This is a genomic window from Burkholderia sp. AU45274 (genome assembly GCF_030482505.1).
Classification (GTDB): Bacteria; Pseudomonadota; Gammaproteobacteria; order Burkholderiales; family Burkholderiaceae; genus Burkholderia.
The window spans coordinates 1-100,293 of sequence record NZ_JAUJQE010000018.1 but is presented as its reverse complement, the minus strand read 5'-3'; the positions used below and the strand labels follow the sequence as shown (position 1 = coordinate 100,293).

The window sequence follows — 100,293 nt, the reverse complement described above, 5'->3', positions numbered from 1 at the left end:
GTTTTTGCATTTGAGCGGCGGAAATGCATGGGGGCGTGGTGGCTTGGCTGGAGTTTCCACATCGCCTCTCCCAGGTACAAGCGCTCGCAGCTCCCGGAACGCCAATCGGCCAGTATCATCCGCGATCCCTTGGCCTATTGCTGCTATCTCCGATCAAAGCTGCAATTTCTCTCTCCCGCGCCTCGGTTGGCACACTCGGACGTGATTAGCTTGCCATCGTCGACAACGAGCGTCGGGTCACCATGCAAATCCCCCGCGGACGACGCACCAAACCACCGAAACCAAGCCGATTCCCCCCATCGCGTTTCGGCCAAATACCTCAGAAACCGTACGAAATGAACGCTTTATTCGGCGTGTCCACGTAAAATTTGCGAATCCCCATCTCTGCACACAAAACGATGAACGCCGCCATTCAGGTAGCTCGGGCCGTTTGCCCGCATGATTGTCCGGACACGTGCGCAATGCGTGTGACTGTCGAAAACGGCAAGGCGATCAAGGTCACGGGCGATCCCGACCATCCGCCGACACAAGGCGTGTTGTGTACGAAAGTCAGCCGATACGCCGATCGCGTTCATCACCCCGACCGCCTCACCGTCCCGCTCAAACGTATCGGTGCCAAAGGGGAAGGGCATTTCGTACCCATCAGCTGGGATGAGGCGTTCGATGAGATCGGCCGTCGTCTCGGTGAAATCGCGGCGCGCACACCGGAAGCAATCGTGCCGTACAGCTATGCGGGGACGATGGGGCTCGTGCAGGGGGAGGGGATCGCCCAGCGATTCTTCCACAAGCTCGGTGCCTCGCGACTCGAACGCACGATCTGTGCGGCGGCCGGTGCAGCGGGGTTGCGTTACACCTATGGCGGCAGTCTCGGCATGCACCTCGAGCATTTCGAGGAAAGCGAGCTGATTCTGATTTGGGGAGCAAACCCGATCGCGTCGAGCCTGCACTTCTGGACGCGTGCGCAGGAAGCGAAGCGCCGAGGCGCACGTCTTGTCGCCATCGATCCGTATCGTTCGCTGACAGCGGAGAAGTGTCATCAGCACATCGCGTTGAAACCCGGTACCGACGGCGCGTTCGCACTCGGCATGATGCATGTGCTGATGACCGAAGACCTGCTCGATCACGATTACATCGCCAGCCATACGCTCGGCTTCGACGCGCTCAAGGAGCGGGCGATGTCCTATCCCCCGGAACGCGTTGCGCAGATCTGCGGGATCGACGCGTCGGAGCTGATCGACCTTGCACGTCGTTACGGTGCCACCCGCAAGGCATCGATCCGTCTCAACTACGGCATGCAGCGTGTTCGCGGTGGCGGCAACGCCGTGCGCGCGATCGCAAGCCTGCCTGCGCTGACGGGCGCCTGGCGGGACCGGGCCGGCGGGCTGTTGCTCTCGTCGTCGGAATCCGCGCCGGTCAATCAGGCTGCGCTGCTTCGCCCGGATTTGATGCCGGGCTGGCCGCACAAACTGCCGCGCATCATCAACATGAACGCGATCGGCGACGCGCTGCTGCACCCGGGCGATGCCACCTTCGGGCCGAAGGTCGAAGCGGTGATCGTATACAACTCGAACCCGGTGGCTGTCGCGCCGGATTCATCGAAGGTCGCGGCAGGGTTCGCACGTGACGATCTGTTCACGGTCGTTCTCGAGCATTTCAAGACAGATACCGTCGATTTCGCCGATATTGTGTTGCCGGCCACTACCCAGCTCGAGCATCTGGACATCCACAAATCGTACGGTCACACCTATGTGATGGCGAACCTGCCGTCGATTCCTCCGGTGGGAGAGGCTCGGCCGAATACGGAGATCTTCCGCGGCATCGCGCGCAGCATGGGGCTCGACGAACCCGCGCTTTATCACAGCGACGAAGAGGTCGCGCGCGCGGCGCTCCGCTGGGACGATCCGGTGCTCGACAGCGATTGGGACACGCTCAAGCGCGATGGCTGGTTGAGGCTCAAGCTGCCGGAGGCGCCGTTCGCGAACGGCGGTTTCCGCACGCCGTCCGGCAAGTGTGAGTTCTACAGCCCCCGACTCGAGCAGATGGGCGCGGATCCCGTGCCCGACTACCTGCCGCCATTCGAGTCGGCCGAGGCCGCGCCCGATCTCGCCGCACGCTATCCGCTCGCGATGATCTCGCCGCCGGCTCGCCACTTCCTGAACAGTACGTTCGTGAACGTCGACAGCCTGCGTCATACCGAAGGCGAGCCGCATCTCGACATCCACCCGTCTGACGCCGATGCGCGCGGTATCGCGGAAGGTGACGTCGTTCGCATCTTCAACGACCGCGGATCGATGCAGGCGCTCGCGAGAATTACCGATCGCGCGCGCGCAGGGCTCGTCGTCGGGCTGTCGATCTGGTGGAAGAAGCTGTCGCCGGACGGCAGAAACGCGAACGAAGTGACGAGCCAGGCACTCACCGATCTCGGCAATTCGGCGACGTTCTACGACTGCCTCGTGGAAGTTGAGCGCATTTGATCGGATATCACCGTATCATCAGACGAATTTCCACTGAAGTTCGAAGTGGACATCTAACCCTGTTGTCTCGGAACGAGCGAGCCGTTACGATGCGTTTTAGCACGACCATTCGAAAATCTGTGAGGAGACGCGCGGTATGGACAAAATTTGGCTGAAATCGTACCCACCCGGCGTTCCAGCCGAAATTGACGCGTCTCCTTATCCCTCCGTTCCCGACCTGCTCGACGAAAGCTTCCGGCAGTATCGCGACCGCACGGCATTCGTCTGCATGGGCAAGGGCATCACGTACGGCGAACTCGACAAGCTGTCGCGCCAGTTCGGCGCGTGGCTGCAATCGCGCGGGCTTGCGCGCGGGGCGCGCGTCGCGATCATGATGCCGAACGTGCTGCAGTACCCCGTGGCGATCGCCGCGGTACTGCGCGCAGGCTACACCGTCGTCAACGTCAACCCGCTCTATACGCCGCGCGAGCTCGAGCATCAGCTGAAGGACAGCGGTGCGGAGGCGATCGTCATCCTCGAGAATTTCGCGTCGACGCTGCAGGCCGTCATCGCGAATACGGGCGTCAAGCACGTCGTCGTTGCATCGATGGGCGATCTGCTGGGCATCAAGGGATGGCTCGTCAACTACGTCGTGCGCAACGTCAAGAAGATGGTGCCTGCCTGGCAGCTGCCGTCGTTCACGCGCTTCAAGGCCGCACTGTCGGAAGGTGCGCGCCAGGCATTCAAGGCGCAGAAGATCGGCCCCGATGACGTCGCGTTCCTGCAATACACGGGCGGTACGACCGGCGTGGCGAAGGGGGCGACGCTGCTGCACCGGAACATCGTGTCGAACGTGCTGCAGGCGGGCGCCTGGCATCATCCGGCTCACGAGAAGTTTCCGGACGTGAAACAGTTCGTGACCGTTGTCGCGCTGCCGCTGTATCACGTGTTCGCGCTGACCGTCTGCGGCTTCCTGACGATGCGTACCGGTGGCATGGGCATCCTGATCCCGAATCCGCGCGACATCGCCGGCATGATCAAGGAGCTGAAGGGCTACCAGATCTCGACGATCCCGGCGGTCAACACGCTGTACAACGCACTGCTGAACCATCCGGAATTCAGTCAGCTCGACCTGTCGAAGCTCGTGATCGCCAACGGCGGCGGCATGGCGATCCAGGAAGGCGTCGCGAAACGCTGGTATGAAAAGACCCATACGGCGATTATCGAGGGTTATGGGCTGTCTGAAACGTCGCCGGTGGCGACCTGCAACCCCGTGACGGCCACCGAGTACAGCGGGACGATCGGCTTGCCGCTGCCGTCGACCGAAGTGGCGATTCGCGACGACGCGGGCAACGACGTCGCGCTCGGCGAACCCGGCGAGATCTGCATCCGCGGGCCGCAGGTGATGGCCGGCTACTGGAACCGGCCGGACGAAACCGCGAAGGTCATGTTCGCGGACGGCTTCTTCAAGACGGGCGACGTCGGCGTGATGGATGCGCGAGGTTACGTGAAGATCGTCGACCGGAAGAAGGACATGATCCTCGTGTCGGGCTTCAACGTGTACCCGAACGAAGTCGAGGACGTGGTGGCGTCGCATCCGGGCGTGTTCGAGGTGGCAGCGGTCGGCGTGCCCGACGAGCATTCCGGCGAAGCCGTGAAGCTGTTCGTCGTGAAGAAGGACCCGGCGCTCACCGACAAGGACATCCTTGCCTACTGCAAGGAGCGTCTCACAGGCTACAAGCGGCCGAAGCTGGTCGAGTTCCGTACGGAGCTGCCGAAAACGAACGTCGGCAAGATCCTGCGGCGCGAACTGCGCGACGGACGCGCATAACGGCGGTCGATCGATCGGAACGAAAAAGCCCGGCTTGTGCCGGGCTTTTTCGTTTGCGGCTTGACCCGGATGAGGCTGTTTCCGCGCGAGGCGGCTTCTGGAGTGGCTCGATGCGGCAGCAATGCGTTACGACGCAGCAAGGACAGGACGGTGCCTTCTCGATGAGCGCATCGGAGTCGATACGGTTCGCCACGCTCCGGCTTCGCGGCTGCACCGACCGGAAAAGAAAAAGGCGCCCGAAGGCGCCTTCAATATGCTGCGGCTTGCCAGGCAAGCTGATTAGAACTTGTGACGGATGCCGACGCGTGCTGCGACCTGGTTGGCCGAGCTCGAACCTGCGAGACCGTTGATCGCTGCCGTCGCCTTCAGGACGTTGCCGTTCGAGTCGAGCACGTTGCCCGATGCGTGCTGGTACACGCCGATTGCGTACACGTCGGTACGCTTCGACAGGAAGTAGTCGACGCCCAGCGAGCCTTGGTGGTACTTGGCTGCCGAGTTGCCGTCGATCTTGCTGCCTTGCGTGTAGTCGTACGCAGCGCCGAGAATCAGCGCCGGGGTCAGCTGATACTTGAAGTTGATTTCGCCGTTGTTGAACGTCGCGGTCTGGTTCACGAACGGGCCTGCCGAGAAGCCCTTGAACTTCGTGTTCGAGTACGTCGCGCCGATCGTCGCTGCGCCGAACGTGTAGGCGCCGCCTGCACCGATGACCTGGTACGTGTTCGCGTTGTTCGCGTACCCGCCGTAGATCGGCGACGAGACCGACGAAGACGCCGAGCCGTTGTTGAACATGCCGCCGAACTGGTTCGGCGTACGTGCGTTCAAGTAGCCGACGCCCAAGACCAGCGGGCCGTTGTTGTAGCCTGCGCCGAGCGACCAGACCTGGTTCTTCGAGAACTGGCCTGCCTGACCGCCGAAGCTGTACAGGCCGCCGAACGAGAAGCCGCCGTAGGTCGGGCTCGTGAACTTGACTGCGTTGTTCACGCGATACGCGTTGTTGAAGTTGTCGAGGTCGCCCGGGTGAGCGGCGATGTAGCCGCCCCACTGGTCGCCTGCCTCGAGCGGGCCGACGAAGTCGACGACGGAGTCGTATTGACGACCCAGCGTGACCGTACCGTACTGGCTCGACAGGCCGACGTAAGCCTGACGACCGAACATCAGGCCGCCCTGACCGAGCTTGCCGCTGTTCACGTCGAAACCGTTTTCGAGGGTGAAGATCGCCTTCAGGCCGCCACCGAGGTCTTCGGTGCCGCGCAGGCCGAAGCGGCTGCCTTGCATCACGCCGCTGGCCATGCTGTACAGATGCTTGCCGCCCGCGTTGTTGTTGAAGAGCAGGCCTTCATCGATGATGCCGTAAAGCGTCACGCTGCTTTGCGCATGGGCAGCGCCAGCGAACGCGCCCAGCGCGACGAGCGCGAGAAGCGACTTTTTCATTAACGGATCTCCAAAATTCACTGAATTTTTCTGGCGGGGCGGATAGTTATGTTCTGTTGACGGGCCCCATCAACTTCGCAAGAAGTCGCACGTAATGTAGCAAAACCGTTTTTTGCCACAAAGCGAAATGCCGAAGCTCAAGGTCGCCATGTTTCCTTTATGCAACAATGGTTAAAATCACGGGTTAACCGCAATTTCCGCTGAATAATCAAGTCGGTTACGCAGCGGACTCGTGCCCTTGCCGCTCGCGGCAGCACCTGCAGCCAGGAGAACAGGATGGTGTTGGATGAACTGATCAGCGAATTCGATCGCGGCCTGCGATCGCTGACCGGCATTAGCCGGATGAGCCGGCCGGTGCCCGCGCCGGCGGAGGCGCCGGCCGTCGAACTGACGCCTGCGGAGCGTACGCATGCCGCCGGGCTGATGCGCGTGAACCACGTCGGCGAGGTCTGCGCGCAGGCGCTGTACCAGGCGCAGAAACTCACCGCGCGCACGGCGTCGGCGAAGGCGATGTTCGAGGAGGCCGCACGCGAGGAGGAGGATCACCTCGCGTGGACCGCGCATCGCCTGAAAGAGCTCGACTCGCGCCCGAGCCTGCTGAACCCGCTCTGGTATGCGGGTTCGCTCGCAATCGGCGTGGCGGCCGGCGCGCTCGGCGACAAGGTCAGCCTCGGCTTCATGGCCGAGACCGAGCGGCAGGTCGAGAGCCATCTCGAAGGCCACATGTCCGAGTTGCCGGCGGCCGATACCGCGTCGCGCGCGATCGTCGACCAGATGCGGATCGACGAGGTGAAGCACGGCAAGGCCGCGGCCGACGCAGGCGGGATCGAGCTGCCGCTGCCCGCGCGGATGCTGATGCGCGCCGCGTCGAAAGTCATGACGAGCACTGCGTACTATCTGTGAGATTCCCACCGGGGCGATGCGTGACGTCGCCCCGGTTCCCCACCGCTGATACCGCCCGTTTATTCCTCGTTTTCCCGCCCCCGAAAGCCCCGTCCGCACACCCGTCTGGCCCGCCTTTCTCACGTATCACCTTCACAAGTTGCACTAGCTCATTCATTTATAACGGTTTTTAGAATGAGGGGCCGCATGAGCATGTGCGCGTAAGTCCTTGTTCTAACTAACAAAATTCGTCAAAAAAGCGGGCCGCTCCCTTGACCGTGCCACACCCTTCCTCTAAAGTGGGAGACAGTGTGAGAAAGTGTATTTTTGTGTGATTTGGCGGGCTATTCCGGCTAAATTCTCAGCATTGAGCGGGTGCTTCGGTGCCCTGAACGGGAGAGCGGAAAGTGTTCCAAGGGGCGTCGGCGCTGACGCTCGATGCGAAAGGGCGGATGTCGGTGCCGGCTCGCTATCGCGAAGCGCTGCAAGGACAGGCAGAAGGACGGGTGACTGTGACCAAGCACCCGGACGGCTGCCTGTTGCTGTTTCCGCGCCCGGAATGGGAGGTATTCCGCGCCAAGATCGCCGCGCTGCCGATGGACGCGCACTGGTGGCGGCGCATTTTTCTCGGCAATGCGATGGATGTCGATCTCGACAGCGCGGGCCGGATTCTCGTATCGCCCGAGCTGCGCATGGCAGCCGGACTGGAAAAGGAAGTCATGTTGTTGGGAATGGGTAGTCACTTCGAGCTGTGGGATTCGCAGACCTACAACGCGAAGGAGCAGGCAGCGATGGCGCAGGGCATGCCCGACGCGCTGAAGAATTTCACGTTCTGATTGCGGTGACGGAGACGCCCGCGATGGGAAACGAATTGCAGCATCGGACCGTGTTGCTGGACGAAGCGGTCGAATCGCTCGTGACGCGACCGGACGGCATTTATGTCGACGGTACGTTCGGGCGCGGCGGCCATAGCCGTGCGGTGCTCGCGCGGCTGGCGCCGGGCGGGCGGCTGATCGCGTTCGACAAGGATCCGAGGGCGATCGAGACGGCGCAGGGCATCGAGGATGCGCGCTTCTCGATCGTGCATGACAGCTTTGCATCGATGCGCGACGCGCTTGCGGCGCGCGGCGTCGAGAAGGTGTCGGGGGTGTTGCTCGACCTGGGCGTGTCCTCGCCGCAGGTGGACGATCCGGCGCGCGGCTTCAGCTTCCGCGCCGATGGTCCGCTGGACATGCGGATGGATCCGACGCGCGGCGAGTCGGCGGCGGAATGGCTCGCACGGGCTTCGGTGCAGGAATTGACGGAGGTGATACGGGATTATGGGGAAGAACGGTTTGCTTTTCAGATTGCAAAGGCGCTTGTTGCTCGCCGGGCAGAGTCCGACCGTCTTGGGCCTCTCGACACCACGGGCGAGCTTGCCCAAATCGTGGGTCACGTCGTCAAAACCCGTGAGAAGGGCAAGGATCCGGCAACCCGCACCTTTCAGGCTATACGGATTCACGTCAATCAAGAGCTTGCGGACCTGCAAGTCGTACTAGACGCGGCACTGTCGTTGCTGGAGCAAGGGGGGCGGCTGGTGGTCATCAGCTTTCATTCACTCGAGGACCGGATCGTCAAGCGATTCATGCAGGCGCACGCGAGTGCGCCTGCGGTCGATCGTCGCCTGCCGATCCGCGCCGTCGACCTCCCGAGCCCGCCGCTCAAGATCATCAGCCGCCAGTTTCCGAGTGAAGCGGAAGTCGCTGCGAATCCGCGCGCCCGCTCCGCCGTGATGCGCATTGCGGAGCGCGTCACGCCATGAGCCGCTTCAACATCTTCCTGCTGATCATCGTGATGGGTTGCGCGCTGTCGGTCGTCAATTCGACGAACCAGCAGCGTCAGATCTTCATCCAGCTGCAGCGTGCGCAGTCGCAGGAGCGTCAGCTCCAGCAGGACTACGCGCAGCTTCAATATCAGCAGAGCGCGCTGTCGAAGACGTCGCGCATCGAGCAGCTCGCGAACGATTCACTGAAGATGCAGCCGATCACGACCGGCCGCACGCAATACCTGACGCTGCCGCCGGGCGCCGCGAAGGCGATCGATGCGCCGATCCCGGCTTCGGCGGACACGGCCGGCAAGGGCAAGGGAGGCGCGCGATGAAGCCGTCCCACAAGCGCCAGAACGTGAAGTTCTCGTCGAGCCCCGTGCTGGGCGTGCATCTGCCGATGTGGCGCTCGAAGCTCGTCGTGTTCCTGCTGTTCATGGCGTTCGTCGCTCTGGCCGCGCGCGCGTTCTGGATCCAGGGGCCCGGCAACGCGTTCTATCGGAAGCAGGGCGAAAGCCGCTACCAGCGCACGATCGATCTGCCGGCGACGCGCGGCAAGATTCTCGACCGTAACGGGCTCGTGCTCGCGACGAGCCTGCCCGTGCGCGCGATCTGGGCGATTCCCGACGCGGTGCCGGACGATCTCGATGCCGACAAGGTCAACCAGCTCGGCAAGCTCCTCGGCATGACGTCGAAGGAACTGCGCGTGAAGCTGTCGGAAGACAAGGGTTTCGTCTACGTCAAGCGTCAGGTGCCGATCGACGTCGCGGACAAGGTCGCCGCGCTCGACATTCCCGGCATCTATCAGCGCAACGAATACAAGCGCTTCTATCCGGAAGGCGAGATCACCGCTCACCTGATCGGCTTCACAAACGTCGAGGACGAAGGGCAGGAAGGCGTCGAACTGGGCGACCAGAAGATGCTGTCCGGCACGTCGGGCATGCGTCGCGTGATCAAGGACCGGATGGGGCACATCGTCGAGGACGTCGCCGAGCAGATCCCGCCGCACAACGGCACCGACGTCGACCTGTCGATCGACAGCAAGATCCAGTACATCGCGTACGCGAACCTGAAGGCCGCCGTCGAGAAGTTCAAGGCGAAGGCCGGCGCGGCGATGGTCGTCGACGTGCGCACCGGCGAGGTGCTCGCACTCGTCAACTACCCGACGTACAACCCGAACGACCGCTCGCGCATGACGGGCGAGCAGTTGCGCAACCGGATCATGACCGACGTGTTCGAGCCGGGCTCGATCATGAAGCCGTTTACGGTGTCGCTCGCGCTCGACCTGCACCGCGTGACGCCGAACACGCTCGTCGAGACGGGCAACGGGCATTTCGTGCTCGACGGCGCGCCGATCACCGACGACGCGGGTTTCGGCACGCTGACGGTCGGCGGCGTGATCCAGAAGTCGAGCAACATCGGCGCGACCAAGATCGCGATGACGATGCGGCCCGAGGAAATGTGGAATATGTATACGAGCATCGGCCTCGGCCAGGCGCCGAAGGTCGGGTTCCCGGGCGCGGTGGCCGGCCGCCTGCGTCCGTGGAAGAGCTGGCGCCGCATCGAGCAGGCGACGATGTCGTACGGCTACGGCCTGTCGGTGTCGCTGTTCCAGCTCGCGCGCGCCTACACGGCGATCGCGCATGACGGCGAGCTGATGCCCGTGACCATTTTCAAGACCGACCCCAACCAGCCGGTCGCGGGCACGCAGGTGTTCAACCCGACCACCGCGCGCGAAGTGCGCGCGATGCTCGAGACGGTGGTGGCGCCGGGCGGCACGTCGCCGGATGCGGCCGTGCCGGGCTATCGCGTCGGCGGCAAGAGCGGTACCGCGTACAAGCATGAAGGCCACGGCTACACGCGCAAGTACCGCGCGTCGTTCGTCGGGATGGCGCCGATGCCGAATCCGCGCATCGTCGTCGCGGTGTCGGTCGACGAGCCGACCGCCGGCAGCCACTTCGGCGGCCAGGTGTCCGGCCCCGTATTCTCGGCGATCGCCGGCGACACGATGCGTGCGCTGAACGTGCCGCCGAACATGCCGATCAAGCAGCTCGTCGTGTCTGACGATTCGCCGGCAGCACCTTCCGCGACGGGGCCGCAAAAGCTGCCCGCGGGTGGCGGTGCGAAGCATATGATCGTGTCCAGCACGACGCGTAATTCACCAGGAGTTGTTCGATGAGCGCCGCTCGCAGTTCCCATCCGGCGCATCAGCAGATCGCAGCCGCGCTTGCGTGGCTGCGTCAGCATGTGGCCCCCGCAGCGCAACTGCATGCCGACACGCGCAGCCTCGAGGCGGGCGACGTGTTCTTTGCGTATGCGGTCGACGGGGCCGACAACCGCGCATTCATTGCCGAAGCCGTCGCGCGCGGTGCGGCCGCCGTGCTGTATCAGCCGGAAGGGCTGGCGGCTGCGCCGGCCGTTCCTGTCGCGCTTGCCGTGCCGGCGCTCGACCAGCTCGCCGGCGAGATCGCCAGCGGCTGGTATGGCGATCCGAGCGACAACCTGCTCGCGGTGGGGGTGACCGGCACGAACGGCAAGACCTCGTGCACGCAGTGGATCGCCACCGCGCTGACGGCGCTGCACCAGCCGTGCGCGGTGATCGGCACGCTTGGCACCGGGATGCCCGGCCAGCTCGTGCCGACCGGTTTCACGACCCCCGATGCACCGCAACTGCAGCGAAGCCTCGCGCAGTTGCGCGACGCGGGCGCGAAGGCAGTGGCGATGGAGGTGTCGTCGCACGCGCTGCACCAGGGGCGCGTAAACGGTACGGCTTTCGACATCGCGGTGTTTACGAACCTCACGCAGGATCACCTCGACTATCACGGCACGTTCGACGCGTACGAAGCCGCGAAGGCGAAGCTGTTCGCATGGCGCGGCCTGCGCGCGGCGGTCGTCAATCGCGACGACGTAGCAGGTCGGCGCCTGCTCGAGAAACTGGCCGGTCGCGTGCGTACGATCGCGTACGGGATCGGTGACGCGCCGGCGCCGGACGCCGATCGCGAACTGGTCGCGTTCGACGTGCGCGCCACCGCGACCGGCACGGCGTTCCGCCTGCGTTCGCCGTGGGGCGACGCGGACGTCGAGGTCGGCACGCTCGGCACGTTCAACGTCAGCAACCTGCTCGCGGTGCTCGGCTCGCTGCTCGCGGCCGATGTGCCGTTCGACGCGGCGCTCGCCGAGATCGCACGGCTCGAGTCCGTCAACGGCCGGATGCAGCGGCTCGGCGGCCGGCTGCAGAACGACGAACCGCTCGTCGTGATCGACTACGCACACACGCCCGACGCGCTCGAAAAGACGCTCGACGCGCTGCGCCCGATCGCTACGGCGCGCGGCGGGCGGCTCGTCTGCATGTTCGGCTGCGGCGGCGACCGCGATACGACGAAGCGCCCGCTGATGGGCGCGATCGCGGAGCGGCTCGCCGATGAAACCGTCGTCACGAGCGACAACCCGCGCAGCGAGGATCCGCAGCGCATCATCGACCAGATCGTCGCAGGCATGACCGCGCCCGATCACGCACGCCGTATCGAGGATCGCGCGAGCGCGATCCTGCAGGCCGTGCGCGGCGCGGCACGCGAGGATGTCGTCGTGCTGGCCGGCAAGGGCCACGAGGCCACGCAGGAAATCATGGGCAAGAAGCGCACGTTCTCCGACCAGGATCACGCGCGGCTCGCGCTGGCAGCGCGCGCGACGCATGGCAAGGGAGGCGCCGAATGACGATGCTCAGTCTCGGCGAAGCCGCTCGCCTGATCCCCGGCGCAACTGTTCACGGCGACGCGGGCGTCACGTTCGACCGCGTGTCGACGGATAGCCGCACGGCCGGCCCCGGCGACCTGTTCGTTGCATTGAAAGGCGAGCGCTTCGATGCGCACGACTTCCTCGGCGATGTCGCGGCGCGCGGTGCTGCCGCGGCGCTGGTCGCGCACGTGCCGGCGGGCGTCACGATGCCGGTGATCGAAGGCGGTGAAACGCGTGCCGCGCTCGGCGCGCTTGCGCATGGCTGGCGCCAACGATTCGCGCTGCCGCTCGTCGCGGTGACGGGCAGCAACGGCAAGACGACCGTCAAGGAAATGATCGCGTCGATCTTCGCGGCGGCGGTCGGCGCCGACGCGCGGCTCGCGACGGCCGGCAACCTGAACAACGATGTCGGCCTGCCGCTGACGCTGCTGCGCCTGTCGGCCGCGCATCGTCTCGCGGTGATCGAGATCGGGATGAATCACCCGGGCGAGACGGAAGTCCTTGCGCGCCTCACGGCGCCGACGGTCGCGCTCGTCAACAACGCGCAGCGCGAGCACCAGGAGTTCATGGCGACGGTCGAAGCCGTCGCGCTCGAACACGCGGCCGTGATTCACGCGCTGCCGCCGGACGGCGTCGCGGTGTTCCCGGCCGACGACGCATACGCGGGCATCTGGCGCGTCGCGGCGACCGGCAACCGGATTCTCGATTTCGCGCTGCACGATGCCGAACGGCAACACGACGCGCAGGTCACGGGCCGCCTGCACGGCGGCGAACTCGCGATCGACACGCCCGCGGGCGCCGTCACGGTGCGGCTGCGCGCGCTCGGCGAGCACAACGCGCGCAACGCGCTGGCCGCCACGGCGGCGGCGCTGGGCGCCGGCGTCGCGCTGTCGGCGATCAAGCAGGGTCTCGAATCGTTCGAACCGGTCAAGGGCCGGCTGCAGGTGAAACAGGCGATCGCAGGCAGCCTCGCGGGTGCAACGGTCGTCGACGATACGTACAACGCGAATCCCGATTCGATGCGTGCCGCGATCGACGTGCTCGCCGCGCAACCGGCGCCGCGCGTGCTGGTGATCGGCGACATGGGCGAGGTCGGCGACGAAGGCCCGGCCTTCCATCGCGAGGTCGGTGCCTACGCGCGCGAGCGCGGAATCGACGCGCTGTTCGCGCTCGGCGACGCGTCGCGCGATGCCTGCACCGCGTACGGCGACACGGCCCGCCATTTCGGCGACGTCGGCGCGCTGGTCGGCGCATTGCTCGCGGCGGGCTACGGCGCGCAGGCGACGCTGCTCGTGAAGGGCTCGCGGTACATGAAGATGGAGCGCGTGGTCGACGCGCTGACGAACCAACCCGCGGCGGGCACGACGCCCGCTGCACACTGAGTAGAAGGAAGGAAGCATGCTGCTGGCGCTGGCGCAATGGCTGCAAGGAGACGCAAGCTTTTTGCGCTTGTTCACGTACCTCACGTTCCGTGCGGTGATGGCCACCATCACCGCGCTCGGGATCGGGCTCGTGTGCGGACCGTGGGTGATCCGCAAGCTGACGCAAATGAAGGTCGGTCAGGCCGTGCGCAAGGACGGTCCGCAGACGCACCTGGTCAAGTCCGGCACGCCGACGATGGGCGGCGTGCTGATCCTGATCGGCATCGCGGTCGCGACGCTGCTGTGGGGCGACCTGACGAACCGTTTCATCTGGATCGTGATGCTCGTCACGTTCGGTTTCGGCGTGATCGGCTGGGTCGACGATTACCGCAAGGTCGTCCACAAGGACCCGCGCGGGATGTCGTCGCGCGAGAAGTATTTCTGGCAATCGGTGATCGGGCTGTTCGCGGCCGTCTACCTCGCCTTCAGCGTGTCCGAGGCGAACAACGTGCGCGTGTTCGACCTGTTCATGGCATGGGTGAGGAGCGGCCTGTCGATGGGGCTGCCGGCACGCGCCGACCTGATGCTGCCGTTCCTGAAGTCGATCAGCTACCCGCTCGGCGTATGGGGCTTCATTGTGCTGACGTACTTCGTGATCGTCGGTGCGAGCAACGCGGTGAACCTGACCGACGGCCTCGACGGCCTCGTGATCATGCCCGTGGTGCTGGTCGGTGCATCGCTGGGTGTGTTCGCGTACGTGATGGGCAGCGCGGTCTATTCAAAATACCTGCTGTTCCCGCACATTCCGGGCGCGGGTGAATTGCTGATCTTCTGTTCCGCGATGGGTGGGGCAGGGCTCGCGTTCCTCTGGTACAACACGCACCCCGCGCAGGTGTTCATGGGCGACGTCGGCGCGCTGGCGCTCGGCGGCGCGCTCGGCACGGTCGCGGTGATCGTGCGCCAGGAAATCGTGCTGTTCATCATGGGCGGCATCTTCGTGGCGGAAACGCTGTCGGTGATGCTGCAGGTTTCGTGGTTCAAGTACACGAAAAAGCGCTACGGCGAAGGGCGGCGCCTGCTGAAGATGGCGCCGCTGCATCACCATTTCGAATTGTCCGGCTGGAAGGAAACGCAGGTGGTCGTGCGTTTCTGGATCATCACGCTGATGCTGTGCCTGTTCGGTCTGACCACCCTCAAGCTGCGGTAAAGGAAAGGTAACAAGGATGTCTGGCGAGATGTTTGGAGATCGGCAACGGCCGATGGTGCTCGTACTGGGGCTCGGGGAATCGGGTCTCGCGATCGCGCGATGGTGCGCGAGGCACGGGTGCCGGCTGCGTATTGCCGATACCCGCGAGGCGCCGCCGAACCTTGCCGCGCTGCAGGTCGAAGGCATCGATGCGGAATTCGTCGGCGGGGCGTTCACGCCTGCATTGCTCGACGGCGGTATCGAGCTCGTCGGGCTGAGCCCGGGGCTGTCGCCGCTCGAACCGGCACTCGCGGCGCTGGTCGCGGCCGCCAACGAGCAGGGCGTCGCGGTGTGGGGCGAGCTGGAATTCTTTGCGCAGGCGCTGCGCGCGCTCGGCACGAGCGGCTACCAGCCGAAGGTGCTCGCGATCACCGGCACCAACGGCAAGACCACGACGACGAGCCTCACCGGCCTGCTGTGCCAGCGCTCGGGGAAGAAGGTCGCGGTCGCGGGCAATATCAGCCCTGCGATGCTCGACCGGCTCGCCAGTGCGATCGACGAAACCGCGCTGCCCGACGTGTGGGTGCTCGAACTGTCGAGCTTCCAGCTCGAGACCGCGCGCACGTTCGCGCCCGATGCGGCCGCGATCCTCAACATCACGCAGGACCACCTCGACTGGCACGGCAGCTTCGACGCGTATGCGCAGGCAAAGGGCCGGATCTTTGGCGCGACGACCACGCGCGTGCTGAACCGCGACGATGCGGCGGTGATGAAGTTCGCCCCGGCAGCCGGCGCGGCCGACGCGCCGCGCACGGTCACGTTCGGCCTGAACGAACCGGTGCAGGACGGCGACTACGGCCTGTCGCGCGATAACGGTATCGCGTGGCTGGTCGAAGCGGTCGATCGCGACGCCCCGGATGAAACCGCGACGACGACCCGTCGGCGCAAGCGCGATGCCGCGCATACGCCCGACATCGCGCAGAAGCGCCTGATGCCGGCCGACGCGCTGCGCATCCGCGGGTTGCACAACGCGGCGAACGCGCTGGCCGCATTCGCGCTCGCACGCGCGATCGACCTGCCGGCCGCGCCGCTGCTGCACGCGCTGCGCGAGTACCGCGGCGAAGCGCATCGCGTCGAAGTGATCGCGACGATCGATGACGTGGACTACGTCGACGACAGCAAGGGCACGAACGTCGGCGCGACGGTTGCCGCGCTCGACGGGCTGGCGCAGAAGATCGTGCTGATCGCGGGCGGCGACGGCAAGGGGCAGGATTTCGCACCGCTGGTTGCGCCGGTCGCGCGCTGGTGCCGTGCGGTGATGCTGATCGGCCGCGACGCACCGGCGATCCGCGACACGCTCGCCGAAACGGGCGTGCCGCTCGCCGACCACACGACGCTCGAAGGGGCGGTGCACGCGGCGGCCGACCTCGCGGAGCCGGGCGACGCGGTGCTGCTGTCGCCTGCATGCGCGAGCCTCGACATGTTCAGGAACTACGCCCATCGCGCGGATGTGTTCCGCGCGGCGGTCGACGAAATCGCCATCGACAAAGGAGCGACGCCATGAGCTGGTCCGATCGCCTCGTCTCCCGTTTCAACGATCGTCGCGACACCGGCGGCAATGCCGCGGGCGGCCGCGTCGCGTCGGCCACGCGCGCCGCGACGGGCGGCCTCGCGAGCGTCGTCAACGGCGTGCGCCCGAGCCGTTCGCGGATGCTCGACTTCGACTACTCGCTGCTGTGGGTCGCGATCGCGCTGCTCGGGCTCGGCGTCGTGATGGTGTATTCGGCGTCGATCGCGATGCCCGATTCGCCGAAATACGCGTCGTATCACGATTACGCGTTCCTGATGCGCCACTGCATCTCGCTCGCCGTCGCGTTCATCGCGGCAGTGATCGCGTTCCGCGTGCCGGTGTCGACGTGGGACAAATACGCGCCGCAACTCTTCCTGATCGCGCTCGTCGGCCTCGTGATCGTGCTGATCCCGCACGTCGGCAAGGGCGTGAACGGTGCGCGCCGCTGGATTCCGCTCGGCATCACGAACATGCAGCCGTCGGAAATCATGAAGCTCGCGGTGACGATCTATGCGGCGAACTACACGGTGCGCAAGCAGGAATACATGCAGAGCTTCGCCAAGGGCTTCCTGCCGATGGCGTTCGCGGTCGGCCTGGTCGGTGCGCTGCTGCTGCTCGAGCCGGACATGGGCGCGTTCATGGTGGTCGCAGCGATCGCGATGGGCGTGCTGTTCCTCGGCGGCGTGAACGGCAAGCTGTTCGGCGGCCTCGTCGCGACCGCGATCGGCACCTTCACGATGCTGGTGTGGCTGTCGCCGTGGCGTCGCGAGCGGATCTTCGCGTACCTCGATCCGTGGGACGAGCGTTACGCGCAGGGCAAGGCGTACCAGCTCACGCACTCGCTGATCGCGTTCGGCCGCGGCGAGTGGTTCGGTGTCGGCCTCGGCGGCAGCGTCGAGAAGCTGAACTACCTGCCGGAAGCGCATACCGACTTCATCCTCGCGGTGATCGGCGAGGAGCTCGGTTTCGTCGGCGTGCTGGTCGTGATCCTGCTGTTCTACTGGATCGTGCGCCGCGCGTTCGAGATCGGCCGCCAGGCGCTCGCACTCGATCGCACGTTCGCGGGCCTGATGGCGAAGGGTATCGGCATCTGGTTCGGCGCGCAGACCTTCATCAACATGGGCGTGAACCTCGGGCTGCTGCCGACCAAGGGCCTGACGCTGCCGCTCGTGAGCTACGGCGGCTCGGGCATTCTGCTGAACTGCGTCGCGCTCGCGGTGCTGCTGCGGGTCGACTACGAAAATCGCGTACTGATGCGGGGAGGGAAGGTATGACCTCCCCGCGTCAGTACGCGATTTCGGTGAAGGCTAACTTCGTGCGCGAAGCGCGCGAAGTTAAGCGAAGCGGCCGTAGCCAAAACATTCGTTCAGTCTTGCCGATGCGGGGAGGGAGGGTATGACCGCGTCGCAACGCACGCTGATGGTGATGGCAGGCGGCACCGGGGGCCACGTGTTCCCGGGGCTCGCGGTCGCGCACCGGATGGAAGCGGCGGGCTGGCGCGTCGTGTGGCTCGGCAATCCGGCCGGGATGGAAGCGACGCTCGTGCCGAAGCACGGCATTCCGATGGAATACGTGCGGTTCGGCGGGCTGCGCGGCAAGGGTTTGAAGACGAAGCTGACGCTGCCGTTCAACCTGCTGCGCGCATGTGGGCAGAGCCTCGCCGCGCTGCGCCGCGTGCGGCCCGACGTCGTGCTCGGGATGGGCGGCTACATCACGTTCCCGGCGGGCGTGATGACCGCGCTGTCGGGCCGTCCGCTCGTGCTGCATGAACAGAATTCGATCGCGGGCCTGACGAACAAGGTGCTCGCGAAATTCGCGAAACGCGTGCTCGTCGCGTTCCCCGGCGCGCTGCCGCACGCGGAATGGACAGGTAACCCGATTCGCGCGGAACTTGCTGGCACGCAAGCGCCCAAAGCACGCTATGCATCGCGCAGTGGCCCGCTGAACGTGCTGGTCGTCGGCGGCAGCCTCGGGGCGGCCGCGCTGAATGAAGTCGTGCCGCGCGCGCTGGCGATGCTGACGCCGGGCGAACGCCCGCGCATCGTGCACCAGGCCGGCGCGAAGCACATCGAAGCATTGAAGGCGAATTACGAAGCGGCCGGTTTCGCGGCCGGCGAAGACGTGCGGCTCGTGCCGTTCATCGACGACATGGCGGCCGCGTATGCGGCGGCGGATCTCGTGATCTGCCGGTCGGGGGCGATGACGGTGTCGGAGATCGCGGCGGTGGGCGTGGCGGCGCTGTTCGTGCCGTTCCCGTACGCGGTCGACGATCACCAGACGAGCAACGCCGCGTTCCTCGCCGATGCGGGCGCGGCCGTGCTGGTGCAACAACGCGACCTGTCGGCGGAACTGCTTGCCGACTGGCTGCGCGGCCAGTCGCGGGCATCGCTCGCGGACATGGCGGAACGTTCGCGCTCGCTGGCGAAGCCCGAGGCCACCGACGAAGTCGCGCGCGTGTGCGCGAAGGCGGCCGGCGCGAACCTGGAACAACTTAAATGAAACAACCCCCACGCTCACTTCGTTCGCTGCCCCCCGAGGGGGCGGTCAGCCTCCTTGGGGCGGCCCGGCGGAGGCTGACATGAAACACATCGTCAAACACATTCATTTCGTCGGGATCGGCGGCGCGGGCATGAGCGGCATCGCCGAAGTGCTCGTCAACCTCGGTTACGAGGTCAGCGGCTCGGACCTGTCGCGCAACGCGGTGACCGATCGCCTCCAGGCGCTCGGCGCGCGGATCGCGATCGGCCACGACGCGGCGAACATCGAGGGCGCGAACGCGGTCGTCGTGTCGACGGCCGTGCGTTCGGACAACCCGGAAGTGCTGGCCGCGCGCGCGCAGCGCGTGCCGATCGTGCAGCGTGCGGTGATGCTGGCGGAGCTGATGCGCCTGAAGCAGGGCATCGCGATCGCCGGCACCCACGGCAAGACCACGACGACGAGCCTCGTCGCGAGCGTGCTCGCGGCGGGCGGGCTCGATCCGACCTTCGTGATCGGCGGGCGCCTGATCAGCGCCGGCGCGAACGCGCGGCTCGGCACGGGCGACTTCATCGTCGCCGAGGCCGACGAGTCGGACGCATCGTTCCTGAACCTGTATCCGGTGATCGAAGTCATCACGAACATCGATGCCGACCACATGGACACCTACGGCCACGATTTCGCGCGGCTCAAGCAGGCGTTCATCGAATTCACGCAGCGCCTGCCGTTCTACGGCAGCGCGGTCGTGTGCGTCGACGATCCGAACGTGCGGCAGATCATCCCGTTCATTTCGAAGCCGGTCGTGCGCTACGGGCTGTCGCCGGACGCGCAGGTGCGCGCCGAAGACATCGATGCACGCGACGGCCGCATGCATTTCACGGTGATCCGCGAAGGGCGCGCGCCGCTCGCGGTCGTGCTGAACATGCCGGGCCTGCACAACGTGCAGAACGCGCTCGCGGCGATCGCGATCGCGACCGATCTCGGCGTGTCGGACGACGCGATCCAGCTGGCGCTCGCGGAATTCAACGGCGTCGGCCGGCGCTTCCAGCGCTATGGCGACGTGCCGACCGCGGACGGCGGCCAGTACACGCTGATCGACGACTACGGCCATCACCCGGTCGAGATGGCCGCGACGATCGCGGCCGCGCGCGGCGCGTTCCCGGGCCGCCGCCTCGTGCTGGCGTTCCAGCCGCACCGCTACACGCGTACCCGCGACTGCTTCGACGATTTCGTCAACGTGCTGTCGACGGTCGACGCGCTGGTGCTGACCGAAGTCTATGCGGCGGGCGAGGCGGCGATCCCGACCGCCAACGGAGACGCGCTGTCGCGTGCGTTGCGCGCGGTGGGGAAGGTTGACCCGGTGTTCGTCGCGACGGTCGACGACGTGCCGGACGCATTGGCGAAGGTCGCGCAGAACGGCGACGTGGTGATCACGATGGGCGCGGGTTCGATCGGCGGCGTGCCGGCGAAGGTTGCGCAGCACACTCAACAGAAGGCATGACATGAGCGGGATTGATCCGAAACGTTTCGGCAAGGTGGCGGTGTTGTTCGGCGGCGAGTCCTCGGAGCGCGAGGTGTCGCTCACGTCGGGCAAGCTCGTGCTGCAGGGCCTGCGCGACGCGGGCATCGACGCGCACCCGTTCGACCCGGCCGAGCGCCCGCTGGCGGCGCTGAAGGATGAAGGGTTCGTGCGCGCGTTCAACGCACTGCACGGCGGTTACGGCGAGAACGGCCAGATCCAGGGCGCGCTCGATTTCTACGGCATTCGCTACACGGGCAGCGGCGTGCTCGGGTCGGCGCTCGGCCTCGACAAGTTCCGCACGAAGCTCGTGTGGCAGCAGACGGGCGTGCCGACGCCGCCGTTCGAGACGGTGCTGCGCGGCGACGACCTCGCGGCGCGCGCGACGGACATCGTCGCGAAGCTCGGCCTGCCGCTGTTCGTGAAGCCGGCGAGCGAGGGCTCGAGCGTGGCGGTGCTGAAGGTGAAGACGGCCGACGCGCTGCCGGCCGCGCTCGCGGAAGCCGCCAAGCATGACCCGATCGTGATCGTCGAGAAGAGCATCGAAGGCGGCGGCGAGTACACCGCCTGCATCGCCGGCGATCTCGACCTGCCGGTGATCAAGATCGTGCCGGCCGGCGAGTTCTACGACTATCACGCGAAGTACGTCGCCGACGACACGCAATACCTGATTCCGTGCGGGCTGCCCGCCGACAAGGAAGCGGAGCTCAAGCGCGCCGCGCGCCGGGCGTTCGACGTGCTCGGCTGCACCGACTGGGGCCGCGCGGACTTCATGCTCGACGCCGACGGGAACGCGTACTTCCTGGAAGTGAACACCGCGCCGGGCATGACCGACCACTCGCTGCCGCCGAAGGCCGCGCGCGCGGTCGGCATCAGCTATTCGGAGCTGGTCGTGAAGGTGCTATCGCTCACGCTCAACGACTGACGCAGGAACGGAACGACGTATGTGGAACAACGTTCGCCAACTCAACCTTGCCGCCAGCGCGCTGTACGCGCTGCTGCTGCTCGTGTTGGCGGCGGCCGGCTGCTACTGGCTGATCCAGCGCCCGACGTTCGCGCTGCGGGAAATCCGGATCGACGGCGACACCGAGCACATCAATTCACCGACGGTGCGCGCGGGCGTGGTCGGCCGGCTGAAGGGCAATTTCTTCACGGTCGATCTCGACGCCGCGCGCGCCGCGTTCGAGCAGATGCCCTGGGTGCGCCATGCGAGCGTGCGCCGGGTGTGGCCGAATGCGCTGGCTGTCACGCTCGAGGAGTACAAACCGCTCGGGACCTGGGGCAGTGACCAGCTCGTGAGCGTCGATGGCGAGCTGTTCACCGCGAACCAGGGCGAGCTGGAGCAGGAGCTGCCGGCGTTCGACGGCCCGGAGGGCAGTGCGAAGGAAGTCGTCACGCGGTATCGCGACTTCGGGAAATGGTTTGCGCCGCTGAAGGCGGCGCCGGAAGAAGTGACGCTGTCGGCGCGGTACGCGTGGACGGTGAAGCTGTCGAACGGCATGCAGGTCGAGCTGGGCAAGGAACGCAACAGCGAGTCGCTGCATGACCGGAGCCAGCGTCTGGTCGCTGCATGGCCGGCCGTCACGGAACGCTGGGGCAACGACATCGAGTACGCGGACCTGCGCTATCCGAACGGATTCGCGATTCGCGCGGCAGGCATGCGGTTCCTGACCGATACCGACAAGCGCAAGAAGTAACGAGAGATCACACGCAAGAGCACTTTATGAGCAAAGACTACAAGGATCTGCTGGTTTCCCTCGACATCGGCACGTCGAAGGTGGTGGCCATCGTCGCCGAGCTGAAGGGCGAAGGCCACTACGAGGTGATCGGTCTCGGCCAGAGCGAGTCGAAGGGTCTGAAGAAAGGTGTGGTGGTCAACATCGAGGCCACCGTGCAGTCGATCCAGCGCGCGCTCGAGGAAGCCGAGCTGATGGCCGACTGCAAGATCACCAACGTGTTCACGGGGATCGCGGGCAGCCACATCCGCAGCTTCAACTCGAGCGGGATGGTCGCGATCAAGGACAAGGAAGTCACGCAGACCGACGTCGCGCGCGTGATCGAGACCGCGAAGGCGATCAACATCCCGACCGACCAGCAGGTGCTGCACATCCTCACGCAGGAATTCATCATCGACGGCCAGGAAGACGTGCGCGAGCCGATCGGCATGAGCGGCATCCGGCTGGAAGTGAAGGTGCACATCGTGACGGGCGCGGTGAGCGCCGCGCAGAACATCGTCAAGTGCGTGCGCCGCTGCGGGCTCGAAGTGAACGACCTGATCCTGCAGCCGCTCGCGTCGTCGCTGGCCGTGCTGACGGAAGACGAGAAGGATCTCGGCGTGGTGCTGGTCGACATCGGCGGCGGCACGACGGACATCGCGATCTTCGCCGAAGGCGCGATCCGCCACACCGCGGTGATTCCGATCGCCGGCGACCAGATCACGAGCGACATCGCGATGGCGCTGCGCACGCCGACGCCGGACGCGGAAGACATCAAGGTCGGCTACGGGATCGCGAAGCAGGCGCTCGCCGATCCGGACGAAATGGTCGAAGTGCCGGGCCTCGGCGAACGCGGCCCGCGCACGCTGTCGCGCCAGGCGCTGGCAGCGGTGATCGAGCCGCGCGTCGAGGAGCTGTTCTCGCTCGTGCAGCAGGTCGTGCGCGAATCCGGTTACGAAGAACTGCTGAGCTCCGGCGTGGTCATTACCGGCGGGGCATCGATGATGCCCGGCATGGTCGAGCTCGGCGAAGACATTTTCCTGAAACCGGTGCGCATCGGCGCGCCGGAATATGCAGGCGGCCTCTCCGACGTCGTGCGCAATCCGCGCTACTCGACGGCGATGGGGCTGCTCGTCGAAGGCAGTGCCCAGCGCATGCGCGGCCGCAAGGTCGCCGTGCAGTCCGGCAACGCGGGACAGGTGTTCTCGCGGATGAAGGAATGGTTCCTGAGCAACTTCTGACGAATCGAACCGAATCGAAATTCGCGCTGGTGCCGGCGGCTGGCGCGCGACAGGGGGTTGCCCGATCTCCTGCCGAATAACGGCCGAGTAGCAGTCATTCTCTTGACGGAGGCAACAATGGAATTCGAAATGCTGGAAACCGAGACCAACGGCACCATCATCAAGGTGGTCGGCGTTGGCGGCGCTGGCGGCAATGCCGTCCAGCACATGATCAACCGCGGCGTGCAGGGCGTCGACTTCATCGTGATGAACACGGATGCGCAGGCGCTGTCGCGTTCGCGCGCATCGTCGGTGATCCAGCTCGGCAACACGGGCCTGGGCGCTGGCGCGAAGCCGGAAATGGGCCGTGCGGCAGCGGAAGAAGCGCGTGAGCGCATCGCCGACGCACTGCGCGGCGCGCACATGGTGTTCATCACGGCCGGCATGGGTGGTGGCACGGGCACGGGCGCGGCGCCGGTGGTCGCGCAGATCGCGAAGGAGATGGGCATCCTGACGGTGGGTGTCGTCAGCAAGCCGTTCGAGTTCGAAGGCGGCAAGCGCATGCGCGTCGCTGAAGCCGGTTCGCAGCAACTGGAGGATCACGTCGACTCGCTGATCGTCGTGCTGAACGACAAGCTGTTCGACGTGATGGGCGACGACGCCGAGATGGACAAGTGCTTCCAGTGCGCCGACGACGTGTTGAACAACGCGGTCGCAGGCATCGCTGAAATCATCAATGTCGATGGCCTCGTGAACGTCGACTTCGAAGACGTGAAGACGGTGATGGGCGAGCAAGGCAAGGCGATGATGGGCACGGCGACGGTCGCCGGCGTCGATCGCGCACGCCTCGCGGCGGAACAGGCCGTGGCGAGCCCGCTGCTCGAAGGCGTCGATCTGTCGGGCGCGCGCGGCGTGCTGGTCAACATCACGTCGAGCCGTTCGCTGCGTCTGTCGGAAACGCGCGAAGTGATGAACACGATCAAGAGCTACGCGGCGGAAGATGCGACGGTGATCTTCGGTGCGGTGTACGACGACGCAATGGGCGATGCGCTGCGCGTGACGGTCGTGGCGACGGGTCTGGGCCGTGCGGCGAAGAAGCAGCAATCGGCACCGATGACGCTGCTGCGCACGGGTACGGACAACCAGCCGGTCAGCGCGGTGTCGCACGGCTATGCACCGACGCATCACGTCAGCACGGCAGACTACGGCGCGCTCGACACGCCGGCGGTGTGGCGCAATTCGCGCGAAACCGCGGCATCGCACGTGCAGGCGCTGCAGGAGAAGGGTGTCGACACGTACGACATCCCGGCTTTCCTGCGCAAGCAGGCTGACTGACGCAAACACAGGCGAAGCCGCGGCGAATCTGCCGCGGTATCGCCGGCGTGACGGATGCTACGGACCACGACAGGCCGCGTCGGCTGCGACGCCGGGCCGGGAAACGTGCCCTCTCCGCTCAAGCGGGGCGGGATGGACCGTGCTGTCCGCGACACGCTGAAAAACCGTATCGCTATGAGGGACCAGCCATGATTCAAGTGGGCGACGCGCTGCCCGACGCGCAATTGTTCGAGTACATCGACGACGCGCGCGAAGGGTGCACGCTGGGGCCGAACGCCTACAGCGTGCGCGACCAGGTTGCGGGAAAGCGGGTGGTGATCTTCGGATTGCCGGGCGCTTTCACGCCGACCTGCTCGGCGCAGCATGTGCCGGGCTATGTCGAACACGCCGAGCAATTGCGCGCGGCGGGCATCGACGAGATCTGGTGCGTGTCCGTCAACGACGCATTCGTGATGGGCGCATGGGGACGTGATCTGCACACCGCGGGCAAGGTGCGCATGATGGCGGACGGCAGCGCGGCTTTCACTCATGCGCTGGGGCTGACGCAGGATTTGTCCGCGCGTGGCATGGGAATTCGTTCCCTGCGCTACGCGATGGTGATTGACGGCGGTGTGGTCAAGACGCTGGCCGTCGAGGCGCCGGGCAAATTCGAAGTGAGCGATGCGGCGAGTGTTCTCGCGACGTTGACGTCCTGATCGTGCGGTGCGCCGTTGCCTTCCGGCAACGCTGCTCACCGGCCTCAGGGCAGTTGTAACACGGGCCGATGACCGGAAACGCCTCCGTTCCGGGCATCGGCCCGTCCCGTATCGGCGCGGGTAAACAGTCGAAACAGATTGATACGCAGTTTCAAACTACGCTGAATAGGGAATTACGCTATAATCTCCCCTATCGAATATAACTCCTGATTGATATCTTCAATCACGACGAAGAACATCATGCTGAAGCAGCGCACCATCAAATCCATCGTGAAGACCGTGGGTATCGGTGTCCACTCGGGCCGCAAGATCGAGCTGACGCTCCGTCCTGCCGCACCCGGCACGGGCATCGTCTTCTCGCGCGTCGACCTTCCCACGCCCGTCGACATTCCCGCCGCGGCGACGTCGATCGGCGATACGCGGCTCGCGTCGGTGTTGCAGAAGGATGGCGTGCGCGTGTCGACCGTCGAGCACCTGATGTCGGCATGTGCCGGCCTCGGTATCGACAACCTCTATGTCGACGTGACGGCCGAGGAAATCCCGATCATGGACGGCAGCGCGGCGACCTTCGTGTTCCTGATCCAGTCCGCCGGGATCGAGGAGCAGAACGCGCCGAAGCGCTTCGTCAAGGTGAAGAAGACGGTCGAAATCCGTGATGGCGACAAGTTCGCGCGTCTCGATCCGTACTTCGGTTTCAAGCTGAAATTCTCGATCGACTTCCGTCACCCGGCCGTCGACAAGACCGGCCAGGAGCTCGAGGTCGATTTCGCCAATACGTCGTACGTGCGCGAGATTGCCCGTGCACGCACGTTCGGCTTCGCACATGAAGCCGAGATGCTGCGCGAGATGGGTCTCGCCCGTGGCGGCAGCATGGAAAACGCGATCGTGCTCGACGAGTACCGCATCCTGAACAACGACGGGTTGCGCTACGACGACGAGTTCGTGAAGCACAAGATGCTCGACGCGATCGGCGACCTGTACGTGATCGGCCATCCGCTGCTGGCGTCGTACACGGCGTACAAGTCGGGCCACGGGCTGAACAACGCGCTGCTGCGCGAACTGCTCGCGAACGAGGATGCGTACGAGATCGTCACGTTCGACGATCCGCAGGCAGCGCCGAAGGGCTTCGCGTTCGACATGCAGACGGCCTTCGCCTGATCTGCGTTCCGTGCAAGCAATAAAAAAAGCAGCCTTCGGGCTGCTTTTTTATTGGCCGGCTGCGGGGCGTGCCGTCAGCGTGGTTTAGCGCCATGCCGGGCCGCCATCCGCGCGAGCGCGTCCTGCAGCGGTGACGGTTCGAGATGATCTGCCAGGTCGCGCAACGCGGCCGCGCCGACCGACGTCATCCGTGCCTGCTTCACGTGGGGCGGCTCCGGCGCATCCTTCGGGCGCACGCGTACGCGTAGCGTCGAGACCGGCCAGCCGCGTTTTTGCAGATCGCCGAGCAACCGCGGTTCGACCTGTCGCAGACGAGCGGCCAACGCGTTGTGTGCAGCAAAGAGGGTCAGGGTGCCGTCCTTGATGAAGCCCGGTTCGACATGATTCGCCAGGTAGTCGGGCAGGAGCGCGGCAAGATCGCGCTGCAGCGACGCGATCTGTTCGACGCCGGCGCGCAACGCCGCGAACGCGTCGGTGCGGCCCAGCACTTCGGACACGGGTTGCGGGCGATACGGGGCGAGCGGGCCGAAACGCTTGGAAAATCGGTTCATCGAGACATTCTTCGGGCGCGCACGCGCGCGGACGTTGACGCCGATTGTACCCGTGCGGGCCCGTGCGCGGGCGGCTTTCGCCCCGATGGCCCGGCGGTCGGCGCGCAGTGTCCGTCCGGCCGAGACACGGGCGCACGCTTCCCCGCGTGCTAAAATTCATCGTTTGAGTCCACTAATTCGCTAAGCCGCCGAGGCTCGGGCGCCGGGGCGCGCAACACGCGCCGGGCGCCGGTGCTGCGACGCAGGATCCGATCCGATGACAACCGGTTTTCTCCAGAAAATTTTTGGCAGCCGCAACCAGCGGCTCGTCAAGCAATACCAAAAGACCGTCACGACGATCAATGCGCTCGAAACGCAGATCGAGAAGCTGACGGACGACCAGTTGCGCGGCAAGACGGACGAATTCCGCCAGCGGGTCGCGGCCGGCGAGTCGCTCGACAAGCTGCTGCCCGAGGCCTTCGCGGTCTGCCGAGAGGCCAGCCGTCGCGTGCTGAAGATGCGGCACTTCGACGTGCAGATGATCGGCGGCATGGTGCTCCACTACGGCAAGATCGCGGAAATGCGCACCGGCGAGGGCAAGACGCTCGTCGCGACGCTGCCCGTGTACCTGAACGCGCTGGCAGGCCGCGGCGTGCACGTGGTGACCGTCAACGATTACCTCGCGCAGCGCGACGCCGAATGGATGGCGCGCCTCTACAACTTCCTCGGTCTGTCGGTCGGCATCAACCTGTCCGGCATGGAGCACGACCAGAAGCAGCAGGCTTACGCGGCGGACATCACGTACGGCACGAACAACGAGTTCGGCTTCGACTACCTGCGCGACAACATGGTCTACGAGACCGACGCGCGCGTTCAGCGGGCACTGAACTTCGCGGTTGTCGACGAAGTGGACTCGATCCTGATCGACGAGGCGCGTACGCCGCTGATCATTTCGGGCCAGGCAGAGGATCACACCGAGCTGTACGTGCGGATGAACGCACTGCCGCCGCTGCTCGAGCGCCAGATCGGCGAAGAGAAGGCCGACGGCACGGGCGTCGAGAAGCCGGGCGACTACACGCTCGACGAGAAGGCGCGCCAGGTGTTCCTGACGGAATCGGGCCACGAGAAGGCCGAGCGCCTGCTCGCCGAATGGGGCCTGATCGGCGAGGGCGAAAGCCTGTACGCACCGCAGAACATCACGCTGATGCACCACGTGTACGCGGCGCTGCGCGCGCACACGCTGTTCCACAAGGATCAGCACTACGTCGTGCAGAACGGCGAAGTGGTCATCGTCGACGAATTCACGGGCCGCCTGATGGCCGGCCGCCGCTGGTCCGACGGCCTGCACCAGGCGGTCGAGGCGAAGGAACACGTGAAGATCCAGAGCGAGAACCAGACGCTCGCGTCGATCACGTTCCAGAACTACTTCCGGATGTACGCGAAGCTGGCCGGCATGACCGGTACCGCCGACACCGAAGCGTACGAATTCAACGAGATCTACGGCCTCGAGACGGTCGTGATCCCGACCAACCGTCCGCCGAAGCGGATCGACAAGCAGGACCAGATCTACAAGACGGCCAAGGAGCGCTATGACGCGGTGATCCGCGACATCCGCGACTGCTACGAACGCGGCCAGCCGGTGCTGGTCGGCACGACGTCGATCGAGAACTCGGAGCTGCTGTCGCACCTGCTGAAGCAGGCCGGGCTGCCGCACGAAGTGCTGAACGCGAAGCAGCACGAGCGTGAAGCCGCGATCGTCGCGGAAGCCGGCCGGCCGAAGCGCATCACGATCGCGACCAACATGGCCGGCCGCGGTACCGACATCGTGCTCGGCGGCAATGCCGAGAAGCAGGCGGCGTTCATCGAGGCCGACGAAGCGATCCCGGCCGACGAAAAGGCGCGCCGCATCCAGAAGCTGCACGACGAGTGGGAAACGCTGCACGAGGAGGTGAAGGCCGCGGGCGGCCTGCACATCATCGGCACCGAGCGCCACGAATCGCGCCGGATCGACAACCAGCTGCGCGGCCGTGCGGGCCGTCAGGGCGATCCGGGTTCGTCGCGCTTCTACCTGTCGCTCGACGATCCGCTGCTGCGCATCTTCGCGGGCGACCGCGTGCGTTCGATCATGGACCGCCTGAAGATGCCGGAAGGCGAGGCGATCGAGGCCGGCATCGTCACGCGCTCGATCGAGTCCGCGCAGCGCAAGGTCGAAGCGCGCAACTTCGACATCCGCAAGCAGCTGCTCGAATACGACGACGTGTCGAACGACCAGCGCAAGGTGATCTACCAGCAGCGTAACGAGCTGCTCGAAGCGCACGACATCACCGAGACGATCACCGCGATGCGTCACGGCGTGATTACCGAAGTCGTCCGCCAGTTCGTGCCGGAAGGCAGCATCGAAGAACAGTGGGACGTGCCCGAACTCGAGGAAGCGCTGCGCAACGACTGGCAGCTCGACCTCGCGATCCAGGAAATGGTGAACGAGTCCTCGTCGATCACGGCCGAGGAAATCCTCGACGCGGTGACGACGGCCGCCGACGAGCAGTACGAGGCGAAGGTCGCGATGGTCGGCCGCGAATCGTTCAGCGCGTTCGAGCGCTCGGTGATGCTGCAGACGGTCGACCGTCTGTGGCGCGAGCACCTCGCGGCGCTCGACCACCTGCGCCAGGGCATCCACCTGCGCGGCTATGCGCAGAAGAATCCGAAGCAAGAATACAAGCGCGAAGCGTTCGAACTGTTCGCCGCGATGCTCGAGGCGATCAAGCAGGAAGTCACGCGCGTCGTGATGAACGTGCAGATCCAGTCGCCGGAACAGCTCGAGCAGGCCGCCGAGCAGATCGAGGAGCGTGGCGGTCATCTCGAGAACGTCGAGTACCAGCACGCCGATTACGCGGAAGCCGGTGCGCCGGTGGCCAACGTCACGGCTGCCGCGGCGGCTACGGCGACTGCCGACATGGTCGGCAGCGCGATGACGCACAGCGGCCCCGGCGGCGAAATGCCGAAGGTCGGCCGCAACGACCCGTGCCCGTGCGGCAGCGGCAAGAAGTACAAGCAATGTCACGGGAAGCTGTCATGATCGACGGCGGCGCGCATCACGCGTGCCGCTTCGTTCGCAGTTTCGAGTGAGTGAGGTGAGTTGCGGCGGCCCGCGCGTGCGGCCGCTGGTTCTTCCAATCGATGCCGGCGCATGCCGGCATTTTCCATCCGGCAGGTGTGCCCCATGGCTGTCAATTTTCCGTCGATCGATCCCGCCCAACTGCATCCCGTCGCCGGCGTCACGCTCGGCTGGGCGGAAGCGAACATCCGCAAGCCGAATCGCAAGGACGTGCTGGTCATCTCCGTCGACGAAGGCGCGACGGTCGCGGGCGTGTTCACCGAAAACCGTTTCTGCGCAGCGCCGGTCACCGTCTGCCGCGAGCACCTGGCGAAGGTGCGCGCGGGCGGCGCGGGCATTCGCGCGCTCGTCGTGAATACGGGCAATGCGAACGCGGGCACCGGCGAGCCGGGCCTCGTGAACGCACGCGAAACCTGCACGGAACTTGCGCGCCTCGCGGGCATCGAGCCGGCACAGGTGCTGCCGTTCTCGACCGGCGTGATCCTCGAGCCGCTGCCGATCGAGCGCCTGAAGGCCGGCTTGCCGGCCGCGCTCGCGAACCGCAAGGCCGCGAACTGGTTCGACGCCGCGCAAGCGATCATGACGACGGACACGCTGCCGAAGGCCACGTCGCGCCAGGTGACGATCGACGGCCATACGGTCACGCTGACGGGCATCAGCAAGGGCGCGGGCATGATCAAGCCGAACATGGCGACGATGCTCGGCTTCCTTGCGTTCGACGCGAACGTCGCGCAGCCGGTGCTCGACACGCTCGTGAAGGAAGTCGCGGATCGCTCGTTCAACTGCATCACGATCGACGGCGACACGTCGACGAATGACTCGTTCATCCTGATCGCGTCGGGCAAGAGCACGCTGCCGGCGATCACGTCGACCGATTCGCCGGCCTATGCGGCGCTGCGCGATGCGGTGACGGAAGTCGCTCAAGTGCTGTCGCAACTGATCGTGCGCGATGGCGAAGGCGCGACGAAATTCATGACGGTGCAGGTCGAAGGTGGCAAGAATGTCGCGGAATGCCGCCAGATCGCTTACGCGATCGGCCATTCGCCGCTCGTGAAGACGGCGTTCTACGCATCCGACCCCAACCTCGGCCGGATTCTCGCGGCAATCGGCTATGCGGGCGTCGCGGATCTGGACGTCGACAAGATCGACCTCTATCTCGACGACGTGCTCGTCGCGAAGGCGGGCGGCCGCAACCCGGCTTACGAGGAAGAAGACGGCCAGCGCGTGATGAAGCAGAGCGAAATCACGATCCGCGTGCTGCTCGGCCGCGGCGACGCGCAGGCCACCATCTGGACGTGCGACCTGTCGCACGACTACGTGAGCATCAACGCGGATTACCGCTCCTGATCGGGAGCGTTCGAACGACATGGACAAGCTTGAACAGTTTCTGATGCGCGCCGAAGCGCTGCTCGGCCGTCTCGAGGGGATGCTGCCGCCCGCGCCGGCCGCGGTCGACTGGAATGCCGCGCACGCGTTCCGCTGGCGCAAGCGCCAGGGGCGCGGCTATCTGCAGCCGGTGCCGGCCGTGTCGTCGATCACGCTCGACGATCTGCACAACATCGATCGCCAGAAAGGGCTGATCGAACAGAACACGCGGCAGTTCGTGCAGCAGAAGCCGGCCAACAACGTGCTGCTGACCGGCGCGCGTGGTACCGGCAAATCGTCGCTGATCAAGGCGTGCCTGAACGCGTATGCGAACGAGGGCCTGCGCCTGATCGAAGTCGACAAGGACGACCTGCACGATCTCGGCGACATCGTCGACCTGATCTCGCAGCGTCCCGAGCGCTTCATCGTGTTCTGCGACGACCTGTCGTTCGAGGAAGGCGAGTCGGGCTACAAGGCGCTGAAGGTCGCGCTCGACGGCTCGATCGCCGCGCAGTCGGACAACGTGCTGATTTACGCGACGTCGAACCGCCGCCATCTGCTGCCCGAGTACATGAGCGACAACGAGTCGTACAAGCATCTTCCGGATGGCGAGATTCACCCCGGCGAAGTCGTCGAGGAAAAGATCTCGCTGTCGGAGCGCTTCGGCCTGTGGGTCAGCTTCTATCCGTTCAAGCAGGACGACTACCTCGACATCGTCGGGCACTGGCTGCGTCATTTCGGCTGCCCGGATGCGGAGATCGAATCCGCACGCGGCGACGCGCTCGTGTGGGCGCTCGAGCGCGGTTCGCGCTCGGGGCGCGTCGCGTGGCAGTTTGCGCGTGACTGGTCGGGCCGCAAGGAGCGGGCATGAGCGCGGATCTCGCACAAGGCGCGGTGCGCGCGCCCGATGGCCGCAGGGTGACGGAAGTCGCGGTCGGCGTGATGGTGCAGCCGGACGGAAGCTACCTGCTCGCGCAGCGGCTGCAAGGCAAGCCGTATGAAGGCTACTGGGAGTTTCCTGGCGGCAAGCTGGAGGCCGGTGAAAGCGTCGAGGACGCGCTTGCGCGCGAACTGCACGAGGAGCTCGGCATCGAAGTCACGGCCAGCCACCGCTGGCACACGCTCGAGCACGATTATCCGCATGCGTACGTGCGGCTGTATTTCTGCAAGGTGACGGGCTGGACGGGTGAGCCGCACAGCAAGGAAGGGCAGGCGTTCGTGTGGCAGCAACTGCCGGTCGCCGTCGCGCCGCTGTTGCCGGCCGCGCTGCCGGTGCTCGAACTGCTCGAGAAGGAAGCCGCGTCGAACTGACGCCATGATGGCCTGCCGGAAAGGCGGGCCATATCACTAGCAGGCGGTGCTGCGCGCCGCTCAGCTGTCGCGGCGGCCGTCCGTGCCGTCTTCTTCCGACGAGGGGCCCTCGTCGGAGGATCCTCCGATCCGGTACTTTTCCGCGGCCCATGCGCCGAGGTCGAGCTGCTTGCAGCGGGCCGAGCAGAACGGGCGGAACTGATTTTCGGGCGTCCAGCGCACTTCGGCGCCGCACGACGGGCATTTCACAACGGTAGTCATACGAAAGCGATCCGGCCCGCGGCCGTTACAGATTGCACAGTGTCAGATGGAACGGCACGTCGATATCCACCGCGCGCGGACGCACATCGCCGTCCTGCATGGTGAACCGTACCCACAGCATGTATTTGTTCGCGCTCGCTTCGGGAATGACGCGCAACTCCGGCGGCACGCGCACCTGCATCAACTGGTAGGTGCGGCCGGACAGCATCTGCTGGTAGCTGCCCTGCATCGCCATGACCTTCGACGCCTGGCCCGATTCGCGCGCGAGCCGCAGCACGATCGTCACCGCGTCGCGCAGCGGCAGCATCGGCAGGATCCACTTCGCGATGTCCTGGCGCCGCTGCTCGGCGGGCCACTGCTGCCATGCGTAGTACGACGGCAGGTCGAACTTGCACGTACCGCCGGGAATCACCGCGCGGCTGCGGATGCTGGCGAGCCACTCGTTGTCGACGAGGTGCTGCCCGGTCTTGCCCTGCATCTGCGCGAGGTTCGCGAGCGTCTGCTCGATTTCGCCGAGCACGGCTTCGAGCGCGTTCTGCTCGATGCCCGGATTGCCGCGAAAGGGGGCGAGCGTCTGGCGCTGACGTTCGAGCTCCTTCATCAGATCCGATTTCAGGTCCGCGCGGCCCGTTACCTCGGCGATTTCGAACAGCGTCGTCAGCGCGACGTGGTGTTCACGCGGGTCCTCCTGAGCCAAAAAGAACGCGAAGCGCTCGAAGAGATCTTCGAGGCGCAACAACGTGCGAATTCGCTCGTTGAACGGATACTCGTAAAGAATCAAGCGCGCTCGCCTCTTGGGTAGGGATTGAAACAATGCAGGACATTCTAATGCTCACTCTCTACCCTAGCAACGCGCCAATTTCGTACACCATCACGATTGGGCACGCGGTTCAGCGCGCGGCGGCCGCAAACGCGAGATAGCGTTGGTGCAGTGCATCGACCTGTGCGGCGAGCGTGTCGGGTGTCGTCGCGTCGTTGACGATCACGTCGTCGGCCGCCGCGAGACGGGCTTCGCGCGTCGCCTGTTTCGCGATGATCGCTTCGACCTGCTCGCGCGTGAAGCCGTTGCGCCGCATCACGCGTGCGATCTGCGTTTCGACCGGGCAATCGACGACGAGCACGCGATCGCTGCGCGCCTTCCAGTTGCCTGACTCGACGAGCAGCGGCACGACGAACATCACGTACGGGCCCTGCGCTTCGCGGGCCTCGCGATCGGTTTCCGCGCGGATCAGCGGATGCGTGATCGCTTCAAGGCGCCGGAGCGCGGCGTCGTCGCTGAAGATCAGTGCGCGCATCTTCGCACGATCGAGCGAGCCGTCGGCGGCAACGAAGCCGGGGCCGAATGCCTGTTCGATCGCCGGCATCGCGAGACCGCCCGGTGCGGTGATGCGATGGGCGATCAGATCGGTATCGACCAGTGACGCGCCGCGGGAGCCGAACAGGTCGGCGACGGTCGTCTTGCCGCTGCCGATGCCGCCGGTGAGTCCAATTGCGAACATGTCAGCCTCCGAGCGCCGAATAGAACGGGGTGCCGAAAAACAGCGTCGCGGCGCCGCCTGCCGCGAGGAACGGGCCGAACGGAATCGGCTCCTCGAAGCGCATGCGGCCGCGCCAGGTCGCGATGAGCCCGACGATCGCGCCCGTCACGGCGGCGAACAGCACGACCTGCGGCAATGCGGCCCAGCCCATCCATGCGCCGAGCGCGGCGAGCAGCTTCAGGTCACCAAAACCGATGCCCTCGATGCCGCGCAGCCATTTGAACAGCCAGTAGATCGCCCACAGGAACAGGTAGCCGGCCATGGCCCCGATCACCGCCGAGCGCAGCGACGTGAACGTGCCGCCGAGGTTCAGCGCGAGCCCGGCCCAGAGGAGCGGCAGCGTCATCGAGTCGGGCAGGTAGCCCGTCCGGATATCGATCGCGCTCATCGCGAGCAGCGCGGCGCACAGCGCGAATGCGGCAAGGGCGGCGACGGTCGGGCCGAATACCGCGAGCGAGCCGGCGGCGAGCAGCGCGCACGCGAGCTCGACGAGCGGATATACGATGCCGATCGAATGGCCGCAGCGCCGGCAGCGCCCGCGCAGCATCAGAAAGCTGACGAGCGGGATGTTTTCCCATGCGCGCAGCACGTGGCCGCAATGCGGGCAGGCGCTGCGCGGTCGCCACAAATCGTAGCGCGGCGGGTAGCCGTCGTCGGGCGGAGCGCTTGCGTTGCCGGTCGCTTCATCGATCTCGGCCTGCCACGCACGCTGCATCATCACGGGCAGCCGGTGGACGACCACGTTCAGGAAGCTGCCGACGCAAAGGCCGACGACGACCGCGAACGCATACTGCAGCGCGGGCGGCAGCATCGCCAGCGCGAGCAGCGTGCTCTCGGGCGAATCGGTAACGGAGTACAGGGGCGCTGGCGTCATGAGGCTCAAGGTTCGGACTAAAAGGCGACAGAATCGGTTGCGATGCTACACCACGTTGCCGAGCTGAAGGATGGGCAGGTACATCGCGATCACGAGGCCGCCGACGAGTGCACCCAGTACGATCACGATCAGCGGTTCGCCGAGCGCGGCGAGTGCGTCGAGACGCGCGTCGAGCTGGCGTTCGCACAGCGCGGCGATGTCGGCGAGCATCGCGTCGAGCGTACCCGTCTCCTCGGCGACGGCGATCGGCTGCACGACGTCGTCCGGAAAGCAGCCGGCCGACTGCATGGCGTCCGCGAGGCGTGCGCCGCGCAGCACGCGGGCTGCGATGTGCGCAGTGGCGTGCTCGAACACCGGATGGCCGGCGGTGCGCTCGAGCGTGGCGAAGGCGTCGGCGAGCGGCACACCGGCGCCGAGCAGCGTCGCCAGCGAGCGGCACCAGCGTGCGGCCGCGTACCGGCTGAGCGCGCTACCCGCGAGCGGCGCGTGCAGCAGTTGCCGCGCGACAGCGTGGCGCAGCGGTGCCGACCGCCGCAGCGCGTGATGTGCGGCCAGCCCGGCTGCCGCGGCAATGGCAAGGAGCCCACCGCCCCATGCCGACAGCGCGGAGGATAGCGCGAGCAGCGCGCGGGTTGGCGCCGGCAGTGCGGCGCCGAACCCGTCGAAGATCTGGCGGAACGTCGGTACCACCCACACCATCAACGCGGCCGAGATCGCGAGCCCGAACAGGATGACGGCCGCCGGGTACGCGAGCGCGGCCCGCAGCTTGCGCCACTGCGCGTCGGTGCGCTCGCGGTGTTCCGCGACCCGCGTCAGTACGATGCCGAGCGAGCCGGACGCTTCGCCGACCTCGATCAGTTGGCGATACAGCGTGCCGAACTGGGATGGATAGCGTGCGAGTGCATCGGCGAAGCGCCGGCCGCCGACGATCTCGCGGGCGAGACCTGCGGCGATGCGCGGCAGGCCGTCGTGTGGCCGCGTACGTGCGAGCATCTCGAGCGACGGCGCGAGCGGCAACCCGGCCTGCAGCAGGCTCGCGAGCTGGCGCGTGAAGCGCGTGACGTCTCGCGCGCTGGTCGTGGGCGGCCGGGCCGGCCCGCGGACGTCGAGCGACAGCACGGCGACGCCGTCGCGTGCGAGCGCGGCACGTGCGCTCGCGGCGTCGAATGCAATGACGGTCCCGCGGCGCGACGAGCCGTCGCGACGGCGGCCGCGCCACGCGAAGCGGGTTTCGCGCGGCGGCGTGTGCATGCTCATGCGGCAGGTGTCGCGGCGAGGGCTTCCGCGATGCTCGTCGTGCCGTCACGGACGCGCGCGAGCGCTGCGTCGCGCAGACTGCGCACGCCTTCGGTCGCCGCGCATTGCGCGAGTTCGCCAACACTCGCCCGTGCGACGATGCGTTCCGCCAGCCCGGACGACACCGGCATCGTCTGATGCAGGCCGACGCGGCCGCGATAGCCGATGCCGTGACAGGCCGGACAGCCTCGCGCGACGAACGGCCGCCATCCGGTTGCGAGGGCGGCTGGGTCGCAGCCGGCTTCGCGCAGGACGGGCACCGGTGCGTCCGAGTGCACGCGGCAGGCGGTGCACAGCCGCCTGACGAGGCGTTGCGCGGTGACGAGGTGCAGCGCGGCCGCGAGGTTGTACGGCGCGACACCGATGTCGAGCAGCCGCGCGACGGCGGCCGGTGCGTCGTTCGTGTGCAGCGTCGACAGCACGAGATGGCCGGTCTGTGCGGCCTTGATCGCGACGTCGGCCGTCTCCGCATCGCGAATCTCGCCGACCATGATGATGTCCGGATCCTGCCGCAACAGCGCGCGCAGGGCTGTCGCGAACGTGAGCCCGGCCTTTTCGGCGACGCCGACCTGGCTGATGCCGTCGAGCTGGATCTCGGCGGGATCCTCGACCGTGCAGACGTTGTGCGCGTCGCGATCGAGCATCTGCAGCGCGCAATAGAGCGACAGCGTCTTGCCGCTGCCGGTCGGACCCGTGACGAGTACGAGGCCATGCGGGGCGCGTATCGCGGCCTCCATCGCGGCCGCCTGCTGCGCGTCGAAGCCGAGGCGGGCGAGTGTGAGGTCGGTCGGCATGGTTTCGAGCCGCCGCAGCACCAGCTTTTCACCGAACAACGTGGGCAGCGAGCTGACCCGGTAGTCGCCGCGCGTACCGCCGTCGATCACGATGCGCAGCCTGCCGTCCTGCGGGAGCCGCCGCTCGGCGATGTCCATGCGCGCGAGCACCTTGATCCGGGTGACGAGCGCGTCGCGCAGATGAAGGGGCGGCCGTGCATGTTCGTGCAGCACGCCGTCGATGCGCAGGCGGATGCGCCAGCCGGCTTCGAATGGTTCGACGTGGATGTCGGATGCGTCGCGCACGCGCGCCGCATGAAGCGTGTCCGTCAGCAGCCGCACGGCCGGCGCATCGTCGAGCTGGGCCGCGTCGAGCGCGCGCGGTGCGGTGGCGGGCGACGCATCGGCGTGGGCGGGTGGCTGCGTGCGCAGCGGCGCCCCGGGAGGAGGGAAGTGCATGTGAGCCGGCACGCTGGCCGCCTGTTGACCGTGACCAGCAGATGGTCGCGCGTCGCGGGCGGCGCCGGCAGTCAGCCGTTCGGCTAGCGCGTGGTGGCGCGTGCGGTGCGCGAGCCGCGCGGCTTGAAGAGCTTGACGGTGCGCACGGCCTGATCGTCGCTGCGCATCACCTCGAGCATGACGTCGCCGATTTTCAGGCACACGTCGTCTTCCGGAATTTCCTCGAGGATTTCGAGCACCAGGCCGTTCAGCGTCTTCGGCCCGTCAGTCGGCAGCTTCAGGTGCAGCCAGCGATTCAGTTCGCGCAGCGGCATGCTCGCCGAGACGATGCATTCGCCGTTCTCGTCCCAGCCGCCCTTGCGTTCGCTGCGCGGCATCGACGTCGTGAATTCGCCGATCAGCTCCTCGATGATGTCTTCGGGCGTGACGAGCCCTTCGAGCTCGCCGTACTCGTTGACGACGAGCGCGGTCCGCTGCCGGGTTTCCTGGAAAAACTGGAGCTGCTGGACCACCGGTGTGCCGGACGGCACGTAGTACGGCTCGGCGAGCAGCGCGCGTAGCGTCTCGCGGTCGAATTCCTGGTTGTGCAGCGCGGTCAGCGTCTTGCGGACGTGCAACACGCCGAGCACCTTGTCGATGTCGCCTTCGTAGACGACGAGCCGGTTGTGATAGCAGGTTTCGAGCTGGTGCAGGACGTCGTCGAGCGGCGCGTAGAAATTGAGCGACTCGATCTGGCGGCGCGGCACCATCACGTCGTCGACCGTGATGTTCTCGAGGTCGAACAGGTTGAGCAGGATGCTGCGGTGCTTGGTCGGCATGAAACTGCTCGACTCGAGCACGATGGCCCGCAGCTCGTCGGCCGACATTCTCTGGTCGCGACCCTTCTTCGTGTTGATGCGCAGCACCCACAGCACGCCGTTCGCGAGGGCGTTGACGAACCACACGACGGGCTTGAACACGCGCATCAGCGGCGCGATCACGAGGCTCGCGGGCAGCGCGATGCGTTCGGGGAACGTCGCACCGACGATCTTCGGCGCGATTTCGGCGAACACGATGATCAGGAACGCGACGATGCCGGTCGCGATCGACAGCGCGAGGTTGTTGCGGCCGAACGTATGCAGCGCGAGCGACGTCGTCAGGACTGGGATGATCGTGTTGAACAGGTTGTTGCCGATCAGGATCACGCTGAGCAGCAGGTCAGTGCGCGTGAGCAGGCCTTGCGTGGTTTTCGCGCCGAGTGCGCCCTGGCTGGCGAGATGCTTCAGCCGATGGCGATTGAGCGCCATCATCGCGGTCTCGGAAATCGAAAAGAAGCTGGAACAGAGGAGAAGCAGGAAGACGGCGCCGATTTGCGCCCATAAGGGAATTTGGTCCACGCGTTGGAAGGGCAGTGAAGGACTGGGATGGAAGGAATATAGCAGAGGCCGGCGACCGCGATGTGTCGTGCGCGACACAAGGGGCCTGCGGCGGCCGGGTAAAAAAAAACCGTGCACGAGGTGCACGGTTTTTTACAAATCTGGTCGGGGTGAGAGGATTCGAACCTCCGGCCTCTACGTCCCGAACGTAGCGCTCTACCAGGCTAAGCTACACCCCGATTTTTGCTCTTCCGACTTCGCCCTCTTCGTTAAGAATCGCTGCGTCGTCACAAGCAAGAACGTAACTATAACGATGTTTTTTCTAAAAGGGAATACTTTGATGAAGAAAATTTTCGAGACAAGGCATCGCTTCGCGTTCGCGGCGTGTTTACGATTGCCGCGACGTCGAGTATGAGCACAACCCGAGCAGGCTTTCCTTATAGATCGAGTCCGGGAACGCGGCGATCGCTGCTGCTGCCGCCTGCGCTTCCTGGCGTGCGCATTCGAGCGTGTGATCCAGTGCGCCCGAGCGCGTGATTGCTTCGAAGATCGTGTCGAAGCGATCGGTGCCGCCCTGTTCGATCGCCTCGCGTGCGAGTGCCGACTGTTCGGGCGTGCCGCGTTCGATCAGATAGATGAGCGGCAGCGTCGGCTTGCCTTCGCGCAGGTCGTCGCCGGCATTCTTGCCCATCGCCTCGGCCGTGCCCGCATAGTCGAGCCAGTCGTCCATGATCTGGAACGCGGTGCCGATCCGGCGGCCGTATTCGGCGGCGGCGGCCTCGGTCGGCGCATCGGCGCCGGCGAGCACCGCGCCCAGACGTGCCGAGGCCTCGAACAGCTTGGCCGTCTTGTAACGGATCACCTGCATGTAGCGCGTTTCGTCGACGTCCGCGTCGTGCATGTTGAGGAGCTGCAGCACCTCGCCTTCGGAAATGATCGTCGTCGCTTCCGACAGGATCTCCATCACGCGCATCTTGCCGACACCGACCATCATCTCGAACGAGCGCGAATAGAGGTAGTCGCCTACCAGCACGCTCGCCGCGTTGCCGAACAGCGCATTGGCGGTCTGGCGGCCGCGGCGCAGCTCGGATTCATCGACGACGTCGTCATGCAGCAGCGTGGCCGTGTGGATGAACTCGACGACGGCGGCCAGCACGTGCCGCTGGTGCGACGTCTCGCCGAGCGCGCCGGCGACGAGCAGCAGCAATGCCGGACGCAGCCGCTTGCCGCCCGCGCCGATGATGTACTCGGCGATCTGGTTGATCAGCAGCACATCGGACGCGAGGCTTTGCCGGATAACGCGATTCACCTGCTCCATGTCAGTGGTGATCGGAGCGAGCAGATGGGCGGCGCTGAGGGTGGGGGAGGCGGTGGACGACGACATGATGATGGAATTGGGTGATGCCGCGGATTATAAGTCGAATCCGCGATATGCCGGTCTGTCAGACGTACCAGCGGCGTGATTTTGGCCGTCCGGTAGAGGCCCGCGCGCGGCAATCGTCAATCGGCTTTGACTTGGGTGCTAACCCCATGTATAATCACGTGTTTTCCGCGCGTGGTGTGCGGAAAAATTGGATCCAGAGTGAGGTTCTCAATGTACGCGGTCATAAAAACCGGCGGCAAGCAGTACAAGGTTGCCGTTGGCGAAAAACTCAAAGTAGAACAGATACCGGCTGACATTGACGCTGAAATCACGCTCGACCAGGTTCTCGCAGTGGGCGAAGGCGAATCGATTAAGTTCGGTACGCCGCTGGTCAGTGGGGCTTCCGTCAAGGCCACCGTTGTGTCGCACGGTCGTCATGCCAAGGTCACCATCTTCAAGATGCGTCGCCGGAAGCACTACCAAAAGCACGGCGGCCACCGCCAGAACTACACTGAGCTGCGCATCGACGCGATCAACGCGTAAGCGCCTCGGTAAAGGAGCAATCAGATGGCACACAAAAAGGCAGGCGGCTCTTCCCGGAACGGCCGCGACTCCGAGTCGAAACGTCTCGGCGTGAAAGTGTACGGCGGCCAGGCAATCAATGCCGGCGGCATCATCGTGCGTCAGCGCGGTACGCGCATGCACGCAGGCGAGAACGTCGGCATGGGCAAGGATCACACCCTGTTCGCGCTGGTCGACGGTCACGTCAAGTTCGCGACGAAGGGCGCGGACAAGAAGCATCTGGTCATCGTTGTCCCGGCGGCTGCCTAAGTTCAGGCACCCACGGGCTTCGTAGCCGAAAGGCCCCGCAGTCTTCGCGGGGCCTTTTTTTATTTGGCCGCCGGGCGCGTGTGCGTTCGGGCGGCCATCGCGCAACCGGCGTACGATCGGCCGAACGGCAGATTGTTCAAGCGCGCCGGCGCGCGGCACAATAGCGGAAATACTGGGCGGAGTGACGAATGAAGTTCATTGACGAAGCACGAATCGAAGTCATCGCCGGAGACGGAGGCGATGGCAGTGCGTCGATGCGCCGCGAGAAATTCGTCCCGTTCGGCGGGCCGGACGGCGGCGACGGCGGCCGGGGCGGTAGCGTATACGCGATCGCCGACCGCAACATCAACACGCTGATCGACTACCGTTACGCGAAGAAGCACCTGGCGCGCAACGGCGAAAACGGGCGTGGATCGGATTGCTACGGCAAGGGCGGCGACGATGTCACGCTGCGCATGCCGGTCGGCACGATCATCAGCGACATGGATACCGGCGAGCTGATCGCCGACCTGACCGAGCACGACCAGCAGGTCATGCTTGCGCAGGGCGGCGCCGGCGGGCTCGGCAACCTGCATTTCAAGTCGAGCACGAACCGCGCGCCGCGCCAGAAGACGGACGGCAAGCCCGGCGAGCGTCGCATGCTGAAGCTCGAGCTGAAGGTGCTCGCCGATGTCGGCCTGCTCGGCATGCCGAACGCAGGCAAGTCGACGTTCATCTCGTCGGTGTCGAACGCGCGGCCGAAGATTGCCGACTACCCGTTCACGACGCTTGCGCCGAATCTCGGCGTGGTGCGCGTCGGCCCGAGCAAGAGCTTCGTGATCGCCGACATCCCGGGGCTGATCGAGGGCGCCGCCGAAGGCGCGGGCCTCGGCCATCAGTTCCTGCGCCACCTGCAGCGCACCGGCGTGCTGCTGCATCTGGTCGATCTCGCGCCGTTCGACGAAAGCGTCGATCCGGTGGCGGAAGCGACGGCGATCGTCGGCGAGCTGCGCAAGTACGATGAGGCGCTCTACGAGAAGCCGCGCTGGCTCGTGCTCAACAAGCTCGACATGGTGCCGGAAGACGAGCGCAAGGCACGGGTCGCGGATTTCCTCGAGCGCTTCGAGTGGGACGGCCCCGTGTTCGAGATCTCGGCACTGACCGGTCAGGGTTGTGAAGCGCTGTGCTACGCGATCTACGACTACCTCTCCGAACATTCGGACGCGCATCGCGCCGCGGAGGCGGAAGATCTCGCGGCAGACGTGCGTTTCCGCGACGCACCGCCTGCCAAGGGCGATGCAGCGCCGGGCGACGACGCCTGAGCGATTCCGGAACGCGCCGGGCGTGCCGCCCGGCGCCGGCGTTCAATTGCGCCCGGTCGGAAAGGCAGCAGATACAGGAGACAGTGCAGGATGCGTTCGATCATCGCGGATTCGAAGCGATTGGTGGTGAAGGTGGGCTCCAGCCTCGTGACCAACGACGGCAAGGGGCTCGATCATGCGGCAATCGGCCGTTGGGCGGCCCAGATCGCCGCACTGCGCGCGCAGGGCAAGGAAGTCGTGCTCGTCAGTTCGGGCGCGATTGCCGAAGGGATGCAGCGGCTCGGCTGGAGCAAGCGACCGCGGGAAATCGACGAGTTGCAGGCTGCCGCCGCCGTCGGCCAGATGGGGCTCGCGCAGGTCTATGAAAGCCGCTTCACCGAGCACGACATCCGCACCGCGCAGATCCTGCTGACGCATGCCGACCTGGCGGATCGCGAGCGTTACCTGAATGCGCGTTCGACGATGCTGACGCTGCTGCGGCTTGGCGTCGTGCCGATCATCAACGAGAACGACACGGTCGTCACCGACGAAATCAAGTTCGGCGACAACGATACGCTCGGCGCGCTCGTTGCAAACCTGATCGAAGGCGATGCGCTGATCATCCTGACCGACCAGTCGGGGCTGTTCACGGCCGATCCGCGCAAGGACCCGAACGCGACGCTCGTTGCGGAAGCCAATGCAGGCGCGCCGGAACTCGAGGCGATGGCCGGCGGCGCGGGCTCCAGCCTTGGCCGCGGCGGGATGCTGACGAAGATCCTCGCGGCGAAGCGCGCGGCGCACAGCGGCGCGAACACCGTGATCGCGAGCGGCCGGGAGGCCGACGTGCTCGTGCGTCTGGCGGCCGGTGAGGCGATCGGCACGCAACTGATCGCACGTACCGCGCGGATGGCGGCGCGCAAGCAGTGGATGGCCGACCATCTTCAGGTGCGCGGCCATGTCGTGATCGACGCAGGCGCGGTCGAGAAGCTGACGGCCGGCGGCAAGAGCCTGCTGCCGATCGGCGTGATCGACGTGCAGGGCGCGTTCGCGCGCGGTGAAGTCATCGCGTGTGTCGGCCCCGACGGGCGCGAGGTGGCGCGTGGGCTCACGAACTACAGCAGTGCGGAGACGAAACTGATTCACCGCAAGCCGAGCGGCGAGATCGAATCCGTGCTCGGCTACATGCTGGAGCCCGAATTGATCCATCGCGACAACCTGGTGCTGGTGTGACCATTCGAGCAGGTTCCGGCCGCCAAACGAAAAAGCCCGCGTGATGCGGGCTTTTTTCTTGCGGCGAACAGGGGCGCGGCGGGCGCCGCACGCCGTCAGCGCAACTGGCTCATCGCGGTGCGGTGAAACCGGATGTTCTCCAGGATCTGCTGGGTCGAGCCCTGCGGCATCTTGTTCGCGCAGAAGTAGTCCTGATAGAGCGCCGAATGGTAGGCATTCAGTTCGCCGTTCTCGATGCGCCGCCAGTCGTTTTCGACGGTGCGATCCCAGCCGTCGTGTTCCGAATTCAGGCCGGCATACTGGCGCCATTCGTAGGTGTCGCAGCGGATGCCTTCGTAGTTCACGTTGCGCGCGCCGGCCGGGCTCGTGATGACGACCGCGTAGCGCACGACGCCATCGGTGCCGACCGCCAGCGACTTCGCATCGACGAAGAACTTGAGCGGCGTGTTCTGCGATACGTTGAACGGCAGCAGGTCGCCCGTCTGCGGCAGCGGCGGCAGCGAGTCGACCGTGTTTTCCTTCCACGTGCCCTGGCGGTCCAGCAGATACACGAACTCGCTGTCATCCTTGTTGGTGGGCGTCTTCGAATTCGCGCAACCTGCCAGCGTGGCCACCGCGGCAATCGATGCGAGCGCGAGAGCAATCGCTTTCAATATGCATTCCTCGTAAAAAAAGGGCGCGACACCAAGGTCGCGCCCGGTCATGCAGTTCGATTCGTCATTTGCCGACGATCACGTGGGGCGGCATCTCGTCGAGCGTGCCCGCTTCCACTTCGATCTCCGAACAGACTACCGATGTGTCGACAATCGTCAGCGTCTGCTGGGCCTCTACGCCAATGACGCGCGGATAGCGCGACAGACGCGGCCCACGCGGCTTCTCGGCTCGCTGCGCCGGGCGGCGCAGGAAGCGCGACAGTTCCGTCAGCGCCAACTGATAGACATCCCGCTTGAACTCGATCACCGCATCGAGCGGCACCCAGTACTCGTTCCAGCGCCACGCATCGAACTCCGGGTGGTCGGTCGCGCGCAAGCAAATGTCGCAATCGCGTCCAACCATCCGCAGCAGGAACCAGATCTGCTTCTGGCCGCGGTAATGACCGCGTACTTCGCGTTTAATGAACTTGTCAGGCACCTCATAACGCAACCAGTCGCGTGTGCGGCCGATTATCTTGACGTGTTCCGGGTGCAGGCCCGTTTCCTCGTGCAGTTCCCGGTACATCGCCTGCATGGGGGTCTCGCCGTACTTGATCCCACCTTGAGGAAACTGCCAGGAATGCTCGCGGAGCCGCTTGCCCCAAAACACCTCGTTGCGCGCGTTCAAGAGGATGATGCCGACGTTCGGGCGAAAGCCTTCACGATCCAGCATACAACCACCTTCGAATCCTTTAAAATTGCTTTGATTATAAACAGATAACGGGCGCTGCGCACCGTGACGGAGCGAATCCGCGCGGGGCACACCGGCTGAATTGTCCCTGATTAGTCTGCTACGTCATCTGCGCCATCGCCGTTCGTCGCGCGCAGCTTTTTCACCTTGAAACTTTTTCGGGCGCCCCGCCTGGGGGCGCCGTTTTTGGAACCGTCCGCATGAAAGCTTCCCGTTTCTTTATCGGCACCCTGAAAGAAGCACCCGCCGACGCAGAGATCGTCAGCCACAAGCTGATGGTGCGCGCCGGCATGATCCGTCGCGTCGCCGGCGGCATCTATAACTACCTGCCGGTCGGCTTGCGTTCGATTCGCAAGGTCGAGGCAATCGTGCGCGAGGAAATGAACCGGGCGGGCGCCATCGAGCTGCTGATGCCGGCCGTGCAACCCGCCGAACTGTGGCAGGAATCGGGCCGCTGGGAGCAGTACGGTCCCGAGCTGCTGCGCTTCAAGGACCGCAAGGACAACGACTTCGTGATCGGGCCGACGCACGAGGAAGTCATCACCGACATCGCGCGCAACCAGATCAAGAGCTACCGGCAGATGCCGGTGAACTTCTACCAGATCCAGACGAAGTTCCGCGACGAGATCCGTCCGCGCTTCGGCGTGATGCGCGGCCGCGAATTCATCATGAAGGACGCATACTCGTTCGACAAGGACGCGGCCGGCCTGAACGAGTCGTATCGCAAGATGTACGACGCGTACGTGCGCATCTTCACGCGTCTCGGCCTCGAGTTCCGTGCGGTCGCGGCCGACAGCGGCTCGATCGGCGGTAACTTCTCGCACGAATTCCACGTGATTGCCGACACCGGTGAAGACGCGATCGCGTACTGCCCGACGTCCGAGTTCGCGGCGAACATCGAGGCGGCCGAAGCGTTGCCGCTGATCGCCGAACGCGCGGCGCCGGCCGAAGCGATGGAGAAGGTCGCGACGCCCGGCAAGGCGAAGTGCGAAGCCGTCGCCGAGCTGCTGGCCATCCCGCTCGAGCGCACGATCAAGTCGATCGTGCTCGCGACCGACAACGAAGGCGCCGAGCCGACCATCTGGCTCGTGATGCTGCGCGGCGATCACGACCTGAACGAGATCAAGGTGTCGAAGCTGTCGGGCCTGAAGAACCACCGCTTCGCGACCGAGCAGGAAATCGTCGAGTGGTTCGGCACGCCGCCGGGCTATCTCGGCCCGGTCGGCACGAAGAAACCCGTGAAGGTGATCGCGGACCGCACGGTCGCGAACATGAGCGACTTCGTCGTCGGCGCGAACGAGGTCGACTACCACATCGCTGGCGTGAACTGGGGCCGCGACCTGCCCGAGCCGGACGTCGCCGACGTGCGTAACGTGAAGAAGGGCGACCCGTCGCCGGACGGCAAGGGTGTGATCGACATCTGCCGCGGCATCGAGGTCGGCCACGTGTTCCAGCTCGGCACCAAGTATTCGGAAGCGATGGGTGCGACGTTCCTCGACGAGTCGGGCAAGCCGCAGCCGATGCTGATGGGCTGCTACGGCGTCGGCGTCACGCGCATTCTCGGCGCGGCGATCGAACAGAACTTCGACGACCGCGGCATCATCTGGCCCGAGTCGATTGCACCGTTCGAAGTCGTGCTGTGCCCGATGGGCTATGACCGCAGCGACATGGTGCGCGAGACCGCCGACAAGCTGTACGCGGAACTCGTCGCAGCCGGCATCGACGTGATCCTCGACGATCGCGGCGAGCGCCCGGGCGTGATGTTCGCCGACTGGGAGCTGGTCGGCGTGCCGCATCGCCTCGTGATTGGCGAGCGCGGCCTGAAGGAAGGCAAGATCGAGTATCAGGGCCGCCGCGACGCCGAAGCGACGCTGCTGCCGGCCGACACGGCTGCGGCGACGGTCGCGGAGAAGATCCGCGCCGCGCTCGCGCGCTAAGCGCACCGACCGGGGAACGCGGTGGAATACACCTTCCTGTCGGCCACCGTGCTCCTGGTGCTGATCACCGATCCGCTCGGCAACATCCCGCTGTTCATTTCGGCGATGCGGGATGTGCCGCGCGAGCGGCGCGTGAAGCTGATCCTGCGTGAAGTGGGGATCGCGTTCGTGATCCTGCTGTTCTTCATGCTGGTCGGTGATCGTTTCCTGCGGATGATGAGCCTCACCGACCTGTCGCTGCGGCTCGGCGGCGGGATCGTGCTGTTCCTGATCGCGCTGCGGATGATCTTCCCGCATCCGGACGGCGCGCTCGGCAACGATCCGCGTGCGGGCGGCGAGCCGTTCATCGTGCCGCTCGCGATTCCGGCGCTCGCCGGGCCGTCCGCGCTCGCGACGGTGATGCTGCTGACGTCGCAGGGACCCGGCAAGATGCTCGAGTGGGTCGGCGCGCTGACGGTCACGATGATCGTCTGCGCGGTGACGCTGGTGCTGGCCGAGCGGATCCAGCAATGGATCGGCGAGCGGACCGTCGCGGCGTTCGAGCGCCTGATGGGCCTCGTGCTCGTCGCGATTTCGGTCGAGATGATGCTGGGCGGCGTCCGCGCGTTCGTGCACCAGCTGTAGGGCGGGGCGGGGCACACCCAAGACGCCAAAAAAAGCGGCGCGCCGGGAAACCGGAGCGCCGCTTTCTATTTATATAGTGCGGAGCGGGGCGCTCAGACGTTCGTGGTCAGCGCACGGATCGTCGGCAGGTTGCGCCAGTAGCCCTTCGCATCCATCCCGCAGCCGAACACGTAGCGGTCCGGTACCGCGAAGCCGCAGAAGTCGGGGTGCAGCGGCTTCGCCTTCGCGAGCGTCTTCTCGCACAGCACGGCCGACATGAAGCGCTTGGCGCCCATGTCGAGAATGCGGTCGCGGATCGCGGCCATCGTCTCGCCTTCGTCGAGGATGTCATCGAGCACGAGCACGATCCGGTCTTTCACCGATTCGCGCGGCGCGACGCGCCAGTGCATTTCCGGGCTGCCCTGCGTCGTGTTGCGGTAGCGGGTCAGGTGGATGTAGTCGAATTCCAGCGGGAAATCGAGATGCGGCAGCAGCATCCCGGTAAACACCGCGGCGCCGCCCATCACCGAGAGAACGAGCGGGAACGCGTCGCCGATCTCGGCGCGGATCGCGTCGGCCATCTTGGAGATCGACGCGTTGACGGCGTCCGCCGAGACGATCTCTTCGGAGTGGTTGAAAATGTGGAGGGCTTCTTCGCGGTTCATGTGTTCTGGCGGGCAGTCGGTATACAAATAAGAATGAAGCAGAACGGCCGCCGCGCGCTACAGCAAAAACCCGCGCGCCGGCCGATGGGCGGAATCAGCGCATGCCGGGCATCATGCCCTTCAGGCCGCGCATCATCTTCTGCATGTTGCCGCCCTTCAGCTTCTTCATCATCGTACGCATCTGGTCGTACTGGTTCAGCATCCGGTTGACTTCCTGCACCGGCACGCCCGCGCCGGCAGCAATGCGGCGCTTGCGCGTCGCCTTGATGATCTCGGGTTTCGCGCGCTCGGCCGGCGTCATCGAGCTGATGATGCCTTCCATCCGGCGGATCGACTTCTCGGCCTGGCCCATGTCGGCGCCGGCGGCCGCCTGCTGGAACTGCGCAGGGAGTTTATCCATCAGCGACGACAGGCCGCCCATGTTCTTCATCTGCGAGATCTGCGCGCGGAAATCGTTCAGGTCGAAGTCGCCGCCTTTCTTGACCTTGTCGGCGAGCTTCTGCGCGGCCTGCACGTCGACGCCGCGCTGCGCCTCCTCGACGAGCGCGAGGATGTCGCCCATGCCGAGGATCCGGTTCGCCATCCGGTCGGGGTGGAACACCTCGAGGCCGTCGAGCTTCTCCGCGACACCGACGAACTTGATCGGCTTGCCCGTGACGTGACGCACCGACAGCGCGGCGCCGCCGCGCGAGTCGCCGTCGAGCTTGGTCAGCACGACGCCGGTGAGCGGCAGCGTGTCGTTGAACGCCTTCGCGGTGTTGACCGCGTCCTGGCCGAGCATCGCGTCGACGACGAACAGTGTTTCGGCCGGCTTCAGCGTGCCGTGCAGCGCGGCGATTTCCTGCATCATCGCCTCGTCGATGCCGAGGCGGCCGGCCGTGTCGACGATCAGCACGTCATGGTAGTGGCGCTTTGCCCAATCGACGGCCGCAATCGCGATGTCGACGGGCTTCTGGTCCGGCGTGGACGGGAAGAAGTCGGCGCCGACCTGTTCGCTCACCGTTTTCAGCTGCATGATTGCGGCCGGGCGATACACGTCGCACGACACGGTCAGCACCTTCTTCTTGTACTTCTCGCGCAGCAGCTTCGCGAGCTTGCCGGCGGTCGTGGTCTTGCCCGCGCCTTGCAGGCCGGCCATCAGGATCACGGCGGGCGGCGTGACCGCGAGGTTCAGCTCGGCGGCCTTGCCTTCGTAGTCGCCGCCGATCACGGCGGTCAGTTCCTTCTGGACCACGCCGACCAGCGCCTGACCCGGCGACAGGCTGCTGATCACTTCTTCGCCGAGCGCCTTTTCCTTGACCTTGGCGATGAATTCGCGGACGACCGGCAGCGAAACGTCGGCCTCCAGCAGGGCGAGACGCACCTCGCGGAGCATCTCCTGCGTGTTCGCCTCGGTAAGCCGGGCCTCGCCGCGCAGCGTCTTGACGACGCGCGCCATCCGTTGAGTGAGATTGTCGAGCATGGGGAGCGATGGACAGTGGGGCCCGAAGGCGCGGCGGAACCGAACAAAGGGAGCCGTCGCGGGAAGGGGGCCTAGTGTAAACTTCGAACATGGATATTGTACTGTATGCCCTCACCGCATTCCTGTACGGCGGCCTCGCCGTCGCAGGCTGGCGCACGCACCGCCAGGGCGCGACGCCGCTCGTCGCGAGCGTGCCGGCCGTGCCGGTTCCCGCGTCCGCTGCGTCCGGGATGAGCGGGGCCGGCCGCGCGCTGCTGTTCGCCGCGCTGGTCGCGCACGGCGTGCTGCTCCACATGACGATCTTTCCGAACGACGCAATGGTGTTCGGCTTCGCGTTCGCGCTGTCCGCGATGTTCTGGCTCGGCGCCGGCATCTACTGGATCGAGAGCTTCTTCTTCCCGCTCGACAGCCTGCGCCTGCTGGTACTGCCGCTCGCGTGTGGCGCGTCGCTGCTGCCGCTCGTGTTCGGTGGCGTGCGGGTGCTTCCTTATGCCGCAGCGCCGTTGTTCAAGCTGCATTTCCTGATCGCGAACATCGCATACGGCCTGTTCGCGATCGCGGCGCTGCACGCGATCCTGATGCTGATGGTCGAGCGGCGCCTGCAGTCGCTGCGGAGCGGCGGGCGCGACGGCTCGACGGGCTGGATCGCGAGCTGGCTCGAGACGCTGCCGCCGCTGCTCACGCTCGAGAAGCTGCTGTTCCGCCTGATCGGCGCCGGCTTCGTGCTGCTCACGCTGACGCTCGCGTCGGGCATCCTGTTCAGCGAGCAGGTCGACGCGCGCGCGCTGCGGCTCGACCACAAGACGGTATTCGCGATCCTGTCGTGGCTGATGTTCGGCGGCCTGCTGGTCGCCCGCAAGACGTCGGGCTGGCGTGGCCGTGGTGCCGCGCGCTGGGTGCTCGTGTCGTTCGCCGCGCTGCTGCTCGCGTATGTCGGCAGCCGGTTCGTTTTCGAGGTGCTGCTGCACCGTTCCGTGGTTTGAACGCAGGTTTCCGATGCGACAGATTCTTCTCCTGATTCTTCTCTTCTTCGCGGGTTCGTGGATCGCGCGCAAGCTGCGCCAGGCCCAGGAGCACGCGCAGGCGCGCACCGGCCGCGGCGCCGGTTACGACGGCATGCCCGGCGCCGGCGCCGGCGGCGCGGGTTCGGGGCGCCCGAACGGCGATGCGCGGGCGCTGCCCGAGCCGATGGTGCGCTGCGCCGAATGCGGCGTGCATGCGCCGAAGGGCGACGCCGTCGCCGCGGGCGGTGAATACTTCTGCAGCGCCGAGCACGCGCAGCGCCACGCCGCGCGGTCGAGCGGTCGCGACGCACGATGAGCGACGCGCGGTTGCTGTCGGTCGACGCGCACGGCTGGGTGCGCGAAGCGCGCCATGCGCCGTCGCCGAACTTCGAGGTGCGGCCCGCGGGCGCGGTGCCGACGCTCGTGGTCGTCCACAACATCAGCCTGCCGCCCGGCGAATTCGGCGGTGACGCGATCGAGGCGCTGTTCCTGAATCGTCTCGACTGCGATGCGCACCCCTATTACCAGAGCCACCTGCGCGACGTGCGCGTGTCCGCGCACTTCCTGATCCGCCGCAACGGCGAACTCGTGCAGTTCGTGTCGTGCGACGAGCGTGCGTGGCATGCGGGCTCGTCCGAGTTCTTCGGCCGGGCGCGCTGCAATGACTTCTCGATCGGCGTCGAGCTCGAGGGCGCGGACGACGTGCCGTTCGACGACGCGCAGTATGCGATGCTCGCCGCGCTCTCCCGCGCGCTCGCGGCACGCTACCCGGTCGACGCATTCGCGGGGCACTCGGACGTCGCGCCGGGCCGCAAGACCGACCCGGGCCCACATTTCGATTGGCAACGCTTTGCGAGCGATGCCGGTTTTTCCGCCGAATACTTTCCTTTCCGTCAGCACTGATCGCAGGGTTTTTGAGGGCGCGAAATTTTTTTTTCCGACCAATGCCTTGTCGCGTCTGAGCCTGCGCGGGGTGGGGGTGATGTCAATACCTCCATCGCAAATTATCCATTTTGACGTCCTCCGAATGTCCACTATACTTGGTGCCGGTTGAGCAGTTCTGCACTAGATATAGTGTGTGTCGCAGGGGAAACCCGAGCGGCACCGGCCGGCGGGCAACGCCGGCGGACAGGGTTCTCAGGGCGGCGCGTCAGGCCGGGCGGTCCGGGCGTCGCGATCAGCGCAGCGAACATCGACGGGGCAGGGTACACATGACGAAGCACACGACCGGATCGGTTGTCGCGCATCGACCGAACCGGCTTCCCCGGCGCATCGCTCGCCTCTTACCGCTCGCGCACCGCGTTGCGCAGCGTTCGTTTTAATCCGCGGTTCTCTCCGCACCATCCAACACCAGGAGCTTTGCACATGCAAACCACCGACAACGCGACGTCCCAGTACGAGAGCGCCTCGAGCCGTCCGCTCGGCGGGACCGAACAGGGCGCGAAGGCGCTCGCGCCGCAGGCCACGTTCGCCGACTACAAGGTGATCCGCCGCAACGGCAGCGTCGTCTCGTTCGAACCTTCGAAGATCGCGATTGCGGTGACCAAGGCTTTCCTGGCCGTCAATGGCGGGCAGGGTGCGGCATCGGCGCGCGTACGCGAGCAGGTCGAGCAACTGACGCACAACGTCGTGCGCGCGCTCGTGCGCAGCCGCCCGAACGGCGGTACGTTCCATATCGAAGACATCCAGGACCAGGTCGAACTCGCGCTGATGCGCGGCGGCGAGCACAACGTCGCGCGTGCGTACGTGCTGTATCGCGAGAAGCGTCACCTCGAGCGCCAGCATGCGGGCGAGGAAGCAGCGGCCGCCGGCGGCGAGGCGAGCACCGGCATCAACGTCGTCGACAACGGCGTCACGCGCCCGCTCGACCTGAACGCGCTGCGCGCGCTGATCGTGTCGGCATGCGACGGCCTCGGCGCTGCGGTTAACCCTGACCCGATCGTCGCCGAGACGGTGAAGAACCTGTACGACGGTGTGCCGATGAGCCAGGTCTACGACTCGGCGATCCTGGCTGCGCGCACGATGATCGAGAAGGATCCGGCATACAGCCAGGTTACGTCGCGCATCCTGCTGCACACGATCCGCCGCGAGATCCTCGGTGAGGAAGTGGTGCAGGCCGAGATGTCGACCCGTTACGCGGAATACTTCCCGCAGTTCCTGAAGCGCGGCGTCGACGCCGGCCTGCTCGACGACAAGCTGCTGCAGTTCGACCTGAAGCGCCTCGGCGAAGCACTCGACGCGAACCGCGACCTGCAGTTCGGCTACCTCGGCCTGCAGACGCTGTACGACCGCTACTTCCTGCACGTCGAAGGCACCCGCATCGAAATGCCGCAGGCATTCTTCATGCGCGTCGCGATGGGCCTGTCGCTGAACGAGATCGACCGCGAAACGCGCGCGATCGAGTTCTACAACGTGCTGTCCAGCTTCGACTTCATGAGCTCGACGCCGACGCTGTTCAACTCGGGCACGCACCGCTCGCAGCTGTCGTCGTGCTACCTGACGACCGTCGCGGACGATCTCGACGGCATCTATGAAGCGCTGAAGGAAAACGCGCTGCTGTCGAAGTTCGCCGGCGGCCTGGGCAACGACTGGACGCGCGTGCGCGCACTCGGCTCGCATATCAAGGGCACGAACGGCAAGTCGCAAGGCGTGGTCCCGTTCCTGAAGGTCGTCAACGACACGGCCGTCGCGGTCAACCAGGGCGGCAAGCGCAAGGGCGCGGTCTGCGCGTACCTCGAATCGTGGCACCTCGACATCGAGGAGTTCCTCGAGCTGCGCAAGAACACGGGCGACGATCGCCGCCGGACGCACGACATGAACACGGCGAACTGGATTCCCGACCTGTTCATGAAGCGCGTGATGGAAGGTGCGGACTGGACGCTGTTCTCGCCGTCGACCTGCCCGGACCTGCACGACAAGTTCGGCGCGGAATTCGAGAAGGCTTACACGGCTTACGAAGACAAGGTCGCGCGCGGCGAGATCAAGCTGTTCAAGAAGATCCCGGCGCAGCAACTCTGGCGCAAGATGCTCGGCATGCTGTTCGAGACGGGCCACCCGTGGATCACGTTCAAGGATCCGTGCAACGTGCGCTCGCCGCAGCAGCACGTCGGCGTCGTCCACTCGTCGAACCTGTGCACGGAAATCACGCTGAACACGAGCGACACCGAAATCGCGGTGTGCAACCTCGGCTCGGTGAACCTCGTCGCCCACCTGGTGAAGCAGGCCGACGGCAGCTACGCGCTCGACCACGACAAGCTGAAGCGCACGATCAGCGTCGCGATGCGCATGCTCGACAACGTGATCGACATCAACTACTACGCGGTGCCGAAGGCGCGTAACTCGAACCTGAAGCACCGTCCGGTCGGCATGGGCATCATGGGCTTCCAGGACTGCCTGCACCTGCTGCGCACGCCGTACGCGTCGGAAGCGGCGGTCGAGTTCGCCGATCGTTCGATGGAAGCGGTCTGCTACTACGCGTACTACGCGTCGACCGAGCTGGCCGAAGAGCGCGGCCGCTACTCGAGCTATCGCGGCTCGCTGTGGGATCGCGGCATCCTCCCGCAGGACACGCTGAAGCTGCTGACGGAAGCACGCGGCGGCTACGTCGAAGTCGATACCTCCGAATCGCTCGACTGGACGTCGCTGCGTTCGCGGATCGCCTCGCACGGCATGCGCAACTCGAACTGCGTCGCGATCGCGCCGACGGCGACGATCTCGAACATCATCGGCGTGTCGGCCTGTATCGAGCCGACCTTCCAGAACCTGTACGTGAAGTCGAACCTGTCGGGCGAATTCACGGTGGTGAACGAGTACCTGGTGCGCGACCTGAAGGAACGCGGCCTGTGGGACGAAGTGATGGTCGCCGACCTGAAGTACTTCGACGGCATGCTGTCGCGCATCGACCGCATCCCGGCCGACCTCCGCGCGATCTACGCGACCGCCTTCGAAGTCGACCCGACGTGGCTGGTCGAAGCGGCATCGCGTCGCCAGAAGTGGATCGACCAGGCGCAGTCGCTGAACATCTACATGGGCGGCGCGTCGGGCAAGAAGCTCGACGAGGTCTACAAGCTCGCATGGCTGCGTGGCCTGAAGACGACCTACTACCTCCGCACGATGGCGGCGACGCACGTCGAGAAGTCGACGGTCGCACACGGCGCGCTGAACGCCGTGCCGACGGGCGGCGGTTCGAGCAGCGGCGGCGCGCAAGGCGCGGCTGGCGGCTTCGGTGCGGCAGGCGGCGATGCGTCGTCGGGCGCGGTCAACGCGGCACCGGCACTCGCACCGGTCGAGGCAGATGGTCCGGTGTGCACGATGCGTCCGGGCGATCCTGGCTTCGACGAATGCGAAGCGTGCCAGTAACGCAGTGCGCCTGACCTGAGAAGCAGGTCAGCGCGGCGCACACGACGACCGATCGAGGTTGAAGTGTGCGCCGCTCTCAACTAAAAAAATGATAAGGAATCTGTAACGCGGCACCTGCGTTGCAGGCAGTGACAAGCGATCGAAACATCCCCGACGACGTCGCGTTTCGATCAGCGTTCGATGCGTCGAGCGCACCTCGCGATACACGCGCGACGCACATCGCGCGCTGCATGAACGACGATGCGTTGCTCAAAGTGTTGTATCGAGGTCGCAACGCGAATCGAAAAAAGGATTTTTCGTGAGCGAACCCTTTTATCGCTCAGGAAAAGATGGTACAAACCGTTCTAAATTGATGGTGAGAATTTATGCTCAACTGGGATGAAGAGAAGACTGCCGTAACTCCCGCGAGCGGAGCGCAGCAAAACGCGATGCGCACCTCCGCAGGAACGGCTGTCGGACTGCAGGCTGCAACGCCTGCCGCCCATCAGGTCCGCGACATTTTCGAAGGCGATCTTGCGGTGCCCCCGCAAGCATCGGCTGTTCCCGCCGGCGGTTCGGAAGCGCGGGTCAATGTCGCCGACAAGCGCATCATCAACGGCCAGACTGACGTCAATCAGCTGGTGCCGTTCAAGTACAAGTGGGCGTGGGAAAAGTATCTGGCCGGTTGCGCGAACCACTGGATGCCGCAGGAAATCAACATGTCCCGCGACATCGCTCTGTGGAAGGACCCGAACGGTCTGACCGAGGACGAGCGCCGCATCGTGAAGCGCAACCTCGGCTTCTTCGTGACGGCCGATTCGCTCGCGGCGAACAACATCGTGCTCGGCACGTACCGCCACATCACGGCGCCCGAGTGCCGGCAGTTCCTGCTGCGCCAGGCGTTCGAAGAGGCGATCCACACGCACGCGTACCAATACATTGTCGAATCGCTCGGTCTCGACGAAGGCGAGATCTTCAACGCGTACCACGAGGTCACGTCGATCCGCGCGAAGGACGAATTCCTGATCCCGTTCATCCACACGCTGACGGATCCGGCCTTCAAGACCGGCACGCTCGAAGCGGATCAGAAGCTGCTGAAGTCGCTGATCGTGTTCGCCTGCATCATGGAAGGCCTGTTCTTCTATGTCGGGTTTACGCAGATCCTCGCGCTCGGCCGCCAGAACAAGATGACGGGTGCTGCAGAGCAATATCAGTACATCCTGCGCGACGAGTCGATGCACTGCAACTTCGGCATCGACCTGATCAACCAGATCAAGCTCGAGAATCCGCATCTCTGGACCGCCGAATTCCGCGCCGAGATCCGCGAGCTGTTCAAGCAGGCTGTCGAACTCGAATACCGCTACGCCGAGGACACGATGCCGCGCGGCGTGCTGGGTTTGAACGCGTCGATGTTCAAGAGCTATCTGCGCTTCATCAGCAACCGTCGTTGCCAGCAGATCGGCCTCGATCCGCTGTACCCGAACGAGGAAAATCCGTTCCCGTGGATGAGCGAGATGATCGACCTGAAGAAGGAACGCAACTTCTTCGAGACGCGTGTGATCGAGTATCAGACGGGCGGCGCGCTGTCCTGGGAATAACCCGCAGCAGCGAACCCGTCACATGATGGAACAGCCGGCGGCCTCTCGGCCCCGGCTCAAGGTTTAGGAGCAAGAACGCCTGATGCAAAGCATGCCCGGTGCCTTAACGGCACGACGACACGACAGGCACTTTGCGAACCCTTCAGTGGGATGGGCAAACTTCCCTCCGGAAAAAGCGGACGGCCGTGTGGCGGTCCGCTTGATCAAGCGATTAGGGGTAGCGGCGCGAGGTGCGCCGGCTACCGACTTGATTTGGCGCGCGAGGCCGGGTGGTCACGCGCGCCATACCGTATTCATTAGCGTAAGCGCGTGGTATCCGCGTACGCCGATGAATAGCCCGCTTCGAAGCGCACGTCCTGAACAGCGTCCGCGGGAAGCGGGTTTTGACGAAGGGTGTAGTTTGAACTGACTCTCATCTGAACCTGAAGGAGAACAACATGGCACTTGCCAAGAAGAAACCGGCTGCAAAGAAGGCCGCAGTGAAGAAGGTCGCTGCGAAGAAGGCTGCTGCTCCGGCGAAGAAGGCCGTTGCAGTGAAGAAGGTTGCTGCGAAGAAGGTCGCGGTGAAGAAGGTTGCCGCGAAGAAGGCAGCACCGGCGAAGAAGGCAGCAGTGAAGAAGGTTGCTGCGAAGAAGGTCGCAACGAAGAAGGTTGCCGCCAAGAAGGTCGCAGTGAAGAAGGTTGCCGCGAAGAAGGCAGCACCGGCGAAGAAGGCAGCAGCGAAGAAGGTTGCCGCCAAGAAAGTCGCAGTGAAGAAGGTTGCTGCGAAGAAGGCCGCACCGGCTAAGAAGGCTGCTGCGAAGAAGGCCGCGCCGGCGAAGAAGGCTGCTGCGAAGAAGGCTGCGCCTGCGAAGAAGGCTGCCGCGAAGAAGGCTGCGCCTGCCAAGAAGGCTGCCCCTGCGAAGAAGGCCGCTGCTCCGGCGAAGAAGGCTGCCGCTGCTGCCCCGGCTGCGGCTCCGGCGAAGAAGGCTGCCGCTCCGAAGAAGGCTGCTGCTCCGAAGAAGGCCGTCGTGAAGAAGGCTGCGCCGGCAACGACCGCGTCGACCGCATCGGTTGCGCCGGCATCGGGCGTGAAGACCGCGCTCAACCCGGCAGCGGCATGGCCGTTCCCGACCGGCAGCCGTCCGTAATCGAGGCTGACCTGCACCACCCGGACACTCACGTGGTGTCCGTGGGTTGAGTAGCGCTACTCAATCAGTCCCGCCATCTGGCTCAGGTGGCGGGATTTTTTTCGTCCGTCCTTGCCGATGGATGTGCCCGCATACCGAACGCCCGTACGCCGACGGCGGCGAGTACGGACGAAAAAAAACGCATGTGCAGCTTCGCACATGCGTTCGACCGCGGCTTGCGCCGCGTGCTGAGGTACCTGTTAGTGCGTGACGCGCGTGACGCCGCCACTCGACAGCAGTCGCACGCGTTCGCCGGCGCGGAACGCTTCGCCGCTTGCAGCCTGCGTGATCGAGCGCAGATCGCCGTTGTCGAGGCGCACGGTGATTTCGACACCGTTCGCCGTGCTGAGGTTTTCGCCGACCGCGTTGCCCGCGACCGCGCCGACGAGGCCGCCGGCGATCGCGGTCAGGATCGACCCCTTGCCGCCGCCGATCGCGCTGCCTGCCACCGCGCCGAGCGCGCCGCCGCCGAGCGTGCCGATCGCGCTGCCGCCGCCGTCGGACTGGATGCGCACCGCGCGGACGCTTTCGACCGTGCCCATGCGGACCGTCTGTTCGCGCTGCGCCTGGCCGACGCTATAGACATCCGCCGAACCGGGTGCGGTGAAGCAGCCGGTGAGCGTCAGCGAGGCCGTCAGCATGGCCGCGAGCGTGAGGGTCTTTTTCGTCAACATCTTTGCTCTCCCACAAAATTCATTTGAGACTGTAACCGAATGCAGTCTCGAAGCGCGCGTCGATTTCGGCGCGCGTCAGTACGTAAGTCTGGGGCCCTTGGTGGGCGATCTTGATCGAGCCCATCAGGCTCGCGAGGCGGCCCGTGGTTGCCCAGTCGAGGCCATGCTCGATGCCGTACAGCAAGCCACCCCGGAAGGCATCGCCGCAGCCGGTCGGATCGGAGATCCGCTCGGCCGGCACGACAGGAATCTGCTCCGTGCCCTGCTTGTGGCGGATGGTCGCGCCGTGCTCGCCACGCGTGATGACGAGGGCGTCGACCCGGCTGGCGATTTCATCTTCGGACCATCCCGTCTTGTCGCTCACCAGCTTGGCCTCGTAGTCGTTGACCGCTACATAGGTCGCAAGTTCAATGCTGCGGCGCAGCGTCGCACCGTCGAACAGCGGCAGGCCCTGGCCAGGATCGAACACGAACGGCACGCCGGCCTTGGCGAGCTCTTCCACGTGCTGCACCATCCCGTCGAAGCCGTCGGGGCCGACGATCGCGAGCTTGATGCCCGGCGCGTCGCCCGCATGGTTCAGGTGCGACTGCATCATCGCGCCCGGGTGGAACGCCGTGATCTGGTTGTTGTCGAGATCGGTCGTGATCATCGCCTGCGCGGTATACGTGTCGGGCAGCACGCGAACGTGGTCGCGGCGCAGGCCGAGCTGGTCGAGCCGGTCGAGATACGGCTGCGCGTCGAGTGCGCCGATCGTCCCCATGATGCGCGCATCGCCGCCGAGCAGGTGCAGCGCGTACGCGATGTTGCCCGCGCAGCCGCCGAATTCGCGGCGCATCGTCGGCACCAGGAAGCTCAGGTTGATGAGGTGCACCTGGTCGGGCAGGATGTGCTCGCGGAACCGCCCTTCGAAGGTCATGATGGAATCGTAGGCGATCGAACCGCAAATCAACGTAGCCAAGGTGTGCGTTCCTGTAGAAATGAGGGACCCTGCGCGACAACGCCGCGCGAAAGGCGCGGCGCGGCAGGGGAAAGCGAAAGAAAGCTTACTTCAGCGCGGCGAGCGCTGCATCGTAGTTCGGCTCGTCCTTGATTTCGCCGACGAGTTCCGCGTGGATCACCTTGTCCTGCGCGTCGAGCACGACGACCGCACGCGCGGTCAGGCCGTTCAGCGGGCCGCTCGTCACGTCGACACCGTACGCGTTCGCGAATGCGCGGCCGGTGCGGAACGTCGAAGCCGTCACGACATTCTCGAGGCCTTCGGTCGTGCAAAAGCGCGTCGCAGCGAACGGCAGGTCGGCGGACACGACGACGACAACCGTGTTGTCGAGCGACGATGCGGCTTCGTTGAACTTGCGGGTCGACGTCGCGCAGGTCGGCGTGTCGAGGCTCGGGACGATGTTCAGCACCTTGCGCTTGCCGGCGAAGCTGGCGAGCGACAGGTCGGCGAGGTCCTTGCCGACCAGCTTGAAATCGGCGGCTTGTGCGCCGACGGCCGGGAACGTGCCGGCGAGATCGATCGGGTTGCCACCCAGCGTAACTTTGCTCATGTTCGTGCTCCGAAATAGCGCGCCGCTCGGGCGCGCGGGTTGAGACGGGCGCGCAGGCGCGCGCCGCGGCGCGTCACGGATAGAAAATCTGGACGCGGAAATTCGAGGCGGGCGCACCGTTCGTGTCGACGCGGACGACCATCGTCTGCGTCGTGCCGGGCGGCAGCCCGGCGTCGATCGGCGTGCCCGGGCGCACGTAGTCGCGCGGCGCGAGTACGCGGCGCACGGTCACGTGGTTGGTGTCGTCGAGCAGCGTCAGCTCGAGCGACGGGTAGGCGAGTGCGACGCGGTAGCGGTTCGTCAGCGGCACCTTCAGCTCGAGCTCGCGCGGGCCGTCGAGCTGGCGCAGGTCGGTCGCGTCGAGCCGCAGGCCGTCGATCGCGCGCGGCGGCGCAACCGTGCAGCCGAGCGGCGCGCAGGCCTGCCGGAACCAGCCCTGCGTGACGGGCCAGTAGATCATCAGCGTTTCGCGCTGCCACCATGCGAGTTGCCCGACGAGCAGCACGGCGAGCACGGCAGCGACGAGGCCGCCGAAAAAGCCGCCGAGCATGCCGCGCCGCTGCGGCGCGCGCGTTTCGCGCGTGACGGTGAAATGCGGACGATCGTCGTCGGTCAGCGCAGCGGGGAAGGGGGCGGCCGGCGCGTGGGTCGTTGCGGCGGGCGTCTCGTCGTGCCGGGTGGTGCCGGAGTCAGGCTCGGGCCCGGCTTCGGTGACGGCTGGCGCCGGCGTGAACGCAAAGCGCGGTTCGCGCGGCGCGCGTTCGTCGTCCGGCACGGCGAAGTGCGCGGTACCGACGGGTTCGGCGGCGTCGCGAGCGGTCTCTGCGTCCGACGGACGGTGCGCGACGAAGCGGGGCTCACGCAGGTCGTGTTCGACGGGCGCGGCCGATGGTTCGGTATCCTGCGGCGTTTGCGTCTGCAGCGATTCGGCCGGCTGTTCGACGGCAGCGGACGGGGGCAGCTCGGCCGGCGAGGGCGCGAACGGTGCGGGCGTACCCGACAGGTGAACGACGCCGGCTTCGATGGACGGAAGGGCAAGCGGGATCAGCGGCTCGGTGCGCAAGGTCTGCACGCTGTGCTGCAGCGACGGGTCGACGCCGGCATCGAGCCACGGCGCCCACATGTCCCAGCCTTCGGGCTTGTAATCGGTGTCGGAAGGTGACCCGGCCGGCGCTTCGGCAGCGAACAGCCGAGGCGGGGCCGGATGATGCGCATCACCGTCATCCTGCGCGGCAGCCGGTTCGGTCAGGACCGGCCCGGTCTGCTGCGCGTGCTCGGGAACGAGCGACTCGGATGCGTTGAAAACTTCGTGGCAATGCCCGCAGCGCACGAGCCCTTGATGCAGCGAGAGCTGTTCCTGCTGCAGCCGGAAGACGGTTTCGCAATGAGGGCAGCGCGTCGCAAGAAGCATGTCGAGCCGGGCGGCCTGCTGGCCAGAGTGAAGGACAGCGCTATTCTAATGGCTTTCGCGTCGGGTTCCGGCGAGGCATACCCAACCTTCGTGCTCACGCCAGACCGAGATGTCGACGTAGCGTGCGTAGACGGCCGCCACTTCGTCCGCCTGGCGCGCGAGCACGCCCGACAGCGCGATGCGCCCGCCCGGCTTGACCTTCGAGGCGAGCATCGACGCCATCAGCTTCAGCGGATTCGACAGGATGTTCGCGACGACGATGTCGAATTCACCGTCCGGGCATGCATCGGGCAGCCCGTACGTGACTTCCGCACGGTTGCGTTCGCTGTTCTGCCGCGCCGATTCGACTGCCTGCGGATCGATGTCGATGCCGATGACGGGGTTCGCCCCGCATTTCTTCGCGAGGATCGCGAGAATGCCCGAGCCGCAGCCGTAGTCGAGCACCGACTGGCCGGGCGTCACCGACTGCTCGAGCCATTCCATGCACAGGCGCGTGGTCGGGTGGCTGCCGGTGCCGAAGGCGAGGCCCGGATCGAGTTCGAGGATGAGCGCGTCGGGGTCGGGCGCATCGTGCCACGACGGCACGACCCAGATCCGCTCGCCGATCGGGATCGGCTCGAACTGCGATTGCGTGAGACGCACCCAGTCCTGCTCTTCGACTTCGCGGACGGTGAACGCCGGCGTCTCGGCGACGCCGATCTCGTTCGCGGCCGCCGCGAGCAGCACGGCCGGCTCATGGTCGGCCGCGAGCAGCGCGACCACGCGCGAGTGCTGCCACGCGGTGCGGTCGGGCACGAGGCCCGGCTCGCCGAAGAGCGGCTGTTCGTCGGGCGTGTCGGCGTCGGCATCCTCGACGGACACCGACAGCGCGCCGAGTTCGAGCAGCGCGTCGGACAGCGCCTCCGCATGCTCACGGGCCAGTTCGACGACGAGTTCGCGATAGCTCATGCTTACGCTTCTTCCGGTGCGACCTGCTGCTTCTGGGCGAGCCGGTTTTCGAGGTAGTGGATGCTGGTGCCGCCTTCGACGAACTTCGAATCGATCATCAGCTCGCGGTGCAGCGGGATGTTGGTCTGGATGCCTTCGACGACCATTTCCGACAGCGCGATGCGCATCCGGCTGATCGCCTGCTCGCGCGTCGCGCCGTAGGTGATCAGCTTGCCGATCATCGAATCATAGTTCGGCGGCACGAAATAGCCATTGTAGGCGTGCGAATCGACGCGCACGCCGGGGCCGCCCGGCGTATGCCACGACGTGATCCGGCCCGGCGACGGCGTGAACTTGAACGGATCTTCCGCGTTGATCCGGCATTCGATCGCATGTCCGCGGAACTGGATGTCGCGCTGGCGCAGCGTGAGCTTCTCGCCGGCCGCGATGCGGATCTGTTCCTGCACGATGTCGACGCCCGTGATCAGCTCCGATACCGGGTGCTCGACCTGCACGCGCGTGTTCATCTCGATGAAGTAGAACTCGCCGTTTTCGTACAGGAATTCGAACGTGCCCGCACCGAGGTAGCCCATCTTCTTGCAGGCGTCCGCGCAGCGGTCGCCGATGCGGTCGATCAGGCGGCGCGGAATGCCGGGTGCCGGCGCTTCCTCGATCACCTTCTGGTGGCGGCGCTGCATCGAGCAATCGCGCTCGCCGAGCCAGATCGCGTTCTTGTACGCGTCGGACAGCACCTGGATTTCGATGTGGCGCGGGTTCTCGAGGAACTTCTCCATGTACACCTGCGGGTTGCCGAACGCACGGCCGGCTTCCTCGCGGGTCATGTTGACCGCGTTGACGAGCGCGGCCTCGGTGTGCACGACGCGCATCCCGCGTCCGCCACCGCCGCCTGCCGCCTTGATGATGACCGGATAGCCGATCGCGCGCGCAATCTTGACGATCTCCTTCGGATCGTCCGGCAACGCGCCTTCCGAGCCCGGCACGCACGGCACGCCGGTCTTGATCATCGTCTGCTTCGCGGTGACCTTGTCACCCATCATGCGGATCGTTTCCGGGCGCGGGCCGATGAACGTGAAGCCCGACTGCTCGACGCGTTCCGCGAAATCGGCGTTCTCCGACAGGAAGCCGTAGCCGGGGTGGATCGCCTCGGCATCGGTGACTTCCGCGGCGCTGATCAGCGCCGGCATGTTCAGGTAGCTCAGGTTCGACGGGGCCGGGCCGATACAGACGGCTTCGTCCGCGAGGCGCACGTACTTGGCTTCCTTGTCGGCTTCCGAGTAGACGACCACCGTCTTGACGCCGAGCTCACGGCACGCACGCTGGATGCGCAGCGCGATTTCACCGCGGTTGGCAATGAGGATTTTTTCAAACATAGCGAGTATTCGTCTCTTCGAGGGGCGCGCGAACGGCGCCTGGCGGGCATCGGCGGCGCGCGGCCCGCAGGCCGCGCGGCGGACTTAGCCGATCACGAAAAGCGGCTGGCCGTATTCGACGGCCTGGCCGTTCTCGACGAGGATTTCCTTGATCACGCCGGCCTTGTCCGACTCGATCTCGTTGAGCAGCTTCATCGCTTCGATGATGCAGATGGTCTGGCCTTCCTTGACCGTATCGCCCACCTGGACGAACGGGTCCGCGCCCGGCGACGGTGCGCGATAGAACGTGCCGACCATCGGCGACGTCACGACGTGGCCCTGCGGGACCGCCGGAGCGGCTGCGCCGCCTGCGGCCGGCGCGGCAGCGCCTTCGGTCGGCAGCGCGGCCGACGGGGCGGGCGCGCTGACTTGCGGGGCATACCCAGCCGTCGGCTGCACGTAGACCGGCGGCGCGTTCTTGACGATGCGCACCTTGCCTTCGCCTTCCGTCACTTCCAGCTCGGAGATGCCGGATTCGGAAACGAGGTCGATCAGAGTTTTCAGCTTACGAAGATCCATCGGGAATTCCCCTTTCAATACGTGAAAGCGCCGGTTAGGGGCCGGCGCTGAATCTAGATCGCGAAATCAGCCGCGCGACGTGCCTTGCAGCTTGTCCAGCGCGTACTCGAGCGCGTACAGATAACCTTTCCAGCCGAGCCCGCAGATCACGCCTTCGGCCTGGTCGGAAAAGTAGGAGTGGTGCCTGAACGCTTCGCGGCGATGCACGTTCGACAAGTGAACCTCGACGAACGGAATGCCAACGCCGGCGATCGCGTCCCGGATCGCGACACTCGTGTGCGTGTACGCGGCCGGATTGATCAGGATGAAATCGGTCTGTTCCTCCCGCGCGGCCTGGATGCGGTCGACCAGCGCACCTTCATGGTTGCTCTGGAACGACGACAGTTCGGCGCCGGCTTCCCGGGCACGCGCGGCAAGCGCCTGATCGATCTGGGCGAGCGTGACGCGGCCGTACACCTCCGGTTCCCGGGTGCCGAGAAGGTTCAGGTTGGGGCCGTGCAGCACCAGCAATCGTGTCATGGTCGCTTCTATTTCTGCGGAATTGCGCGAACTTTAGCGCTATTTAGAGAAATTTGTCTAGTTTTGCCGAACGGCCGGGCGCACGCGATCTGCAAGAATTACCGGTGCGCATCCAAAGTGTCGGCGAATTCACGCGAAATTGCGGTGATCGACGGGCAAATTGCCGCCAACGTGCGGGCCGCCGTTCGGGCAGGTTACAGCGCGTCGAGCGTCTTTTTCAGCTCGGCCGGCTGGATTTGCCCCAATTTTGTCTCGCGGATCTTGCCGGTTTCGTCGATGACGACCGTAAACGGCAGCGCGCCGGCCGTATTTCCGAAATTACGGGCCAGATCGGCGCCCGCATACCCGCTGACGAATACCGGGTAATCGACCTTCACCTTTTGCAGAAAGTTCTTCACGTTCTGTTCGGAATCGACGCCGATCCCGATGAAACGGATGCCCTTCTGCTTGTATTGGTGCGATAGCGCGACGAGCTCCGGCATCTCCTCGACGCAGGGGCCGCACCATGACGCCCAGAAATTGACGACGACCTTCTGGCCCTTGAACGCGGACAACGTGGCCGGCTTGCCGTCGGTGCCCGTCAGCGACGCCGCCCATAACTGTTCGACCGGGCTGCCCTGCGCAGCGGGCGCGGCGACGGCGACACCGTCGTCGGCCGGGCCGCGGAACCAATGGCCGGCGGTGAGTCCGCCGGCAACGGCGGCGGCCGCGACCACCGCGAGCGCCAACATGCGTTTCATCATCATCGTTGAATCATTCCGGTTCGGAAGGGGTCTTGCCTGCTTCGACGAGCGCGCGCAGCGCGGCGGCATCCGCACGGGCGACCCGGCCGCGCGCGTCGGCCTTGACCGCGCCGCGCAGGTCGTCGCTCGCATAGAGCGCGAGGTGGATGCCGATTGCGTCGACGTCGCGTCGCGGGCGCCACAGGAAACTGAGCGTCTCGACGTCGGCGCGGCCCGCGAAGTGCCGCGTCTCGGAGACGTCGTACTGGACGTTCTGGTTCAGCAGGTAGATCGCGACGTCCTTCGGGTTGTCGGTGAATGCCTGCAAATGAATATCCGAATGCGCATTCGCGGTGCCGTTCAGCACGGCGCCCGTCACATAAGGATGGAACTCGGCGAGCCGTCGCATCCAGTCGAGCGCGATTTCGCGCAGGCGGCGTAGTTCGTCCGGCTGCGTGTCGCTCTGGAACAGGGCGAGGTACTCGCGCAGTTCTTCCTCGATCTGGTCGTTATCCGGCAGCCATTCGCCGGCAACGCGCGTATCACCCAGCAACTGGCGCGCGGCCTTGCGCTTTGCGCCGGCATAGTCCAGGCCGTCTTCCGCGATCAGGCGCGCGGCGGACTGGGCAATTTCCTCGCGGACGCGCCGCGGGTCGAGAAGGGTTTTACGAGACATGATCCGGCAATCATACTCGATCGCCGCAGGGCCCGAGCGCGGGTGCGGCGGCCTGCCGCCCGGCGCGCCGGCGCCGTTCGCGCGCAGCGTTCGGGCCGCCGGGCACGGCAGGCCGTCAGTTACAATACTGTTCTTTGTGTCGCGGCAACAGCCGTTGGCCGGGCGTCGACCGCACGGCCTGTCCGCCGCGCCGCACACGCATCCTTTCCGAATCGACGGCGCCCGGCGGCGCGAAAGCATTCATCTATGCACATCCACATTCTTGGCATCTGCGGCACCTTCATGGGCGGTCTCGCCGTACTCGCGCGCGAGGCGGGCCACACGGTGACGGGTTGCGACGCGGGCGTCTATCCGCCGATGAGCACGCAGCTCGAGGCGCAGGGCATCACGCTGATCGAGGGCTACGGCGCCGAGCAGATCGACCTGAAACCGGACCTGTTCGTGATCGGCAACGTCGTCACGCGCGGCAATCCGCTGATGGAGGCGATCCTGGATCGCGGCCTGCCGTACGTGTCGGGCCCGCAGTGGCTCGGCGAGCACGTGCTGGCCGGCAAATGGGTGCTCGCGGTAGCGGGCACGCACGGCAAGACGACCACGTCGTCGATGCTCGCGTGGCTGCTGGAAGACGCGGGCCTGAACCCGGGCTTCCTGATCGGCGGCGTGCCGCTGAACTTCGGCGTGTCGGCGCGGCTCACCGATTCGAGCTTCTTCGTGATCGAGGCCGACGAATACGACACGGCGTTCTTCGACAAGCGCTCGAAGTTCGTCCACTACCGGCCGCGCACCGCGGTGCTGAACAACCTCGAATTCGATCACGCCGACATCTTCCCGGATCTCGCCGCGATCGAGACGCAATTCCATCATCTCGTGCGGACCGTGCCCGGTGTCGGCCGGATCGTCACGAACGGCCGCTCGGACGCGCTCGAGCGCGTGCTGGCGCGCGGCTGCTGGAGCGAGGTCGAGCGCTTCGGCGTCGACGGCGGTTGGCAGGCGTTGCCGGCCGAGGACGGCGTGCCGGTCGACGAGCGCTTCGCGGTGTATTCGCACGCGGAACGCGTCGGCGAAGTCGCCTGGCAGGTGCAGGGCGATCACAACCGGATGAACGCGCTCGCGGCGATTGCGGCCGCGCGCCACGTCGGCGTGCCGCCCGCGCAGGCGGCCGCGTCCCTCACGTCGTTCCGCAACGTGAAGCGCCGGATGGAAGTGCGCGGCAGCGTGGACGGCGTGACCGTCTACGACGACTTCGCGCACCATCCGACCGCGATCGACACCACGATCGCCGGCCTTCGTGCCCGCATCGGCCGTCAGAATGCCCGCATCCTCGCGGTGCTCGAGCCGCGCTCGAACACGATGAAGCTCGGCGTGATGAAGTCGCAATTGCCGGCGAGCCTGGCCGACGCCGATCTCGTGTTCGGTTACGGCGCGCCGACCGGGCGGGACGCGCTCGGCTGGAATCTGGCCGAAGCGCTGGCGCCGCTCGGCGAGAAGGCCCACGCATTCGACGATCTGCACCTGCTGGTGAAGTCCGTCGTCGCCGCGGCCCGTCCGGGCGACCACGTGCTCGTGATGAGCAACGGCGGCTTCGGCGGCGTGCACCAGAAGCTGCTCGATGCGCTCGGGAGCCGCACGTGATCCTGTACCTGCACGGCTTCCGGTCGTCGCCGGAATCGCAGAAGTCACGGCAACTCGCCGCGCGCATGGCCGAACTCGGCCGGATTGACGAGTGGCGGTGCCCGTCGCTGTCGGTGTCGCCGCTCGAAGCGATCGCCGTCGCGGAAGCCGAGGTGGCCGGTGCGCGCGACGTGACCGTCATCGGCAGCTCGCTCGGCGGCTATTACGCGACGTGGCTCGCCGAAAAGCACGGCTGGAAGGCCGTGCTGCTGAATCCGGCCATCGTGCCGCAGCGCGATCTCGAGCAGCATCTCGGCGAGCAGCCGCTGTATCACGGCGGCGGCACGATCGTCGTCGAGCGCCGTCACCTGCATGAGCTCGATGCGCTGCGCGTGCCGGCGATCACGCGTGCCGAACGCTACTATCTGTTCGCGGCGACCGGCGACGAAGTGCTCGATTACCGCGAGATGCTCGCGCATTACCCGGGCGCGAAGACGCGCGTGATCGAAGGCAGCGATCACGGGATCAGCGAATTTGCCGACTACGTCGACGACGTTCTCGCCTTTTGCGACGGAAAGACGTCTTAAACCGGCCATGTGCCGATCGAATTCCCATCATCATGCGGCGCCGCCGACGCGGCGCCCGGCAGTCTGAACGAGAGTACTGAGTGAACGTTTTCTTCGAGGAATCGGGCAGTTTCAAGGCGGGCAGCGTGCTGTCGCGCCAGGGCGACGCGTTTCAGGTCGAGTTGCCCGGCGGGCGGCGGGCGAAGGTGCGTGCGAAAGACGTGCTGATCGAATTCGACAAGCCGGCCGCAAGCGAACTGATGCAGGAAGCCGACACGGCCGCGCAGCAGATCGATCTGGATTTCCTGTGGGAATGCGCGCCGGCCGACGAGTTTGCCTATACGGCGCTGGCCGCGGAATACTTCGGCGCGTCGTATGGCCCGGTCGAGCGCGCGGCGCTCGTGTTGCGCCTGCACGGCTCGCCCGTCTACTTCCGCCGCAAGGGGCGCGGCCAGTACCAGCGCGCGCCGGAAGAGCAGCTCAAGATGGCGCTCGCGTCGCTCGAGCGCAAGCGCCAGCAAGCGCTCGTCCAGGTGCAGTATGAAGAGGAACTGAAGGCCGGCAAGCTGCCGGAGGCGTTCGCGGGCAAGGTGCTCGGGCTGCTGACGCGGCCGGACAAGAACTCGATCGAATACAAGGCGATGGAAGCGGCGGCCGGTGCGCGCGGCGTGTCGCCGGCGCGGCTGATGCTCGACTGCGGCGGCATCGCGTCGCCGCGTGCACTGCACGAGGCGCGCTTCCTCGCGGAATTCTTCCCGCACGGCACGGGCTTCCCGGCCGTCACGGTCGGCCCGCTGCCGGACGACCTGCCGCGTGCGGACGTCCAGGCGTTCTCGATCGACGACATCACGACGACCGAAATCGACGATGCGTTCTCGGTCGAGCACCTGGCCGACGGCCGCGTGCGGATCGGCGTGCACATCGCGGCGCCGGCGCTCGGCATCGTGCGCGGCGACCCGGTCGACGCGATCGCGCGCACGCGCCTGTCGACCGTCTACATGCCGGGCGACAAGATCACGATGCTGCCGGACGACGTCGTCGACGTGTTCACGCTGAAGGAAGGCGATTACCGTCCGGCACTGTCGCTGTACATCATCGTCAATCGCGAAACCCAGGAGATCGTCGCGAACGAGACGCGCGCCGAGCTCGTGTTCGTGAAGAACAACCTGCGGCACAACCACCTCGACGAGCTCGTCAACGAAGAGACGCTCGCGGCCGGCACCGGCGACTATCCGCACAAGGACGACATTGCCGTGCTGTGGCCGCTCGCGCAGGCGCTGTTCGAGAAACGCCAGGTCGCGCGCGCGGGCTACGGCCTGAAGCGCGAGGTGCAGCGCAACACCGATTACAACTTCTACGTCGACGGCGAGCACGTGTCGATCACGCCGCGCCGCCGCGGGTCGCCGCTCGACCTGATCGTGTCGGAGCTTGCGATCCTCGCGAACTCGACCTGGGGCGCCTTCCTGCACGACCACACGGTGCCGGGCATCTACCGCTCGCAGCGCGGCTTCGGCGCGCCAGGCCCGAAGCGCACGCGGATGCAGACGACAGCCGCGCCGCACGAAGGCCTCGGCGTCGCGCAGTACGCGTGGAGCACGTCGCCGCTGCGCCGCTACGTCGACCTCGTGAACCAGTGGCAGCTGCTCGCGTGCGTGCAGCATGGCGTCACCGCGAAGCTCGCCGCGCCGTTCAAGCCGAAGGACGCCGATCTGTACGCGGTCGTGCAGGGCTTCGACGACACCTACACGGCCTACGCCGACTACCAGCGCCGGATGGAGTATTTCTGGTGCCTGCGCTGGCTCGCGCAGGAGCAGAAGAAGCAGGTCGTCGCGAGCGTCGTGAAGGGCGACCTCGTGCGCCTCGAGGAAATTCCGCTGCTGCTGCACGTGCCGGGGCTCGGCGTGCATGCGCGCGGCACGCGCGTGTTGCTCGACGTGATGGCGCTCGACGAGCTGACGATCGAGGCGTCGGTGCGGTTGCTGAACGTGCTCGACGCGCCGACCGTGACGAGCGGCGACGCGGCGGAGGAAGAGGATGACGCCGAAGGCGGCGACGACACGCTGATCGACACCGAAGACGCCACGGCCGAAACCGAAGCCGAAGCACTGGCGGAAGCGGATGGCGCGGCGGCCGGTGAAGGCGGCGAAGCCGCGAACGGCAACGCCGGCGAAGAGGGGCGCGCATCATGACCGCGATTGCGTCGATGCGCGGCGCCGACCGCTATGTCGTATTCGGCAACCCGGTGGCGCACAGCAAGTCGCCGTTCATCCACGCGCAATTCGCCGCGCAAACGGGGGAGCCGATCGAATACACGCACCGGCTCGCGCCGGTCGACGGGTTCGACGCGGCCGTGCGCGCGTTCGTCGCCGAAGGCGGTCGCGGTGCGAACGTGACGGTGCCGTTCAAGCTCGAAGCGCATGCGCTCGCCGACACGTTGTCGCCGCGCGCGGCGGCGGCGGGTGCCGTGAACACGCTGCGCATCGACGCCGACGGCCGCATCCATGGCGACAACACCGACGGTGTCGGCCTCGTGCGCGACATCGAAGCGAATCTCGGCGTGTCGCTGGCGGGCGCACGCATCCTGCTGCTCGGCGCGGGCGGCGCGGCGCGCGGGGTCGTGCTGCCGCTGCTCGACCGTGCGCCGCTGTCGATCGGAATCGTGAACCGCACCGCGAGCAAGGCCGAAGCGCTCGTCGGCCAGTTCATGCAGGCCGCGCACGATGCGGGCTGCACGCTCGCGGGCGGTGGCCCCGACGTCGTGCGCGCGGAGCCGTACGACGTGGTGATCAACGCGACGGCCGGCAGCCTCGATGCCGCGCTGCCGGAGTGTGATGCGGCCGCGTTCGGCGCGGGCACGCTTGCGTACGACATGATGTACGGCGCACAGCCGACGGTGTTCATGCAGCATGCGGCGTCGCTCGGTGCGCGCACGGCCGACGGGCTCGGCATGCTCGTCGAGCAGGCGGCCGAATCGTTCTTCATCTGGCGCGGTGTGCGGCCGGACGGCGCACCGGTGCTGGCCGCGCTGCGCCAGGCGCTCGCGGCGAGCTGAGCGGAGCGCGGCACGTGGTGGCGGTGAGCGGCACGCAGCCCACGCGGACGGTGAGCCCGACCCGCTGGATCGTCTATGCGGGATCGGTGTTCGCGGGTGCGTGGCTCGCGACGCAACTGTTCTATCTCGCGCAGATCGCACTGTGGTCGTTCGTGAACCCGGGCTCGACCGCGTTCATGCGCACCGACGCCTGGTGGCTGTCGCGCGACAAGCCGCCCGCGCAGATCCAGCATCAATGGGTGCCGTACGACCAGATCTCGCGCAACCTGAAGCGCGCGCTGATCGCGTCGGAAGATGCGACTTTCGCGACCAACAACGGCTACGACGTCGACGCGATCCTGCAGGCGTGGGAGAAGAACAAGGCGCGCGGCAAGATCGTCGCGGGCGGCTCGACGATCACGCAGCAGCTCGCGCGCAACCTGTTCCTGTCGCGCGAGAAGAGCTACATCCGCAAGGGGCAGGAGCTCATCATCACGTGGATGCTCGAAACGGTGCTCGACAAGGAGCGGATCTTCGAGATCTACCTGAATTCCGTCGAGTGGGGGCGCGGCGTGTACGGCGCCGAAGCGGCCGCCCGCTATTACTACAGGATTCCCGCGAGCCGGCTCGGCGCGTGGCAATCGGCGCGTCTCGCGGTGATGCTGCCGAAGCCGCGCTGGTTCGACGCGCATCGCGGCTCGGCGTACCAGGCGCAGCGCGCGGCGGTCATCGCTCGCAGGATGGGTGCGGCCGCGCTGCCGCAATCGGAGTGAACGGCGCACTCGCGCCGTCGCATTGACCGTTTCGTCGCCCGTGCACCCGTCACGGGCCGTTTGTGCGCTGCAGCGCATTCATGTCGCGATCATTTCGGGCCACATCCTTTAGACGAATCCGTCTATTTCGTTTTGCTGAGCAATACCGGGCGCCGTGTGCTTTTGTTGGCCGATATGGCACGAAATTCGGGGATTTTTTAGTCTCCCCGGATAAACACGAAAGTCCGTGAAAGGTATGTGAAATGCAATGTTTCGCAAACCGAAGCATTCCTGAAAGGTGTGCGCCGCACCGGCCGCCAGCCAAATATTTCAAAATTTTTCAAAGCTGACGGCCTCGCGTATATTGGCCAGCGCCTCGGCTTATCGGCCGCAATCGAGGCGGGGGGTGGCTTATCCGGCTGCTCGACACAAAAAACATCCGAGAGAAGGAAAGCAACGATGCCAGCAAGCAAAGCGAAGCTGTTGTTGGGAGTGGTGTTTTCTTCGCTGATCCTGACGGCCTGCAACGACGACGTGACATCGTCTTCTGCTGCCAGCGCCGACAATTCAGCCGATCCCGCCAGTCAGGTGGACAGGGCGTACAACGATCCGAACAGTTATTCGTCGAGCGCGAACGCGTCGCTCGACGCCTCCGCCGCGGTCGAAAAGGCCGCCGTCACGCATCACCAGATCACCCTCAACGGCAAGACGATCCGCTACACGGCCACGGCCGGCCACCTCGTCGCGCGCAATCCGCAGACCGGCGCGCCCGAAGCAGCGTTCTTCTATGTCGCGTATACGGCCGACAACCAGCCCGCGGCAAAGCGGCCCGTCACGTTCCTGTACAACGGCGGCCCCGGCTCGGCATCGGTGTGGCTGCACCTCGGCTCGTTCGGCCCGCGCCGGATCCAGACGGGCGACCCGAACGCGAACACGTCGACGTTCCCGTTCGTCGACAACCAGGAAAGCCTGCTCGACACGACCGACCTCGTGTTCGTCGACGCAATCGGCACCGGCTTCTCCGAAGCGGTCGCGCCGAACACGAACCAGACGTTCTGGGGCGTCGACCAGGATGGCGGCGCGTTCCGCGATTTCGTGACGCGCTACCTCACCGTGAACCAGCGCAACGATTCGCCGAAATACCTGTTCGGCGAGTCGTACGGCACGCCGCGCACCGACGTGCTCGCGAACCTGCTCGAGACGGCCGGCGTGAAGCTCGACGGCATCGTGCTGCAGTCGTCGATCCTGAACTACAACGTGAACTGCGACATGGCGAGCGACTACATCGGCAACTCGAACAACGGGTCGAGCCCGGTGAGTTGCGCGGGTTTCGTGCCGTCGTATGGCACGGTCGGCGCGTACTACCAGCTCGACAATCCGAACCCGTCGAGCCTGCCGCAGTATGCGGACCAGATGCGCCTGCTGACGGCCGGCAGCTACGCACCGGCCGTGAACGCGTACCTGGCGAGCCATACGCCGCCGCCGCCGACCCTCGTCACGACGATGGTGAATTCGACCGGCGTGAAGCAGTCGCTGTGGAATGCGAACTTCAACGTGGTCCCGACTTTCTTCGACAACAGCTTCCAGCTGTCGCTGATCCCGGGCACGCTGATCGGCCGCTACGACGCGCGCGTGAACGTGCCGGTGTCGAGCCCGCTGGCGGCCGACGGCGATCCGTCGAGCTCGTTCATCACGAAGCCGTTCACCGACACGATCGGCAAGTACCTGCCGAACGAGCTGAAGTACACCGCGCAGTCGGCCTACTCGGTGAGCAGCAATGCGATCAACACGTGGGACTGGACGCACGACGGCCTCGCGATGCCGGACACGATCCCCGATCTCGCCGCGGCGCTGTCGCTGAATCCGCAGCTGAAGGTGCTGTCGCTGAACGGGTATCACGACATCGCGACGCCGTTCTACCAGACCGAGCTCGACCTCGCGCGGCTCGGGACGCAACCGAACCTGACGATCAAGGACTATCAGGGCGGACACATGGTCTATCTCGACGATACGTCGCGTCCGCAGGAGAAAGCCGACCTCGTGACCTTCTACAACGCGGCCGCGCACTGATGCTGCGCCAGGCAGGCGACGCGCGCCCGCGGTGGCGCCACGCCTGCCGTCGACGACCTCATTCCAGACTGGAGCCTGATATGAAGAATCGTTTCATCGTCGTTGCCGCGGCGCTCGCCTGTGTCGGCGCCGCAGCATCCGTATCCGCGTTCGCGCAGGCGAGCGACGCCGCCGCGCCGGTGCGTGCGCGCCAGGCGCAGCTCGGCGATCCGTATGTACCGCCGGCCGCACGCAAGCCGACCGCCGGCACGCAGACGACGGGCGCCGCGCTGCATGCGCAGGTGGTGCGCAAGCTCGCGCGGCAGTTCAGCGCGGCCGACGCGCAGAACACGGGTTCGATCACCGAGTCGCAGGCACGCGCGGCCGGCCTCGGCTATGTCGCGAACCACTTCCGGCAGATCGACTCGTCCGGCAACGGCCGCGTGTCGTTCGCGGACGTCCAGCGCTACATGCAGGCACGCAGCACGAGCAGCCAGCAGTAAGCGCGGCGCGCGGTGAACAAACGGGGGCGGAACCTGCTGCAAGGCGGGTTCCGCCCCCGTGCACATGAAGCCGCCGTTACGTCGAAGACGACCGGATTCACGTCGAATTCTCATTATCTGGGCAACGCACTCAAATATTGGAGACGGGTGCGTGCGCTCCTACAATCCGAAGCACATCACAGCTTCGGACCCACGCATCGCGCGGCGCCCGACGCACACGGAGACACCTTCCATGAAGTTCGCCGGGCGCTTTATTCGGTGCATCGACCGCCGCTTCGTCGCGACGCCGGACGCCATGCCGGCATCGTGCGAACGGCTTCACCGGTTCCGTTGAAGAAGCCCGCCCCATGAACAAGATGCCCGACACCCTTGCCCTCGACGCCCGGCGTGCGACGCCGGACGATGCGTCGCTGACCGACAGCATCGGCGCGACCAGCACGCCGCTCGATCTCGCCGCGCAGCAGGCCGGTACGCAGACGCTGCTGCGCGGCCTTGCGATCCTCGAGGCGATCGCGAACGGCGCGCGCGACATGCGCGCGATCGGCGCGGCGCTCGGCACGACGCGCAGCACCACGCATCGCCTCGTCAGCAGCCTCGTGCAGGCGCGCTACCTGCGCCAGGTGCAGGGCGGCTACCTGCTCGGCCCGAAGCTGATCGAGCTCGGCACGATCGCGCTCGAGCAGATGCCGCTCACCGCGGTGGCGCGCCCGCACCTCGAAGCGCTCGCGGAAGCGACGCTCGACACGATCCATCTCGGCGTGCGCGACGGCGACGACGTGCTGTACATCGACAAGATTCCCGGCACGCGCGGCCTCGAGATGCGCTCGCGCGTCGGCCACCGGATGCCGCTCGCGTCGACCGGCATCGGCAAGGCGATGATGCTCGACACCGATCCCGACACGTGGCGCTCGCTGTTCGAGGCCGCCCGGCGGGCGCTTGCCGGCGTCAATTTCAAGCCGGACAACCGGCCCGAGACGAGCGCGTTCCTGCAGCGCATGGCGCATTACGCGGCCGGCGGCTATACGTTCGATCTCGAGGAGAACGAGGCGTCGATCCGCTGCGTGGCCGCGCCGATCCGCGACGCATCGGGCGCGATCGTCGCGGCCGTGTCGGTCGCGAGCACGATTCCGTACATGCCGCACGACCGGATGGACGAACTGATTCCGCTCGTGCAGCGCGAAGCGCGAGCCATTTCCGCGGAACTGGGCTGGAGCCCGCCGCAGGGTACCCGCAGGATCAAACGATGACGACTTCGACCCGGCCCGTTCCGGATGCCAGCTCCGCCACCCCGTCGCTGATCGCGCTCGACTGGGGCACGACGTCGCTGCGCGCTTACCTGTACGACGCGCACGGCGCGCTCATCGACACGCGCAGCCGTGCGGCGGGCGTGATGCATGTGCCGCGCGGCGGCGCGCGCGCGTTCGACGCGGTGTTCGAGGACGCGTGCGGCGACTGGCTCGACCGCACGCCGGGCCTGCCGGTGCTCGCCGCCGGGATGGTCGGCAGCGCGCAGGGCTGGCGCGAGGCGCCGTACGTCGCGGTGCCGGCCGGGGCCGACGCGCTCGTCGCGGGCCTGATCACGGTGACGACCGCGCGCGGCACGACGATCTCGATCGTGCCGGGCGTGATCGCCACGGGCGAACTGCCCGACGTGATGCGCGGTGAAGAAACGCAGATATTCGGTGCACTCGCGAGCGATCCCACGCTTGGCACCGATCGTTCAGGGGTACTGATCGGCCTGCCGGGCACCCATGCGAAATGGGCGTGGGTGAGGGACGGGCTGATCGAGCGCTTCCAGACCTTCATGACGGGCGAGCTGTTCGCGGTGCTGCGCGACCACACGATCCTCGGCCGCACGATGCGCGCGGGCGCGTCGCCCGATCGCGCGGCGTTCGTGCGCGGCGTCTCGGTCGCGCGCGGCGCGCAGCGCACGGGGCTGCTCGCGACGATCTTCAGCACGCGCACGCTCGGCCTGACCGACCGGCTCGCGCCCGATGCGCAGGGCGACTACCTGTCCGGGCTGCTGATCGGCCATGAGCTCAATGCGCTCGACGCGATGCTCGCGGAGCGCGGCATCGCGCTTGCGGACCAGCCGCTGCTGCTGATTGGTGATGACGGCCTGTGTGCGCGCTACGTCGACGCGCTCCAGGAATTCGGCCACCCGCACGCTCGCGTCGTCGCGCATGCGACCGACCGCGGCCTGTGGCGGATCGCGTCGCGCGCCGGGCTCGTGCGTGCGGATGGCGAGCCCGTCTGCGCCGACCAATGAACTGTTTGCCGAGGATTTTTCGATGCCGTCCGACCTGACCTTGCCCGCACCCTACGCGCCCCACGCCGCGCTGATGCGTGCGTTCGACGCGTGCCCGCTGATCGCGATCATGCGCGGGATCACGCCTGCCGAAGCGGCCGACCACGGCCGTGCGCTCCATGAAGCCGGCTTCCGGATCATCGAGGTGCCGCTCAATTCGCCCGATCCGTTCGACAGCATCGCCGCGCTGCGGCGTGCGCTGCCCGACGACACGATTGTCGGCGCGGGGACCGTGCTGCGCGCCGAGTATGTCGACCGCGTGCAGGACGCGGGCGGCGCGCTGATCGTGATGCCGCACAGCGACGCGGCCGTGATCCGCCGCGCGCGCGCGCGCGGCCTCGCGAGCGCACCGGGCGTGGCGACGCCGACCGAAGCCTTTGCGGCACTCGCGAACGGCGCCGACGTGCTGAAGATGTTCCCGGCCGAGCAGCTCGGCGTGCCGGTCGTGAAGGCGTGGCGCGCGGTGATCGACCGCGCGGTGCCGCTGATCCCGGTCGGCGGCATCTCGCCCGACAACATGGCGCCGTTCTTCAGCGCCGGCGCGAACGGTTTCGGGCTCGGCTCGGCGCTGTACCGCCCCGGCCAGTCGGCCGACGCGACCGCGGCGAATGCGCACGCGTTCCAGGCCGGCTTGCGCGCGGCGCGCGGCGGAGTCGCATGATGGGCCGCCTCGCGGACAAGGTCGCGATGGTGACGGGCGCGGGCCGGGGCATCGGCGCCGCGATCGCCCGCGCGTTCGTTCGCGAGGGCGCGGCGGTCGCGCTCGTCGATCTCGACTTCCCGCAGGCGCAGCGCACGGCCGCCGCGATTGCGCACGAGATCGCCGATGCGCGCGTGTTGCCGCTGCAGGCGGATGTCGCGCGGCAGGACGCGGTGCGTGCTGCAGTGACGCAGACCGAGGCGGCGTTCGGCCCGCTCGACGTGCTGGTGAACAACGCGGGCATCAACGTGTTCGCCGATCCGCTGACGATGACCGAAGACGACTGGCGCCGCTGCTTCGCGGTCGACCTCGACGGCGTGTGGCACGGCTGCCGAGCGGCGCTGGAGGGGATGGTCGAACGCGGCCGCGGCAGCATCGTGAACATCGCGTCGACGCACGCGTTCAGGATCATCCCGGGCTGCTTTCCGTACCCGGTCGCGAAGCATGGCGTGCTGGGCCTCACACGCGCGCTCGGCATCGAATACGCGGCGCGCAACGTGCGCGTGAACGCGATCGCGCCGGGCTACATCGAGACGCAGCTCACGCGCGACTGGTGGGACGCGCAACCCGACCCTGCTGCCGCGCGCGCCGAAACGCTCGCGCTGCAGCCGATGAAGCGGATCGGCCGGCCGGAGGAGGTCGCGATGACGGCCGTGTTCCTCGCGTCCGACGAGGCGCCGTTCATCAATGCCGCGTGCATCACCGTCGATGGCGGGCGCGCGGCGCTGTATCACGACTGACACGATTGACGTAACGATTCGAAAGACCGCACGTGCGACGGCCGCGCGCACGCTGCGTCGAAACCAACAAGCGGCTGCATCCTGTTCGATGAAGACAAGGAGACACTGGAGATGAAACGCAGAACGTTCGTAACGCTGGCGGCCGCGGCCGCGGTGGTGATCGGGAGCCCCGTCGTGCACGCGGCCGATCCGGTCAAGATCGGCTTCCTCGTGAAGCAGCCGGAAGAGCCGTGGTTCCAGGACGAGTGGAAGTTCGCCGAAATCGCGGCGAAGCAGAAGGGCTTCACGCTCGTGAAGATCGGCGCGCCGTCCGGTGAAAAGGTGATGAGCGCGATCGACAACCTGTCCGCGCAGAAGGCGCAGGGCTTCATCATCTGCACGCCCGACGTGAAGCTCGGGCCGGGCATCGTCGCGAAGGCGAAGTCGCACAACCTGAAGATGATGACGGTGGACGACCGCCTCGTCGACGGCGCGGGCAAGCCGATCGAGGCGGTCCCGCACATGGGGATCTCCGCGTACAACATCGGCAAGCAGGTCGGCGACGGCATCGCGGCCGAGATCAAGAAGCGCGGCTGGGACATGAAGGACGTCGGCGCGATCGACATCACCTACGAGCAGCTGCCGACCGCGCATGACCGCACCAGCGGCGCGACCGACGCACTGGTGGCCGCCGGCTTCCCGAAGGCGAACGTGATCGCGGCGCCGCAGGCGAAGACCGACACCGAGAACGCCTTCAACGCGGCGAACATCGCACTCACGAAGAATCCGCAGTTCAAGCACTGGGTGGCGTACGGCCTGAACGACGAAGCGGTGCTCGGTGCGGTGCGCGCGGCGGAAGGGCGCGGCTTCAAGGCGGACAACATGATCGGCATCGGCATCGGCGGCTCCGATTCGGCGCTGAACGAGTTCAAGAAGCCGCAGCCGACGGGCTTCTACGGCACCGTGATCATCAGCCCGAAGCGCCACGGCGAGGAAACCTCGGACCTGATGTACACGTGGATCACGCAGGGCAAGGCACCGCCGGCGCTGACGCTGACGACCGGCATGCTCGCGACGCGCGACAACGTGTCGAAGGTGCGCGACGAGATGGGGCTCGCGTCGAAGTAAGCGGCTTGCCGGCTGCGGCGGCCACGCGGCAGCCGGCGATCGATGGATCTGCAAGAGTAGGGAGACGACGTGTCAGCGGCACTGCGTTTTGACAATATCGGCAAGGTCTTTCCCGGCGTGCGCGCACTCGACGGCATCTCGTTCGACGTGCATGCGGGCGAGGTGCATGGCCTGATGGGCGAGAACGGCGCGGGCAAGTCGACGCTGCTGAAGATTCTCGGCGGCGAATACCAGCCCGATGCGGGCAGCGTGCTGGTCGACGGCCAGCCCGTGCAGTTCGCGAGTGCGGCCGCGTCGATCGCGGCCGGCATCGCGGTGATTCACCAGGAGCTGCAGTACGTGCCCGACCTGACGGTCGCGGAAAACCTGCTGCTCGGCCGCCTGCCGAATGCGTTCGGCTGGGTGAGGAAGCGCGAGGCGAAGCGCTTCGTGCGCGAGCGGCTCGCCGCGATGGGCGTCGATCTCGATCCCGATGCGCGGCTCGGGCGGCTGTCGATCGCGCAGCGGCAGATGGTCGAGATCTGCAAGGCGCTGATGCGCAATGCGCGCGTGATCGCGCTCGACGAACCGACCAGCTCGCTGTCGCATCGCGAGACCGAAGTGCTGTTCAAGCTCGTCGCCGACCTGCGTGCGCAGGGCCGCGCGCTGATCTACATCTCGCACCGGATGGACGAGATCTACCGGCTGTGCGACGCCTGCACGATCTTCCGCGACGGGCGCAAGATCGCGTCGCACGAATCGCTCGGCGACGTGCCGCGCGAACGGCTCGTCGCCGAGATGGTCGGGCGCGAGATTTCGGATATCTATCATTACGCGCCGCGTGCGCTCGGCGACGTGCGCTTCGCGGCCGAAGGCATCGACGGCCCGGCACTGCGCGAACCCGCGAGCTTCTCGGTGCGCGCGGGCGAGATCGTCGGTTTCTTCGGGCTCGTCGGCGCGGGCCGCAGCGAGCTGATGCGGCTCGTGTACGGCGCGGATCCCCGGCGCGCGGGCGTGCTGACGCTCGACGGCGCGCGCATCGACGTGAAGCGCACCGGCGACGCGATCCGCCACGGCATCGTGCTGTGCCCCGAGGACCGCAAGGAAGAGGGGATCATCGCGATCGCGTCGGTCGCGGAGAACATCAACATCAGCTGCCGCCGCCATTCGCTGCGCGCGGGGCTCTTCATCAACCGCAAGGCCGAAAGCGAAACGGCCGACCGTTTCATCCAGCGGCTCAAGATCAAGACGCCGAGCCGGCGCCAGAAGATCCGCTTCCTGTCGGGCGGCAACCAGCAGAAGGCGATCCTGTCGCGCTGGCTCGCGGAGCCCGACCTGAAGGTCGTGATCCTCGACGAGCCGACGCGCGGGATCGACGTCGGCGCGAAGCACGAGATCTACGACGTGATCTACCGGCTCGCGGAACGCGGCTGCGCGATCGTGATGGTGTCGTCGGAGCTGCCGGAAGTGCTCGGCGTGTCCGACCGCATCGTCGTGATGCGCGAAGGCCGGATCGCGGGCGAGCTGCCGCGCGAGCAGGCGAACGAGCACGCGGTGCTGAGCCTGGCGCTGCCGCAGACGAGCGCCGTCGAGGCGGCCTGACGCAGCATACGACAATCGAATCGGACATGCGCGGCGCGGGCCGTGCGATGCAGGAGCAGGAGACTCAATCATGCAAGTCAACGAAAACCTTGGCAGCGCCGCCGTGAAGCCGTCGGCCGACGCGCTGGTGCCGCAGCAGAGCGACCGCCAGAAGTGGTGGCAGCATCTGACCGAATACAGCCTGATCGCGATCTTCGCGGTGATGTTCATCACGATGTCGCTGACCGTCGATCACTTCTTCTCGATCGACAACATGCTCGGCCTCGCGCTGTCGATCTCGCAGATCGGCATGGTCGCGTGCACGATGATGTTCTGCCTCGCGTCGCGCGACTTCGACCTGTCGATCGGCTCGACCGTCGCGTTCTCCGGCGTGCTGTGCGCGATGGTGCTGAACGCGACCGACAACACGTTCGTCGCGATCATCGCGGCGGTCGCGGCCGGCGCCGCGATCGGCTTCGTGAACGGCGCGGTGATCGCGTATCTGCGCATCAACGCGCTGATCACGACGCTCGCGACGATGGAGATCGTGCGCGGGCTCGGTTTCATCGTGTCGAAGGGGCAGGCGGTCGGTGTGTCGTCGGATACGTTCATCGCGCTCGGCGGGCTGTCGCTCTTCGGCGTGTCGCTGCCGATCTGGGTCACGCTGCTGTGCTTCATCGCGTTCGGCGTGCTGCTGAACCAGACGGTCTACGGCCGCAACACGCTCGCGATCGGCGGCAACCCGGAAGCCTCGCGGCTCGCGGGGATCAACGTCGAACGCACGCGCGTGTACATCTTCCTGATCCAGGGTGCGGTGACGGCGCTCGCGGGCGTGATCCTCGCATCGCGCATCACGTCGGGCCAGCCGAACGCCGCGCAGGGCTTCGAGCTGAACGTGATCTCCGCGTGCGTGCTCGGCGGCGTGTCGCTGATGGGCGGCCGCGCGACGATCTCGGGCGTCGTGATCGGCGTGCTGATCATGGGCACCGTCGAGAACGTGATGAACCTGCTGAACATCGATGCGTTCTACCAGTACCTCGTGCGCGGCGCGATCCTGCTCGCGGCCGTGCTGCTCGACCAGCTGAAGAACCGCGGCGTCCGCGACTGACCCGATCCGCTTTTACGGAGACGAACCGCATGACCATCGACACTTCCGCGCACGACCCGCACACCGCGAGCCACGCGCGCTATGCACGCTACCCGAGCCTCGAGGATCGCGCGGTGCTGATCACGGGCGGCGCGACCGGCATCGGCGCGGCGTTCGTCGAACACTTCGCCGAGCAGGGCGCGCGCGTCGCGTTCGTCGACCTCGACGCGGCGGCCGGTGCCGCGCTCGCGGAACGCCTCGCGCACGTACGCCATGCGCCGCTGTTCCTCCAGTGCGACCTGACCGACATCGACGCGCTGCGCCATGCGATCGACGCGATCCGCGCGCGTATCGGTGCGATCGCGGTGCTCGTGAACAACGCGGCGAACGACACGCGCCACGCGATCGGCGACGTGACGCCCGAATCGTTCGACGCGGGCATCGCGGTGAACCTGCGTCACCAGTTCTTCGCCGCGCAGGCGGTGATCGACGACATGAAGCGGCAGGGCGGCGGCGCGATCGTCAATCTCGGCTCGATCAGCTGGATGCTGAAGAACGGCGGCTATCCCGTCTACGTGATGGCGAAGGCGGCCGTGCAGGGGCTGACGCGCGGCCTCGCGCGCGACCTCGGCCCGTTCGGCATCCGCGTGAATTCGCTGGTGCCCGGCTGGGTGATGACCGACAAGCAGCGCCGGCTGTGGCTCGACGACGCGGGCCGCGCGGCGATCAAGGCCGGCCAGTGCCTCGATGCCGAACTGCTGCCCGCCGATCTCGCGCGGATGGCGCTGTTCCTCGCGGCCGACGACAGCCGGATGATCACCGCGCAGGACGTGATCGTCGACGGCGGCTGGGCCTGACCGTTCGCACGACCCGCATCGATTCTTCGACGAAGGAAAGGAGTTCACCATGACCGCCACGTCCTCGAGCGCATCGTCGTCCACCAGCCAGTCGCGCCGCGCGCGCCTGGCCGCCGCCGCGCAGCCGGTCAGCCCCGGCCCGCAGACAGCAGCCTTCGCGCAGGGCGTCGGCGCCGCGCATGCGGCGGCCGTCACGCTGTCGAATGCGTTGCTGCGGCTCGACGTGCTGCCGCATCTCGGCGGCGGCATCGCGCGCTTCGACTGGCGCGGCGACAACGGCGCGCTGATGCCGGTGTTCCGCCGCTGCGAGCACCCGGAGACGGCGACGGACCCGAACGAACTCGCGTGCTATCCGCTGCTGCCTTACTCGAACCGGATCGGCGACGGGCGGTTCGAGTGCGACGGGCGCCGCGTCGCGGTGCCGCGCAATCGCCGCGACGAGCCGCTGCCGATCCACGGCGACGGCTGGCTCGCGCGGTGGCAGGTGGACGATGCGACCGGCACGTCGCTGCAACTGTCGCTCGATCGCACCGCCGGCGCGCCGTATGCGTTCCGCGCGATCCAGTCGTTCGAGCTCGACGAAGCGACGCTGTCGATCGCGCTGACGATCGAGAACGCGGGGCGTGCGCGGCTGCCGTTCGGGCTCGGCGTGCATCCGTTCCTCGTGCGCGATACCGCGACCGAACTGGCCGCGGCTGCCGGCGGGCTGTGGCTGTCGGGCGCGGATTTCCTGCCGGTGCGGCACGTGAGCGTGCCGCCGGCCTGGCAGTTCGGCGTCGCGTATCCGCTGCCGGCCGCGCTCGTCAATCATGCGTTCACCGGCTGGGGCGGCCACGCGACGGTGAGCTGGCCGCGCCGCGGGCTGTCGCTGACGGTGGCGGCCGACGCCGACGCGTACGTGCTCTATACGCCGCCCGGCGAGGATTTCTTCTGCTTCGAGCCGGTCGATCATCCGATCAATGCGGTGAACCTGCCGGGCGGCGCGACCGCGCACGGGATGACGCTGCTCGCGCCCGGCGAGCGGCTCACGCGGCGTTTCGCGTTCACCGTCGAGCGCGCCGATGCGCGCGGCAATGCGGCTTCGCGCGAGGCGCGCCGGCGACGCGGGTAAAATACGCGGTCTACCAACGGTTTGCCGCGAGTACCCGCCATGTCTTCCCCGCTTACTTTCATCGAATCGCTGCGCGCCGCGTGGCAGCGCACCAATTCGCTGCTGTGCGTCGGCCTCGATCCCGAGCCGTCGCGCTTTCCCGTGCAGTTCGACGGCCAGCCCGATGCGATCTTCGAATTCTGCCGGCAGATCGTCGACGCAACCGCGCAATACGCGAGCGCGTTCAAGCCGCAGATCGCCTACTTCGCCGCGCATCGCGCGGAAGACCAGCTCGAGCGGCTGATCGCGCACATCCACCTCCAGCATCCGGGCCTGCCGGTGATCCTCGACGCGAAGCGCGGCGACATCGGCAGCACGGCCGAGCAGTACGCGCGCGAAGCGTTCGAGCGCTACCGCGCGGACGCCGTCACGGTGAACCCGTACATGGGCTACGACTCGGTCGAGCCGTACTTCGAGCACGAAGGCAAGGGCGTGATCGTGCTGTGCCGCACGTCGAACCCGGGCGGCTCCGACCTGCAGTTCCTCGACACCAACGGCCGGCCGCTGTACCAGGTCGTCGCCGACCTCGCGGCGAACAAGTGGAACGGGAAGAACGGCCAGCTCGGCCTCGTGGTCGGCGCGACGTTCCCGAAGGAAATCGAGATCGTGCGCGGGATCGTCGGCGACATGCCGCTGCTGATTCCCGGCATCGGCGCGCAGGGCGGCGACGTGCAGGCGACCGTCAACGCGGGCCGCACGGCCGACGGCACCGGCATGATGATCAACTCGTCGCGCGCGATCCTGTACGCGAGCAAGGGCGAGGATTTCGCCGAAGCCGCGGCGCTCGCCGCGCAGAAGACGCGCGACACGATCAACGCGCATCGTTGATCGGTTGCACCGGTTGCCTGTCCGGGCAGCCGGTTCCGGCGGGCTCCCACGCGCGAGCCCGGCGCTCTTCTCCCGTTTTTCCGCTCCTCCGCCCGTCCGGCCCGCGCTGGCGCACGCGGACAACTTCCCGTCGCTTCCGCACCGCATCCCCGCGCGCCAATCGCGCGATGCTCCCGCTTGTCATCGATCCGTCACGAAAATGTCAAGAAAGGAGCGACGCCATGCCCAAGCTGTCCCGACGTCTTCTGAGCGCGCTTGCCGCGTCGTTGTGCATGAGCTTCGCCCATGCGGCGGATCTCTCGCACTGGCCGGCCGATAGCGCGAAGGCGCTGAACGCGATGATCGCCGCGCACGCGCACCGCGGCGACTACGCGGTGTTCGACGCCGACAACACGACCTACCGCTACGACCTCGAGGAGTCGCTGCTGCCGTACCTCGAGAACCGCGGCGTGCTGACGCGCGACACGCTCGACCCGTCGCTGAAGCTGATCCCGTTCAAGGATTCCGCCGACTACCGGGAATCGCTGACGAGCTATTACTACCGGCTGTGCGAGATCGACGACCTGGTCTGCTACCCGTGGATCGCGCAGGCGTTCGCCGGGCTGTCGCTGGCCGACCTGAAGCGCCACGTCGACGCGATGCTCGCCGACGGCAAGCCGATCCCGATCCGCTACTGGCAGGGCGACAAGGTGGTCGACGGCACGGTGAACCCGCCGCGTTTCTTCCGCGGGATGCAGGAGCTGTACAACGCGCTGCGCGAGAACGGGATCGAGGTCTACGTGATGACGGCCGCCCATGAGGAGCTCGCGCGGCTCGTGCTGTCCGACCCGAAGTACGGCTACAACGTGAAGCCGCAGAACGTGATCGGCGTGACGACGCTGCTGCGCAACCCGGCGACCGGCGCGCTGACCACCTCGCGGCTGCAGATCAAGGCCGGCAAGTACGACGAGGCCGCGAACCGCAGCCTGGTGATCACGCCGTTCCTGATGAACCCGATGACGTGGTACGAAGGCAAGCTCGGCTCGATCGTCGGCTGGATCGACCAGTGGAAGAAGCCGGTGCTCGTCGCGGGCGATACGCCGACGTCCGACGGCTACATGCTGCTGAACGCGACCGACGTCGCGCGCGGCGGCGTGCGCGTGTGGGTGAACAAGAAGGACAAGCAGATGGCGCAGATCCGCGCGTGGTCGGACGAATCGGCCGCGCGGCAGAAGTCGCTCGGCCTGCCGGTGACGGCGGACAAGAACTGGATCGTCGTGAAGCCCGACGCGATCCAGTAAGCGGGCAGGCGGGGGCGCGGCGCGCGCCCCCCGGCGATCAGCCCTCGCGCTCGTCGAGCAGCTTCAGCAGCCCGCGCAGCGCATGCGCGGCCGCCTGTGTGCGGATCTGTTCGCGGTCGCCCTTGAACACGAGCGTCTCGACGTCGGTATGCAGCCGGTTGCTCCAGCCGAACGACACGGTGCCGACCGGCTTCTTCTCGCTGCCGCCCGCGGGGCCCGCGATGCCGGTGACGGACAGCGCGACCTGCGCGCGGCTGTTGCGCAGCGCGCCTTCGGCCATCGCGCGCGCGACGGGCTCGCTGACGGCGCCGTGCTTGTCGATCAGGTCGGGCGGCACGCCGATCATCTCGATCTTGGCCTGGTTCGAGTACGTGACGAAGCCGCGCTCGAACCACTGGCTGCTGCCGGAGATGTCGGTGATCGCCGCGGCGATCATGCCGCCGGTGCAGGATTCGGCGGTGGCGAGCGTCAGGTGCTCGTCACGCAGCTTGTTGCCTGCGCGGATCGCAAGCTGATGGACGACGGAATCGGTTGGCATGCGCGTCGGGAAACGGGAGTCGGAAAATCGGTCAGCCGACGACGGAGCGCCACAGGGCGATCACGAGCAGCGTCATGAACGCGGCGACCAGGTCGTCGACCATGATGCCGAGCCTGCCTTTCAGGCGGCGCTCGACATAGCGGATCGGCGGCGGCTTGAGCATGTCGAAGAAGCGGAACGCGACGAACACCCACAGCTGGCCGACGAAGGTCGCGGGCGTGACGAACAGCATCACGAGCCAGATCGCGACGATCTCGTCCCAGACGACGGCGCCCGGATCGGCCGAACCCATCTTCGTCGCGGTGAAACCGGTGAGCCATGTGCCGGCGACGAAGCCGGCCGCGATCAGCGCCCACCATTCGGGCACCGTCAGGTAGCGGTTGAGCACGACGAACGTCAGCCAGCCGAACAGCGAGCCGAACGTGCCGGGCATGATCGGCGCGAGCCCGCTGCCGAAGCCGAGCGACACGATGTGCGCCGGGTGCGACAGCATGAAGCGCGCGGTCGCGCGGCGCGGCGCGTTGCCGCCGGATGCGGCGCCGGGCTCGGCCGCGGTGTGCGCGGGCGTCGGGTCAGTCTGCATGGAAGTGGTCGAAGCCGTGCAACGTGAGAGCGAGAGGCGCGCCGGCGGCGTCGCGCCACGCGATCGCGGGCTGCTCCGACGGCGCGGACAACGCGCGTATTGTACCGATTCGGGTGACCGCCACGCCGGCCGTTACGCCGGCCGCCTCGACCGCCGCGCGGGCTGCCGCCGGCGCGGTGAAGCACAGTTCGTAGTCGTCGCCGCCGGCCAGCGTGCAGCGGCGCTGCACGTCGGGCGGCAGCGTCGCGAGCGCGGCCGAGCGCGGCACCGCGTCGGCATCGATCTCGGCGCGCACGTTCGAGCGGGCCAGGATGTGCTGCAGGTCGCCGGCGAGGCCGTCCGAGAGATCGAGCGCCGCGTGCGCGACGCCCGCGAGCGCGAGGCCGAGCGCGATGCGCGGTTCGGGGTACTCGAGCGCGCGCCGGAACGCGGCCGCTTCGTTCGCGCCGGCCGTCCATTCGCCGCGCGCGACGCCGAGGCCGGCGCGCGCATCGCCTAGCGTGCCGGAGACCCAGACATCGTCGCCGTCGCGCGCGGCGTCACGCCGCAGCACCGCGTCGGGCGCGACTTCGCCGAACACGGTCACGCACAGGTTCAGCGGGCCGCTCGTCGTGTCGCCGCCGATCAGCTCGCAGCGGTAGCGCTCGGCGAGCGCGAACAGCCCGTTGCTGAACGCTTCCAGCCACGCGGCGTCGGCACGCGGCAGCGCGCACGCGAGCGTGAACGCGCGCGGCTCGGCGCCCATCGCCGCGAGGTCGGACAGGTTGACCGCGAGCGTCTTGTGGCCGAGCGCGTCGGGCGCGACGTCGGGGAAGAAGTGGCGGCCTTCCACCAGCATGTCCGTCGAAATGGCCAGCAATTTTCCGGATCGGGGCGTGATCAACGCGCAGTCGTCGCCGATGCCGAGCGTCGACGCACGGGCGCCCTGCGCGGCGCGGCGCGTGAAGAAGCGTTCGATCAGCGAAAACTCGGAGAGGGCGGCTGGCACGGCGGATGGATCCGAAACGATGGAAGGAACGGCATTGTACGAGGCGAGCGGCGGCGTTCCTGCACCGTTCAGTACAATTTTGTCGCGGCTGTTGCACCCGAATCGCCGGTCTGGCGGCCGATGATTGGCGCTACAATGCCGTCGAAGAGTCATTCTAATCCGCCCGCCAAGAGACACATGTCTACCCAAGCCTCCTCCAAAGCCAAACTCCGCGAAGCCGCGCTCGACTATCACGAATTCCCGACCCCCGGGAAAATCGCGATCGCCCCGACCAAGCAGATGATCAACCAGCGCGATCTCGCGCTCGCGTACTCGCCGGGTGTGGCGTACGCGTGCGAGGAGATCGTCGAGAATCCGCTCAACGCGGCGCGCTTCACCGCGCGCAGCAACCTGGTGGGCGTCGTCACGAACGGGACGGCGGTGCTCGGTCTCGGCAACATCGGCCCGCTCGCGTCGAAGCCGGTGATGGAAGGCAAGGCGGTGCTGTTCAAGAAGTTCGCGGGCATCGACGTGTTCGACATCGAGCTGAACGAGTCGGACCCGCACAAGCTGGTGGACGTGATCGCCGCGCTGGAGCCGACCTTCGGCGGGATCAACCTGGAAGACATCAAGGCGCCGGACTGCTTCATCGTCGAGCGCGAAGCGCGCAAGCGGATGAAGATCCCGGTGTTCCACGACGACCAGCACGGCACCGCGATCGTAGTGGCCGCGGCCGTCACGAACGGGCTGAAGGTCGTCAACAAGGACATCAAGAAGGTCAAGCTCGTCGCGTCCGGCGCAGGTGCGGCCGCGCTCGCGTGTCTCGACCTGCTGGTCGACATCGGCCTGCCGCTCGAGAACATCATCGTGACCGACCTGGCGGGCGTGGTCTACAAGGGCCGCACCGAGCTGATGGATCCGGACAAGGAGCGTTTCGCCCGCGAAACGGAAGCCCGGACGCTGGCCGAAGTGATCGACGGCGCGGACATCTTCCTCGGCCTGTCGGCTGCCGGCGTGCTGAAGCAGGAGATGGTGAAGGGCATGGCCGAGCGCCCGCTGATCCTCGCGCTCGCGAACCCGACGCCGGAAATCCTGCCGGAACTCGCACTCGAAGTGCGGCCGGACGCGGTGCTGGCCACGGGCCGCACCGATTACCCGAACCAGGTCAACAACGTCCTGTGCTTCCCGTTCATCTTCCGCGGCGCGCTCGACGTCGGCGCGACGACGATCACGCGTGAAATGGAGATCGCGGCCGTCAACGCGATCGCCGAGCTTGCGCAGCACGAGCAGAGCGACATCGTCGCGACCGCGTACGGCATCCAGGACCTGTCGTTCGGGCCCGAATACCTGATTCCGAAGCCGTTCGATCCGCGCCTGATCGTGAAGATCGCGCCGGCCGTCGCGCAGGCCGCGATGGACGGCGGCGTCGCGACGCGCCCGATCGAGGACATGGACGCGTACAAGCAGCACCTGCAACAGTTCGTGTATCACAGCGGCACGACGATGAAGCCGATCTTCCAGATCGCGCGCGCCGCGCCGGAAGAGAAGAAGCGCGTCGTGTTCGCGGAAGGCGAAGAAGAGCGCGTGTTGCGCGCCGTTCAGATCATCGTCGACGAAAAACTCGCGAAGCCGATCCTGATCGGCCGCCCGTCGGTGATCGAGCACCGTATCCAGCGCTACGGCCTGCGCCTGACGCCGGGCACCGACTTCACGGTCGTCAACACCGAGCACGACGAGCGCTACCGCGATTTCTGGCAGACGTACTACAAGATGATGGCGCGCAAGGGCATCAGCGAGCAGCTCGCGCGCGTCGAGATGCGCCGCCGCACGACGCTGATCGGCTCGATGCTGGTGAAGAAGGGCGAAGCGGACGGGATGATCTGCGGCACGATCAGCACCACGCACCGCCACCTGCACTTCATCGACCAGGTGATCGGCAAGCGCCCGGGCTGCAGCGTGTACGCGGCAATGAACGGCCTCGTGCTGCCGGGCCGCCAGATTTTCCTCGTCGACACGCACGTGAACGTCGATCCGACCCCGGAAGAGCTGGCCGAGATCACGATCATGGCGGCGGAAGAAGTGCGCCGCTTCGGCATCGAGCCGAAGGTCGCGCTGCTGTCGCACTCGAATTTCGGCACGAGCAACGCCCCTTCTGCGAAGAAGATGCGCGATACGCTCGCGATCCTGCAGGAACGTGCGCCGGAGCTGAAGGTGGACGGCGAGATGCACGGCGACGTCGCGCTCGACGCGGCGCTGCGCAAGGAAATCCTGCCGGAATCGACGCTGGAAGGCGAAGCGAACCTGCTGATCCTGCCGAACATCGACTCCGCGAACATCGCGTACAACCTGCTGAAGACGGCCGCGGGCAACAACATCGCGATCGGGCCGATCCTGCTGGGCGCCGCGCAGCCGGTGCACGTGCTGACCGAATCGGCGACCGTTCGCCGCATCGTCAACATGGCGGCGCTGCTGGTCGCCGACGTGAACGCCACGCGCTGAGCCAAAACGAACGCGCCAGGCCGGTCGAACCGGCGTGGCGCGTCGGGCGAAATTGTAAACAAAAGCAAAAAGAGGCGTGCCCGCAATGGGCACGCCGCGGGCAGGGCGCAAACGCGCTTCCCTCAAGCAACATCAGCATCTCTCTCCACTCAGCGTAGCCGGCGTGGCAAGGAGGCAGAGTCTTGCCATGCCAGAGATGCCGCCCGCATTTTATCCTATGTAAGATAAATGCAGTGTGATTTAGGTAAAAAATGCGCAATTCCGGGTATCACTGGCCTTTCGATTCCCAAACGGACATTGATTCGCGCGGCCAATAACGCTACGCTAACGCCTTTGTTGGTCGTCAACTACTTGATTTAACAGCGGGAACCCTGGTTCATGGCACGCAAGTGGCTCCGCAACGGCGCGCTCGCGTCCGTCTTCGCGATGTTCGCGATGGGTATCGTCGGCACGCCGACGGGCAGTCTGGTTTCCGCCGCTTACGCACGGGAGGCCGTTCCGGCCGACGTGGCGGCGAGCGGGCTCGATACGATTCCGACCGCCCGTCTTCCGCGCGAGGCCGTGACCACGCTGGGCCTGATCGGCGCCGGCGGTCCGTATCCGTACGAGAAAGACGGCGTCGTGTTTGGCAACCGCGAGCGGATCCTGCCAAAAGCGAAGCGCGGCTACTACCATGAATACACGGTGCCGACGCCGCGTGCCCGCAATCGCGGGGCGCGCCGGATCGTCTGTGGCGGGCCATTGCGCCGGATCGACAACTGTTATTACACGGGCGACCACTACAACAGTTTTAAACGTATTGTTGAATGACTTCGGGACGAATGGCATGAGCGACTCCATCTACGCGCACGAAACGGCGGCGGCGGAACTGTTCGCGGCCGGCGACGGCAATCTGTTTCAGCGCGTGATTCAACTGCACGCGGCGGCGCAGGCTGGCAGCACGCCGGAGCAACAGGAAGCCGAGCCCGGGCTTTCATCGAACGAGGAGCCTATGAGCCTTTTCACGACCGTGCGACCCAATCTCGTGCAGTCGATCCGCGCGTTCCGCGTGCAGGATCTTGCCGACGAAGCCGGCCGGCTCGGCCAGCATTTCCTGTATGCGTTTTGCGGCGCCGCGCAGTCGAAGCAGGAAGTGATGGAAACGATCGCGACGTCGTTCCTGTTCCCGAAGCATTTCGGGAAGAACTACGACGCGCTGTACGACTCCCTGACCGACCTCGTCGCGAAGGCCGGCGCGCAGCCCGGTTTCGTGATCGTCCTCGAAGGGCTGCCGATCGCGCAGAAGTTCGACAAGGAAGGGCGCGAGACGCTGCTCGACGTGTTCCGCGAGGCGGCCGAATTCTGGGCCGAGCGCAAGGTCGCGTTCCGCGTGTTCTACTCGTTCGCGTAAGCGCACGTCGGCCAGCGGCCGATTCGGCGAATCACCCTTCGGAAGCCCGCTTCGAGCGGGCTTTTTTGCGCCTGCGCGGGTTGCATGCGCTTGGCCCGATCCGACACGGACCTTTCATCGCCCACTTTTTTTCGCGACAATCGCTCAGCCCGGGCGCCGCCGCCGCGCCGGGCGCATCACACCAGACCAACATTCGAGAGAGGGCCGTTTCCCCATGACCGCTACCCGATCAGCGGCGCGCACCCGTGCGTGCCATCCGCTCGTGTGCGCGCTGACCGCGTGTGCACTGTCGCTTGGCCTCCCGCCAGCCGCCCAGGCCGCGGTGCTGACCCCGGAGCAGACGACCGATCTGTATCTCGGCGCGTTCGTCAATGGCGACGCGTCGAAGGCCGAGCAGTTCAACGACGCAACGCGCACGCACTTCGACGGCGAGGGTGTGCTCGACGTGGCGGCCGTTGCGAAGCTCGCGGACAAATTGAGCGGGACGATCGTCGCCTCCATCCTGAACAAGGTGCCGGCGACGGTACGCACAACGGTGAACGGGCCGGTCACCGCGGCGATCGGGTCATTTCAGCATGCGCTCGCGCGTTCCGAGTGCAAGGCCACCGGTTCGACCCGGAAGCCGAACGAATCCGTGAAAGGCGAATCGATCGCGACGGTCGAATTCGCGTGCCGCGTCGCCGAGGTGGAACCTGGCTTGAGGGCGCTGCGGGAGACGGTCGACGAGCCGCGCTCGGAAGACGACAACGCGCGCGCGGCATATCTCGCGGCGTTCCTGAACGGCGTGGTACCCGTGTTCGACCACGCGCCGACGAGCCGGCCGATCACGGGCCGGATCGACCTGCATGGCACGGACGACAAGGGCTGGATCGCGGATTCCCCCGCCCAGGTGCTGCGGCCCGTCGTCAACGCGCTGATGAGCCAGATGCGTGACGCGAACGGCGACGCCGCCAATTAACCGGCAGCATTCGGGCCGCCGTGCATGTTGCCGGCGTGCCGGACATTCGAACGAGGGGAGTCGGCAATGAACCTTTTCACACGGGGGCTGCTGGTGGCCGCAGCCGTCGCTTCGATCGGGGGCGCGTCGGCAGCGGATGCCGCCGCGGTCGAACCGGCACTGACGCCGGCGGCGCAGGCCGCGTATCCAGCGGTCGAGCGGCTGCTTGGCGAGTTGCGCACGCGCTCGACACCGGACCAGTATGCGGCGGTGGCCCGTGCGATTCACGCGTCGCCGGCACTGGCCGGCCAACTGAACGAACTGGTCGATGCCGGGTTGCTGACGCGCATCGCGGTCGACAGCGGCGAACCCGCGCTCGGCCGGACGTCCGGTGCGTTGCGCAACGGCAGCGTCTGGATCCTGACGCCCGCCTTCGTCGAGAGCCAGGCGCCGCGACGCCTGTCCCACGTCGTGCATGACGGCGACATCCTGCCGGACAACATGGTCTTCGCGCTGGGCTACATGGCGTGGCGTGCGAAGCACGATGCCGACGTGAGCCGCGAGGCCGCCGCGTTGCGCGCATCGGACGACAGCGCGGACGAGAAAAAGCGGCGCTGGATCGAGCTGAACACGCGGATCGATGCCGGCGGCTTCATCCAGGGCTGGAATGACACGGTCGATGCCGCCGCAGTGCAGCACGACGGCCGGCCGGTGGGAATCACGCAGATCGTGCCGATGCTGATGAACCTGCGCTATCGCGGTCCGTTGATCAAGGCGATCCAGGCGACGCCGCCGTTGCGCGTCACCGCGACGACCTTCCCGTTCGATGATGCGAGCCTCGACGCGCTGGCATTGGCGCTCAAGGGTTCCAGCGTCATCGACATCGAGCCGTTGAGCGCCGCGCGCTGACGCGCGTCACCACCCGCCCCAGCGCGCCGCAAGCGCCGCAAGCACGGCCGCGCCGGCCGTCTCGGTACGCAGCACGCGGGGCCCGAGCGACAGCGCGGTGAACCCGCGTGCGCGGGCCGCATGTTCCTCGTCGGGCGACAGCCCGCCTTCCGGCCCGATCAGCAGCGTGACGGTTGCAGCGGGCGGCGTGTCGGGCAGCGACGCGAACGGGATGCTCGCGCGCGGCGACAGCAGCAGCCGCAGTTCGCCGTCGACCGGTGCCGCCGGCAGCGTATCGAGCCAGGTGTTGAAGCCGGCGACCGGCGCGACGTCGGGCACGCGGTTGCGCCCGCATTGCTCGCACGACGCGCGCACGACGCCACGCCAATGCGCGACGCGCTTGTCCGCGCGCTCGCCGGCGAGCTTCACGACGCCGCGCGCGGTCGACAGCGGCACGACTGCCGTTACGCCGAGTTCGACGGCCTTCTCGATCACCCAGTCCATCTTGTCGCCGCCGGCGATGCCTTGCGCGAGCGTCACGCGATAGGGCGGCTCGGCCTCGGCCGGTTCGAACGTGTCGATCTGCGCGAGCGCGCTGCGCTTGTCGATCTCGACGAGCCGCGCGCGGTACTGGCCGCCGGTGCCGTCGAACAACGCGAGCACGTCGCCAGGCTGCAGGCGCAGCACCTGTGCGTGGCGCGCGACCTCGGCCGGCAATGCGAGCGTGGCGTCGGCGCGCAGGGCCGCGTCGACGAAAAAGCGCGGCACGGCCGCGGTGGTGGTGGCTTCGTTCATGCGTGTAACGGGTGGGGTCATGCGTCGAGACGGCGCCCGAGCGCCCATCGGTAGCCGTCGAGATCCTCGATCTGCGCGAACCGGTCGCCCCAGAACTGATCCTGCGGCGCGCTCAGCGATTTCGCGCCCGCGTCGAGCGCGCGCTGCCAGGTGGCGTCGACGTTGTCGACATACAGGTAGAACGATTGCGGCGCGGTGGCGTTCGCACTTTTCGGCGTACGCGCGGGCGAGCCGAACGCGCCTTCGGGCGCGAACATCACGATCAGCTGGCCGCGATAGGCCATCTCGACGTGCATGATCGCGCCGTCTTCATCGTGCACGTCGCGTACCGTGAAGCCGAATGCGGCCTTGAAGAACTCGATGGCCGCGCGCGCGTTGCGTACGACCAGGTAGGGTGTCAACCAAGGCACGTTGGCCGGACGTGGATCGGTCATGAAAATCTCCTGTGGGGGCGCTTGAGCACGTGTTCTGATTCCATGCTCGGGCGTTCGTTCAGGGGGCGGCACGGCGTCCAGGACGTTCCGCCCCGGTGCCATGCATCGCGAATCCTGCAGGGACGCGATGGAAAAACGGAAGCGAGGCGGCCGCGCGGACGCTCAGCGGCGAACGCCCAGTGTATCGCGCAGCGCGCGTGGCAGGGCAAAGAGGGACGCATGCAGCCGCGCGTCGTAGTAGCGCAAGCCCTGGACGCGGCGGGCCGCGAGCCGTTCGTCGACGTCGTGTGCGAACAGCGCGGCCGCGTCGAGCGTGTCGCTCGCGATCGCCATCAGCCACTGCGAGCCATACAGCGGCACGTGCGCGGACAGCGGGTCGACGACCGCGAAGCTCGCGCGCAGGTCGTCGAGCAGCGCGGCGATGCGCGCCGCGTGGAACACCGGCGAGCCGAGGTGCATCGAGATCGCGCCGCACGGCGTCAGGATCCGCTTGAGCCGCGCATAGAACGCGCGGGTATAGAGGCCGGCCGCCGGCGAATCGGGCGGCGTGAGGTCGAACACGACGAGATCGAAATGCTCGACGGTCGACTCGACGAAATGCGCGGCGTCGCCGATCACGACCTCGACGCGCGGGTCGTCGAGCGCACCCTGGTGCACGTCGTCGAGATACCGGCGCGCCATCCCGACCACCTCGTCGTCGAGTTCCGCGATCACGATCCGCGCGATGCATGCATGCTTGAGCAGCTGGCGCGCCGCGCCGCCGTCGCCGCCGCCGAGCACGAGCGCCTTGCGCGGCGAAGGATGCGCGAGCGCGGCCGGGTGCGTCATGCACTCGTGATAGACGTACTCGTCGCCGACCGACGTCATCGGTCGGCCGTCCAGCGTGAACAGGCGGCCGAGCTGCGGGGTTTCCCAGACCTCGATCTGCTGGTGCGGCGACGCGACGTGCGCGAGCCGCCGGGCGTTCGGGAAGCCGTAGGCGGAGTCGGGCGTAGGGTGGAAAAGTAGAGTCGTGCTCACGGGCGGGCCACTCGGGGCTGGCAGTTCCGACGTCTGAATTATAGGAGGCGGGCGGTTTGACGGAAAACCGTGCCGGAACACTACTCGCCGACAAGGGAAATGTCAGCCCATCTGTTAAAATGACGAGCTTTGCAGCCCCGTCCGTAGGCTCCGTCCGCTTCGCGTCCGTCAGGCGCCGCACCGCGCGCCGGGAACGATTGACGCTCGAGCTTCCGGATGCCGCCGTGCCCCCGTTTCCTCGACTCGTTCTCCGGACTCGACATGACGACTTCGTCTCCCGCCTCCACCACCCTGATGGCCAACGCGATCCGTGCGCTCGCAATGGACGCCGTCCAGCAAGCGAACTCCGGCCACCCCGGCATGCCGATGGGCATGGCCGAAATCGGCGTCGCGCTCTGGTCGCGCCATCTGAAGCACAACCCGACGAACCCGCACTGGGCAGACCGCGACCGCTTCGTGCTGTCGAATGGCCATGGCTCGATGCTGCTGTACTCGCTGCTGCACCTGACCGGCTACGACCTGCCGATCGAAGAGCTGAAGAACTTCCGCCAGCTGCACTCGAAGACGCCGGGCCACCCGGAATACGGCATCACGCCGGGCGTCGAGACGACCACCGGCCCGCTCGGCCAGGGTCTCGCGAACGCGGTCGGCATGGCGCTCGGCGAAGCGCTGATGGCCGACGAGTTCAACCGTGACGGCGCGAAGATCGTCGATCACCACACGTACGTGTTCCTCGGCGACGGCTGCCTGATGGAAGGCATCTCGCACGAAGCCTGCTCGCTCGCCGGCACGCTGAAGCTGAACAAGCTGATCGCGCTGTACGACGACAACGGCATCTCGATCGACGGCGACGTCGTGAACTGGTTCCACGACGACACCCCGAAGCGTTTCGAAGCCTACGGCTGGAACGTGATCCCGAACGTGAACGGCCATGACGTCGACGCGGTCGACGCAGCCATCGCGAAGGCAAAGCTGTCGGACAAGCCGACGCTGATCTGCTGCAAGACGGTGATCGGCCAGGGCGCGGCGACCAAGGCCGGTGGCCACGACGTGCACGGCGCGGCGCTCGGCGCGGAAGAAATCGCGAAGACGCGCGCGGCACTCGGCTGGACCTGGGAGCCGTTCGTGATTCCGCAGGAAGTCTATGCGGCATGGGACGCGAAGGAAGCCGGCAAGCGCGCCGAGTCCGAATGGGACGCGACGTTCGCGGCCTATCGCGCGAAATTCCCGGCAGAAGCCGCCGAATTCGAGCGCCGGATGGCCAACCAGCTGCCGGCAGACTGGGCCGAAAAGGCTGCGGCGATCATCGCCGGCGCGAACGAGCGCGGCGAGACGGTGGCGACCCGCAAGGCGTCGCAGCAGGCGATCGAAGGCCTGGCTGCCGCGCTGCCCGAACTGCTCGGCGGCTCGGCCGACCTGACCGGCTCGAACCTGACCAACTGGAAGGCATCGAAGGCCGTCCGTGCGAATCCGGAAGGCCCGGGCGTCAAGCTGGGCAACCACATCAACTACGGCGTGCGCGAATTCGGCATGAGCGCCGCGATCAACGGCCTCGCGCTGCACGGTGGCCACAAGCCGTTCGGCGGCACGTTCCTGACGTTCTCCGACTACAGCCGCAACGCGCTGCGCGTGGCCGCGCTGATGAAGGTGCCGTCGATCTTCGTGTTTACGCACGACTCGATCGGCCTCGGCGAAGACGGCCCGACGCACCAGTCGATCGAGCACGTGTCGAGCCTGCGCCTGATCCCGAACCACGACGTATGGCGTCCGGCCGACACGGTCGAGACGGCCGTCGCATGGACCCACGCGGTTGCCGCCGACCGTCCGTCGAGCCTGATCTTCAGCCGCCAGAACCTGGCGTTCAACCCGCGTACCGATGCGCAGATCGCGAACATCGAGAAGGGCGGCTACGTGCTGAAGGACTGGGACGAAGAGATCGTCGCGCGCAAGATCATCCTGATCGCGACGGGCTCGGAAGTCGAACTCGCGATGAAGGCCGTCGAGCCGCTCGCGCAGCAAGGCATCGCGGCACGCGTCGTGTCGATGCCGTCGACCAACGTGTTCGACCGCCAGGACGCCGAATACCGTGAGCGCGTGCTGCCGCACGGCGTGCGCCGCGTCGCGATCGAAGCGGGCGTGACGAGCTTCTGGCACAAGTACGTCGGCCTCGAAGGCGGCGTCGTCGGGATCGACACGTTCGGCGAATCGGCGCCGGCCGGCGTGCTGTTCAAGTACTTCGGCTTCACCGTCGAGCACGTCGTCGAGACCGCCAAGGCCGTGCTGGCCTAAAGAGACAGACGCGACGCGCGCCACCCCTCGCGCGCGTCGCACCGTGAAGCTGCACGAAACGAATTTTTTCAGCCATCAGGAGATAGACCATGACGATTCGCGTCGCAATCAACGGCTACGGCCGCATCGGCCGCAACACGCTGCGCGCGTTCTACGAGAACGGCAAGAAGCACGACATCGAGATCGTCGCGATCAACGATCTGGGCGATGCGAAGACCAACGCACACCTGACCCAGTACGACACCGCGCACGGCAAGTTCCCGGGTGAAGTGTCGGTCGACGGCGACTACCTCGTCGTGAACGGCGACAAGATCCGCGTGCTGGCGAACCGCAACCCGGCCGAACTGCCGTGGGGCGAGCTGGGCGTCGACGTCGTGATGGAATGCACGGGCTTCTTCACGACGAAGGAAAAGGCGAGCGCGCACCTGAAGGGCGGCGCGAAGAAGGTGATCATCTCGGCACCGGGCGGCAAGGATGTCGACGCGACGATCGTCTACGGCGTGAACCATGACGTGCTGAAGGCCGAGCACACCGTCATCTCGAACGCATCGTGCACGACGAACTGCCTCGCGCCGCTCGTCAAGCCGCTGAACGACAAGATCGGCCTCGAAACCGGCCTGATGACGACGATCCACGCGTACACGAACGACCAGGTGCTGACGGACGTCTATCACGAAGACCTGCGCCGCGCGCGTTCGGCCACGCACAGCCAGATCCCGACGAAGACGGGCGCTGCTTCGGCCGTCGGCCTCGTGCTGCCGGAACTGAACGGCAAGCTCGACGGTTACGCGATCCGCGTCCCGACGATCAACGTGTCGATCGTCGACCTGTCGTTCATCGCGAAGCGCGACACGACGGTCGAGGAAGTCAACGCGATCATGAAGGAAGCTTCGGAAGGCGCGCTGAAGGGCATCCTCGGCTACAACGACGCACCGCTGGTGTCGATCGACTTCAACCACAACCCGGCTTCGTCGACGTTCGACGCGACGCTGACCAAGGTGTCGGGCCGCCTCGTGAAGGTGTCGAGCTGGTACGACAACGAGTGGGGTTTCTCGAACCGCATGCTGGATACGGCTGTCGCGTTTGCGAACGCGAAGTAATCCCGCACGTTGCGCGGCCGCTGCGAGGCGGCCTGCGTAGCGAACGAGCCCGGCCCGGTTTTTGAACTGACCCCGTAAAGTTGGACGGGTTATGACGGCTAGGGCTGAGTTCTGTATTGCACGGGACTCAGCCCTTTTAGTTTCAGTTTGATGCGGTCGTGATTGTAGTAGTGGATGTAGCTTGCCAAG

Annotated in this window: 93 protein-coding genes and 1 tRNA gene; 62 read left to right on the top strand and 32 right to left on the bottom strand. The window is 66.4% G+C overall.

The window, feature by feature from the left end; genetic code table 11:
- Positions 1-398: 398 nt before the first annotated feature.
- Together QZM35_RS35745 and QZM35_RS35740 are read left to right on the top strand one after the other, a co-directional pair.
- A complete protein-coding gene (locus QZM35_RS35745) occupies positions 399-2,474 on the top strand; it encodes a molybdopterin-dependent oxidoreductase (protein ID WP_301777665.1) in 2,076 nt (691 codons plus the stop codon).
- A gap of 136 nt (positions 2,475-2,610) precedes the next feature.
- Positions 2,611-4,284 carry a long-chain fatty acid--CoA ligase gene (locus QZM35_RS35740; protein ID WP_174976208.1) on the top strand — a complete coding sequence of 558 codons (1,674 nt, stop codon included), beginning with the start codon at positions 2,611-2,613 and terminating at the stop codon, positions 4,282-4,284.
- Positions 4,285-4,563: 279 nt separating this feature from the next.
- Here QZM35_RS35740 and QZM35_RS35735 read toward each other — a convergent pair whose 3' ends face one another.
- The gene (locus QZM35_RS35735) at positions 4,564-5,715 is read right to left on the bottom strand and encodes a porin (RefSeq protein WP_089424415.1); all 1,152 of its coding nucleotides are present in this window, start codon (positions 5,713-5,715) and stop codon (positions 4,564-4,566) included.
- A gap of 276 nt (positions 5,716-5,991) precedes the next feature.
- Between QZM35_RS35735 and coq7 the strand changes: the two genes are divergently transcribed.
- The 18 genes from coq7 to lpxC all read left to right on the top strand — a co-directional run bounded on the left by coq7 (position 5,992) and on the right by lpxC (position 26,370).
- Positions 5,992-6,618, top strand: a complete 627-nt coding sequence (gene coq7 / locus QZM35_RS35730; protein WP_089424416.1) for a 2-polyprenyl-3-methyl-6-methoxy-1,4-benzoquinone monooxygenase — start codon at positions 5,992-5,994, stop codon at positions 6,616-6,618.
- 386 nt (positions 6,619-7,004) lie between these two features.
- Complete coding sequence (mraZ, locus tag QZM35_RS35725; RefSeq protein ID WP_006487094.1) at positions 7,005-7,433, top strand: division/cell wall cluster transcriptional repressor MraZ; 429 nt, start codon at positions 7,005-7,007, stop codon at positions 7,431-7,433.
- Positions 7,434-7,456: 23 nt separating this feature from the next.
- Positions 7,457-8,398, top strand: a complete 942-nt coding sequence (gene rsmH, locus QZM35_RS35720; protein WP_011350832.1) for a 16S rRNA (cytosine(1402)-N(4))-methyltransferase RsmH — start codon at positions 7,457-7,459, stop codon at positions 8,396-8,398.
- Complete coding sequence (gene ftsL / locus QZM35_RS35715) at positions 8,395-8,736, top strand: cell division protein FtsL (RefSeq protein WP_009694564.1); 342 nt, start codon at positions 8,395-8,397, stop codon at positions 8,734-8,736. The genes rsmH and ftsL overlap by 4 nt, the downstream gene beginning before the upstream one ends.
- Complete coding sequence (locus QZM35_RS35710; RefSeq protein WP_089430569.1) at positions 8,733-10,580, top strand: penicillin-binding protein 2; 1,848 nt, start codon at positions 8,733-8,735, stop codon at positions 10,578-10,580. The genes ftsL and QZM35_RS35710 overlap by 4 nt, the downstream gene beginning before the upstream one ends.
- Positions 10,577-12,115, top strand: a complete 1,539-nt coding sequence (locus QZM35_RS35705) for a UDP-N-acetylmuramoyl-L-alanyl-D-glutamate--2,6-diaminopimelate ligase (protein WP_174976210.1) — start codon at positions 10,577-10,579, stop codon at positions 12,113-12,115. Before QZM35_RS35710 ends, QZM35_RS35705 begins: the two co-directional genes overlap by 4 nt.
- The gene (gene murF / locus QZM35_RS35700; protein ID WP_174976211.1) at positions 12,112-13,518 is read left to right on the top strand and encodes a UDP-N-acetylmuramoyl-tripeptide--D-alanyl-D-alanine ligase; all 1,407 of its coding nucleotides are present in this window, start codon (positions 12,112-12,114) and stop codon (positions 13,516-13,518) included. Before QZM35_RS35705 ends, murF begins: the two co-directional genes overlap by 4 nt.
- A 16-nt stretch (positions 13,519-13,534) precedes the next feature.
- Positions 13,535-14,704, top strand: a complete 1,170-nt coding sequence (gene mraY, locus QZM35_RS35695) for a phospho-N-acetylmuramoyl-pentapeptide-transferase (RefSeq protein ID WP_006477019.1) — start codon at positions 13,535-13,537, stop codon at positions 14,702-14,704.
- A 28-nt stretch (positions 14,705-14,732) separates the two neighbouring features.
- A complete protein-coding gene (murD, locus tag QZM35_RS35690) occupies positions 14,733-16,247 on the top strand; it encodes a UDP-N-acetylmuramoyl-L-alanine--D-glutamate ligase (RefSeq protein WP_301777664.1) in 1,515 nt (504 codons plus the stop codon).
- The gene (gene ftsW, locus QZM35_RS35685) at positions 16,244-17,527 is read left to right on the top strand and encodes a putative lipid II flippase FtsW (RefSeq protein ID WP_069247050.1); all 1,284 of its coding nucleotides are present in this window, start codon (positions 16,244-16,246) and stop codon (positions 17,525-17,527) included. The genes murD and ftsW overlap by 4 nt, the downstream gene beginning before the upstream one ends.
- A 121-nt stretch (positions 17,528-17,648) precedes the next feature.
- Positions 17,649-18,752, top strand: a complete 1,104-nt coding sequence (gene murG / locus QZM35_RS35680) for an undecaprenyldiphospho-muramoylpentapeptide beta-N-acetylglucosaminyltransferase (RefSeq protein ID WP_301777663.1) — start codon at positions 17,649-17,651, stop codon at positions 18,750-18,752.
- Between the two features lie 79 nt (positions 18,753-18,831).
- Positions 18,832-20,229, top strand: a complete 1,398-nt coding sequence (gene murC / locus QZM35_RS35675) for a UDP-N-acetylmuramate--L-alanine ligase (RefSeq protein ID WP_174976212.1) — start codon at positions 18,832-18,834, stop codon at positions 20,227-20,229.
- A gap of 1 nt (position 20,230) precedes the next feature.
- Entirely contained in the window at positions 20,231-21,172 is a 942-nt protein-coding gene (locus QZM35_RS35670) for a D-alanine--D-alanine ligase (RefSeq protein ID WP_301777662.1), read from the top strand.
- A 19-nt stretch (positions 21,173-21,191) separates the two neighbouring features.
- On the top strand, positions 21,192-21,944 hold the full coding sequence (locus tag QZM35_RS35665) for a cell division protein FtsQ/DivIB (RefSeq protein WP_011350842.1): 753 nt from the start codon (positions 21,192-21,194) through the stop codon (positions 21,942-21,944).
- A gap of 26 nt (positions 21,945-21,970) precedes the next feature.
- Positions 21,971-23,203 carry a cell division protein FtsA gene (gene ftsA, locus QZM35_RS35660; RefSeq protein ID WP_006487138.1) on the top strand — a complete coding sequence of 411 codons (1,233 nt, stop codon included), beginning with the start codon at positions 21,971-21,973 and terminating at the stop codon, positions 23,201-23,203.
- A 117-nt stretch (positions 23,204-23,320) separates the two neighbouring features.
- Positions 23,321-24,517: a cell division protein FtsZ gene (gene ftsZ / locus QZM35_RS35655; RefSeq protein WP_011350843.1), complete on the top strand. Its 1,197-nt coding sequence runs from the start codon at positions 23,321-23,323 to the stop codon at positions 24,515-24,517.
- Between the two features lie 188 nt (positions 24,518-24,705).
- Positions 24,706-25,212 carry a peroxiredoxin gene (locus tag QZM35_RS35650; protein WP_011350844.1) on the top strand — a complete coding sequence of 169 codons (507 nt, stop codon included), beginning with the start codon at positions 24,706-24,708 and terminating at the stop codon, positions 25,210-25,212.
- Positions 25,213-25,452: 240 nt separating this feature from the next.
- The gene (gene lpxC, locus QZM35_RS35645; protein ID WP_011350845.1) at positions 25,453-26,370 is read left to right on the top strand and encodes a UDP-3-O-acyl-N-acetylglucosamine deacetylase; all 918 of its coding nucleotides are present in this window, start codon (positions 25,453-25,455) and stop codon (positions 26,368-26,370) included.
- Positions 26,371-26,444: 74 nt separating this feature from the next.
- On the opposite strand, the gene QZM35_RS35640 is transcribed toward lpxC, so the two are convergent.
- Entirely contained in the window at positions 26,445-26,921 is a 477-nt protein-coding gene (locus tag QZM35_RS35640; RefSeq protein ID WP_039353137.1) for a DUF721 domain-containing protein, read from the bottom strand.
- A gap of 256 nt (positions 26,922-27,177) precedes the next feature.
- Between QZM35_RS35640 and secA the strand changes: the two genes are divergently transcribed.
- The 4 genes from secA (at position 27,178) to QZM35_RS35620 (ending at position 32,691) form a co-directional block, all read left to right on the top strand.
- A complete protein-coding gene (gene secA, locus QZM35_RS35635; RefSeq protein WP_089424426.1) occupies positions 27,178-29,976 on the top strand; it encodes a preprotein translocase subunit SecA in 2,799 nt (932 codons plus the stop codon).
- A gap of 144 nt (positions 29,977-30,120) precedes the next feature.
- A complete protein-coding gene (argJ, locus tag QZM35_RS35630; RefSeq protein ID WP_301777661.1) occupies positions 30,121-31,362 on the top strand; it encodes a bifunctional glutamate N-acetyltransferase/amino-acid acetyltransferase ArgJ in 1,242 nt (413 codons plus the stop codon).
- A gap of 19 nt (positions 31,363-31,381) precedes the next feature.
- Positions 31,382-32,251: an ATP-binding protein gene (locus QZM35_RS35625; RefSeq protein WP_089430572.1), complete on the top strand. Its 870-nt coding sequence runs from the start codon at positions 31,382-31,384 to the stop codon at positions 32,249-32,251.
- The gene (locus QZM35_RS35620) at positions 32,248-32,691 is read left to right on the top strand and encodes an NUDIX domain-containing protein (RefSeq protein ID WP_089424429.1); all 444 of its coding nucleotides are present in this window, start codon (positions 32,248-32,250) and stop codon (positions 32,689-32,691) included. Before QZM35_RS35625 ends, QZM35_RS35620 begins: the two co-directional genes overlap by 4 nt.
- A 60-nt stretch (positions 32,692-32,751) precedes the next feature.
- Here QZM35_RS35620 and QZM35_RS35615 read toward each other — a convergent pair whose 3' ends face one another.
- The 9 genes from QZM35_RS35615 to QZM35_RS35575 all read right to left on the bottom strand — a co-directional run bounded on the left by QZM35_RS35615 (position 32,752) and on the right by QZM35_RS35575 (position 40,631).
- Complete coding sequence (locus QZM35_RS35615) at positions 32,752-32,952, bottom strand: DNA gyrase inhibitor YacG (RefSeq protein ID WP_027788444.1); 201 nt, start codon at positions 32,950-32,952, stop codon at positions 32,752-32,754.
- A 25-nt stretch (positions 32,953-32,977) separates the two neighbouring features.
- On the bottom strand, positions 32,978-33,733 hold the full coding sequence (gene zapD / locus QZM35_RS35610; protein ID WP_039353119.1) for a cell division protein ZapD: 756 nt from the start codon (positions 33,731-33,733) through the stop codon (positions 32,978-32,980).
- Between the two features lie 109 nt (positions 33,734-33,842).
- On the bottom strand, positions 33,843-34,451 hold the full coding sequence (coaE, locus tag QZM35_RS35605) for a dephospho-CoA kinase (protein ID WP_174976215.1): 609 nt from the start codon (positions 34,449-34,451) through the stop codon (positions 33,843-33,845).
- A 1-nt stretch (position 34,452) separates the two neighbouring features.
- Positions 34,453-35,364, bottom strand: coding sequence for an A24 family peptidase (locus QZM35_RS35600; protein WP_089424431.1), 912 nt, complete (start codon positions 35,362-35,364; stop codon positions 34,453-34,455).
- A gap of 45 nt (positions 35,365-35,409) precedes the next feature.
- Positions 35,410-36,621 (bottom strand): type II secretion system F family protein, encoded by a 1,212-nt coding sequence (locus QZM35_RS35595; RefSeq protein ID WP_301777660.1) that lies wholly within the window; start codon positions 36,619-36,621, stop codon positions 35,410-35,412.
- Entirely contained in the window at positions 36,618-37,892 is a 1,275-nt protein-coding gene (locus QZM35_RS35590; protein ID WP_301777659.1) for a GspE/PulE family protein, read from the bottom strand. The genes QZM35_RS35595 and QZM35_RS35590 overlap by 4 nt, the downstream gene beginning before the upstream one ends.
- An 83-nt stretch (positions 37,893-37,975) precedes the next feature.
- Positions 37,976-39,268, bottom strand: a complete 1,293-nt coding sequence (locus QZM35_RS35585) for an HlyC/CorC family transporter (RefSeq protein ID WP_174976218.1) — start codon at positions 39,266-39,268, stop codon at positions 37,976-37,978.
- Positions 39,269-39,409: 141 nt separating this feature from the next.
- Positions 39,410-39,486: transfer RNA gene (locus QZM35_RS35580), tRNA-Pro, on the bottom strand.
- Between the two features lie 149 nt (positions 39,487-39,635).
- Positions 39,636-40,631 (bottom strand): polyprenyl synthetase family protein, encoded by a 996-nt coding sequence (locus QZM35_RS35575; protein WP_089424435.1) that lies wholly within the window; start codon positions 40,629-40,631, stop codon positions 39,636-39,638.
- Positions 40,632-40,841: 210 nt separating this feature from the next.
- On the opposite strand from QZM35_RS35575, the gene rplU reads away from it, so the two are divergent.
- The 4 genes from rplU to proB all read left to right on the top strand — a co-directional run bounded on the left by rplU (position 40,842) and on the right by proB (position 43,951).
- Positions 40,842-41,153, top strand: coding sequence for a 50S ribosomal protein L21 (gene rplU / locus QZM35_RS35570; RefSeq protein ID WP_006025184.1), 312 nt, complete (start codon positions 40,842-40,844; stop codon positions 41,151-41,153).
- Positions 41,154-41,177: 24 nt separating this feature from the next.
- Positions 41,178-41,441, top strand: coding sequence for a 50S ribosomal protein L27 (gene rpmA, locus QZM35_RS35565; protein ID WP_006476999.1), 264 nt, complete (start codon positions 41,178-41,180; stop codon positions 41,439-41,441).
- 188 nt (positions 41,442-41,629) lie between these two features.
- Positions 41,630-42,742: a GTPase ObgE gene (gene obgE / locus QZM35_RS35560; protein ID WP_089424436.1), complete on the top strand. Its 1,113-nt coding sequence runs from the start codon at positions 41,630-41,632 to the stop codon at positions 42,740-42,742.
- A gap of 90 nt (positions 42,743-42,832) precedes the next feature.
- Positions 42,833-43,951, top strand: coding sequence for a glutamate 5-kinase (gene proB, locus QZM35_RS35555; protein ID WP_039353092.1), 1,119 nt, complete (start codon positions 42,833-42,835; stop codon positions 43,949-43,951).
- 95 nt (positions 43,952-44,046) lie between these two features.
- Here proB and QZM35_RS35550 read toward each other — a convergent pair whose 3' ends face one another.
- Both QZM35_RS35550 and QZM35_RS35545 read right to left on the bottom strand, forming a co-directional pair.
- A complete protein-coding gene (locus QZM35_RS35550) occupies positions 44,047-44,655 on the bottom strand; it encodes a CNP1-like family protein (RefSeq protein ID WP_089424437.1) in 609 nt (202 codons plus the stop codon).
- 13 nt (positions 44,656-44,668) lie between these two features.
- A complete protein-coding gene (locus QZM35_RS35545; RefSeq protein WP_039353086.1) occupies positions 44,669-45,316 on the bottom strand; it encodes an RNA pyrophosphohydrolase in 648 nt (215 codons plus the stop codon).
- 218 nt (positions 45,317-45,534) lie between these two features.
- Here QZM35_RS35545 and QZM35_RS35540 point away from each other — a divergent pair, with 218 nt between their 5' ends.
- Together QZM35_RS35540 and QZM35_RS35535 are read left to right on the top strand one after the other, a co-directional pair.
- Positions 45,535-47,271 carry a proline--tRNA ligase gene (locus QZM35_RS35540; RefSeq protein WP_089430576.1) on the top strand — a complete coding sequence of 579 codons (1,737 nt, stop codon included), beginning with the start codon at positions 45,535-45,537 and terminating at the stop codon, positions 47,269-47,271.
- A gap of 21 nt (positions 47,272-47,292) precedes the next feature.
- A complete protein-coding gene (locus tag QZM35_RS35535; protein WP_011350864.1) occupies positions 47,293-47,895 on the top strand; it encodes a MarC family protein in 603 nt (200 codons plus the stop codon).
- Between the two features lie 92 nt (positions 47,896-47,987).
- On the opposite strand, the gene QZM35_RS35530 is transcribed toward QZM35_RS35535, so the two are convergent.
- Positions 47,988-48,539, bottom strand: coding sequence for a hypoxanthine-guanine phosphoribosyltransferase (locus tag QZM35_RS35530; RefSeq protein ID WP_089424439.1), 552 nt, complete (start codon positions 48,537-48,539; stop codon positions 47,988-47,990).
- Between the two features lie 94 nt (positions 48,540-48,633).
- The gene (gene ffh / locus QZM35_RS35525; protein ID WP_089424440.1) at positions 48,634-50,001 is read right to left on the bottom strand and encodes a signal recognition particle protein; all 1,368 of its coding nucleotides are present in this window, start codon (positions 49,999-50,001) and stop codon (positions 48,634-48,636) included.
- 89 nt (positions 50,002-50,090) lie between these two features.
- Between ffh and QZM35_RS35520 the strand changes: the two genes are divergently transcribed.
- The 7 genes from QZM35_RS35520 (at position 50,091) to QZM35_RS35490 (ending at position 58,071) form a co-directional block, all read left to right on the top strand.
- Positions 50,091-50,984 carry an inner membrane protein YpjD gene (locus QZM35_RS35520; RefSeq protein WP_085042265.1) on the top strand — a complete coding sequence of 298 codons (894 nt, stop codon included), beginning with the start codon at positions 50,091-50,093 and terminating at the stop codon, positions 50,982-50,984.
- Positions 50,985-50,997: 13 nt separating this feature from the next.
- Positions 50,998-51,321: a PP0621 family protein gene (locus tag QZM35_RS35515; RefSeq protein WP_301777658.1), complete on the top strand. Its 324-nt coding sequence runs from the start codon at positions 50,998-51,000 to the stop codon at positions 51,319-51,321.
- Positions 51,318-51,908, top strand: a complete 591-nt coding sequence (ampD, locus tag QZM35_RS35510) for a 1,6-anhydro-N-acetylmuramyl-L-alanine amidase AmpD (protein ID WP_301777657.1) — start codon at positions 51,318-51,320, stop codon at positions 51,906-51,908. Before QZM35_RS35515 ends, ampD begins: the two co-directional genes overlap by 4 nt.
- Before the next feature lie 462 nt (positions 51,909-52,370).
- Entirely contained in the window at positions 52,371-55,364 is a 2,994-nt protein-coding gene (locus tag QZM35_RS35505) for a ribonucleoside-diphosphate reductase subunit alpha (protein WP_089424443.1), read from the top strand.
- Between the two features lie 365 nt (positions 55,365-55,729).
- Entirely contained in the window at positions 55,730-56,941 is a 1,212-nt protein-coding gene (locus tag QZM35_RS35500; protein WP_039353057.1) for a ribonucleotide-diphosphate reductase subunit beta, read from the top strand.
- A gap of 82 nt (positions 56,942-57,023) precedes the next feature.
- Positions 57,024-57,350: a hypothetical protein gene (locus tag QZM35_RS35495; protein ID WP_076841698.1), complete on the top strand. Its 327-nt coding sequence runs from the start codon at positions 57,024-57,026 to the stop codon at positions 57,348-57,350.
- Between the two features lie 28 nt (positions 57,351-57,378).
- A complete protein-coding gene (locus tag QZM35_RS35490) occupies positions 57,379-58,071 on the top strand; it encodes a histone H1-like DNA-binding protein (protein ID WP_089424445.1) in 693 nt (230 codons plus the stop codon).
- 239 nt (positions 58,072-58,310) lie between these two features.
- Here QZM35_RS35490 and QZM35_RS35485 read toward each other — a convergent pair whose 3' ends face one another.
- The 10 genes from QZM35_RS35485 to QZM35_RS35440 form a co-directional block, all read right to left on the bottom strand.
- Entirely contained in the window at positions 58,311-58,784 is a 474-nt protein-coding gene (locus QZM35_RS35485) for a glycine zipper 2TM domain-containing protein (protein ID WP_021161893.1), read from the bottom strand.
- A gap of 19 nt (positions 58,785-58,803) precedes the next feature.
- On the bottom strand, positions 58,804-59,742 hold the full coding sequence (locus QZM35_RS35480; protein WP_069247079.1) for a carbohydrate kinase family protein: 939 nt from the start codon (positions 59,740-59,742) through the stop codon (positions 58,804-58,806).
- An 85-nt stretch (positions 59,743-59,827) separates the two neighbouring features.
- Positions 59,828-60,331 carry a thiol peroxidase gene (gene tpx, locus QZM35_RS35475; protein ID WP_027783488.1) on the bottom strand — a complete coding sequence of 168 codons (504 nt, stop codon included), beginning with the start codon at positions 60,329-60,331 and terminating at the stop codon, positions 59,828-59,830.
- Positions 60,332-60,404: 73 nt separating this feature from the next.
- On the bottom strand, positions 60,405-61,742 hold the full coding sequence (locus QZM35_RS35470; protein WP_089430579.1) for a zinc-ribbon and DUF3426 domain-containing protein: 1,338 nt from the start codon (positions 61,740-61,742) through the stop codon (positions 60,405-60,407).
- Positions 61,743-61,787: 45 nt separating this feature from the next.
- Positions 61,788-62,690: a 50S ribosomal protein L11 methyltransferase gene (prmA, locus tag QZM35_RS35465; protein ID WP_089424447.1), complete on the bottom strand. Its 903-nt coding sequence runs from the start codon at positions 62,688-62,690 to the stop codon at positions 61,788-61,790.
- Between the two features lie 2 nt (positions 62,691-62,692).
- Positions 62,693-64,060, bottom strand: coding sequence for an acetyl-CoA carboxylase biotin carboxylase subunit (gene accC, locus QZM35_RS35460; protein WP_021161890.1), 1,368 nt, complete (start codon positions 64,058-64,060; stop codon positions 62,693-62,695).
- An 84-nt stretch (positions 64,061-64,144) separates the two neighbouring features.
- Positions 64,145-64,618, bottom strand: coding sequence for an acetyl-CoA carboxylase biotin carboxyl carrier protein (gene accB, locus QZM35_RS35455; RefSeq protein WP_046544894.1), 474 nt, complete (start codon positions 64,616-64,618; stop codon positions 64,145-64,147).
- Between the two features lie 66 nt (positions 64,619-64,684).
- A complete protein-coding gene (gene aroQ, locus QZM35_RS35450; RefSeq protein ID WP_011350880.1) occupies positions 64,685-65,137 on the bottom strand; it encodes a type II 3-dehydroquinate dehydratase in 453 nt (150 codons plus the stop codon).
- Positions 65,138-65,331: 194 nt separating this feature from the next.
- A complete protein-coding gene (locus tag QZM35_RS35445) occupies positions 65,332-65,883 on the bottom strand; it encodes a TlpA disulfide reductase family protein (RefSeq protein ID WP_089430581.1) in 552 nt (183 codons plus the stop codon).
- 7 nt (positions 65,884-65,890) lie between these two features.
- On the bottom strand, positions 65,891-66,535 hold the full coding sequence (locus tag QZM35_RS35440; protein WP_039353186.1) for a hypothetical protein: 645 nt from the start codon (positions 66,533-66,535) through the stop codon (positions 65,891-65,893).
- 246 nt (positions 66,536-66,781) lie between these two features.
- On the opposite strand from QZM35_RS35440, the gene mpl reads away from it, so the two are divergent.
- The 18 genes from mpl to QZM35_RS35350 all read left to right on the top strand — a co-directional run bounded on the left by mpl (position 66,782) and on the right by QZM35_RS35350 (position 86,664).
- The gene (gene mpl / locus QZM35_RS35435; RefSeq protein ID WP_089424449.1) at positions 66,782-68,167 is read left to right on the top strand and encodes a UDP-N-acetylmuramate:L-alanyl-gamma-D-glutamyl-meso-diaminopimelate ligase; all 1,386 of its coding nucleotides are present in this window, start codon (positions 66,782-66,784) and stop codon (positions 68,165-68,167) included.
- Positions 68,164-68,733: a YqiA/YcfP family alpha/beta fold hydrolase gene (locus QZM35_RS35430; protein ID WP_089424450.1), complete on the top strand. Its 570-nt coding sequence runs from the start codon at positions 68,164-68,166 to the stop codon at positions 68,731-68,733. The genes mpl and QZM35_RS35430 overlap by 4 nt, the downstream gene beginning before the upstream one ends.
- Before the next feature lie 80 nt (positions 68,734-68,813).
- Positions 68,814-70,901: a ribonuclease catalytic domain-containing protein gene (locus QZM35_RS35425; RefSeq protein ID WP_301777656.1), complete on the top strand. Its 2,088-nt coding sequence runs from the start codon at positions 68,814-68,816 to the stop codon at positions 70,899-70,901.
- Positions 70,898-71,764, top strand: coding sequence for a shikimate dehydrogenase (gene aroE, locus QZM35_RS35420; protein ID WP_089424452.1), 867 nt, complete (start codon positions 70,898-70,900; stop codon positions 71,762-71,764). The genes QZM35_RS35425 and aroE overlap by 4 nt, the downstream gene beginning before the upstream one ends.
- A gap of 14 nt (positions 71,765-71,778) precedes the next feature.
- Positions 71,779-72,516, top strand: coding sequence for a monofunctional biosynthetic peptidoglycan transglycosylase (gene mtgA, locus QZM35_RS35415; RefSeq protein WP_089424453.1), 738 nt, complete (start codon positions 71,779-71,781; stop codon positions 72,514-72,516).
- 438 nt (positions 72,517-72,954) lie between these two features.
- The gene (locus QZM35_RS35410) at positions 72,955-74,565 is read left to right on the top strand and encodes a S10 family peptidase (protein WP_301777655.1); all 1,611 of its coding nucleotides are present in this window, start codon (positions 72,955-72,957) and stop codon (positions 74,563-74,565) included.
- Positions 74,566-74,645: 80 nt separating this feature from the next.
- On the top strand, positions 74,646-75,047 hold the full coding sequence (locus tag QZM35_RS35405) for an EF-hand domain-containing protein (protein WP_089424454.1): 402 nt from the start codon (positions 74,646-74,648) through the stop codon (positions 75,045-75,047).
- A 347-nt stretch (positions 75,048-75,394) separates the two neighbouring features.
- Positions 75,395-76,294, top strand: a complete 900-nt coding sequence (locus tag QZM35_RS35400; protein ID WP_089424455.1) for an IclR family transcriptional regulator — start codon at positions 75,395-75,397, stop codon at positions 76,292-76,294.
- Positions 76,291-77,316 (top strand): 2-dehydro-3-deoxygalactonokinase, encoded by a 1,026-nt coding sequence (locus tag QZM35_RS35395; RefSeq protein ID WP_301777654.1) that lies wholly within the window; start codon positions 76,291-76,293, stop codon positions 77,314-77,316. The genes QZM35_RS35400 and QZM35_RS35395 overlap by 4 nt, the downstream gene beginning before the upstream one ends.
- A gap of 22 nt (positions 77,317-77,338) precedes the next feature.
- Complete coding sequence (locus QZM35_RS35390) at positions 77,339-78,016, top strand: 2-dehydro-3-deoxy-6-phosphogalactonate aldolase (RefSeq protein ID WP_301777653.1); 678 nt, start codon at positions 77,339-77,341, stop codon at positions 78,014-78,016.
- Positions 78,016-78,795 carry an SDR family oxidoreductase gene (locus tag QZM35_RS35385; RefSeq protein ID WP_089431334.1) on the top strand — a complete coding sequence of 260 codons (780 nt, stop codon included), beginning with the start codon at positions 78,016-78,018 and terminating at the stop codon, positions 78,793-78,795. The genes QZM35_RS35390 and QZM35_RS35385 overlap by 1 nt, the downstream gene beginning before the upstream one ends.
- A 111-nt stretch (positions 78,796-78,906) precedes the next feature.
- Positions 78,907-79,902 (top strand): arabinose ABC transporter substrate-binding protein, encoded by a 996-nt coding sequence (locus tag QZM35_RS35380; RefSeq protein WP_069247093.1) that lies wholly within the window; start codon positions 78,907-78,909, stop codon positions 79,900-79,902.
- Positions 79,903-79,971: 69 nt separating this feature from the next.
- Positions 79,972-81,483, top strand: coding sequence for an L-arabinose ABC transporter ATP-binding protein AraG (gene araG, locus QZM35_RS35375; protein WP_301777652.1), 1,512 nt, complete (start codon positions 79,972-79,974; stop codon positions 81,481-81,483).
- Between the two features lie 70 nt (positions 81,484-81,553).
- A complete protein-coding gene (gene araH, locus QZM35_RS35370; protein WP_011350896.1) occupies positions 81,554-82,570 on the top strand; it encodes an L-arabinose ABC transporter permease AraH in 1,017 nt (338 codons plus the stop codon).
- A gap of 29 nt (positions 82,571-82,599) precedes the next feature.
- Positions 82,600-83,406 (top strand): SDR family NAD(P)-dependent oxidoreductase, encoded by an 807-nt coding sequence (locus QZM35_RS35365; RefSeq protein WP_089424458.1) that lies wholly within the window; start codon positions 82,600-82,602, stop codon positions 83,404-83,406.
- 49 nt (positions 83,407-83,455) lie between these two features.
- Entirely contained in the window at positions 83,456-84,517 is a 1,062-nt protein-coding gene (locus QZM35_RS35360) for an aldose 1-epimerase (protein ID WP_301777651.1), read from the top strand.
- 39 nt (positions 84,518-84,556) lie between these two features.
- A complete protein-coding gene (gene pyrF / locus QZM35_RS35355; RefSeq protein WP_174976229.1) occupies positions 84,557-85,384 on the top strand; it encodes an orotidine-5'-phosphate decarboxylase in 828 nt (275 codons plus the stop codon).
- 221 nt (positions 85,385-85,605) lie between these two features.
- A complete protein-coding gene (locus QZM35_RS35350; RefSeq protein WP_089424460.1) occupies positions 85,606-86,664 on the top strand; it encodes a phosphorylcholine phosphatase in 1,059 nt (352 codons plus the stop codon).
- A 37-nt stretch (positions 86,665-86,701) separates the two neighbouring features.
- Here the strand turns inward: QZM35_RS35350 and QZM35_RS35345 are convergent, their stop codons facing one another.
- The 3 genes from QZM35_RS35345 to thiL are packed head-to-tail and all read right to left on the bottom strand — an operon-like array spanning position 86,702 to position 88,773.
- Positions 86,702-87,202 (bottom strand): CinA family protein, encoded by a 501-nt coding sequence (locus tag QZM35_RS35345; protein ID WP_034186407.1) that lies wholly within the window; start codon positions 87,200-87,202, stop codon positions 86,702-86,704.
- Positions 87,203-87,233: 31 nt separating this feature from the next.
- Positions 87,234-87,785, bottom strand: coding sequence for a phosphatidylglycerophosphatase A (locus QZM35_RS35340; protein WP_301777650.1), 552 nt, complete (start codon positions 87,783-87,785; stop codon positions 87,234-87,236).
- Positions 87,775-88,773 carry a thiamine-phosphate kinase gene (thiL, locus tag QZM35_RS35335; protein ID WP_174976231.1) on the bottom strand — a complete coding sequence of 333 codons (999 nt, stop codon included), beginning with the start codon at positions 88,771-88,773 and terminating at the stop codon, positions 87,775-87,777. The genes QZM35_RS35340 and thiL overlap by 11 nt, the downstream gene beginning before the upstream one ends.
- Before the next feature lie 135 nt (positions 88,774-88,908).
- Between thiL and QZM35_RS35330 the strand changes: the two genes are divergently transcribed.
- The 5 genes from QZM35_RS35330 (at position 88,909) to QZM35_RS35310 (ending at position 94,487) form a co-directional block, all read left to right on the top strand.
- The gene (locus tag QZM35_RS35330; RefSeq protein WP_301777649.1) at positions 88,909-91,251 is read left to right on the top strand and encodes an NADP-dependent malic enzyme; all 2,343 of its coding nucleotides are present in this window, start codon (positions 88,909-88,911) and stop codon (positions 91,249-91,251) included.
- 378 nt (positions 91,252-91,629) lie between these two features.
- Positions 91,630-92,061 carry a ribonuclease domain-containing protein gene (locus QZM35_RS35325; RefSeq protein ID WP_031398890.1) on the top strand — a complete coding sequence of 144 codons (432 nt, stop codon included), beginning with the start codon at positions 91,630-91,632 and terminating at the stop codon, positions 92,059-92,061.
- Between the two features lie 16 nt (positions 92,062-92,077).
- A complete protein-coding gene (locus QZM35_RS35320) occupies positions 92,078-92,641 on the top strand; it encodes a barstar family protein (protein WP_089424464.1) in 564 nt (187 codons plus the stop codon).
- Between the two features lie 214 nt (positions 92,642-92,855).
- Positions 92,856-93,599, top strand: a complete 744-nt coding sequence (locus QZM35_RS35315) for a hypothetical protein (protein WP_089424465.1) — start codon at positions 92,856-92,858, stop codon at positions 93,597-93,599.
- 66 nt (positions 93,600-93,665) lie between these two features.
- The gene (locus QZM35_RS35310) at positions 93,666-94,487 is read left to right on the top strand and encodes a hypothetical protein (RefSeq protein WP_301777648.1); all 822 of its coding nucleotides are present in this window, start codon (positions 93,666-93,668) and stop codon (positions 94,485-94,487) included.
- A gap of 6 nt (positions 94,488-94,493) precedes the next feature.
- Here QZM35_RS35310 and QZM35_RS35305 read toward each other — a convergent pair whose 3' ends face one another.
- The 3 genes from QZM35_RS35305 to speE form a co-directional block, all read right to left on the bottom strand.
- Positions 94,494-95,261 carry a 16S rRNA (uracil(1498)-N(3))-methyltransferase gene (locus tag QZM35_RS35305; protein ID WP_174976235.1) on the bottom strand — a complete coding sequence of 256 codons (768 nt, stop codon included), beginning with the start codon at positions 95,259-95,261 and terminating at the stop codon, positions 94,494-94,496.
- A 17-nt stretch (positions 95,262-95,278) separates the two neighbouring features.
- Complete coding sequence (locus tag QZM35_RS35300; RefSeq protein ID WP_301777647.1) at positions 95,279-95,695, bottom strand: glyoxalase/bleomycin resistance/extradiol dioxygenase family protein; 417 nt, start codon at positions 95,693-95,695, stop codon at positions 95,279-95,281.
- A gap of 162 nt (positions 95,696-95,857) precedes the next feature.
- Complete coding sequence (gene speE, locus QZM35_RS35295; RefSeq protein ID WP_089424469.1) at positions 95,858-96,715, bottom strand: polyamine aminopropyltransferase; 858 nt, start codon at positions 96,713-96,715, stop codon at positions 95,858-95,860.
- Between the two features lie 216 nt (positions 96,716-96,931).
- On the opposite strand from speE, the gene tkt reads away from it, so the two are divergent.
- Positions 96,932-99,004: a transketolase gene (tkt, locus tag QZM35_RS35290; protein WP_089424470.1), complete on the top strand. Its 2,073-nt coding sequence runs from the start codon at positions 96,932-96,934 to the stop codon at positions 99,002-99,004.
- 89 nt (positions 99,005-99,093) lie between these two features.
- Positions 99,094-100,104, top strand: coding sequence for a type I glyceraldehyde-3-phosphate dehydrogenase (gene gap / locus QZM35_RS35285; protein WP_059500962.1), 1,011 nt, complete (start codon positions 99,094-99,096; stop codon positions 100,102-100,104).
- Positions 100,105-100,202: 98 nt separating this feature from the next.
- Here the strand turns inward: gap and QZM35_RS35280 are convergent.
- On the bottom strand, positions 100,203-100,293 hold a 91-nt coding region (locus tag QZM35_RS35280), incomplete at its 5' end, for an IS3 family transposase (protein WP_301777433.1).

Excerpts from the sequence above, each read along its gene's own strand:
- QZM35_RS35330 (WP_301777649.1), top strand. The coding sequence starts at position 88,909 with ATGCCGTCGAAGAGTCATTCTAATCCGCCCGCCAAGAGACACATGTCT.
- QZM35_RS35410 (WP_301777655.1), top strand. The coding sequence starts at position 72,955 with ATGCCAGCAAGCAAAGCGAAGCTGTTGTTGGGAGTGGTGTTTTCTTCG.
- gap (WP_059500962.1), top strand. The coding sequence starts at position 99,094 with ATGACGATTCGCGTCGCAATCAACGGCTACGGCCGCATCGGCCGCAAC.
- ftsZ (WP_011350843.1), top strand. The coding sequence starts at position 23,321 with ATGGAATTCGAAATGCTGGAAACCGAGACCAACGGCACCATCATCAAG.
- prmA (WP_089424447.1), bottom strand. The coding sequence starts at position 62,690 with ATGAGCTATCGCGAACTCGTCGTCGAACTGGCCCGTGAGCATGCGGAG.
- QZM35_RS35380 (WP_069247093.1), top strand. The coding sequence starts at position 78,907 with ATGAAACGCAGAACGTTCGTAACGCTGGCGGCCGCGGCCGCGGTGGTG.
- ampD (WP_301777657.1), top strand. The coding sequence starts at position 51,318 with ATGAGCGACGCGCGGTTGCTGTCGGTCGACGCGCACGGCTGGGTGCGC.
- araH (WP_011350896.1), top strand. The coding sequence starts at position 81,554 with ATGCAAGTCAACGAAAACCTTGGCAGCGCCGCCGTGAAGCCGTCGGCC.
- argJ (WP_301777661.1), top strand. The coding sequence starts at position 30,121 with ATGGCTGTCAATTTTCCGTCGATCGATCCCGCCCAACTGCATCCCGTC.
- murD (WP_301777664.1), top strand. The coding sequence starts at position 14,733 with ATGTTTGGAGATCGGCAACGGCCGATGGTGCTCGTACTGGGGCTCGGG.
- ffh (WP_089424440.1), bottom strand. The coding sequence starts at position 50,001 with ATGCTCGACAATCTCACTCAACGGATGGCGCGCGTCGTCAAGACGCTG.
- QZM35_RS35315 (WP_089424465.1), top strand. The coding sequence starts at position 92,856 with ATGACCGCTACCCGATCAGCGGCGCGCACCCGTGCGTGCCATCCGCTC.
- QZM35_RS35745 (WP_301777665.1), top strand. The coding sequence starts at position 399 with ATGAACGCCGCCATTCAGGTAGCTCGGGCCGTTTGCCCGCATGATTGT.
- QZM35_RS35395 (WP_301777654.1), top strand. The coding sequence starts at position 76,291 with ATGACGACTTCGACCCGGCCCGTTCCGGATGCCAGCTCCGCCACCCCG.
- murG (WP_301777663.1), top strand. The coding sequence starts at position 17,649 with ATGACCGCGTCGCAACGCACGCTGATGGTGATGGCAGGCGGCACCGGG.
- rsmH (WP_011350832.1), top strand. The coding sequence starts at position 7,457 with ATGGGAAACGAATTGCAGCATCGGACCGTGTTGCTGGACGAAGCGGTC.
- QZM35_RS35325 (WP_031398890.1), top strand. The coding sequence starts at position 91,630 with ATGGCACGCAAGTGGCTCCGCAACGGCGCGCTCGCGTCCGTCTTCGCG.
- QZM35_RS35505 (WP_089424443.1), top strand. The coding sequence starts at position 52,371 with ATGCAAACCACCGACAACGCGACGTCCCAGTACGAGAGCGCCTCGAGC.
- QZM35_RS35550 (WP_089424437.1), bottom strand. The coding sequence starts at position 44,655 with ATGACCGGGCGCGACCTTGGTGTCGCGCCCTTTTTTTACGAGGAATGC.
- QZM35_RS35340 (WP_301777650.1), bottom strand. The coding sequence starts at position 87,785 with ATGCAGACTGACCCGACGCCCGCGCACACCGCGGCCGAGCCCGGCGCC.
- tpx (WP_027783488.1), bottom strand. The coding sequence starts at position 60,331 with ATGAGCAAAGTTACGCTGGGTGGCAACCCGATCGATCTCGCCGGCACG.
- murF (WP_174976211.1), top strand. The coding sequence starts at position 12,112 with ATGACGATGCTCAGTCTCGGCGAAGCCGCTCGCCTGATCCCCGGCGCA.
- QZM35_RS35640 (WP_039353137.1), bottom strand. The coding sequence starts at position 26,921 with ATGAACCGATTTTCCAAGCGTTTCGGCCCGCTCGCCCCGTATCGCCCG.
- QZM35_RS35490 (WP_089424445.1), top strand. The coding sequence starts at position 57,379 with ATGGCACTTGCCAAGAAGAAACCGGCTGCAAAGAAGGCCGCAGTGAAG.
- QZM35_RS35320 (WP_089424464.1), top strand. The coding sequence starts at position 92,078 with ATGAGCGACTCCATCTACGCGCACGAAACGGCGGCGGCGGAACTGTTC.
- accB (WP_046544894.1), bottom strand. The coding sequence starts at position 64,618 with ATGGATCTTCGTAAGCTGAAAACTCTGATCGACCTCGTTTCCGAATCC.
- QZM35_RS35345 (WP_034186407.1), bottom strand. The coding sequence starts at position 87,202 with ATGCCAACCGATTCCGTCGTCCATCAGCTTGCGATCCGCGCAGGCAAC.
- QZM35_RS35620 (WP_089424429.1), top strand. The coding sequence starts at position 32,248 with ATGAGCGCGGATCTCGCACAAGGCGCGGTGCGCGCGCCCGATGGCCGC.
- proB (WP_039353092.1), top strand. The coding sequence starts at position 42,833 with ATGCGTTCGATCATCGCGGATTCGAAGCGATTGGTGGTGAAGGTGGGC.
- QZM35_RS35390 (WP_301777653.1), top strand. The coding sequence starts at position 77,339 with ATGCCGTCCGACCTGACCTTGCCCGCACCCTACGCGCCCCACGCCGCG.
- tkt (WP_089424470.1), top strand. The coding sequence starts at position 96,932 with ATGCCGCCGTGCCCCCGTTTCCTCGACTCGTTCTCCGGACTCGACATG.
- aroQ (WP_011350880.1), bottom strand. The coding sequence starts at position 65,137 with ATGACACGATTGCTGGTGCTGCACGGCCCCAACCTGAACCTTCTCGGC.
- QZM35_RS35485 (WP_021161893.1), bottom strand. The coding sequence starts at position 58,784 with ATGTTGACGAAAAAGACCCTCACGCTCGCGGCCATGCTGACGGCCTCG.
- QZM35_RS35710 (WP_089430569.1), top strand. The coding sequence starts at position 8,733 with ATGAAGCCGTCCCACAAGCGCCAGAACGTGAAGTTCTCGTCGAGCCCC.
- QZM35_RS35650 (WP_011350844.1), top strand. The coding sequence starts at position 24,706 with ATGATTCAAGTGGGCGACGCGCTGCCCGACGCGCAATTGTTCGAGTAC.
- QZM35_RS35595 (WP_301777660.1), bottom strand. The coding sequence starts at position 36,621 with ATGAGCATGCACACGCCGCCGCGCGAAACCCGCTTCGCGTGGCGCGGC.
- coaE (WP_174976215.1), bottom strand. The coding sequence starts at position 34,451 with ATGTTCGCAATTGGACTCACCGGCGGCATCGGCAGCGGCAAGACGACC.
- QZM35_RS35365 (WP_089424458.1), top strand. The coding sequence starts at position 82,600 with ATGACCATCGACACTTCCGCGCACGACCCGCACACCGCGAGCCACGCG.
- QZM35_RS35360 (WP_301777651.1), top strand. The coding sequence starts at position 83,456 with ATGACCGCCACGTCCTCGAGCGCATCGTCGTCCACCAGCCAGTCGCGC.
- QZM35_RS35405 (WP_089424454.1), top strand. The coding sequence starts at position 74,646 with ATGAAGAATCGTTTCATCGTCGTTGCCGCGGCGCTCGCCTGTGTCGGC.
- mpl (WP_089424449.1), top strand. The coding sequence starts at position 66,782 with ATGCACATCCACATTCTTGGCATCTGCGGCACCTTCATGGGCGGTCTC.
- secA (WP_089424426.1), top strand. The coding sequence starts at position 27,178 with ATGACAACCGGTTTTCTCCAGAAAATTTTTGGCAGCCGCAACCAGCGG.
- QZM35_RS35735 (WP_089424415.1), bottom strand. The coding sequence starts at position 5,715 with ATGAAAAAGTCGCTTCTCGCGCTCGTCGCGCTGGGCGCGTTCGCTGGC.
- lpxC (WP_011350845.1), top strand. The coding sequence starts at position 25,453 with ATGCTGAAGCAGCGCACCATCAAATCCATCGTGAAGACCGTGGGTATC.
- QZM35_RS35670 (WP_301777662.1), top strand. The coding sequence starts at position 20,231 with ATGAGCGGGATTGATCCGAAACGTTTCGGCAAGGTGGCGGTGTTGTTC.
- QZM35_RS35740 (WP_174976208.1), top strand. The coding sequence starts at position 2,611 with ATGGACAAAATTTGGCTGAAATCGTACCCACCCGGCGTTCCAGCCGAA.
- QZM35_RS35470 (WP_089430579.1), bottom strand. The coding sequence starts at position 61,742 with ATGCTTCTTGCGACGCGCTGCCCTCATTGCGAAACCGTCTTCCGGCTG.
- ftsW (WP_069247050.1), top strand. The coding sequence starts at position 16,244 with ATGAGCTGGTCCGATCGCCTCGTCTCCCGTTTCAACGATCGTCGCGAC.
- ftsA (WP_006487138.1), top strand. The coding sequence starts at position 21,971 with ATGAGCAAAGACTACAAGGATCTGCTGGTTTCCCTCGACATCGGCACG.
- obgE (WP_089424436.1), top strand. The coding sequence starts at position 41,630 with ATGAAGTTCATTGACGAAGCACGAATCGAAGTCATCGCCGGAGACGGA.
- coq7 (WP_089424416.1), top strand. The coding sequence starts at position 5,992 with ATGGTGTTGGATGAACTGATCAGCGAATTCGATCGCGGCCTGCGATCG.
- mraY (WP_006477019.1), top strand. The coding sequence starts at position 13,535 with ATGCTGCTGGCGCTGGCGCAATGGCTGCAAGGAGACGCAAGCTTTTTG.
- QZM35_RS35600 (WP_089424431.1), bottom strand. The coding sequence starts at position 35,364 with ATGACGCCAGCGCCCCTGTACTCCGTTACCGATTCGCCCGAGAGCACG.
- murC (WP_174976212.1), top strand. The coding sequence starts at position 18,832 with ATGAAACACATCGTCAAACACATTCATTTCGTCGGGATCGGCGGCGCG.
- pyrF (WP_174976229.1), top strand. The coding sequence starts at position 84,557 with ATGTCTTCCCCGCTTACTTTCATCGAATCGCTGCGCGCCGCGTGGCAG.
- QZM35_RS35705 (WP_174976210.1), top strand. The coding sequence starts at position 10,577 with ATGAGCGCCGCTCGCAGTTCCCATCCGGCGCATCAGCAGATCGCAGCC.
- aroE (WP_089424452.1), top strand. The coding sequence starts at position 70,898 with ATGACCGCGATTGCGTCGATGCGCGGCGCCGACCGCTATGTCGTATTC.
- QZM35_RS35575 (WP_089424435.1), bottom strand. The coding sequence starts at position 40,631 with ATGTCGTCGTCCACCGCCTCCCCCACCCTCAGCGCCGCCCATCTGCTC.
- QZM35_RS35530 (WP_089424439.1), bottom strand. The coding sequence starts at position 48,539 with ATGAACCGCGAAGAAGCCCTCCACATTTTCAACCACTCCGAAGAGATC.
- QZM35_RS35310 (WP_301777648.1), top strand. The coding sequence starts at position 93,666 with ATGAACCTTTTCACACGGGGGCTGCTGGTGGCCGCAGCCGTCGCTTCG.
- QZM35_RS35665 (WP_011350842.1), top strand. The coding sequence starts at position 21,192 with ATGTGGAACAACGTTCGCCAACTCAACCTTGCCGCCAGCGCGCTGTAC.
- QZM35_RS35625 (WP_089430572.1), top strand. The coding sequence starts at position 31,382 with ATGGACAAGCTTGAACAGTTTCTGATGCGCGCCGAAGCGCTGCTCGGC.
- QZM35_RS35445 (WP_089430581.1), bottom strand. The coding sequence starts at position 65,883 with ATGATGATGAAACGCATGTTGGCGCTCGCGGTGGTCGCGGCCGCCGCC.
- QZM35_RS35540 (WP_089430576.1), top strand. The coding sequence starts at position 45,535 with ATGAAAGCTTCCCGTTTCTTTATCGGCACCCTGAAAGAAGCACCCGCC.
- QZM35_RS35590 (WP_301777659.1), bottom strand. The coding sequence starts at position 37,892 with ATGCACTTCCCTCCTCCCGGGGCGCCGCTGCGCACGCAGCCACCCGCC.
- QZM35_RS35500 (WP_039353057.1), top strand. The coding sequence starts at position 55,730 with ATGCTCAACTGGGATGAAGAGAAGACTGCCGTAACTCCCGCGAGCGGA.
- QZM35_RS35520 (WP_085042265.1), top strand. The coding sequence starts at position 50,091 with ATGGATATTGTACTGTATGCCCTCACCGCATTCCTGTACGGCGGCCTC.
- rpmA (WP_006476999.1), top strand. The coding sequence starts at position 41,178 with ATGGCACACAAAAAGGCAGGCGGCTCTTCCCGGAACGGCCGCGACTCC.
- QZM35_RS35385 (WP_089431334.1), top strand. The coding sequence starts at position 78,016 with ATGGGCCGCCTCGCGGACAAGGTCGCGATGGTGACGGGCGCGGGCCGG.
- QZM35_RS35440 (WP_039353186.1), bottom strand. The coding sequence starts at position 66,535 with ATGTCTCGTAAAACCCTTCTCGACCCGCGGCGCGTCCGCGAGGAAATT.
- QZM35_RS35400 (WP_089424455.1), top strand. The coding sequence starts at position 75,395 with ATGAACAAGATGCCCGACACCCTTGCCCTCGACGCCCGGCGTGCGACG.
- QZM35_RS35515 (WP_301777658.1), top strand. The coding sequence starts at position 50,998 with ATGCGACAGATTCTTCTCCTGATTCTTCTCTTCTTCGCGGGTTCGTGG.
- QZM35_RS35300 (WP_301777647.1), bottom strand. The coding sequence starts at position 95,695 with ATGACCGATCCACGTCCGGCCAACGTGCCTTGGTTGACACCCTACCTG.
- QZM35_RS35615 (WP_027788444.1), bottom strand. The coding sequence starts at position 32,952 with ATGACTACCGTTGTGAAATGCCCGTCGTGCGGCGCCGAAGTGCGCTGG.
- QZM35_RS35495 (WP_076841698.1), top strand. The coding sequence starts at position 57,024 with ATGCAAAGCATGCCCGGTGCCTTAACGGCACGACGACACGACAGGCAC.
- accC (WP_021161890.1), bottom strand. The coding sequence starts at position 64,060 with ATGTTTGAAAAAATCCTCATTGCCAACCGCGGTGAAATCGCGCTGCGC.
- QZM35_RS35305 (WP_174976235.1), bottom strand. The coding sequence starts at position 95,261 with ATGAACGAAGCCACCACCACCGCGGCCGTGCCGCGCTTTTTCGTCGAC.
- rplU (WP_006025184.1), top strand. The coding sequence starts at position 40,842 with ATGTACGCGGTCATAAAAACCGGCGGCAAGCAGTACAAGGTTGCCGTT.
- QZM35_RS35545 (WP_039353086.1), bottom strand. The coding sequence starts at position 45,316 with ATGCTGGATCGTGAAGGCTTTCGCCCGAACGTCGGCATCATCCTCTTG.
- ftsL (WP_009694564.1), top strand. The coding sequence starts at position 8,395 with ATGAGCCGCTTCAACATCTTCCTGCTGATCATCGTGATGGGTTGCGCG.
- QZM35_RS35350 (WP_089424460.1), top strand. The coding sequence starts at position 85,606 with ATGCCCAAGCTGTCCCGACGTCTTCTGAGCGCGCTTGCCGCGTCGTTG.